105 protein-coding genes (2 of these 105 running past the window's edge) are annotated in these 111575 nt (G+C 71.9%); 60 read left to right on the plus strand and 45 right to left on the minus strand.

All coding sequences use genetic code 11. The features are described 5' to 3' along the window. The 3 genes from ACT01A_RS25085 to ACT01A_RS25095 all read right to left on the minus strand — a co-directional run. Positions 1-351 carry the 5' portion of an STAS domain-containing protein gene (locus ACT01A_RS25085; RefSeq protein ID WP_445149844.1) on the minus strand. 3 nt of this gene lie to the left of the window's left edge, so the window shows 351 of its 354 coding nt (coding positions 1-351); its start codon is at positions 349-351; its stop codon lies beyond the left edge, outside the window. Between the two features lie 164 nt (positions 352-515). Next, positions 516-1298 carry a sigma-70 family RNA polymerase sigma factor gene (locus tag ACT01A_RS25090; protein ID WP_445149845.1) on the minus strand — a complete coding sequence of 261 codons (783 nt, stop codon included), beginning with the start codon at positions 1296-1298 and terminating at the stop codon, positions 516-518. Positions 1299-1552: 254 nt separating this feature from the next. Then, positions 1553-1987, minus strand: coding sequence for a DUF2294 domain-containing protein (locus ACT01A_RS25095; protein WP_445149846.1), 435 nt, complete (start codon positions 1985-1987; stop codon positions 1553-1555). A 122-nt stretch (positions 1988-2109) separates the two neighbouring features. Between ACT01A_RS25095 and ACT01A_RS25100 the strand changes: the two genes are divergently transcribed. Further along, positions 2110-3021, plus strand: coding sequence for an NAD(P)H-binding protein (locus ACT01A_RS25100; RefSeq protein WP_445149847.1), 912 nt, complete (start codon positions 2110-2112; stop codon positions 3019-3021). Between the two features lie 21 nt (positions 3022-3042). Here ACT01A_RS25100 and ACT01A_RS25105 read toward each other — a convergent pair whose 3' ends face one another. Beyond that, complete coding sequence (locus tag ACT01A_RS25105) at positions 3043-3996, minus strand: YihY/virulence factor BrkB family protein (RefSeq protein WP_445149848.1); 954 nt, start codon at positions 3994-3996, stop codon at positions 3043-3045. A 256-nt stretch (positions 3997-4252) separates the two neighbouring features. Further along, entirely contained in the window at positions 4253-5722 is a 1470-nt protein-coding gene (locus ACT01A_RS25110; RefSeq protein WP_445149849.1) for a PP2C family protein-serine/threonine phosphatase, read from the minus strand. 137 nt (positions 5723-5859) lie between these two features. On the opposite strand from ACT01A_RS25110, the gene ACT01A_RS25115 reads away from it, so the two are divergent. From ACT01A_RS25115 to ACT01A_RS25140, 6 genes are all read left to right on the plus strand, one after another. Next, entirely contained in the window at positions 5860-6546 is a 687-nt protein-coding gene (locus ACT01A_RS25115; RefSeq protein ID WP_445149850.1) for an HAD family hydrolase, read from the plus strand. Continuing rightward, positions 6543-7637 carry a transaldolase gene (gene tal, locus ACT01A_RS25120; RefSeq protein WP_445149851.1) on the plus strand — a complete coding sequence of 365 codons (1095 nt, stop codon included), beginning with the start codon at positions 6543-6545 and terminating at the stop codon, positions 7635-7637. The genes ACT01A_RS25115 and tal overlap by 4 nt, the downstream gene beginning before the upstream one ends. A 115-nt stretch (positions 7638-7752) precedes the next feature. Beyond that, positions 7753-9318: a PP2C family protein-serine/threonine phosphatase gene (locus ACT01A_RS25125; RefSeq protein ID WP_445149852.1), complete on the plus strand. Its 1566-nt coding sequence runs from the start codon at positions 7753-7755 to the stop codon at positions 9316-9318. Continuing rightward, a complete protein-coding gene (locus ACT01A_RS25130) occupies positions 9315-9602 on the plus strand; it encodes a hypothetical protein (protein WP_445149853.1) in 288 nt (95 codons plus the stop codon). The genes ACT01A_RS25125 and ACT01A_RS25130 overlap by 4 nt, the downstream gene beginning before the upstream one ends. A 135-nt stretch (positions 9603-9737) precedes the next feature. Then, positions 9738-9923: a hypothetical protein gene (locus ACT01A_RS25135; RefSeq protein ID WP_445149854.1), complete on the plus strand. Its 186-nt coding sequence runs from the start codon at positions 9738-9740 to the stop codon at positions 9921-9923. Positions 9924-10163: 240 nt separating this feature from the next. Then, positions 10164-10427, plus strand: a complete 264-nt coding sequence (locus ACT01A_RS25140; RefSeq protein ID WP_445149855.1) for a hypothetical protein — start codon at positions 10164-10166, stop codon at positions 10425-10427. 41 nt (positions 10428-10468) lie between these two features. Here ACT01A_RS25140 and ACT01A_RS25145 read toward each other — a convergent pair whose 3' ends face one another. After that, entirely contained in the window at positions 10469-11953 is a 1485-nt protein-coding gene (locus ACT01A_RS25145) for an amidase (protein ID WP_445149856.1), read from the minus strand. Between the two features lie 134 nt (positions 11954-12087). On the opposite strand from ACT01A_RS25145, the gene ACT01A_RS25150 reads away from it, so the two are divergent. Continuing rightward, entirely contained in the window at positions 12088-13503 is a 1416-nt protein-coding gene (locus ACT01A_RS25150; protein WP_445149857.1) for an MFS transporter, read from the plus strand. An 11-nt stretch (positions 13504-13514) separates the two neighbouring features. Continuing rightward, complete coding sequence (locus ACT01A_RS25155; protein WP_445149858.1) at positions 13515-13796, plus strand: TfoX/Sxy family DNA transformation protein; 282 nt, start codon at positions 13515-13517, stop codon at positions 13794-13796. Positions 13797-14115: 319 nt separating this feature from the next. On the opposite strand, the gene ACT01A_RS25160 is transcribed toward ACT01A_RS25155, so the two are convergent. Continuing rightward, positions 14116-14805: an SDR family oxidoreductase gene (locus ACT01A_RS25160; RefSeq protein WP_445149859.1), complete on the minus strand. Its 690-nt coding sequence runs from the start codon at positions 14803-14805 to the stop codon at positions 14116-14118. Between the two features lie 26 nt (positions 14806-14831). On the opposite strand from ACT01A_RS25160, the gene obgE reads away from it, so the two are divergent. From obgE to rsfS, 7 genes are all read left to right on the plus strand, one after another. After that, positions 14832-16172 carry a GTPase ObgE gene (obgE, locus tag ACT01A_RS25165; protein ID WP_445149860.1) on the plus strand — a complete coding sequence of 447 codons (1341 nt, stop codon included), beginning with the start codon at positions 14832-14834 and terminating at the stop codon, positions 16170-16172. Positions 16173-16211: 39 nt separating this feature from the next. After that, entirely contained in the window at positions 16212-17294 is a 1083-nt protein-coding gene (proB, locus tag ACT01A_RS25170) for a glutamate 5-kinase (protein WP_445149861.1), read from the plus strand. Between the two features lie 70 nt (positions 17295-17364). Next, positions 17365-17826: a hypothetical protein gene (locus ACT01A_RS25175; protein ID WP_445149862.1), complete on the plus strand. Its 462-nt coding sequence runs from the start codon at positions 17365-17367 to the stop codon at positions 17824-17826. 2 nt (positions 17827-17828) lie between these two features. Then, complete coding sequence (locus ACT01A_RS25180) at positions 17829-18299, plus strand: hypothetical protein (RefSeq protein ID WP_445149863.1); 471 nt, start codon at positions 17829-17831, stop codon at positions 18297-18299. A 36-nt stretch (positions 18300-18335) separates the two neighbouring features. Next, the gene (locus ACT01A_RS25185; RefSeq protein WP_445149864.1) at positions 18336-19583 is read left to right on the plus strand and encodes a glutamate-5-semialdehyde dehydrogenase; all 1248 of its coding nucleotides are present in this window, start codon (positions 18336-18338) and stop codon (positions 19581-19583) included. Beyond that, positions 19561-20217, plus strand: a complete 657-nt coding sequence (nadD, locus tag ACT01A_RS25190; RefSeq protein ID WP_445149865.1) for a nicotinate-nucleotide adenylyltransferase — start codon at positions 19561-19563, stop codon at positions 20215-20217. The genes ACT01A_RS25185 and nadD overlap by 23 nt, the downstream gene beginning before the upstream one ends. Positions 20218-20236: 19 nt before the next feature. Further along, positions 20237-20656, plus strand: a complete 420-nt coding sequence (gene rsfS / locus ACT01A_RS25195; protein WP_445149866.1) for a ribosome silencing factor — start codon at positions 20237-20239, stop codon at positions 20654-20656. Between the two features lie 12 nt (positions 20657-20668). Here rsfS and ACT01A_RS25200 read toward each other — a convergent pair whose 3' ends face one another. Together ACT01A_RS25200 and ACT01A_RS25205 are read right to left on the minus strand one after the other, a co-directional pair. Beyond that, on the minus strand, positions 20669-21769 hold the full coding sequence (locus ACT01A_RS25200) for a Dyp-type peroxidase (RefSeq protein ID WP_445149867.1): 1101 nt from the start codon (positions 21767-21769) through the stop codon (positions 20669-20671). After that, the gene (locus ACT01A_RS25205; RefSeq protein ID WP_445149868.1) at positions 21763-22206 is read right to left on the minus strand and encodes a hypothetical protein; all 444 of its coding nucleotides are present in this window, start codon (positions 22204-22206) and stop codon (positions 21763-21765) included. The genes ACT01A_RS25200 and ACT01A_RS25205 overlap by 7 nt, the downstream gene beginning before the upstream one ends. 256 nt (positions 22207-22462) lie before the next feature. Here ACT01A_RS25205 and ACT01A_RS25210 point away from each other — a divergent pair, with 256 nt between their 5' ends. Next, on the plus strand, positions 22463-23251 hold the full coding sequence (locus ACT01A_RS25210; RefSeq protein WP_445149869.1) for an SGNH/GDSL hydrolase family protein: 789 nt from the start codon (positions 22463-22465) through the stop codon (positions 23249-23251). Here ACT01A_RS25210 and ACT01A_RS25215 read toward each other — a convergent pair. Further along, entirely contained in the window at positions 23241-24428 is a 1188-nt protein-coding gene (locus ACT01A_RS25215; protein ID WP_445149870.1) for a PucR family transcriptional regulator, read from the minus strand. The genes ACT01A_RS25210 and ACT01A_RS25215 overlap by 11 nt on opposite strands. 198 nt (positions 24429-24626) lie before the next feature. After that, a complete protein-coding gene (locus ACT01A_RS25220) occupies positions 24627-24878 on the minus strand; it encodes a winged helix-turn-helix domain-containing protein (RefSeq protein ID WP_445149871.1) in 252 nt (83 codons plus the stop codon). 62 nt (positions 24879-24940) lie between these two features. Here ACT01A_RS25220 and ACT01A_RS25225 point away from each other — a divergent pair, with 62 nt between their 5' ends. Beyond that, positions 24941-25156 carry a helix-turn-helix domain-containing protein gene (locus ACT01A_RS25225; RefSeq protein WP_445149872.1) on the plus strand — a complete coding sequence of 72 codons (216 nt, stop codon included), beginning with the start codon at positions 24941-24943 and terminating at the stop codon, positions 25154-25156. A 457-nt stretch (positions 25157-25613) separates the two neighbouring features. Here the strand turns inward: ACT01A_RS25225 and ACT01A_RS25230 are convergent, their stop codons facing one another. The 3 genes from ACT01A_RS25230 to ACT01A_RS25240 form a co-directional block, all read right to left on the minus strand. Next, positions 25614-26951 carry an HDOD domain-containing protein gene (locus tag ACT01A_RS25230; RefSeq protein ID WP_445149873.1) on the minus strand — a complete coding sequence of 446 codons (1338 nt, stop codon included), beginning with the start codon at positions 26949-26951 and terminating at the stop codon, positions 25614-25616. A gap of 77 nt (positions 26952-27028) precedes the next feature. Then, complete coding sequence (locus tag ACT01A_RS25235; RefSeq protein ID WP_445149874.1) at positions 27029-27358, minus strand: hypothetical protein; 330 nt, start codon at positions 27356-27358, stop codon at positions 27029-27031. Between the two features lie 34 nt (positions 27359-27392). Continuing rightward, positions 27393-28625, minus strand: coding sequence for an FAD-dependent oxidoreductase (locus ACT01A_RS25240; protein WP_445149875.1), 1233 nt, complete (start codon positions 28623-28625; stop codon positions 27393-27395). Positions 28626-28683: 58 nt separating this feature from the next. On the opposite strand from ACT01A_RS25240, the gene ACT01A_RS25245 reads away from it, so the two are divergent. Both ACT01A_RS25245 and ACT01A_RS25250 read left to right on the plus strand, forming a co-directional pair. After that, positions 28684-29646, plus strand: a complete 963-nt coding sequence (locus ACT01A_RS25245) for a quinone oxidoreductase family protein (RefSeq protein WP_445149876.1) — start codon at positions 28684-28686, stop codon at positions 29644-29646. A 19-nt stretch (positions 29647-29665) separates the two neighbouring features. Further along, complete coding sequence (locus tag ACT01A_RS25250; RefSeq protein WP_445149877.1) at positions 29666-30538, plus strand: exodeoxyribonuclease III; 873 nt, start codon at positions 29666-29668, stop codon at positions 30536-30538. Here ACT01A_RS25250 and ACT01A_RS25255 read toward each other — a convergent pair. Continuing rightward, entirely contained in the window at positions 30535-31629 is a 1095-nt protein-coding gene (locus tag ACT01A_RS25255; protein WP_445149878.1) for a DNA polymerase domain-containing protein, read from the minus strand. The genes ACT01A_RS25250 and ACT01A_RS25255 overlap by 4 nt on opposite strands. Positions 31630-31795: 166 nt before the next feature. On the opposite strand from ACT01A_RS25255, the gene ACT01A_RS25260 reads away from it, so the two are divergent. Both ACT01A_RS25260 and ACT01A_RS25265 read left to right on the plus strand, forming a co-directional pair. After that, positions 31796-33997, plus strand: a complete 2202-nt coding sequence (locus ACT01A_RS25260; RefSeq protein ID WP_445149879.1) for a choice-of-anchor J domain-containing protein — start codon at positions 31796-31798, stop codon at positions 33995-33997. 28 nt (positions 33998-34025) lie between these two features. Next, the gene (locus tag ACT01A_RS25265) at positions 34026-34922 is read left to right on the plus strand and encodes a PrsW family glutamic-type intramembrane protease (protein ID WP_445149880.1); all 897 of its coding nucleotides are present in this window, start codon (positions 34026-34028) and stop codon (positions 34920-34922) included. Here the strand turns inward: ACT01A_RS25265 and ACT01A_RS25270 are convergent. Next, a complete protein-coding gene (locus ACT01A_RS25270; protein WP_445149881.1) occupies positions 34919-35401 on the minus strand; it encodes an SRPBCC family protein in 483 nt (160 codons plus the stop codon). The two genes, ACT01A_RS25265 and ACT01A_RS25270, sit on opposite strands and share 4 nt — an antisense overlap. A 55-nt stretch (positions 35402-35456) precedes the next feature. Between ACT01A_RS25270 and ACT01A_RS25275 the strand changes: the two genes are divergently transcribed. After that, the gene (locus tag ACT01A_RS25275) at positions 35457-36245 is read left to right on the plus strand and encodes a metalloregulator ArsR/SmtB family transcription factor (protein WP_445149882.1); all 789 of its coding nucleotides are present in this window, start codon (positions 35457-35459) and stop codon (positions 36243-36245) included. On the opposite strand, the gene ACT01A_RS25280 is transcribed toward ACT01A_RS25275, so the two are convergent. Next, on the minus strand, positions 36242-37198 hold the full coding sequence (locus tag ACT01A_RS25280) for an AraC family transcriptional regulator (protein ID WP_445149883.1): 957 nt from the start codon (positions 37196-37198) through the stop codon (positions 36242-36244). The two genes, ACT01A_RS25275 and ACT01A_RS25280, sit on opposite strands and share 4 nt — an antisense overlap. Positions 37199-37276: 78 nt before the next feature. On the opposite strand from ACT01A_RS25280, the gene ACT01A_RS25285 reads away from it, so the two are divergent. From ACT01A_RS25285 to ACT01A_RS25295, 3 genes are read left to right on the plus strand one after another with little or no spacing between them, the layout of a single operon-like run. Further along, a complete protein-coding gene (locus ACT01A_RS25285) occupies positions 37277-37948 on the plus strand; it encodes an SDR family oxidoreductase (protein WP_445149884.1) in 672 nt (223 codons plus the stop codon). A gap of 22 nt (positions 37949-37970) precedes the next feature. Then, on the plus strand, positions 37971-40376 hold the full coding sequence (locus ACT01A_RS25290; protein WP_445149885.1) for a hypothetical protein: 2406 nt from the start codon (positions 37971-37973) through the stop codon (positions 40374-40376). Continuing rightward, entirely contained in the window at positions 40364-40804 is a 441-nt protein-coding gene (locus tag ACT01A_RS25295) for a hypothetical protein (protein WP_445149886.1), read from the plus strand. Before ACT01A_RS25290 ends, ACT01A_RS25295 begins: the two co-directional genes overlap by 13 nt. On the opposite strand, the gene ACT01A_RS25300 is transcribed toward ACT01A_RS25295, so the two are convergent. Both ACT01A_RS25300 and ACT01A_RS25305 read right to left on the minus strand, forming a co-directional pair. Continuing rightward, the gene (locus tag ACT01A_RS25300) at positions 40801-41376 is read right to left on the minus strand and encodes a helix-turn-helix domain-containing protein (protein WP_445149887.1); all 576 of its coding nucleotides are present in this window, start codon (positions 41374-41376) and stop codon (positions 40801-40803) included. The genes ACT01A_RS25295 and ACT01A_RS25300 overlap by 4 nt on opposite strands. An 18-nt stretch (positions 41377-41394) precedes the next feature. After that, on the minus strand, positions 41395-42558 hold the full coding sequence (locus ACT01A_RS25305) for an NAD(P)/FAD-dependent oxidoreductase (protein ID WP_445149888.1): 1164 nt from the start codon (positions 42556-42558) through the stop codon (positions 41395-41397). Positions 42559-42651: 93 nt separating this feature from the next. Here ACT01A_RS25305 and ACT01A_RS25310 point away from each other — a divergent pair, with 93 nt between their 5' ends. The 5 genes from ACT01A_RS25310 (at position 42652) to ACT01A_RS25330 (ending at position 48232) form a co-directional block, all read left to right on the plus strand. Next, positions 42652-44286, plus strand: a complete 1635-nt coding sequence (locus ACT01A_RS25310; protein ID WP_445149889.1) for an ABC transporter substrate-binding protein — start codon at positions 42652-42654, stop codon at positions 44284-44286. Between the two features lie 64 nt (positions 44287-44350). Then, positions 44351-45355 (plus strand): ABC transporter permease, encoded by a 1005-nt coding sequence (locus ACT01A_RS25315; protein WP_445149890.1) that lies wholly within the window; start codon positions 44351-44353, stop codon positions 45353-45355. Next, a complete protein-coding gene (locus ACT01A_RS25320; protein WP_445149891.1) occupies positions 45352-46251 on the plus strand; it encodes an ABC transporter permease in 900 nt (299 codons plus the stop codon). Before ACT01A_RS25315 ends, ACT01A_RS25320 begins: the two co-directional genes overlap by 4 nt. Next, on the plus strand, positions 46251-47222 hold the full coding sequence (locus ACT01A_RS25325) for an ABC transporter ATP-binding protein (protein ID WP_445149892.1): 972 nt from the start codon (positions 46251-46253) through the stop codon (positions 47220-47222). The genes ACT01A_RS25320 and ACT01A_RS25325 overlap by 1 nt, the downstream gene beginning before the upstream one ends. After that, entirely contained in the window at positions 47219-48232 is a 1014-nt protein-coding gene (locus ACT01A_RS25330; protein ID WP_445149893.1) for an oligopeptide/dipeptide ABC transporter ATP-binding protein, read from the plus strand. Before ACT01A_RS25325 ends, ACT01A_RS25330 begins: the two co-directional genes overlap by 4 nt. On the opposite strand, the gene ACT01A_RS25335 is transcribed toward ACT01A_RS25330, so the two are convergent. Then, positions 48212-49393 (minus strand): cysteine desulfurase-like protein, encoded by a 1182-nt coding sequence (locus ACT01A_RS25335; protein WP_445149894.1) that lies wholly within the window; start codon positions 49391-49393, stop codon positions 48212-48214. The genes ACT01A_RS25330 and ACT01A_RS25335 overlap by 21 nt on opposite strands. Then, positions 49390-49788 carry a Rid family hydrolase gene (locus ACT01A_RS25340; RefSeq protein ID WP_445149895.1) on the minus strand — a complete coding sequence of 133 codons (399 nt, stop codon included), beginning with the start codon at positions 49786-49788 and terminating at the stop codon, positions 49390-49392. The genes ACT01A_RS25335 and ACT01A_RS25340 overlap by 4 nt, the downstream gene beginning before the upstream one ends. A 59-nt stretch (positions 49789-49847) precedes the next feature. On the opposite strand from ACT01A_RS25340, the gene ACT01A_RS25345 reads away from it, so the two are divergent. The 4 genes from ACT01A_RS25345 (at position 49848) to ACT01A_RS25360 (ending at position 52904) form a co-directional block, all read left to right on the plus strand. Beyond that, positions 49848-51017, plus strand: a complete 1170-nt coding sequence (locus ACT01A_RS25345; protein ID WP_445149896.1) for a M24 family metallopeptidase — start codon at positions 49848-49850, stop codon at positions 51015-51017. Continuing rightward, a complete protein-coding gene (locus ACT01A_RS25350; protein ID WP_445149897.1) occupies positions 51014-52360 on the plus strand; it encodes a M20/M25/M40 family metallo-hydrolase in 1347 nt (448 codons plus the stop codon). The genes ACT01A_RS25345 and ACT01A_RS25350 overlap by 4 nt, the downstream gene beginning before the upstream one ends. 69 nt (positions 52361-52429) lie before the next feature. Then, a complete protein-coding gene (locus ACT01A_RS25355; RefSeq protein WP_445149898.1) occupies positions 52430-52609 on the plus strand; it encodes a hypothetical protein in 180 nt (59 codons plus the stop codon). Beyond that, positions 52596-52904 carry a hypothetical protein gene (locus ACT01A_RS25360; protein ID WP_445149899.1) on the plus strand — a complete coding sequence of 103 codons (309 nt, stop codon included), beginning with the start codon at positions 52596-52598 and terminating at the stop codon, positions 52902-52904. Before ACT01A_RS25355 ends, ACT01A_RS25360 begins: the two co-directional genes overlap by 14 nt. Before the next feature lie 17 nt (positions 52905-52921). Here the strand turns inward: ACT01A_RS25360 and ACT01A_RS25365 are convergent, their stop codons facing one another. Beyond that, a complete protein-coding gene (locus ACT01A_RS25365; RefSeq protein WP_445149900.1) occupies positions 52922-53155 on the minus strand; it encodes a hypothetical protein in 234 nt (77 codons plus the stop codon). A gap of 84 nt (positions 53156-53239) precedes the next feature. On the opposite strand from ACT01A_RS25365, the gene ACT01A_RS25370 reads away from it, so the two are divergent. From ACT01A_RS25370 to ACT01A_RS25385, 4 genes are all read left to right on the plus strand, one after another. Then, complete coding sequence (locus ACT01A_RS25370; protein ID WP_445149901.1) at positions 53240-54292, plus strand: iron-siderophore ABC transporter substrate-binding protein; 1053 nt, start codon at positions 53240-53242, stop codon at positions 54290-54292. Between the two features lie 107 nt (positions 54293-54399). Then, on the plus strand, positions 54400-56691 hold the full coding sequence (locus tag ACT01A_RS25375) for a LuxR C-terminal-related transcriptional regulator (RefSeq protein ID WP_445149902.1): 2292 nt from the start codon (positions 54400-54402) through the stop codon (positions 56689-56691). Beyond that, a complete protein-coding gene (locus ACT01A_RS25380; RefSeq protein WP_445149903.1) occupies positions 56688-57080 on the plus strand; it encodes a response regulator in 393 nt (130 codons plus the stop codon). Before ACT01A_RS25375 ends, ACT01A_RS25380 begins: the two co-directional genes overlap by 4 nt. Further along, entirely contained in the window at positions 57077-59974 is a 2898-nt protein-coding gene (locus ACT01A_RS25385; RefSeq protein ID WP_445149904.1) for an ATP-binding protein, read from the plus strand. The genes ACT01A_RS25380 and ACT01A_RS25385 overlap by 4 nt, the downstream gene beginning before the upstream one ends. An 8-nt stretch (positions 59975-59982) precedes the next feature. On the opposite strand, the gene ACT01A_RS25390 is transcribed toward ACT01A_RS25385, so the two are convergent. From ACT01A_RS25390 to urtA, 5 genes are all read right to left on the minus strand, one after another. Then, the gene (locus tag ACT01A_RS25390) at positions 59983-60684 is read right to left on the minus strand and encodes an ATP-binding cassette domain-containing protein (RefSeq protein WP_445149905.1); all 702 of its coding nucleotides are present in this window, start codon (positions 60682-60684) and stop codon (positions 59983-59985) included. Continuing rightward, entirely contained in the window at positions 60681-61454 is a 774-nt protein-coding gene (gene urtD / locus ACT01A_RS25395; protein WP_445149906.1) for an urea ABC transporter ATP-binding protein UrtD, read from the minus strand. Before urtD ends, ACT01A_RS25390 begins: the two co-directional genes overlap by 4 nt. Next, positions 61451-62521, minus strand: a complete 1071-nt coding sequence (urtC, locus tag ACT01A_RS25400; protein WP_445149907.1) for an urea ABC transporter permease subunit UrtC — start codon at positions 62519-62521, stop codon at positions 61451-61453. The genes urtD and urtC overlap by 4 nt, the downstream gene beginning before the upstream one ends. Next, positions 62518-63408 carry an urea ABC transporter permease subunit UrtB gene (gene urtB, locus ACT01A_RS25405; protein WP_445149908.1) on the minus strand — a complete coding sequence of 297 codons (891 nt, stop codon included), beginning with the start codon at positions 63406-63408 and terminating at the stop codon, positions 62518-62520. The genes urtC and urtB overlap by 4 nt, the downstream gene beginning before the upstream one ends. Before the next feature lie 71 nt (positions 63409-63479). Then, entirely contained in the window at positions 63480-64733 is a 1254-nt protein-coding gene (gene urtA / locus ACT01A_RS25410) for an urea ABC transporter substrate-binding protein (protein WP_445149909.1), read from the minus strand. A 208-nt stretch (positions 64734-64941) separates the two neighbouring features. Here urtA and ACT01A_RS25415 point away from each other — a divergent pair, with 208 nt between their 5' ends. The 8 genes from ACT01A_RS25415 to ACT01A_RS25450 all read left to right on the plus strand — a co-directional run bounded on the left by ACT01A_RS25415 (position 64942) and on the right by ACT01A_RS25450 (position 70783). Next, positions 64942-65247 carry an urease subunit gamma gene (locus tag ACT01A_RS25415; RefSeq protein WP_445149910.1) on the plus strand — a complete coding sequence of 102 codons (306 nt, stop codon included), beginning with the start codon at positions 64942-64944 and terminating at the stop codon, positions 65245-65247. Further along, the gene (locus tag ACT01A_RS25420) at positions 65247-65540 is read left to right on the plus strand and encodes an urease subunit beta (RefSeq protein ID WP_445149911.1); all 294 of its coding nucleotides are present in this window, start codon (positions 65247-65249) and stop codon (positions 65538-65540) included. The genes ACT01A_RS25415 and ACT01A_RS25420 overlap by 1 nt, the downstream gene beginning before the upstream one ends. Then, complete coding sequence (locus ACT01A_RS25425; RefSeq protein ID WP_445149912.1) at positions 65537-67243, plus strand: urease subunit alpha; 1707 nt, start codon at positions 65537-65539, stop codon at positions 67241-67243. Before ACT01A_RS25420 ends, ACT01A_RS25425 begins: the two co-directional genes overlap by 4 nt. Next, a complete protein-coding gene (locus ACT01A_RS25430) occupies positions 67244-67867 on the plus strand; it encodes an urease accessory protein UreF (RefSeq protein ID WP_445149913.1) in 624 nt (207 codons plus the stop codon). Beyond that, the gene (gene ureG / locus ACT01A_RS25435) at positions 67857-68546 is read left to right on the plus strand and encodes an urease accessory protein UreG (protein WP_445149914.1); all 690 of its coding nucleotides are present in this window, start codon (positions 67857-67859) and stop codon (positions 68544-68546) included. The genes ACT01A_RS25430 and ureG overlap by 11 nt, the downstream gene beginning before the upstream one ends. After that, positions 68512-69288 carry an urease accessory protein UreD gene (locus tag ACT01A_RS25440; RefSeq protein ID WP_445149915.1) on the plus strand — a complete coding sequence of 259 codons (777 nt, stop codon included), beginning with the start codon at positions 68512-68514 and terminating at the stop codon, positions 69286-69288. The genes ureG and ACT01A_RS25440 overlap by 35 nt, the downstream gene beginning before the upstream one ends. Beyond that, positions 69263-69922 carry a hypothetical protein gene (locus ACT01A_RS25445; protein WP_445149916.1) on the plus strand — a complete coding sequence of 220 codons (660 nt, stop codon included), beginning with the start codon at positions 69263-69265 and terminating at the stop codon, positions 69920-69922. The genes ACT01A_RS25440 and ACT01A_RS25445 overlap by 26 nt, the downstream gene beginning before the upstream one ends. Positions 69923-70057: 135 nt before the next feature. Further along, the gene (locus ACT01A_RS25450) at positions 70058-70783 is read left to right on the plus strand and encodes a hypothetical protein (protein WP_445149917.1); all 726 of its coding nucleotides are present in this window, start codon (positions 70058-70060) and stop codon (positions 70781-70783) included. Between the two features lie 90 nt (positions 70784-70873). Here the strand turns inward: ACT01A_RS25450 and ACT01A_RS25455 are convergent, their stop codons facing one another. Further along, positions 70874-72562 carry a CHASE2 domain-containing protein gene (locus tag ACT01A_RS25455; protein ID WP_445149918.1) on the minus strand — a complete coding sequence of 563 codons (1689 nt, stop codon included), beginning with the start codon at positions 72560-72562 and terminating at the stop codon, positions 70874-70876. Positions 72563-72644: 82 nt separating this feature from the next. On the opposite strand from ACT01A_RS25455, the gene ACT01A_RS25460 reads away from it, so the two are divergent. After that, a complete protein-coding gene (locus tag ACT01A_RS25460) occupies positions 72645-74417 on the plus strand; it encodes a hypothetical protein (protein ID WP_445149919.1) in 1773 nt (590 codons plus the stop codon). A gap of 6 nt (positions 74418-74423) precedes the next feature. Here ACT01A_RS25460 and ACT01A_RS25465 read toward each other — a convergent pair whose 3' ends face one another. Genes ACT01A_RS25465 through ACT01A_RS25475 form a run of 3 tightly spaced genes read right to left on the minus strand, consistent with a single transcriptional unit; the run spans position 74424 to position 76894 of the window. Beyond that, positions 74424-75110, minus strand: a complete 687-nt coding sequence (locus tag ACT01A_RS25465; RefSeq protein WP_445149920.1) for a Crp/Fnr family transcriptional regulator — start codon at positions 75108-75110, stop codon at positions 74424-74426. Then, complete coding sequence (locus ACT01A_RS25470; protein WP_445149921.1) at positions 75107-75781, minus strand: MBL fold metallo-hydrolase; 675 nt, start codon at positions 75779-75781, stop codon at positions 75107-75109. Before ACT01A_RS25470 ends, ACT01A_RS25465 begins: the two co-directional genes overlap by 4 nt. Before the next feature lie 33 nt (positions 75782-75814). Further along, positions 75815-76894 (minus strand): hypothetical protein, encoded by a 1080-nt coding sequence (locus ACT01A_RS25475; protein WP_445149922.1) that lies wholly within the window; start codon positions 76892-76894, stop codon positions 75815-75817. 78 nt (positions 76895-76972) lie between these two features. Here ACT01A_RS25475 and ACT01A_RS25480 point away from each other — a divergent pair, with 78 nt between their 5' ends. Continuing rightward, complete coding sequence (locus tag ACT01A_RS25480; RefSeq protein ID WP_445149923.1) at positions 76973-77452, plus strand: pyridoxamine 5'-phosphate oxidase family protein; 480 nt, start codon at positions 76973-76975, stop codon at positions 77450-77452. Between the two features lie 22 nt (positions 77453-77474). Here the strand turns inward: ACT01A_RS25480 and ACT01A_RS25485 are convergent, their stop codons facing one another. Next, entirely contained in the window at positions 77475-77996 is a 522-nt protein-coding gene (locus tag ACT01A_RS25485; protein WP_445149924.1) for a TetR/AcrR family transcriptional regulator, read from the minus strand. Positions 77997-78081: 85 nt separating this feature from the next. Here ACT01A_RS25485 and ACT01A_RS25490 point away from each other — a divergent pair, with 85 nt between their 5' ends. Together ACT01A_RS25490 and ACT01A_RS25495 are read left to right on the plus strand one after the other, a co-directional pair. Beyond that, on the plus strand, positions 78082-79125 hold the full coding sequence (locus ACT01A_RS25490; protein ID WP_445149925.1) for an aldo/keto reductase: 1044 nt from the start codon (positions 78082-78084) through the stop codon (positions 79123-79125). Positions 79126-79130: 5 nt separating this feature from the next. Then, complete coding sequence (locus ACT01A_RS25495; RefSeq protein WP_445152866.1) at positions 79131-79991, plus strand: LLM class flavin-dependent oxidoreductase; 861 nt, start codon at positions 79131-79133, stop codon at positions 79989-79991. Positions 79992-79997: 6 nt separating this feature from the next. On the opposite strand, the gene ACT01A_RS25500 is transcribed toward ACT01A_RS25495, so the two are convergent. Next, entirely contained in the window at positions 79998-82373 is a 2376-nt protein-coding gene (locus tag ACT01A_RS25500; RefSeq protein ID WP_445149926.1) for a CARDB domain-containing protein, read from the minus strand. Between the two features lie 142 nt (positions 82374-82515). Here ACT01A_RS25500 and ACT01A_RS25505 point away from each other — a divergent pair, with 142 nt between their 5' ends. Continuing rightward, positions 82516-83922 carry an ammonium transporter gene (locus ACT01A_RS25505; protein WP_445149927.1) on the plus strand — a complete coding sequence of 469 codons (1407 nt, stop codon included), beginning with the start codon at positions 82516-82518 and terminating at the stop codon, positions 83920-83922. A gap of 29 nt (positions 83923-83951) precedes the next feature. Continuing rightward, positions 83952-85055 carry a hypothetical protein gene (locus ACT01A_RS25510; RefSeq protein WP_445149928.1) on the plus strand — a complete coding sequence of 368 codons (1104 nt, stop codon included), beginning with the start codon at positions 83952-83954 and terminating at the stop codon, positions 85053-85055. A 33-nt stretch (positions 85056-85088) separates the two neighbouring features. On the opposite strand, the gene ACT01A_RS25515 is transcribed toward ACT01A_RS25510, so the two are convergent. After that, positions 85089-86246 (minus strand): hypothetical protein, encoded by a 1158-nt coding sequence (locus tag ACT01A_RS25515; RefSeq protein ID WP_445149929.1) that lies wholly within the window; start codon positions 86244-86246, stop codon positions 85089-85091. 102 nt (positions 86247-86348) lie between these two features. On the opposite strand from ACT01A_RS25515, the gene ACT01A_RS25520 reads away from it, so the two are divergent. After that, the gene (locus ACT01A_RS25520) at positions 86349-88934 is read left to right on the plus strand and encodes a DEAD/DEAH box helicase (RefSeq protein ID WP_445149930.1); all 2586 of its coding nucleotides are present in this window, start codon (positions 86349-86351) and stop codon (positions 88932-88934) included. On the opposite strand, the gene ACT01A_RS25525 is transcribed toward ACT01A_RS25520, so the two are convergent. The 6 genes from ACT01A_RS25525 to ACT01A_RS25550 all read right to left on the minus strand — a co-directional run bounded on the left by ACT01A_RS25525 (position 88931) and on the right by ACT01A_RS25550 (position 97039). Continuing rightward, entirely contained in the window at positions 88931-89296 is a 366-nt protein-coding gene (locus tag ACT01A_RS25525) for a cupredoxin domain-containing protein (RefSeq protein ID WP_445149931.1), read from the minus strand. The genes ACT01A_RS25520 and ACT01A_RS25525 overlap by 4 nt on opposite strands. Then, complete coding sequence (locus ACT01A_RS25530; protein WP_445149932.1) at positions 89293-91167, minus strand: TolB family protein; 1875 nt, start codon at positions 91165-91167, stop codon at positions 89293-89295. The genes ACT01A_RS25525 and ACT01A_RS25530 overlap by 4 nt, the downstream gene beginning before the upstream one ends. A 22-nt stretch (positions 91168-91189) precedes the next feature. Further along, the gene (locus tag ACT01A_RS25535; RefSeq protein ID WP_445149933.1) at positions 91190-91600 is read right to left on the minus strand and encodes a PPOX class F420-dependent oxidoreductase; all 411 of its coding nucleotides are present in this window, start codon (positions 91598-91600) and stop codon (positions 91190-91192) included. Between the two features lie 45 nt (positions 91601-91645). Beyond that, a complete protein-coding gene (locus ACT01A_RS25540) occupies positions 91646-93382 on the minus strand; it encodes an HD-GYP domain-containing protein (protein ID WP_445149934.1) in 1737 nt (578 codons plus the stop codon). 113 nt (positions 93383-93495) lie between these two features. Then, entirely contained in the window at positions 93496-95214 is a 1719-nt protein-coding gene (locus ACT01A_RS25545) for a hypothetical protein (protein ID WP_445149935.1), read from the minus strand. A gap of 127 nt (positions 95215-95341) precedes the next feature. Next, entirely contained in the window at positions 95342-97039 is a 1698-nt protein-coding gene (locus ACT01A_RS25550; protein WP_445149936.1) for a phospholipase D-like domain-containing protein, read from the minus strand. A gap of 238 nt (positions 97040-97277) precedes the next feature. Between ACT01A_RS25550 and ACT01A_RS25555 the strand changes: the two genes are divergently transcribed. The 4 genes from ACT01A_RS25555 to ACT01A_RS25570 all read left to right on the plus strand — a co-directional run bounded on the left by ACT01A_RS25555 (position 97278) and on the right by ACT01A_RS25570 (position 103715). Further along, a complete protein-coding gene (locus tag ACT01A_RS25555) occupies positions 97278-98822 on the plus strand; it encodes a M28 family peptidase (protein ID WP_445149937.1) in 1545 nt (514 codons plus the stop codon). A gap of 255 nt (positions 98823-99077) precedes the next feature. Beyond that, positions 99078-100040: a YihY/virulence factor BrkB family protein gene (locus tag ACT01A_RS25560; RefSeq protein ID WP_445149938.1), complete on the plus strand. Its 963-nt coding sequence runs from the start codon at positions 99078-99080 to the stop codon at positions 100038-100040. A gap of 209 nt (positions 100041-100249) precedes the next feature. Continuing rightward, positions 100250-101743: an Ig-like domain-containing protein gene (locus ACT01A_RS25565; protein ID WP_445149939.1), complete on the plus strand. Its 1494-nt coding sequence runs from the start codon at positions 100250-100252 to the stop codon at positions 101741-101743. 19 nt (positions 101744-101762) lie between these two features. Beyond that, complete coding sequence (locus ACT01A_RS25570; protein ID WP_445149940.1) at positions 101763-103715, plus strand: hypothetical protein; 1953 nt, start codon at positions 101763-101765, stop codon at positions 103713-103715. 103 nt (positions 103716-103818) lie between these two features. Here ACT01A_RS25570 and ACT01A_RS25575 read toward each other — a convergent pair whose 3' ends face one another. Next, a complete protein-coding gene (locus tag ACT01A_RS25575) occupies positions 103819-106038 on the minus strand; it encodes a TolB family protein (RefSeq protein ID WP_445149941.1) in 2220 nt (739 codons plus the stop codon). Positions 106039-106276: 238 nt separating this feature from the next. Here ACT01A_RS25575 and ACT01A_RS25580 point away from each other — a divergent pair, with 238 nt between their 5' ends. Further along, positions 106277-107692 carry an MFS transporter gene (locus ACT01A_RS25580; protein WP_445152867.1) on the plus strand — a complete coding sequence of 472 codons (1416 nt, stop codon included), beginning with the start codon at positions 106277-106279 and terminating at the stop codon, positions 107690-107692. 28 nt (positions 107693-107720) lie between these two features. Continuing rightward, positions 107721-108407, plus strand: a complete 687-nt coding sequence (locus ACT01A_RS25585) for a TetR/AcrR family transcriptional regulator (protein ID WP_445149942.1) — start codon at positions 107721-107723, stop codon at positions 108405-108407. Between the two features lie 37 nt (positions 108408-108444). Here ACT01A_RS25585 and ACT01A_RS25590 read toward each other — a convergent pair whose 3' ends face one another. The 4 genes from ACT01A_RS25590 to ACT01A_RS25605 all read right to left on the minus strand — a co-directional run. Next, the gene (locus tag ACT01A_RS25590) at positions 108445-109758 is read right to left on the minus strand and encodes a fatty acid desaturase family protein (RefSeq protein ID WP_445149943.1); all 1314 of its coding nucleotides are present in this window, start codon (positions 109756-109758) and stop codon (positions 108445-108447) included. 9 nt (positions 109759-109767) lie between these two features. After that, positions 109768-110868 (minus strand): ferredoxin reductase, encoded by a 1101-nt coding sequence (locus tag ACT01A_RS25595; protein WP_445149944.1) that lies wholly within the window; start codon positions 110866-110868, stop codon positions 109768-109770. 69 nt (positions 110869-110937) lie between these two features. Continuing rightward, positions 110938-111369: a hypothetical protein gene (locus tag ACT01A_RS25600; RefSeq protein WP_445149945.1), complete on the minus strand. Its 432-nt coding sequence runs from the start codon at positions 111367-111369 to the stop codon at positions 110938-110940. Continuing rightward, positions 111366-111575, minus strand: the 3' portion of a protein-coding gene (locus ACT01A_RS25605) for a plastocyanin/azurin family copper-binding protein (protein WP_445149946.1). 177 nt of this gene lie beyond the right edge of the window; 210 of the gene's 387 nt are visible here — the last part of the coding sequence; its start codon lies beyond the right edge, outside the window; its stop codon occupies positions 111366-111368. The genes ACT01A_RS25600 and ACT01A_RS25605 overlap by 4 nt, the downstream gene beginning before the upstream one ends.

Here is a 111575-nt window from a genome sequence, read left to right on the forward strand (position 1 = left end):
GTGCTGCTCTTGCGCCCCTGGGACCTCGCCGCCGCCCCCGACGATCCGCAGCCGATCCGCTGCGCCCGTCTCCACGAACGCCCGGTGGACGGCGTCGTTGGCGGGGCGGATGACCAGCAGGACGTTGGCGTTGCGGGCGAGGGCGTCGATTTCGATGACGGCCTGGACGCCGGCGGGGTCGCAGGTGGTGAGGCCGGAGAGGTCGAGGATCAGCACGTGTGTGTTCGGCAGGACGGCCTCGGTGGTGGTCACGAGCTCGCGTGCGCCTTCGGCGCCAAGCGGGCCGACCAGGATCAGTAGGCCGATGTGCTGGGCCGTGGTGTCGGTGCGGATCTCGAAGGGGCGGGACATGGCCGGCCTCTCGTTCGGTGACGATGACTTCGAAGGCAGGTGGTCATCGCGGTACGGCGGCTGGAGGTCGACGACGTGCGGTCGGGGCGACTCATAACTGACGATCGGTCGCAACCGGACCCTGCTGCGGTCGCATGCAAGCGGTCGGGGCATCGCGTCCGCCATCACTGCGCCACCGCGTTGCTCGATGCCACGGCACGCAGCTTCACCATCGCGCCGCGGAGCACGCGCGAGACGTGCATCTGCGAGAGGCCGACGGCCGTTCCGATCTCGGATTGGGTGAGGTCTTCCTCGAAGCGCAGGCGCACGATCTCGCGCTCGCGGCGGGTCAGCGCCCCTGCGCTCAGCGCCGCGACCGTCGCCCGCGCCTCTGCGCGAGCGAAGCCGCCATCGATGACGCCGTGGCGCCGGTCGCTCTCGACGTCCCCGTCGTCGATCGCGACGATGGCGGTCAGCGAGGTGGCCTGCCGCGCGGCGAGCGCCTCGCGGGCCTCGAGGACCGCGGCGACCGACAGCTTCGCGGCGATCGCGACCTCCTCCACAGTCGGCACCCGCCGCCGGCGCGCTTCCAGGTCGTCGGTCGTCCTCGCGACGAGCAGCGCATGCTCCTGGAGGGTCCGCGGCGGGCGCACGGCCCAGCTGCGGTCGCGGAAGTGGCGGCGCAGCTCGCCGTGCATGGTGGGCAGCGCGAAAGAGCTAAAACCAGAACCATTATCGGGATCAAAGCGATCGATGGCGTTCAGCAGACCGATCGAGGCGACCTGCTGGAGGTCGTCGAACGGCTCGGAGCCCGAGGCGTAACGCGAGGCGGCGAAGCGTGCGAGCGGGAGGTAGCGCTCGGCGAGCTCCTGACGCAGCGCGGGCTCTCGCGTGCGAGCGAAACGCTCTAAGAGCTCGGTGCCACCTTCATGGCCGGCGGCGGCGTGTCCGCGCGGGGGATACAACATTGCAGGACTCCTCAAGACGAGACGTTCGCTTGTCTGCCGGGCGCGCCTAACGCTGTTGACGTCTGGCACGTTCCTGGAGTTCTGCACGTAGGTCCGACGTCGTCGCGAGGCGCTGCCGATTCCCGCCAACGAGCGTACCGCGAGCGGGCAGGTGTGAAACAGGAATCGGCGCTCAGGGACGCGGGAAGTCGCCCAGCACGCAGGTCAGCAGCGCGTCACTTCGAGCGGCGGTTCGCGGGCCGGCCAGGTGCAGCTCAACCTGCAGGCGGACTCGTCGGCAGGCCGACGAGGTCCGTGGGGGCGAGGATGAAGACCTCGCACATGAGGTCGGGCTCTTGCTGGTTGCCGCTCATGAACCCGATGACCTTGCGGCCGATGACGCCCTCGACGATCTCGCAGAAGCGCTCGCGCATCAGCTCCTGGAACTCCATGCGCTGCTGGATCACCGCGGAGCCACGGCCGCCGTCGAGCAGCGTCTGCTCGACGCGTGAGAACCCGCCGCGCATGACGCAGACGACGAGGTCGTCCTGAAAATAGGACTTCGCCCGCGTCGGGCCGCGGCCGTAGTACTCCTTCAACAACCGCACCATGCCGTTGGAGATCTCCGTGAGCATCGCCCCGGGGCCGCTCAGGTCGTCCTCCTGCGCGGCGGCGTGAAGGTCGGACGTCGGAACAGGATCGGGGTCCATCTTCCCATCTTCCTCCCCTTGCGGTCAGAGCGCGAACGCCGGTCGCGGGTCGGCCGGCCGGGGGCGCGCCACGTTGAGCCCCACTTTGGTCGCCGGCGAGCATCGGGCGCGTAGGCCGGGCGATGACCTCTCCCCGCCTCACCCTGATCACCGGCGCCGCGGGCTTCGTCGGCCGCCACCTGATCGATGCGCTGCGCGACGACGACGACCGTCCGCTGCGCGGCCTCGTCCGGAGCCATGAGGACCTCGACGCCGGACCTGGCGTCGAGGTCATCACCGGCGACCTCGCCGACCGCGACAGCCTCGCGGAGCTCCTGGACGGCGTCGACTGCGCCTACTACCTCGTGCACTCGATGGAGGCCGCCGGCGATGACGACTTCGCCGCGCGCGACCGCGAGCTGGCCAACAACATGGCCGACGCGGCGCGCACCGCCGGGGTGCGACGGATGGTCTACCTCGGTGGCATCGACCCGGCGGGCGGCGACTCCGAGCACCTCGACTCCCGGCACGAGGTCGAGGAGATCCTGGGCGGCTTCGGCGGCGAGCTGGTCGCGTTGCGCGCCGCGATGATCGTCGGCCGCGGCAGCGCCTCGTTCGACACGCTCGCGGAGATCGTCGACCGCCTGCCGGTGCTCGCGCTGCCGGCCTGGCGCGATCGGCTCTGCCAGCCCGTCGCGATCGAGGACGTCGTCGCCGCGCTGGCTGCGTCCGCCGGCCCGGACGTCGCGCCCGGCCGCTACGACGTCGGCGGTCCGGACCGGCTGACGTTCAAGGCCATGATCGAGCAGATCGCCGAGCTACAGGGCGGGAACGCGCATACGTTCAGCTTGCCGTTCTCCAGCAGCCGCCTGGAAGGCGCCGCGGCCGCGCTGGTGACCGGCCGGGACCGCGAGCTGCTCACGCCGCTGATGGCCGGCCTGGACGCCGACCTCGTCGTCGAGGACAACGCGCTGCCTGGCGTCTTCGGCATCACGCCGACGCCGTTCGCCGAAGCGGCGCTGACCGCGCTGGGCGGCGCCCCCGTAGCGCAGTAGCCGTAGGGGCCGCGCCCGATCTCAGGCGGGCTCGTCGAAGCGCACCGAGACGTGCTGGGCGTCGCTGCGCTCTTCGATCCGCGCCAGGTCCCGCAGCGCACGGCGGTCGGCGGGCTCCATCGGGTCAAACAGGCCGCGCGGCCAGAGGCGCTCGGCGAGGACGCTGTTGAGCTCGGCCGAATAGACGACGATCCGCGCGCCGAGGAAGATCCACGTCAACAGCCCAATGACGGTCGCGAACGTCCCGTAGGTGGCTCCCGCGCCCTTGACGACGTGGCCGATGTAGGCGCCGCCCACGGCCTGGACGACGGTCCACAGGATCGTCGCGGAGATGATGCCGGGCCACAGCCGGTGGGTGTCGACCTCGTTGTCGGTCAGCAGCCGGAAGGCGGCGAAGAACAACATCAGGTTGGTCGCCAGCGACACCGCGATGCCGCCGATCACCAGCAACGGCCCGCCAAAGCCGCCCGTGACCAGGCCGGAGGCCACGGTCGAGACGATCTGCAGCGTGCCCAAGATCGCGAGCAGGCCGAGCCCGCGCAGCCGGGAGAAGAGGAAGTCCGGCCGGTCGCGGTGGGGGATGCCGTGGACGCGCTGAAAGGCGGTCTGGGCGGCGAGCGTGACGCCGAGCCCCGAGAGGATCGCGCCGACCAGGCCGATGACCAGCGCCGTGGGGCTGCCGGTCAGCGACCCGGCCTGGATCTGGTCGCCGACGATCGGGATGTCCTTCAGCGCCGAGTCGACCACCGCGCGCTGGGCGTCCGGGTTGCCGTCGAGGACGAACCCGAGGCCGGTGACGAAGACCAACAACAACGGGAAGAGCGAGAAGAACCCGTAGTAGGCGATCAGCGCCGAGAGGTTGCCGCCCTGGTCGTCGGCGAACTTCTTGATCACCGCCATCGGTACCGCCAGCGTCCGATGCCGCCGCTGGAAGCGATCGAAGGCCTTGAGGGGCGCGAGGGGGTTGAAGGACATGTTTCACTTCTTTCCCGCGACACGAGCCGGTGTACCACGGAATGTCTCGTTTGCGTGGGTCCTCCGAACAGGGAACCACGACCTACACATAGGACCGACTTTGGGGAGGACCCATAGAGAAGGCGCAGCAGGCCGCGGGCAAGGCGCCGAGGACCTCAAGGCACCGCTCAGGACAACGCGCAGACCGCTCGCGAGGGCGTGGCCCGCGCATAGATCCCGAGGCGCGGCGCGGACAGGGTGCGGTCCGCGCCGCGTGTCACCTGGCTGGTCGGGCCGGGTCCGGCGTCGCTTCGGCGACGGTCGGGTTCGGGACCAGCACGACGACTGTGGCGTCATCGGACAGCGGGTCCTTGGCCGCCGCGCGCACCGCGTCCTCGATCGCCCGCAGCGTGCCCGCGGCCGACGCGAGCGGCGCCTTGGCCACCGCATCGCGGATCCCGTCCAGCCCGAGCGTCTCGCCGTTGAGCGTCGGGCGCGCCATGACGGCGTCCGACAGCAGCAGCAGGCGGTCGCCGTCGGCGATCCGCCGCTCCTGGACCACCGGTGCTTCCGGGAAGCGGCGCGCGCCGAGCTTCGGCAGCCCGCCGTCGCCCAAGACCTCGAGCTCGCCGTCGGCCGTGATCAGGATCGGCGCGTGCTCGCCGCAGGTGATCCAGCGCACGGTCGACGTGGCGCCGTTGAACGTCGCGATCGTGACGTGCGCGGTCACCTTGCCGCGCGCGACCTCGCGCAGCACCTCGTGCATCGCGGTGACGACCGGCGCCGGATCCGCGCCCGCGTGACGCGCGGCTCGGAACGCGCCGAGCAGCACGGCGCCCAGGCCGGCCGCCGACGGTCCCGCGCCATCGGTGTCGGCGGTGCCGATCCACGCGCAGTCGTGGTTCTCGGCGTAGTCGAACCAGTCGCCGCCGATGTCGTAGCCGGGCAGGACGTTGCCGGCGATCAGCGCGCCGGCGATCCGCAGGATCCGCGGCGGCAGGAGGTTCTGCTGGATCTCGGCCGCGGCCGTCGTCGGGCGGGTGCGACGAGCGGCGGCGATCGCGTCGGTGTACTCGTCGGCGAGCGCGAGCGCCGCCGCGGCCTCTGCCGCGAGGTCACGCAGCGCGTCGTCTCCCGCGCCGAGCGCGAGCAGGACGCCCATCGCGCGACCGCGGAGGTACATCGGCGCGACGGCGACGCCGGGCAGCAGCTCGCGGATCGACGCCCGCAGCGGCTCGATGCCCTCGCGCGGGATCTCGGGGCCGACGGCGAGCGGGACCGGGATGCGGTCAGGGAACCCGCCGCTGCCGGCCAGCCGCTGGAGCGTCGTCCCGTCGAGGTCGCAGAGGTAGACCGCGGCGACCGTCACGCCGGCCAGGCGCTGGGCCTCGGCGACGATCTGGTCGCCGAGCTGAAACGGCGGGACCTTGTTGAGGACGTCGGTGACCGACAGCGGCGTCGTCGCGGTGTGCGCCAGCTCGCCGGCCGGCCGGACGAACTCCCGCTCGTTGGCCTCGTCGTCGTCGCGCTCCTGCCGGCGGACGGCCTGGACGAGGTCGTCGCGGGACGGGAAGTGCCGGTAGGCGGTGCCGCGGCTGACCCCGGCGGCTGCCGCGATCTCGATCATCGTGGCGCCGGGGCGCTCGACCAGCAGGCGGCGGGCGGCCTCGACGAGCTTGGTCCGGTTCAGCGCCGCGTCGCTGCGACGGCGCCGTCGATCGCCCACCGGATTCCGGTCGCTGGCCATGGCGGCGATCATAGGCGAAAGCAAGACACGATGTCTCATCTGGTCTCACCGCGTGATCTGTCTTGTTTGTACGTGTGCGGGCCTAGGAGGTGGGGTAGCTCGATCAGGCTCTGCCCCCACCGGATCAAGGACGCTCCATGCCCAACGGCGTGATCTTCGACATCGACGGAACGCTCGTCGACACCAACTACCAGCACGCGCTGGCGTGGTACATGGCCTTCCGCCAGCACGACCTCCAGCTTCCGATCTGGCAGATCCACCGCCACATCGGGATGGGCGGTGACCAGCTCGTCACCGCGGTCGCGGGCGAGGCCGTGGAGGCCGAGCACGGCGATGCGCTGCGCACCGCTCACGACGTGCTGTACCTGGCGTCGATCCAGACCACGAGCGTCTTCGAGGGCGCCCGCGAGCTGCTCGTCGACCTCAAGGAGCGTGGGTGGAGCATCGTGCTGGCCAGCTCGGCCAAGGAGCAGGAGGTCGACCACTACCTCGACCTGCTCGATGCCCGCGAGCTGGCCGACGACTGGACGACCTCAGCCGACGTCGAGGCGACCAAACCCGAGCCCGACCTCGTCCTCGCCGCTCTGAAGAAGCTCGGGGCCGACGACGGCGTCATGGTCGGCGACACGCCGTGGGACGTCGAGGCGGCCGCCAAGGCGGGTGTGCCGACGATCGCCGTCATGACCGGCGGCTTCTCGCGCGCAGAGCTGGAAGAGGCCGGCGCGGTGGCGGTCTTCACCTCGATCGCCGAGCTCCGCGCCCACGTGGCCGAGACGCCGCTGGGCGACCAGGGCGAGCGCGCGCCGGCGGGGGCGACGGCATGAGCGCCCGGGCGAGCAAGTGGCGGCTGCTGGCGGAGTTCGGGCAGAGCGTCTGGTACGACAACGTCGCGCGGCCGGCGCTGGACTCCGGGCTGCTGGCCCGGCTGATCGAGGAGGACCACGTGACCGGCGGGACGTCGAACCCGTCGATCTTCGCCAAGGCCGTGGCCGACTCCGACCTCTACGACGAGGACATCGCCGCCGGCGAGGACGCGACGCCGCAGGCGCTGTTCGAGCGCTTCGCCGTGCGCGACATCCAGGACGCCTGCGACCTGTTCCGGCCGGTGTGGGAGCGCACCGGCGGCCAGGACGGCTACGTCTCGCTGGAAGAGGAGGCGAGCATCGCCTTCGACGCCGAGGCCGCCGTGCGCCGTGGGCACGACCTCCGGGCGCTGGTCGACCGACCCAATGTGATGATCAAGGTGCCGGGCACCGAGGCTGGGGTGGAGGCGTTCCGGCAGCTGACCCGCGAAGGCGTCAGCGTCAACGTCACGCTGCTGTTCTCGCGTGAGCGCTACCGCGCCGTCGCCGAGGCCTACATGTCGGCGATCGAGGAGCGCGTGGCCGCGGACGAGGACGTCTCGGCGATCGCGTCGGTGGCCAGCTTCTTCGTCTCGCGCATCGACGCCAAGGCCGACGCGCAGCTGCCCGAGGACTCGCCGCTGCGCGGTCGTGCGGCGATCGCCAATGCCCGCCTCGCCTATGCCGACGTGTTCATCCCCGTGTTCACCTCGGAGCGCTGGCGTCCGCTCGCGTCGGCCGGCGCGAACGTCCAGCGCCCGCTGTGGGCGTCGACCGGCGTCAAGGACCCCAACTACCCCGCGACGCTCTACATCGACGAGCTGATCGGCGCTGGGACCGTCACGACGGTGCCGGACGCCACGCTGGACGCGTTCCGCGACAACGGCGTCGCGCTCCCGACCTTGCACGCCGCTGCAGACGAAGCTCGCCAGGTGCTCGACGACCTCTCCGCGGCGGGCGTCGACCTGGACGCCATCACCGCCGACCTCGAGCGCGACGGCGTCAAGCAGTTCGGCGACGCCTACGACGAGATGCTCGAGGCGATCGCCGGTCGCCGCCGCGCGGCCGCCTGAGCGGCCTGCAGCTCCCTTCTCTCCCCACCTCCAACCGAGAACGGAAACCACCCATGGACGCATCGACCCAGAAGGTCGTCCAGTACCTCGGCGAGGCAACCCGCTCGCCGCGGCAGTGACGCTCGCCGAGAGCCTGATCGGCCAGGCGCTCGCGCTCGGCAAGACCCCGCTGGACCTGCTGCGCGGCTCAGGCCGCGAGGAGAAGGTCCTCAAGAACGCCAAGGACGCCTCTGCGACCGAGGCCCTGGAGGTCGCGACCTACACCGCGATCGAGCGCCTGGCCCGCGCGGTCGTCGACGACGAGACCGCCGAGCTGGCCGCCTCGATCCGCGCCGACGAGGAGCGCATGCTCGCGCGGATCCTGCGCGAGATCCCCAAGCTGACCGCCGCCGTAGTCGGCGCCGACGTCGGGGGCGACGGCAGCTACGACATCGCCAGCACCGGCGCCAGGCTTAGTCGCGCGCCTCGATGGGGGACCCTGCCGGACGTGCCCTCTATCGAACCTGACCCGGCCGCGCTGCTCGACGTCGAGCCTGCGCACGCGGCGCCCCGCCGCATCATCAAGGCGGGAGCCGCGCTTGCGGGCGTGCCGCTGGCGCTGTACGTCGTCGACCTGGACGGCTCGGCCGCGGTGCGGATCGCCGGCGAGGCGTCGGTGTTCCCTGAACGCATCGACGCGCCGCTAGGCATCGGCCCGGAGCTCGCGCTCGACGTGCTCGACGAGTTGGGGCGGTTGGTCACCGACGTCCTGGCCGGGTGCGAGGTGGTGCCGTTGATCGTCCGCGATCGCGCGCTCGGGTTCCTCGTGGCGCGCCACGCGCCGGGCGTGGACCTCGGGCCGTTCGCACTCCAGGCGGCGCTGGCGCTTGAGCTCGTCTCGGGCTACACCGACGTGGTCCACTCCGCTCGCCGGCGCAAGGAGGTCGCCGCCGCCGCCGAGATCCAGGAGAACCTGTTGCCGCCGCGGATCGCCCGCCTCGAGGGCGCCGCGCTGGCCGGCGGCGTCCTGCCCGGCTATGAGGTCGGCGGCGATTTCTTCGACCACGCGAGCAACGCCGAGGGCGTCTGGCTGATGGTCGCCGATGCCACCGGCAAGGGCAACGTGGCGGCCGCGCTCTCGTCGCTGGGACTTGGCGCCGCCCGTGCCGCGCGGCGCAGCGGCAAGGGGCTCGCCCACACGGCCGCGGAGATCGACGCGACGGTGCGCAGCCTGGGCGACCCGGAGCGGTTCTTAACGCTGTTGCTCGCGCTGTGGGATCCCGCCGACGGCGAGCTGCGCTGGCTGTCGTGCGGTCACCCGCCGCCGCTGGTGGCGCGGGCCGACGGGACGGTCGAGGAGCTGGGCAGCTCCCAGACCTACCCGCTCGGCGCGCTGGACGCCGGGCGCGAGTTCATGCCTGCCCGAGCGCGCCTGGAACCCGGCGACCGCCTGGTGCTCTACTCCGACGGCGTGAGCGAGCGGCGTCTGGACGGCGGATCGTTCTTCGGCGTCGACGGCATCCGCGCGGTCCTCGGACGTCCCGGCATCGAGGGCGCGGCGGCGACCGTCCGCGCCCTCCAGGACGCCGTCATCGACGCGTCGGCGGGCCCGATGCGCGACGACGCGACGCTGCTCGTGCTGGCCCGCGACCGCCCGCGCGTCAAGGGCGAGCGCGCCGGAGCGCGTAGCATGCGGCCGTGAGCAACGATCAACCACAGGTCACCGACGACGACACGATCCGCGGTCTTGTGACGCGGCTCGCGCGCCCCGGGCCCGGCGGCCGCCGGGTGATCGAGCGGGCGGCGATCATGGCCGAAGGCTCCACCGCCCCGGCGATCCTGGACTGGCTCGCCGCGGCGTCGTGGGAGCCCGAGGACATGCCGGCGGACAAGACCAGCTCCGGGTTGCACGGCCGGCGCGGCGAGTCCGAACGAGGCCGGACCCGCCCGCAGACGCCGCGGCGCTACGTCTCGCCGCCGGCCTGACCGGATCTGTCAAATCAAGGTGTAGGTGCTGGTCGGGCGTATTGCGAAGCGCGGTACACTGGTTGCTCGGGCCTCAACTGAAAGGGTCATCGATGACCCGTTTTCACTGTCCCTACCGACCGTGCTGCGGCCTACATGGCCGATAGCCACATCTCGCTCCTGGAGGCGATCGCGCGCCACCGGCAGCGCCGGGTCGACCAACTCGACGCCGAGACCGGCCACTCCGCCGGACGCCGCACCGACCTCGCCCTGGCCGCCGCGCGCGCTCGCGCTCAGGCCACAGCTGCCGCGGCGCGGCGGCGTCTGCCGACGGGTCGCTGATCGCAGATCGTCCCTCCGGCGCAGCGGGTCGTCTTGACGACCGGCGGCGCGAGGAGGAAAGTAAAAGAACAACCGAGACGGGTGACCGACGGTGCTGCAAGCGCCGGGTCTCCCGGGAAAGGGGCGCTCATGGCCCCGAATCAGAAGGCGGCTGAGCTAGCTGCCGAAGCGCGGTACGCAGCCGACCGGGTCTCGCTTTACCAGCAGCGGGTCTTCGCAGGTCGGGCAGACGGCCGACGCTTGGCAGAGCTCCAGCGGGTTGCCGCGGGTGCGGCCACGCGCGCCGCACGTCACGGCGACGTCGCACCGGCCAAGGCCGACATGACGCTCGCGGAGGCGCTGACCGACGTCTCGGTCAAGCTCGATGATCCCGGCCTCGACGCCCGCTCGCGCAAGCTGCTGTTGCAGCGCCAGGCCGAGCTCGGGGACCTCCGCGACGAGCTCGCGGTGCGCGCTCGCCGCCAGGCCATCGCGCAGCACGCCGCCGCGCCGGCGCGCTCCTAGCGCGTCGCCCGGCCCGCCCCGCCCGCACGTCGCGGGCGGGATCAGGCGGCGAGTGCCGGGCGCCGGTCCGCCCACGGTGCGGCCAGTTCGAGCTGCCGCGCCAACCGCAACAACAACTCCTCCGACCGCAGTCGCCCGATGAGCTGCACGCCCATCGGCAGGCCGTCGGGCGTCCAGTGCAGCGGCAGCGAGATCGCCGGACGGCCGGTCATGTTCGCGAGCTGGGTGTAGGGAACCCAGGCGAGATTGCGCTCGAGGATCTGGTCGACGACGCCGCCGAGGCGCATCACCCGCGTGGTGCGGGTCCGCAGCAGCAGCTCCGAGACGCGCTGCAGCGGCGCGGGCGTGTCGAGCGAGCCGATGCGGATCGGCGGCTCGCCGAGCGTGGGGGTGAGGACGAGGTCGTAGGTCGAGTGGACCCGCGCCAGCGCGGCGATGTACTCGCGGCGGCGCTCGTCGGCGGCCTGGAGCTCCAGCCCGCCGACCGCGCGGCCGAGCGCGGCCAGCAACCTGGTGTCCAACTCAAAGCCCTCGTCGCCGCAGCCGGTCTCGCGCTTGATTCGCTCGATCTCGATCGCCTGGTGCACGCACCAGATCGTCAGGAAGTCGCGGCCGAGCTGCGCGTCGTCGTGCGGCGGCTCGATCTCCTCGACCTCGTGGCCGAGCTCGGTCAGCAGCGCCGCGGCGTGCTCGATCGCGCGGACGGCCTCGGGGTGGGGCGTGGGGCGCAGCGCGGCGCGGGCGGTGAACCCGATCCGCAGCTTCTCCGGTGCCTGCTCCAAGCGCTCCAACAACGGCCGGTCGGGCAGCGCGGGGGCGTAGGCGCTCCACGTGTCCGGCCCGACGAGGACGTCGAGCATCGCGGCGCTGTCGCGGACCGTGCGCGAGACGACGCCGCTGGTCGCCAAGCCGTTGAGCGGCTCGCTGTCGCCCGGGCCGAACGGCACCAGCCCGCGTCCGGCCTTCAGCCCGACCAGGCCCGTGCACGCGGCGGGGATCCGGATCGACCCGCCGCCGTCGCTGGCCGCCGCGACCGGCACGATCCGCGCCGCGACCGCCGCCGCCGACCCGCCGCTCGACCCGCCCGGCGTGCGATCTAGGTCCCACGGGTTGCGTGTCGGCCCGAACAGCGCGGCCTCGGTGATGCCCTTGGACCCGAACTCCGGCGTCGTCGTCTTGCCGAAGATCACCAGCCCGGCCGCCTCCCACCGCTCGACGATCGTGCTCGTCTGCTGCGCCGGCCGCCCCGCTAGCGCCCGACAGCCCGCGGTCGTCGGCACACCGGCGATGTCCTGATGCAAGTCCTTCAACAAGAACGGCACGCCGGCAAACGGCCCTTCCAGCGCACCCGCCGCCCGCTCCGCAGCCCGCTCATCCAACCGCGTCGCAAACGCGTTGATCTTCGGGTTCAACCGATCCGCCCGCGCCTGCGCGACCTCCAGCACTTCAGCAGCCGACACCTCACCGCCACGCACCCGCTCGGCCAGTCCCAGGCCATCCAGCTCGACGTACTCCCGCTCGTCCATAGGGCGAGCAACCTACCGGGCGCGAAACGCCCCATCGGCCCAAGGCGGCGTGGGGCCGGTAATTGCCTTTGCAACAATGGGACGCGGTGTCCTCGACCTCCGCTGCCCCTTCCGCCGACGCTCGCGCTCGCACGATGACGCTCGTGCTGTGCTGCCTGGCGCAGTTCATGGTGATCTTGGACGTGTCGATCGTGAACGTCGCGCTGCCGTCGATCCGCGCGGACCTGGACTTCAGCGCGACCGGGTTGCAGTGGGTGGTCAACGCCTACACGTTGACGTTCGGCGGGTTCCTGCTGCTGGGTGGGCGCGCGGCGGATCTGATCGGGCGCCGGGAGGTCTTCGCGGGTGGGCTGCTGCTCTTCGGCTTCGCGTCGCTGCTCGGCGGGATCGCGCAGAGCGACGTGCAGCTGATCGGCGCGCGCGCCGCGCAGGGGCTCGGCGGCGCGGTCGTCGCGCCCGCCACGCTCTCGATCCTCACCACGACGTTCACGGAGGGCAAGGAGCGCAACCGCGCCCTCGGGCTGTGGGGCGCGATGGGCGGCGTCGGCGGCGCGACCGGCGCGCTGCTCGGCGGCATCCTCACGCAGACGCTGAGCTGGCGCTGGATCCTGCTCATCAACGTCCCGATCGGGATCGCGATCGCCGTCTCGGCGCTCGCGGTGGTGGTGCGCACCGGACCGCGCGATCCAGAAGCGCGCAAGTCCTTCGACTTGGCCGGCGCGCTCACCGTCACCGCCGGCCTGGTCGTCCTCACCTACGGGATCGTGGAGACCGACGTCCACGGCTGGGGCTCGGGGCGGACGATCATCACGATCGCGCTCGGCCTCGCGCTGCTGGCGACGTTCGCGTTCATGGAGGGGGCGCTCGCCACGCACCCGCTGGTGCCGCTGCGGATCTTCAAGAACCGGACGGTGACCGCGGCCAACCTGGTGGTCTTCTGCATGGGCTCCGCCGCGTTTGCCATGTGGTACTTCCTGTCGCTCTACCTCCAGCAGGTGCTCGGCGACGACCCGATCGACGCGGGCCTGTCGTTCGTGCCGATGACGCTGACGATCGTCGCCACCTCGCAGATCGCCTCGCGGCTGACCGGCAAGCTCGGCGCCGGGGCGGTGCTGAGCGGCGGCATGACGCTGATCGCGCTCGGGATGCTCGGGCTCAGCCGCGTCGACGCCGACGGCTCCTACCTCGCTGACGTCCTCGGGCCGAGCGTGATCACCGCCGCCGGGATCGGCTTCAGCTTCGTCCCGGTCACGATCGCGGCGACCGCGGGCGTGCGCGGCGCCGAGGCCGGCCTCGCGTCGGGCCTGGTCAACACGTTCCGCCAGGTCGGCGGCTCGATCGGCCTCGCGCTGCTGGCGACGATCGCCACCCAGCGGACGACCAGCGCGCTCAGCGGCCACGGCCCGGAGGCCGCGCTGACCGAGGGCTTCCGCTCCGCCTTCCTGGTCGGCGCCGGCTTCGCGGCGGTCGGCGCGGTGCTCGCCATGACCCTGCTGTGGCGCATCACCACGCCGCCTCGCCGGGTGGCGGCCGAGACCTCGACCCCGTAACCTTTCGCACAATGGCCGAGCGGTTGGAGGACGTGGTCAACATCGGGCCGGCACTCGCGCACGACCTGCGCGCGATCGGCATCACCGATCTCGACGCGCTGCGCGAGCTGGGCGCCGCCGAGGCGTGGATCCGCATGCACGCGTCCGGCTGCCACGACTGCCTGTCCTCGCTGCTGGCGCTCGAAGGCGCGGTGCGCGGCGTGCGCTGGATGCAGATCTCCGCCGCCGACCGCGACGCGGTCGTCATCGCGGCGCGCGAGAAGCTCGCGGCCGCGACTCCCGCGCACGCCTAGCGGTCGACTGGCGTCCAGCGCGGGCGCTTCGCGGCGTCGCTCGAGGGCGAACGAGTCGGGCTGGTCCGCGCGGTTCGGGGCCGAAGTGGTGTCGCGCGGCACGTTCGTGTTCCCATACGACACGAACATGCCGTTCGACCTCGAGTTGTGGCCCTATGAGGGCGCAAGGTCGCCCTCCTGTGCCCGCGAGCCGATCGCGGACGACACCCGACGGTGGCCACGCCAACTCGCGGGCACGCCGCGCGGCACCACAGGCGCCCGCGTTGGACGCCGCCAACGCTCGCGCTGCTACGCCGCCGCGACCGTCGCCACAGCGCGGTCAGCCCGCCTGCGCCGTGGGGCGGATCAGGATCTCGTTGACGTCGACGTGCGGCGGCTGTGAGACCGCGTACATCACCGCGCGCGCGATGTCGTCGGGCTCCAGGCGGCCCTCGGGGTTCGGGTTGTCGAAGAACGGCGTCTCGACGCCGCCCGGCTCGATGACCGTCGTACGGATGCCGGTGTCGTTGAGGTCCTGGCGGATCGACTCGCCCATGCCGGTGACGGCCCACTTGGTCGCGGAGTAGAGCGAGCCCGGCATCGCCTTGCGGCCGGCAACGGAGCCGGTCAGCAGGACGTGGCCCTTGGACTCCTTCAACGCCGGGATCGCCGCGCGGACCGTATAGGCGGCGCCGAGGACGTTGGTGAGGACCATGGAGCGCCAGTGCTCCGGGGTCTCGTTCAGCCAGCCGCGGGAGGCGCCGAAGCCGGCGTTGGCGAAGACGACGTCGAGGCGGCCGAAGGTCTCGGTGGCGGCGGCGACGAGCGCGACGTTGTCGTCCCACTCGGTCACGTCGGTCGCCACCGCGAGGGCGCGGTCGGCGCCGCCGAGCTCGTCCGCCAAGGCCTCCAGCTTGTCGGTGGAGCGTGCGCCGAGGACGAGTCGGTAGCCGGCTTGCGCCGCCGCGCGGGCGGTCGCGGCGCCGATGCCGCTGGAGGCGCCGGTGATCAGAAAGACGGGATCGCTCATGGTCCGACTACCGTATTGCCTCGGAAATGCTGTACGACAAGGCGCGCATATACGTCCAGGCGGGCGGTGGCGGCAACGGCTGCATGTCGTTCCGTCGCGAGGCACACGTCCCGAAGGGTGGCCCCGACGGGGGCGACGGTGGGCACGGCGGTGACGTCGTGCTGCTCTGCGACGACTCTCTCCGCGACCTTCAGACCTTCAAGCGCAAGGCCCATTACAAGGCCGATCGCGGGCGCCACGGCGAAGGCGCGCTGCGGCATGGGGCCGACGGCGGCGACCTCGTCGTACGCGTGCCGCCGGGCACGCAGGTGACCTCCGAGGAGACCGGGGAAGTCCATGACCTCGTCGTGCCGGGGACGCGCGTGGTGGTCGCGCGTGGCGGTTCCGGCGGCAAGGGCAACAAGAAGTTCGCGGGGGCGACGCGGCAGGCGCCGCGCTTTGCCGAGCGTGGGCTGGACGGCTCGGAGGACTGGCTCGCGCTCCAGTTGAAGCTGTTGGCCGACGTCGGGCTGGTCGGGCTGCCGAATGCGGGCAAGTCCTCCATGTTGGGTCGGATGACGCGCGCGGCGCCGAAGGTCGCCAACTACCCGTTCACGACGCTCGAGCCAGTGCTCGGGACGCTCGACGGCGACGACCGCCAGTTGGTGCTGGCCGACATCCCGGGGTTGATCGAGGGCGCCGCGGGCGGCGCGGGCCTCGGCCACGACTTCCTCGCGCACGTGGAGCGGACGCGTCTGCTTGTCCATGTCCTTGACTTGGCGCCGCTGGACGGCTCGGCGCCGGAGGACAACTACGCGACGATCGAGCACGAGCTGGCGGAGTACGACGAGCGGCTCGCGTCGCTGCCGCGGATCCTGGCGTTGAGCAAGGCCGATCTGGTGTCCGACGAGGAGGCCGAGATGGTGGCCTCGATCTGGCGCGAGCGCTTCGCGGCCGAGCTGCCGGCGCGCGAGGAGTGGGAGGAGTCGCTGGAGCCCACGCCGGTGCTGATCACGTCGTCGGCGACCGGCCTGGGTCTGGACGAGCTGCGTACCGAGCTGTTCCGGCGGGTGCCGGTGGTGGAGGAGGCGGTGTTGCCCGCCGACACCGAGGACCTCGAGGAGCACCGCACCTTCCGCCCGCAGCCGCGCCGCCGCAAGGCGGAGTTCGAGATCGAGCGCGACGAGGACGAGAACGTCTGGCGCGTGGTCGGCGAGGGTGTCGACCGCCTGATCGCCCGGCACGACCTGGAGAACATCGACGCGCTCGCGCACGTCGAGCGACGCCTGCATCGCATGGGCGTCATCCGCGTCCTGGAGGAGCGTGGGTTCGAGCCAGGCGATGACGTGGAGATCGGCGGCATCGTCTTCGAGCTGGATCCCTCGTAGGCTTCCGGGCCGCTGCCTATGGCCCGCTACGTCATTAAGTTGGGAAGTGGAATCACCGCCGCCGACGACGGCACGCTCCGCGTGGAGGTGCTGGAGGCGATCTGCGAGGAGGTCGCTGCGCGGCGCCGTGCCGGCGACGACGTCGTGGTGGTGTCCAGCGGCGCGATCATCCGCGGGCTCGACACGATGGGGATCGCGGGGCGGCCTTCGGCCATCGAGGATCTTCAGGCTGCGTCGGCGATCGGGCAGGGGCGGTTGTTCCGGTTCTACGACGAGCTCCTGGCCGCTCGCGACGTGACCGCGGCGCAGGTGTTGTTGACGTTCTTCGATTTGAGTCACCGCACCCATTACCTCAACGCCCGCCAGGCGCTGCGGCGGCTGCTGGACTGGGGCGTCGTCCCGATCATCAACGAGAACGACACGACCGCGACCGACGAGATCACCTTCGGCGACAACGACTTCCTCGCCGCGCAGGTCGCGATCCTGGTCGAAGCCGATCGGTTGGTGCTGCTGACCGGCGTCGACGGCGTGTACACGGCGGATCCACGGACGAACCCCGGCGCCGAGATCGTCCGCGAGATCACCGACTTCGAGGCGCTGTCGCAGCGCGCGGCGATCGGGGAGTCGACGAGCGCGCTGGGCTCCGGGGGCATGCAGTCCAAGGTCGTCGCCGCCGAGATGTCCACCGCCGCCGGCATCCCCGCCGCGATCGTCAATGGCCTGCGCCCCGACGCGTTGCCGCGCGTGTTGAGCGGCGCCACCGACGAAGGCACCCACTTCCCGGCCCGCGACCTCGGCATCTCGAGCTTCAAGTTGTGGCTGCGCTACGCCAAGCCCGCCCACGGCACCGTCACCGTCGACGCCGGCGCCGCCCGCGCCCTGCGCGACGCCGGCACCTCCTTGCTCCCCGTCGGGGTAACGAGCGTCAGCGGCAACTTCTCCGCCGGCGACGCCGTCACCATCCACACCGCCGCCGACAACCGCCTCCTCGGCAAAGGCATCGCCAACCTCTCCGCCGCCGAGCTCCGCCGCGTCCTCGGCCTCCAGTCAGCCCAGGTCCGCGACGTCCTGCCGCACGCGGCCGAGGAAGCGATCCACCGGGACTACTTCGTCTTGGCGTAGCGTCTGAGTCGGAACAGGGGGTTGGCGATTTTTGTGGTTTTTTGCCAACCCCTTCGGTATCTTGGCGCTGATGTCACCCGTCGAAGAGCTCGTTCACGACCTCGTGGATCTGCAGGTGGCTCAGCGGTCAAGCCGCGGTGAGCCGCGCGAACGCATGCGCAAGGTCGAGGTTCGCGTCCGCCGGCGCGTGGGGCCGTCGGTCCCCAAGACCGTCGCCGCGCGCGTGCTGCAGGTGAGCGTGCCGACCCTGGACAAGTGGATTGCCCGCGGGCGCATCCCGACGCTGCGCAAGGCCAATGGGCAGCGTGCCGTCCTGCTTCCCGAGCTCGTGACGCTCGCCGCCGCCGTAGAGGAGCTGCGGGCCGCCGGCCAGACCGAGGGCGTGGTCGCCGCCGCGCTCCTGCGTCTCGAACAGCACGACCCGGTCTTCCGCGCAGGCTTCGACGAGCTGTACGGCGACGCGCTCGACGCGATGTCGCGCGAGGATCTCGTCCCCGCTGTCATCCCAGACAACTTCGGCCCCGACGACTGAGGGTGCCGACGACGGACGACGAGCCGTTCGCGGTCGTCATCCCACCGCCGGTCCAGGTCGAGGTCGAGAAGCTCGCCGGGCGAAGCGCTGGCTATGGCGATACGCGGAGGCTTCTTGGTCAGGATCCCTGCCAGCCCGCCCTCAAGGCCTATCGGTTGAGTGGGCCGCTGGAGCCCGTCGTCTGCGGCGTTCGGTTGAAGCGTGGATACCGGCTCGCCTTCACGACCCAGCCACCGTTGGTGCCGAAGGAGGACGCGCGGAGGAGAGTCGTCGTGCTCTACGTCGGCAAGCGCGAGCCGGGACATCGGGGCGACGACGACGTGTGGGACCTCCTGCACGACCTCTTCGGCACCAAGAACCCTCCTGTGGGACACGACAAGCCGCCGTGCTGTGCGCAGCAGCTGCCAGAGATCAGAGACGAGGCGCTCGACGCGTTCGTCGCGAAGCTGCGCCGCGTCCAACGTGGCCGCTGAGTGGGCGAGACGGTCGTGTCCGACTACTCTTTCCCCATGGCCATCGCGACCCCGTCTGTGACCGACGTCTGCCGTGCCGCGAAGACCGCGAGCCGGAAGCTGGCGGCGCTGCCGACGGCGCAGAAGGACGCGGCGTTGCTTGCCATCGCCGATGCGCTGGAGGCGCGGGCTGACGAGATCATCGAGGCGAATGCCCGGGATCTGGAGGCGGGGCGGGAGAGTGGTCTCTCCGACGCGTTGCTGGATCGGTTGCTGCTCGATCCCGGCCGGATCGGCGCGATCGCGCAGCAGGTGCGGGACATCGCGGCTCTGCCCGACCCGGTCGGCGAGGTCATCGATGGGTTCCGGTTGCCGAATGGCCTCGACGTCGCGAAGACGCGGACGCCGCTGGGCGTGGTCGCCGTCGTCTACGAGGCGCGGCCGAACGTGACGATCGATGCGGCGGCGCTGTGCCTGAAGTCGGGCAATGCGATTGTGTTGCGCGGCAGCTCATCCGCGACGCACTCCAACGCGATCCTGGCGTCGATCGCGGCGGACAACGCGCCGGTCGAAGGCGCCGTCGGCCTCGTCGCCGGCGGTGGGCGCGAGGAGCTGAAGGAGCTCGCGACGCAGGACGACCTCGTCGACCTCATCATCCCGCGCGGCGGCGAGGGGCTGAAGAAGGCGCTGACGGAGGTCGCGACGGTCCCGATGATCTTCGCCGCGTCGGGCAACTGCCACGTCTACGTCGACGCCGACGCGGACCTCACGATGGCCCGCGACATCATCATCAACGCCAAGACGCAGCGCCCGGGCGTGTGCAACGCCGCGGAGACGCTCCTGGTCCACGAGGACGTCGCGGCGCAGTTCCTCCCGAGCGCCCTCGAAGCGCTCCGCGACGCCGGGGTCGAGCTGCGCGGCGATGACGCCGTCCGCGCCCTCGACCAAGCGGTGCTCCCCGCCACCGACGAGGACTGGGACACCGAGTTCCTCTCGCTCACCCTCGCGGTCAAGGTGGTCGCCGACGTCGACGAGGCGATCGACCACGTCAACGCCCACGGTTCGGGGCACTCCGAGGCGATCGTGACGTCCTCATACGCCTCGGCCAGAAGCTTTGAGCTCGCCGTTGACGCCGCCTGCGTCTACGTCAACGCCTCGACACGCTTCACCGACGGCGGCGAGTTCGGGTTCGGCGCCGAGATCGGCAACTCCACGCAGAAGCTCCACGCGCGCGGCCCGATCGGCCTGCGCGAGCTGTGCTCGTTCAAGTACGTCGTCCGGGGTGACGGGCACGTCCGCTCCTGACGCCGGGCCGGGCCGCCTAGGCGTCCTCGGCGGCACCTTCAACCCGCCGCACCTAGGTCACCTCCTCATCGCGCAGGAGGCGTTCGACCAACTGAAGCTCGACCGCGTCCTGCTGATGCCGGTTGCCGTGCCGCCCCACAAGGAGGCCCACGGCGACCCCGGCCCGGACGCCCGCTACGCCATGTGCCAACTGGCGATCGGTGCCGACGAGCGCTTCGCCGCCTCTGATCTGGAGATCCGCCGCGGAGGGCCGTCCTACACCGTCGATACGCTCCGCGCACTACATGCGACGTATCCGGGAGCGGAGCTGACGTTCATCGTGGGAGGCGACATGGCTGCGAGTCTCCCGACGTGGCGCGACCCTGCCGAGGTCGTGTCTCTGGCGCGCTTGGCGGTGGCCGAGCGCGAAGGCGCGGCCCGTGCCGATATCCTGGATCGGCTGGCGACGATCCCCGGCGCTGCCGAGCAGGTCGAATTCTTCAATCTGCCGCGCATCGACTTCTCGTCCTCGTTGGTCCGGCGGCGTGTTGCCGCGGGTCAACCGATCACGTACATGGTCCCCGAGCCGGTGGCCAAGTACATCGAGCAGCACGGGCTCTACCAGAGCCCAGTAGAGAGCCCCACATCCGCATGACACGAGAGGAAGCGTCGTCTTGCCCAGCAGCCAGAGCGTCACGATGACCGACCACCAGCACAACGAAGAAGACCTGACCCCCGAGCGCCTCGCGCAGCTCGCGGCCTCCTACGCGGCCGACAAGAAGGCGATCGACCTACAGGTGATCGACCTGCGGGGCGTCTCGTCCTACACAGACTTCTTCGTCGTCTGCTCCGGCAACACCGACCGCCAGACCAAGGCGATCCACGACGCGATCCACGAAGGCCTCAAGAAGGACCACGGGCAGCTCCCGCGGCGTGTCGAGGGCGTCAGCGAGTCGCGCTGGATCCTGATGGACTACTTCGACATCGTCGTCCACGTCTTCGTCCCCGAGGTGCGCGAGTTCTACCGGCTCGAGCAGCTGTGGGGCGACGTGCCGCGGCTGGACGTCGAGCTGCTCGACGTCCCGCAGCGCTAGCACGGCGCGCGCTCAGGCGGTCCCGGCGGCGAGCTGCTTCAGCGCCGGGATCGACGGGCTGAAGAAGTAGTCGCCGCCGGTGGTGAAGACCCACTGATGCATGTCGGTGGGGTTCGCCTGTCCCGGTAGGTGGAACTGCCGCGGCTCTTTCTCCTGGCTGATGATCGGGTCGTGCCCGTCACCGGACTGCGGGAAGTTGTCGTTGTTGACCCAGACCTTCTGGATGAACGCGAACCCGCGGCTGATCGAGGCCTGGTAGCAGAGGAAGAGCAGCCCGCGGTCCTGGGTGTCCGGCACGGGCCCGCCGCCATAGGGCTGCTCGACGCCGGGCTCGACCTCAGGCCCGTACGGGATGCCACGGCGCAGGATGCGGCGACGGTCGGAACCCGCCTGGCCCGGAGGCGCCTGGTCGCGGGGGTTGGTCTTGCGGACGTGCGCGGGCCGCGGGACCTTGTCGCCGCCCGGATCTCCGCCGTAGGTGAAGTCGTTGATCTGCGCGTCCTCGAGGACCTGGGGATGCGCGTCCTGGGACTCGTTGGCGACCGATGGGTCGGCGAGCGACGGGTCGACGCCGGCCGGCAGGGCCGGGACCGGCTCCATCGCGGCGCCGCTCTTCCACCGGCCGACGAGCTTGGCGCCGAGCTGGTCGGGGTTGAGGCCGAGGCCTTCGGACGCGCCCTTGGTGAACGCCTCGAACCCCAGGACGTCCTGACGCAGCCGGCGATAGACCAGGAACGAGCCGTCCTTCGCCCATGGTGGCATCGGCGCGGGCAGCGGCGGCGGAGGCGTGTAGCTCGACGGCGCCTCGGGCGGCGGCCCTTCCTGCTGTTCGGGCTCGCCGCTGACGTGGCCGGCCTCGTCGGCGTAGCCGATCAGGAACTCGCCGGGCTCGATCGACTTGGCCGGGTTTTTTGAGGAGGTCGTCAGCCCGCGGATGCCCGGCTGCGAGATGCCGTCCTTGTAGCCGAAGTGCTCGTGGCCCTTGAACTCCTTGGGGCGGACCTTGCCGTCCTGGACGCCGAGCTCGACGATGCCGTGCGCGTCGAGCTTCTCCTTCAGACGGTCGTAGGCGTCGGCGAGGTCGTGCTGGTCGTCGGCGCCGATGATCACCATCGCGTGAACCTGACGTTCGAGACCGGTGAACGGCGGCAGCCAGGCCTCGGATCCGACGCACCGACGTCGCCGAGCGCCGCGGCCTGCGCCGCCATGCCGAGCCGGAAGTCCTCCGGGAACGCTTCGAGGCCACTCGGGGCCAGGATCTCCAGGCCGGGCTGGGTGAACGCGATGTTGGTCCACGCGGCCTGGATGATGCCGCGCTCGCCGCCGCGACGGACGCGGATCTCCTTGTACAGGTCGTTGAACTGCAGGACCGCGTAGCCGTCGGCGATGCTGGGCTCCAGCGCGGTCAGGAACGTGCGAGCGGCGTGCTGATTGGGGAAGCCGAGGAAGACCAGGCGCTCGTGGTCCTTGTTGAACCCGATGATGTTGCCCTGGATGGCGTGGACGTCAGGCGTGGCGGATGCGGGCGGTGACTGCTGTGGGGTGCTCACCGCGCGAACGTACCAGCGGGTCCGAGCCCGGACGTGGCCGTGTGTCGGGGCTGGCGCGTTGGCGCTCGGTTGCGTAGGGACCGTGCCAGCTGGATCTGTGACACCGGATCGCGGGGCGTGCTTTGTGCCCGGGCCTACAAGTTCTCGACGGTGAATCGCGGCGCCCCGGTCAAGAACGTGAACCGGCGTGCGACGTAGGGTCGGTCGTGTCCGGGCCGCGGCTTGCAGTCCGGCGTCGAAACAGGAGGAGAGTTTCATGTTGCAGCACTCGCTGCGGCGGCTCGTTGGAGCCGTCATGCTGGTCTGCGCGCTGGGCGGCTTGGTCACCGCCAACGCGTTCGCAGACAACTACGTCGCCCTCGGCGACTCCTACTCGTCGGGCACCGGCACGCGCGACTACTCGCTGAACTCCGGCTGCCAACGCGGCCCGTACGCCTACCCGGCGCTGATCAAGGCCGACCGGCCGAACACGACGCTGACGTTCGTGGCGTGCAGCGGCGCGAAGACGACCGACGTCCTCAACAACCAGGTCCAGTCGCTGAGCACGTCCACCAACATCGTGACGATCACGATCGGCGGCAACGACGCCGGGTTCTCGTCGGTCATCACGCAGTGCGCTTACCCGCTGGTGTCGTGCAACTCCAACATCACGACCGCGAACAACTACATCAACAACACGCTGCCGGGTCAGCTCAACAGCGTGTACTCGCAGATCAAGACGCGGGCGCCGAACGCGCGTGTGGTCGTCCTCGGCTACCCGCGCCTGTTCATGGGCGTGGACTGCAACGCGGGCACGTTCTTCTCGACCGACGAGATGACCAAGCTCAACGCGACCGCGGACCTGCTCAAGAACGTGACGGCGGCGCGCGCCGCGGCCTACGGGTTCACGTTCAAGGACGCGATCCCGTCGTTCATCGGGCACGCCGTGTGCTCGTCGACGGAGTGGCTGAACGGGCTGTCGAACCCGGTCGGCGACTCGTACCACCCCAACCGCACGGGCCACAAGTCCGGCTACGAGGCGCTGGTGCGCCAGGTCATCGGCTAAGCACCGCGGCGGGCCGCGCGGCCCGCGCGCGCAGGACGACCTCGAGCTCGAAGCGCGCCTCGGGGTCGTCCAGCGCCGGGCCGATCAGGTCCCGCAGGCGCGCGAGGCGGTAGCGGACGGTCTGCGGATGGACGTGCAGGTCGGCGGCCATCCGCGGCCCGTTACCGCGGTGGCGCAGGTAGGCGAGCAGCGTCCGCTCCAGGCGGGTGCGGGCGGCGGGGGTGAGGGCTTGGAGCGGCGCGAGGCGCAGCGCGGCGAGGTCGTCGACGAGCGACGGGTCCTCGGCGAGCAGGAGCTCTAGGAGGTGATCCTCGGCGTGGTGCAATCCGCCCTCGCCTGCGACGAGACGGTGCAGCGCGCGGGCGCGTGCCCAGGAGCGGGCGGCGTGCTCGACGCCGACCGATGGGCCGACCGCGGCGGTGACGCCATCCAGCGCGGCGCGGAGCTGGTCGCGGCGGGCGGGGCCGTCGGGGTCGGGGACGATCAGACAGGCGGCGCCGTCGGCAGTGCCGGCCAGGACGTCCGCGGCTAGGCGCCGGGTGGTGCGCAGGGCTTCTGGGTCGCCGAGCGCAACGGCGGCGACCCGGCGCGGCAGCGGCCAGCCGGCCTCGCGCGCGGCGCGCTCCAGGGTGGCGCGGTCGGGCGACGGATCGGTCACCAACAGCGCGAGCAGACGGGCGCGCCGGCGCTCGGCCTCGCCGGCGGCCGCGGCCTGGGCGGCGACAAAGCCCTCGACGGAGGCGGCCGCGATCTCGTCCAGGTATGCGAACAGCGCGTCGGCCAGGACGCCGACGGTGGTGGCTTCCGCGCCGGATTGCGTCGCGATCGCCGCGATCCGACGCCAGACCACGCGCGCGCCGAGGTGGTAGCCGGACTGGAGGTCGTCGAGCGAGTGGTTAGAGCGAAACCAGCGCTCGCCGACGGCGACGTAGAGCGCGCGGTCGGGCGTCGGCGGTCGGTGCTCGATGACCGCGGCGAAGTCGTGCAGGGCGTCGGCGACGGCGCGGACCACATCGCGGCCGAACGGGCCGTCGAGTGTCCGGTAGACCGGGATCGCCGGGCCGAGGACCTCGACGAGCTCGTCGGCGATGGCCGGGATCGCGGCGCTCACCAGCGCGCCGAGGTCGTCCGGCAGCGCGTGCCAGGGGCGCGGGGTGGACCGGACGTCGGACGCCATGGCCCACTCTCGCGTAGCGGCGCTCTGGAAGGCAAGCGGGCGCGTTCGAAGCGCTCTTTGCGAACCTATGTTCGATATGGCATGGACACGAACACCTGTTCGTGTCACTCTCCATCGGGTGAGCGTCATCGACATCGAGCGGGCATGCGGTCGCCCGCCGGGACGGGCCGGCGGGGTCCGCGGTACAGGGCGCCGGCCTCAGTCGGTCGGACCGGTCGCGATGATGGCTTCGAGGACCTCGTTGAGCGGCCGCCAATCCGCGCGCGCGACGAACGTGTCGTCGCCATCGCGGGCTAGTAGGCCGGCCTCTTCGAGCACCGCGAGATGCCATCGCGCCTCAGCCTCTGAGAGGCCGAGGTCGTCGCACGTCTGCGGCGCGGCAGAGCACGCCAGCAGGATCGGCAGCCGCACGGGATGCATCGCCGCGCGGTACGCAACTTCGTCGATCACCGACCGAGCCTACGTCATATCTGACGTGGTGCGATCGGATAACCGTCAACAGGGTCGCGACGGTGCTTGATCCGCTCAGAACCTTGACCACTAATCTGCGTAGCAGACGCGCTGAGCTGGGCCTGTCGCAGGAAGCAGTGGCGGGCGAGGCGTCGATGGACCAGAGTCAGTACAGCCGCATCGAACGCGGCGAAGTCGACCCCTCGATCCGCACCCTCACGCGCGTCTCGCGTGCGCTCCAGACCACGCCGTCTGAGCTGCTGCGAGGGATCGTGTGACCGCTCGCGACCACCACGGGCCGCCTGCGCGTCGAGGCCCGCCGCGCACGGCTGCACACTGCTTCTGAGCGTTGCACCGGCTGGTGCTCTCCATCCGCGCGGTGGCCCGACCGCCGCGACGATCTCGCGCAACCGCGATCGCTCCGCGGAGTGCGACGGCGCGCCGTCCTCGACCAGCTTGGCGCGCGGCCGCTCGCGCCTGCGCGCGGCGGTGCTCAGAGGTGCTGCGGAGCGTCGTGAGGACGTCCGAGCCGTCTCGGTCAATCGACCGACGGCATGTTCGTGTCGCATGGCAACACAAACATGCCGTCGGTCGGCTGGTGGAGCGGCCCTCCCCTCGCCGCGCGGTCATGTCCACCATCATGGCGCGCCCGCCCGCATCCGGGATCAGCCGCGAAGCGGGTCAGGGATGCCCCGCGGCGCGCGGAGGCCGGCGGGTCGGCGGTCTTGGGCCGAACTACGCCGCGCGCTGAACGCCGCGGCCCGCGCCCTTGGCGGTGTACAACGCCTCGTCGGCGAGGCGCAGGAGCTCGCTGAGATCAGCGCCGGCCTCCAGGGCGGTGGCGGAGCCGATCGACACGCTCACCTGTAGCGCCGGGTCGGCGAAGGCGCCGTTGACGGCGGCCAGGATGCGCTCGGCGGCGGTGGCCGCCGGGTCCGGCTCGGTCGTGATCAGCGCGAACTCGTCGCCGCCCAACCGGCCCGCCAACCCGTTGGCCGACAGGATCCGGCCGATCTCCGACAACACGAAGTCGCCGGTGTGGTGGCCGTGGAAGTCGTTGATGCGCTTGAAGTGGTCGACGTCGCAGATGAGCACCGACGCGCCGCGCGCGGCGAGCTGCTCGCGGGCGGCCAAAGACCAGTACCTGCGGTTCAGGAGATCGGTCAGCTCGTCGGTACGGGCCTCGCGCTCCAAGCGCGACACCTGCTCGGCCAAGGACGACGGCGCCGCCGCCTCCGCGACCGCGCTGGGCAGCGCGGTGGTCGCGACCTGCTCGATGTCGGCCATCGTCAGCCCGAGGTCGTCGAGGCCCTGGCGCAGAAGCTCGTGGTCGGCCGGATGGCCGCCGATCAGCGCGACCATCGCGTTGGCGACCTGGACGCATCGCGTGACCGCTGAGTGGTCCTCTCCGGCGCCGTGGTGGCCGGCGATCGCGTCGACGATGTCGGGCGGGAGGCCGGCGGACGCCGCGAAGCGGGCGCCGGCCATCGCGTGGTCGACGCCGAAAGCATCGCGCTCGGCCAGCGGGCGCAGCGGGCCGGCGGGGGCGGACGCGGCGGTCGCGTCGACCTCCGCAGCTCCGAACGCTCCCGGAAGCACCAGCTTGCCGAGGTCGTGCAGCAGCCCGGCGAGATGCGCGGCGCCGGCGTCGGCCTTGGCGCGGCGCGCCAGCTCCGCGGCGCACGCGCCGACCTGGACGGCGTGGACGTGCAGCTGCCCGCGCGCGACACCGCCGCTGCCGGGCGCTTGCTCGAAGAACGTGCAGACCTGGGCCTCCAGCGCGATCCGGCCGACCGAGCGCCGGCCGATCAGCATCACGGCCTGGTGGATCGACGACGCGCGCACCGGGTGCGCGTTGGCCGCGGAGTTCGCGAACACCAGCAGGTTCGCGGCCAGCGACGCGTCGGACTGAAGCGCCTCGACGAGCTCGTGGGTGGATGCCTCCGGGTCGTCGGAGAGCTCGCGCACGCGCAGCAGACTGCGATCGAGGACCGGCAGGTCACCAAGGTCGGCGATGGCCTGATCGATCTTCGGCAGGGCGACTGCGCCGATGGTCGTCGACGGACTGCTCACGACCCGGTCCTCGGCAGGAGTGTCAGATGCTTGACACCCAGCGGCCGGATTGCACGGGTTTCCGGGCGCGCAGCCGCTCAGGGGTGCGTGCCGAGGGCGTCGCGCAGCGCGATCAGCCGCTCCTTGGGCATCGCCAGCGCGATCCCGGGCTCGTGCGCGGCGGTGAAGGCGTAGACGGTCGCCGTGCCGTCGTCGCCGAGGAACCCGCCGAGCGTGTGGACGCCGTGGGTCCGCGTCGCGCGGCCGTCGTCGAGCAGGATCGTCAGCGTCTCGTGGACCCAGCGCAGTCGCGCGCGCTCGAACTGCACCGCGGCGGTGCCGTCGTAGAAGACGACCGCGCGCTCGTCGACGTGGACGAACGGCTCAGCCACCGAGGCGGTGAACGTGGCCGACAAAGGTGCGTTCATGGCGCAACACTCCTGCGACGGCCGGACGGATCGCTCAGGCCGGCGCGCCCTCCGGCTTGCGCAGGCCGCCGCCGCCGAAGCGGCCGTGGTCGGCGGCGAGCTCCATGATCGGGTAGGTCGCGGTGCGCATGTCCTCCTCGTAGGCGGCCAAAGCCTCCAACAACGGGCGCTCGCCCGCGTCGGCGGCGACGAGCGCCGAGCGCAGGACGGCCGCGTTGCGCATCGCCATATTGGCGCCCTTGCCGAGCGTTGGGAGCATCGCGCAGATGGCGTCGCCGACGAGCGTCACGCGCGAGGTCGGCCACGCCGGCGTCGGGTCCAGCCTGCGGAACGGGTGGGCGAAGATCGAGTCCAGCTCGACGCGCTCGACCAGCCCGCGGATCGCCGGGTGCCAGTCGGCGACCACCGCCTTCATGCCCTCGTGCAGCGCGCGCGGCGTGTCGGCGGTCCACTCGCGCGGGTCCGGGACGGTCGTCCCGGGCTGGATGCCGCCCAAGAGCATCATGTAGGGCTCGATCGGGTCGACCCGGACGCCCGGCGCCGCCTCGCGAGCGGCCGCGTCCGGCGCCTGGCGCGGCACGTAGCCGCCCATCGCCAGCAGGCCGCCGCGGTCGTCGCGCGCGATCGTGAAGCCGGACGCCACCGTCTCCGGCAACGACGACAAGATCGCGTCGTCGACCGGTGAGCGCGCGAAGAGGTCAAGGCCGCCGACGGGCGCCGGGATGATCGCGACGTCCGGCAGCAGCGCGCGGCGCACCGCCGAGCCGACGCCGTCGGCGCCGACCAGGACGTCGCCTTCGAGCACCTCGCCCGAGCCCGCGAGCGTCACGCGCACGCCGTCGTCGTCAGCCTCGAACCGCTCGACGGCCGCGGCGTGGCGCAGCACGCCGTCGCCGAGCCCGGCCTCCAGGATCTGCCGGAACACGCGCCGGTCGATCGCGGTGTGCGGCCGCTCGCCGCCGTTGGGCGGCCCGAGGTGCGGCGCGGTCGTCAGCTCGCGGCCTTGGACATCGATCACGATCGCGATGTCGTGGCGCGCCGGGGTGCGGTGGGACGCCCGCAGGTACAGCTCGTACAGCTCGCCCGGCAGGCACGCCTCCAGCGCGTTGCCGCCGTCGGCGTCGAGCGTCAGCCGGTAGCCGGAACGCCGCCGCTGCGCGGGCTCGCGCTCGAGCACCACGCAGTCGAGGCCGGACCGCTTGAGACCCTGGGCGAGCAGCAAGCCGCTGATCCCGCCGCCGGCGATGAGGACGCGCATTGAGGACATGTGGTCAATTGCATACAGTTCGCGAAACTGTGTCAAGTCATAGCGGTAGGGTGGGCTGATGCGCGCCGCCGTCCTCCAGAAGCTGGGCCACCCGCCGACCGTCGCGGAGTTCGGCGACCCGGAGGACGCCGCGGAAGCGCGCGCGGGCGAGGCGGTCGTCCTCGAGGTCCTGGCCGCCGGCCTGAACCCGATTGACCTGCGTGTTGCGTCCGGCGCGCTGGCCGACCGCAGCCCGGCCGTGCCGAGCGTCGTCGGCTCCGAGGGCGTCGGTCGCACCCAGGATGGGCGCCGCGTCTACTTCCGCAGGACCGTCGCGCCCTTCGGCTCGATCGCCGAGCGCACGCTCGTGCCCCCAGACGCGCTGATCGACGTGCCCGACGGGATCGACGACGCGGTGGCGGTCGCGTGCGGGATCGCGGGCAGCGCCGGCTGGGGCGCGCTCACGCGCGTGGCCAAGCTGCAGCGCGGCGAGAAGGTGCTGGTCCTCGGCGCCTCGGGCGTCGTGGGCAGCATCGCGGTACAGGTCGCCAAGCTGCTCGGCGCCGGCAGCGTCACCGCCGCGGCGCGCTCGGCAGAGGGCCTGGAGCGCGCCAAGGAGCGCGGCGCCAACAAGACCGTGCAGATCGCCGACGAGCTCACCGTCGAAGGGCTGACCAAGGCGTTTCTCGACGCCGGCGGTCCCTACGACCTGGTCATCGACCCGCTCTGGGGCGCGCCCGCCTCCGCCGCGCTCGAAGCGCTCGCCACCCGCGGCCGCCTCGTCCAGCTCGGTCAGTCCGCGGACTCCGAGGCGACGTTCTCGCCGGTCAAGCTCCGCTTCAGCGAGCTGTCGATCCTCGGGTACACCAACTTCCTCAGCACGCCCGAGGAGGAGCGCGCCGCGCTTGACGCGCTCTGGGGCTACGCCGTCAAGAAGAAGCTGACGATTGACATCGAGAGCGTCGCGCTCGACGACGCCGCCGACGCCTGGAAGCGCCAGGCCGGCTCGCCGCGCCGCAAGCTCGTGATCGTGCCGAACTAGCGGGTAGCGTTGGGCGGCGATGCGCATCGCCACCTGGAACGTCAACTCGCTCAAGCAGCGGATGCCGCGGATGCTGCCGTGGCTGGACAAGCGCAAGCCCGACGTGGTCTGCCTACAGGAGACGAAGCTGACCGACGACGCGTTCGCCGCGCTCGTGGGGGAGGAGTTCTCCTCGCGCGGCTACGAGGTCGCCGCGCACGGCGAGACGTCGTGGAACGGCGTGGCGATCTTGTCGAAGGTCGGCCTGGAGGACGTCGTGCGCGGGATCCCGGACGGCCCGGGCTTCCCGGAGCCAGAGGCGCGCGCGGTGACGGCCACGTGCGGTGGCCTGCGGATCACGTCGGTCTACGTGCCCAACGGCCGCTCGGTCGACAGCGACCACTACAACTACAAGTTGAAGTGGCTGGAGGCGTTGAAGGCGATGGTCGCGCCGGACGCCGAGCGCGCGATCATCGCCGGGGACGTCAACATCGCGCCCACCGACGAGGACGTCTTCGACCCGGAGGCCTACGAAGGCCACACGCACGTCACGCCGCGTGAGCGCGAGGCGCTCGAGTCGATCAAGGCCTTGGGGTTGCACGACGTCGTCCGCGACCGCTGGCCGACCGAGCGCGTCTTCTCCTACTGGGACTACCGCGCGGGCATGTTCCACCAGGACCTAGGCATGCGCATTGACTTGATCCTCGCGGGCGGGCCAGTCGCCGAGCGCGCACAGGCCGCCTGGATCGACCGCCAGGCGCGCAAGGGCAAGGGCCCGAGCGACCACGCGCCCGTGATCGTCGACCTCGACGAGGCGCCCGACGGCGACATCGGCCCGGTCGTGCCGCCGCCGTCCGCGCCGGCCGCGCGCCGCGGCACCAAGAAGCTGCCGCAGGGCCCCGCGGCGAGCTAGTCGGCGTCAGGCTCGGAGTCCGAGGCCTCCGCGTCCTTCTTGCGGTCCGTGTCTCGCGACGGCTGGACCCGCTTGGGCTCGCCCGGCATCTTGGGGTAGTCGGGCGGATAGGGCATGTCCCCGGCCTCGTCCTTCTCATACATGTCCAACAACGGCGTCAGGTCGTGGGCGACGTCGTCGATCGCAGCATGCAGGTCCCCGACCTCCGCGAAGCGCGCGGGCATCGTGGACACCGTGAAGTCCTCGGGCGCGATCGCGCGCAGCTCGTCCCACTGCACTGGCGCGCTCACCGGCGCGCCCGGCTTGGGCCGGATCGAGTAGGCCGAGGCGATCGTGCGGTCGCGCGCGTTCTGGTTGTAGTCCACGAAGATCTTCTCGCCCCGCTCCTCCTTCCACCACTTGGTCGTGACCTCGCCCGGCAGCCGCCGCTCCAGCTCGCGGCCGAAGGCGATCGCGGCATGGCGGACGTCGGTGAACGACCAGCGCGGCTCGATCCGCACGTAGATGTGGACGCCGCGGCCGCCGGACGTCTTCGGGAAGCCCACGTAGCCGAGGTCCGAAAGCAGCTCCCGCGCCGTCGCCGCCACGCGCACCGCGTCGGCGAAGTCGGTCCCCGGCTGGGGGTCGAGGTCGATCCGCAGCTCGTCGGGATGGTCGACGTCGGCGCGCCGAACCGGCCACGGGTGGAACGTGATCGTGCCCATCTGGCCGCACCAGCCGACGACCGCGATCTCGGTGGGGCAGACCTCGTCGGCGAAGCGCCCCGACGGGAACGCGATCCGCGCGGTCTCGAGGTACTCGGGTGCGCCGCGCGGCACGCGCTTTTGAAAGAACGCGTCCCCGCCGCCGCCGCGCTCGCGCGTCGAGACCACGATCCCCTCGTGCACGCCCTTCGGCCAGCGCTCCAGCGTCGTCGGCCGCTCGCGCAGCGCCCGCATGATCCCGTCGCCGACCGCCAGGTAGTACTGCACGACGTCCAGCTTGGTGACCTCCGGCGTGCGCTCGGTGGCGGGGAAGATCACCCGCGAGGGGTTGGAGACGCGCAGCTCCCGGCCACCCGCGTCGATCGTCGTGGCCTCGGAGCTCGCCATGGGGAGAGGTTCTACCCCGAGGGTGGTTCTCCCGCTAACGGCCCAGCGCGCCATCCGACGGCGCGCGAACGCGCGGTAGCCCTCACTGGGTTCGTTTCGCCCGCCCTGGGTATGCGTGCGGCTTCGCGCAGGCGCGGGAGCCTGCCTGACCTATGGGGAGCATCAGATGAGCAGATGGAAGATCGTGGCCGGAGTCCTGGCCACGGCCTGCCTCGGCGCCGTGCCTGGCGCCGCGTCCGGAGCGGTCACGACGAAGGCAGCGGGCTCCGCCGCAGCCGGCGTCCGCGAGCTGCCGCCCGGCAAGACCTACTCGACGTCCAAGCTTGGGCTGGCAGCCGGCCAAGCCCAGCTGAAGGCCGCGCCGTCGGCCGCCGCAGCCGCCACGCCGGCGGTCGGCACCGTCCGCCAGTGGATCGCTCTGGACGACGCCAACGGCACCCTTTACCGCAAGGACTACACCTTGCGCGGCGTCGGCGACCACATCGAGGTGTGGGTCGCCAACGACCTCGCGTTCCCGGAGGGCGACTGCCGCGCCCAGATCCCGGACTCCACGACGATCACCGACGCGCAGGTCCAGCGCCTGATCACGGAGTTCGACGGCAACATGTACCCGAAGGAGACCGAGGCCTTCTCCACGCCTCCGGACCGCGACGGCACCAACGCGCAGATCGGGGCCGACGCGAACGGCCAGGGCGGCGACTACACCGGCGACGGCGACAACACCGTCGCGCTGATCGACAACGTCCGGGACGACAACTACTACACCTTCCCGGCCGCGCCGACCTACATCGCGGGCTTCTTCTCGTCGCAGTTCAACGAGCTCGTCGACCGCAACGTGATGACGATCGACGCGTTCGACTGGGCGCACCGCACGACGGACAACCCGCCCGACGAGCCGACCGACGACCTCTGCACGAGCCGCCCGGCGCGCCCGAACCTCTACGAGGGCACGTTTGCGCACGAGTGGCAGCACCTGTTGCAGTACTACACCGACGGCTTCGAGACGACCTGGCTCAACGAGGGCCTGTCGGACTTCGCCCAGACGCTGACCGGCTACGTCGACGCGTCGGCGACGATCGACCAGAAGGGCGCCGACAGCCACATCTACTGCTACCAGGGCTACGGCATCACGCAGTCGCCGTTCAACCCCAACCCGCGCGACTGCGGCGGGCCGGAGAACTCGCTCAACCTATGGGGCGAGGACCAAGGCAATGCCAATGCGGTGCTCGCCGACTACGGCAACGCCTACAGCTTCATGCTGTTCCTCTATGACCGCTACGGCACGGACGTGATCTCGCGCCTGCATCGCGACGGCGAGCTCCAGGGCCTGCCGAGCGTCGAGGCGGCGGTGAAGGCCGAGGGCGCGAAGGACCTGTACTCGGTCATCCACGACTACCAGTCGATGACGTTGTTGGACAAGCTGGTTGGCGACGCCAAGCACTCGGTCGTGATCGGGACGACGAAGAGCCGGATCACGTCTAAGTCGCTGCGCTCGTCGGTCAACCTCGCCAACCCGGACGCCTACGACGATCCGGGCGCGGCGCCCAACGGGGCGGACTTTGTCGCGCTCCGCGGTGCCAACGGCAAGGCCCTGCGCGGGCGTGACGTCAAGTCCTTGTCCTTCAAGGGCGCGACGACGCTGCCGCCGCTGCCGCTGGCGTGGACGGTCGTCACCGACGACCCGGACCGGCCCGGCAACCCGGTGCTGTGGTCGGGCAATGAGAACAACACCGACGCGTCGGCGGTCTTCAAGGCCAGCGTGCCCGCGGCCGACCCGACGCTGAAGTTCCTCGCCAAGTACGGCGCGGAGGCCGGCTTTGACTACGGCTACGTGCAGGTCTCGACCGACGGCGGCGCGACCTACACGACGATCCCCGGCAACCACACCGGCGAGGCGCCGCTCGGACCGGGCCTGAACGGCACGACGACCGGCTTCGAGGACGAGTCCTATGACTTGTCTGCCTACGCCGGCCAGGACGTGCTGATCGCGATCCGGTACGTGAGCGACGGCGGCGTCAACGAAGGCGGGCTGAAGGTGGACGACATCTCGGTCGGCGGGACGGCGATCAGCGACGGGTCGTCGCTGGATCCGTTCGACTCGCCCAGCGAGGTCCACCCGACGACGGTCCACAACTGGAACGTCAAGCTCGTCGGCATCCGGCCCGGCAAGGTCCCGGTCGTGGCCCAGGCGACGTTCGACGGCAAGGCCTCGTTCAAGGTCAGCCGCGGCCAGGCCGCGCTGATGACGCCGTTCGACCAGGTCGTGGCGATCGTCGCCTACGACGACCCCACCGAGCAGGTCCAGCAGTACGCGCCGTACACGCTGACGGTCAACGGGACCGTTCAGCCCGGCGGCGGCGGGAGTTAGACAGCCCGACGTGAGGTAGGACGCGCTCATGGCCATGAGCGCGTCCGCGGCACAGCACCGTTCGCTGCACACGTGGCGAACGGTGCTGCTCGCCGGGCTGGGGTTGTGGGCGGTCTCGACGGCGACGCTGGTCGCGACCGACGACCTGATCCTGCTGCCGGCGGTCGTGATGCTCGGCAGCTTCCTGGTGCCGGTGGCGTGCGTCTTCTGGCTGCTGGAGCACGGGCACCACACGACGCTGTCGCCTGCGCGGCTGATCAGCGGGTTCTGCGCCGCTGGCGTGCTGGGGTTGATGGCCGCGGCGGCGCTGGAGACGTGGCTGCTGCCCGAGCGGCTGGTGCCGAACCTGTGGGTCGGGCTGATCGAGGAGGCCGTGAAGCTGGCGGGGCTGGTCGCGGTGGCGTGGACGTTGCCGTCCTACCGCGTGCGCGACGGGCTGATCCTCGGCGCGACCGTCGGCCTCGGCTTCGCGTCGTTTGAGTCCGCCGGCTACACGCTGGACGCCGGGTTCCGCAGCGGCGACGGCTTCTCGGCCAGCGACCTGGTCTCCGAGGAGCTGCTGCGCGCCGCGATCGCGCCGCTCGGCCACGGCGTCTGGACCGGGCTGCTCGGCGCGGCGCTGTTCGGCTACAGCCGCGGCCGGCCGCGCCCGCGGATCAACCTGGTGGTGATCGCGACCTACTTGGTGGCCTCGGTCCTGCACGCACTCTGGGACGCGTCGTCCAATGCGGCGGTTGTCGTCTGCGTCCTAGTCACGGGCGACGAGGTCCTGAAGGAGTCGCTGCGCGCGGGGACGCTCCCAGAGCCTTCGGCGGTCAGCCAGCAGGCGCTCCTCGGCGCGATCCAGTGGGTGTTCATGGGAGCGATCGCGATCGTGGGGCTGTGGCTGTTCCGCCGCGCGTGGCGGCTGGCGCCGCCGGACTAGGATCCGCCCGCCTCCCCGAGCAGCGCCCCGAGGTGGTCGAGCTCCATCGCGCGCCCGGCGAGGAGGCGCTCGGTCCAGACGTCGTCGTGCAGTGGCTCGACGGTCATGGTGACCGTGGTGGTGCCGTCCTCCTCCTCGACGAGATCGACGGTGGTGAGGTGCTCGTAAGGCTCGTGGTCGGGGACGAAGTCGACCAGCGAGGTGTAGGCCAACCGCGTGGGCTCGTCCAGCTCGGTGAACGTCTTGCGGGACTCGGTGCTCAGCGGCATCCCGTTGTTGGTCATGAACTCGACCTGCTCGGGTCCGGTGGCGGTCATGGCGTAGATGAGGTCGCCGCCAGGACGCAGGTCGAGCGTCCGGACCTCGGTGGTGAAGCCGTCGGGCGCCCACCAGGCTTCGATGCCGGCGCGGGTCGTCCACAGCTCCCAGATCCGGGCGGCGGTGGCGGGGTAGGTGCGGGTGAGGGTGGTCGTCGTCATGCAAGCCACAATATTCTTTGCAAGGAATATTTGTCAAGAGGCATATTCTTGAGACATGGCCGATGCCGCCGCCACCGATCCGACGCCGACGCTCGTCGCGCTCGCGGAGTCCAATCGCGTGCGGATCGTCGCGCTGCTGAACGAGGCGCCACGCGCGGTCGGTGAGATCGCGGAGCGTTTGGAGCTGCGCCAGCCGCAGGCGACCAAGCACCTGCAGGCGTTGCAGCGCGCGGGGCTCGTGACGTCGCACCCGCTCGGGACGCGGCGGATCTACGCGCTGGAGCGCGGGCCGCTGCGCGAGCTGCGCGGGTGGCTGGAGCCGTTTGAGTCCGTGACTGACGACGAGGACGTGCTGGCGCGCTACGCGCAAGCGATCGCCGGTGAGACCGGCGCGGCGCGCACGCTGAGCTTCGAACGCGCGCTGCCCGTGCGGCCCGAGGCGGTCTGGGCGGCGTGGACGACCGAGGCCGGCGTGCGCGAGTGGTGGGCGCCGCGGCACTTCGCGGTCGCCGACGGCACGGTCGTGCAGGCCCGCGCGGGCGGCGCGCTGCGGATCGTCATGGCCGAGGGCGACGGGACGCGCCACGTCGCCGAGGGACGCTTCACGTCCGTGCGTCGGCCGCGCGCGCTGGCCTTCGAGCTGGCACCGCTGGACGGCAACGGTCGCCCGCTGTTCAGCGCGGTCCACGACGTCCGGATCGTACCGCGCGGCAGCGACGGCGCCACGCTGAAGATGGAGGTCCGCGTCGGCAACGTCCGGCCTGAAGCCGCGCCCGTGCTCGCAGGGATGGAGCCGGGCTGGTCGCAGACGCTGGACCGCCTGGTGGAGACGTTGACCGCCTAAGCCGCAGCGGTGGCGGCCGCCCGCGCCTGCGTCCGGTAGCGCCCCGGCGGCACCGCGCGGGCGCGGCGAAACGCGCGGCTGAAGGCGTAGACCGAGGTGTAGCCGACGGCCTGAGCGATCTGCTCGAGCGAGTCGTCGGTGTCGCGCAGGCGGCGGGCCGCGAGGTCCATGCGGCGGCGCGTGAGGTAGCCGGCGGGCGTCTCGCCCACGACCGCCGGGAAGCGGCGGGCGAGCGTCGCGCGGGAGACGGCGGTCGCGCGGGCCAGCTCGGAGGTGGTCCAGGGATGGCCGGGCGCGGCGTGGATCTCCGCCATCGCCGCGGTGACGACCGGGTCGCGCAGCGCGCGCAGAGGGGAAGGCGCGCCGGACAGCGCCTCGTCGGACGCCAGCCACGCGCGCAGCAGCTGGACGAGCAGGACGTCGACCAGGCGACCGAGGACGAGCGCGCTGGCGGGCAGCGGCGCGGCGAGCTCATCAGCCAGCAGCGCGACGGTCCCGGTCAGCGCGGCGCTGCCGCAGGTCTCGGCGCGCAGGTGGATCACCTCTGGAAGGAGCGCGAGGACCGGCGCGGACGCCGACGGGTCGTGCGCGTAGTGCGCGCAGAGGATCCGCGTGCGCGGCGCCGCGTGCGCGTCGCGGCCGATCCGGACGGTGCCGTCGTCATCCAAGCTGTAGGTGTCGAAGCGCTGCGGCGACGTGCGCGCCACCGCCGCCGGATCGCTGCCGAGCGCGTGTTCGGCGCCGCCGGGCAGCAGCAGGACGTCGCCGGGCGCCAGCTCGATCGGCGCCTCGCCCGGTCGCGCCAGCCACGCCGTCCCCTCGGTCACCGCGTGGAACGCGGCGCCGGGCGTCGCGGCCGACCACCAGCCCCAGTCCGAGCCGGCGGCGATCCGCGCGCCGAGGACGCCGCGGACCGCGGCGAGGTCAAGCAGGCCGGTGAGCGCATCATCCATCGTCGATGAGACGATAGGGCATCGATCAGCGTCAAATACGCATTGAGACGCGCATTCAGCGCCCGTAGCGTCAACGCCATGAACATCGAAGGAAGCATCGCGCTGGTCACCGGCGCCAACCGCGGCCTCGGCCGCCACTTCGCCGTCCAGCTGCTGGAGCGCGGCGCCGCCAAGGTGTACGCCACGGCCCGCGACCCGCAAACGATCGACGTACCCGGCGTCACGTCGCTGGCGCTCGACATCACCGACCCGGACGCCGTCGCCGCCGCGGTCGCCGCCGCACCCGACGTCACGTTGCTCATCAACAACGCCGGCGTCACCACCGGCGCCGACCTCGTCACCGGCGACCTTGACGCGATCCGCCGCGAGATCGACACCAACTTCTACGGCCCGCTGGCGACGATCCGCGCCTTCGCGCCGGTCCTCGCGGCCAACGGCGGCGGCGCGATCCTCAACGTCAACTCGCGCATGTCCTGGGTCTCCTACCCGGGCGCCAACGCCTACGGCGCCGCGAAGGCCGCCGCCTGGAGCCTGACCAACGGCGCTCGCATGGAGCTGGCCGATCAGGGCACCCAGGTCACCGGCCTCTACCTCAGCGCAACCGACACGGACATGATGGCCGGCTGGGACATCCCCAAGAACGATCCGGCCGACGTCGTGCGTCAGGCGCTTGACGGAATCGAGGCCGGCGCGGACGAGGTTCTCGCCGACCAGGACACGATCGAGGCCAAGGCCGCGTTGGCGGGCTGACCGGGCGTCCTACATTGAGTGGGTGAGCTTCGGCCCGATCCACGGACGCGACCGAGAGCTCCTCGCGCTAGACGCCGTGGTCGCCGAGCTGAGCGATCGGCCCGGTCTCGTCCTGGCCGGGGAGCCCGGCATCGGGATCTCCGCGCTATTGGACGCCGCTGGCCGCCGGGCGGCCGACCGCGGTGTCCGCGTAGTGACCGCCCGCGGAGGGTCCGTGACGCTGGACGAGGTGCACGGCCTCCTCGCCGCCGGCAACGACCGGCGTCAGCCGCCGACGCTGCTGCTGCTCGACGACGGCGACCACGTCGACGACCGTGGCTGGGACGCCCTCGTCCACGCGGCTCCCCGCTTCGTCGGGATGCCGTTCGCGGTGGTCGTCGCGCTTGGCGACGGCTCGCCGCGCGCGCGTGGGGAGGACCTGCCGGTCCTGAGGGTCGGCCCGCTGACCGAGCCTGCGGCGCGCGCCGTGCTGGCCGAGGTCGACACCGGCCTGCCGACGTTCATCACCGAGCGGATCGTCGAGGCCGCCGCAGGCAACCCGATGGCCTTGGTCGAGTTGGCTCGCGCAACCCCGGCCGCGTGGCGCCGCCAATGCGTTCGGCCGCCGATCGCGCTGCCGTTGTCACCGCGGTTGATCCGCGGGCTGGCCGCCGAGGTCGAACGGCTGCCGCTCGCCACGCGCGAGGTCCTGCTCGCCGCCGCGGCCAACGACTCCACCTCGTTGAACGAGGCGGTCCGCGCCGCCGCCGCGCGGCTGAAGGCCGGGATCGAGGAGACGCTCGCCGCCGGCCACGCCGCGTTCACGCACCGGATCGTCGAAGGCGACGGCGGCACGATCCGCTTCCGCAGCGAGGCCGCCCGGTCGGCGATCTACCAGGCCGCGTCGCTGCCGCGGCGCCACGGGATGCACGTCGCGCTCTCCCGGCTGCTGGCCAAGGAGCCCTACCGCGCCGCGTGGCATCGCGCGGCCGCGTCGCTGATGCCCGACGAGGCGCTGGCCGAACAGCTCTCCGACGCCGCCAACGCCGTCCGCGAGCGCGGCCGGATCCGCGACGCGCTGGCGACGATGGACCGCGCGGCGCAGGTCAGCCAGGACCCGTTCGCGCGCGTGCCACGGCTCCTGGAAGCGGCCGAGTTGGCCTATGAGATCGGCCGTGCTGACATCGTCGCCACGTTCCTGGGCCAGGCCGAGAACGCGGCGCAGACCTCCGAGCACCGCCACTGGATCGCCATGTTGCAGGGGTTGTACGACCTCTGGCGCCCGGACGACGGCGGGCAGGCCCACGAGCTGGTCGCCGCTGCGCAGGAGGCCTACGCCGACGGTGACGCGATGTGGACGCGGACGCTCCTGACGCAGCTCGTCGAGAAGGCGAAGGCGACCCGCGCCGACCGCGCGCCCAAGGCCGAGCTGCTGGCGCTGGCCGATCGGATCGGCGAGATCGAGGACGCGCCCGCGCTGACCGGACCGCTGTCGGTCGTCTGCCCCGCCGAGCGCGGCGCCGAGGTGCTCGAGTACCTGCGCGCCGCTCCGGAGGACGCCGACGGCGATCCGCTGCTGGCGCGCGTCCACGGCGATGCGGCGATGACGCTGGGCGACGCCGACCTCGCGCTCCCTTTTCTGTCGGCGTCGATCGACCAGCTCCGCGAGGAGGGCCGGCTCGGGCTGCTGCCGTTCGCGCTGCTGGACCGCGCCCGCTGCCACCTGGCCACCGCGGGGTGCGACGCGGTCGTCGCCGATCTCGACGAGGGGCTCAAGCTCGCCGACGAGACCGCGCAGCCGTTCCTGGTTGGGTGCTTCCGGGCCTTGGAGGCGCGGATCGCTGGCGCCGAGGGCGACATCGCGCGCGCCGAGGTGCTCGCCGACGCGGCCGAGCGCGCCGCCGACGGCCGCGGGGCGTTGTTGGTGGACGTGCACCTCGCGCGCGGGCGCTCCCGGCTGGCGGCCGAGGACGCCGACGGCGCGTTTACCGCGCTGACCGCGTTGTGGGACGCAGACCTGCCGCTGATGGCGGTCAGCCGCCGCTGGGCGGCGATCGGCGACCTGGCCGAGGCCGCCGCGGCGATCGGGCGCGCCGAGGAGGTCCGGCCGCTGGTCGAGGCGCTGACATTGACGGCTGCCGCGGTGCCGTCGCCCCTGCTGCGCGTGACGCTGCCCTACGCACGGGCGTTGCTGGACCTCGGCGACAACGTCGAAGGCGACCTGCGGACGGCCCGCGCCGCCGCAACGGCCCGCGGACCGTTCTCTGCCGGGCGCGTGCACCTGGCCTACGGCGTCTGGCTGCGGCGCCACCAGCGCGGGGAAGAGGCGCGGCTGGAGCTGGAGGCGGCCGTCGCGAGCTTCGACGCCGCGGGCGCGACCGGCTGGAGCACACGCGCCCACGACGCGCTGCGGACCGTGGTCGACGGGAGCCAGCGATGGGCGGGATGACCGGCGTCTGGGCGATCGAGGAGCTGCGCGCCGCCGTCCCCGAGATCGAGGCCCGCTACCCGATCGCCGCGGTGATGGAGGGCGTGGACGCGCCGGCGTTCTTGATGGAGTTGAAGCGCGCCGACGTCGCGCCGCAGCCGGCCGACGTCCACCGCCGCCTGCTCGCCGCCGTCCCGGAGCTGGGCAAGACGTACGGGCTGGACCACGTGTACGCCGAGTTGGGGTCCTTGGTCGCCGAGCGCCGTGACGACGGCGACCGCGCGTTGGTCGCGCGGGCGCTGGCGCACGTCGAGCGCCTCCACGTCGACGCGCCGCCGGAGCTGGCGGCGCAGGCCCGCGCGGCGGTGCTCGGCGACGGCAGCGGCTGGACCGCGGAGTGGCTCGAGCTGGCCGGGCCGCGGACGCTCGCCGCCCACCAGGCCGCCTAGAGCGGCGGCGGCGAGTCGACGCAGATCAGCCGCAGCGGCGCGTCGGCGCTCGCGTTGCGGAAGAGGTGCGGGCGGTCGGCGCGGTAGTAGGCCGAGTCGCCGGCGTTGAGCGTCTGGGGCTCGGAGGTGTCAACCTCGAGCAGGAGCGTTCCGTCGAGGACGTGGACGAACTCCTCGCCGTCGTGGTGGCCGCGCTCGGCCATCGACGATCCGGGCTCCAGCTCCAGCAGCATCGGCAACATGGTGCGGTTGGTCCCCGACGCGAGCAAGTACATCGTGGTGCCCTCCTCGGGGGAGCGCAGCTGGCGCGTCTCGCCCGCGCGGACGATGTCGGGATCGGCGTTCTCGGCGGACGGCAGGAGGTCGACGACGGAGATCCCGTAGTAGTCCACCAACCTGGTCAAGCGCCCGATCGTGATGTCGCTGCGGCCGTTCTCGACCAACGACAGGAACGAGGCGGAGATCCCGGTCTCCTTGGCCACCTCGCCCAGGGACAGGCGGCGAGAGCCCCTGAGCGCGCGGAGCTGCGCTCCGAGGAACTCCTGTTGGCTGGGCGGCTCAGCGGTCGACATCGTGCGGGGCAACCTTACTCAGACGACCTGCAGCTCGGGCGTGAGCGTCCCGCCGCCGAAACGCGAGGGCGACAGCGCGGCCATCGACTCCTCCATGGCGCCGGTCGCGACGCTCTCGGCGATCACGCGGCCGATCGTCGGGGCCATCATCAACCCGCGGCCGTTGAGCCCCGCGGCGACGAACAGCCCGTCGTGGCCTTCGATCGGGCCGAGCACCGGCTGGCGGTCGGGCGTCACGTCGTAGAAGCCCTCGACCAGCACGGGGAAGGACACGTACTCGAGGATCGGCAGCGTCTTGCTGATCGCGCGGCGCACGTTGCGGTGCCAGTCCTCCTTGCCCTCGCCCTCGCGGCTGCCGCCGCCCAGGTCGCTGGCCAGCACGCTGCCGTCGGCCAGCTGCTTGGCGGCGAAGTGCAGCTCGGGCACGATCACCAGCGGCTCCAGCAGCCGCTCGCGGATCGGGTCGGAGTAGAACAAGTACTTGGGCTCGCGCTCGATCGGCAGGTCGACGCCGAGAGGGGAGAGCAGCTCGGGCGTGTCCCAGGCGGCGGCCACGACGACCGCGCCCGCATGGGCGACCTCGCCGCCGCGCAGCTCCAGGCGCCAACCCTCGCCGTCGCGCACGACCTTTTCCACGCGCCGGTCCACGAACGTGGCGCCGCCGCGCGTCGCGGCGTCGGCGAACGCGCCGACCACGGCGAGCGGCCGGTCGAAGTAGCCGTCCTGGTCGCACCAGACGCCGCCGACCATCGCGCTCGTGTCGAGTCCTTCGACCAGCGCGCCCGCCTCGGCCGGGGTGACCTCGCGCGACGGCACGCCGAGCCGGTGCTGCAGCTCCAGGCGCTGGCGCTGCGCGGCCAGCTCGTCGTCGCCCAGCGCCACGAACAGGTAGCCGCACGCCCTAAGCTGAGGGTCGACCGCCGGGGCGAGCCGCTCGCCGATCTCGTTGTAGAAGGCGTAGGCCTCACGGGCCATGCGGCAAGCGACCTCGGTGCCCCACTGCTGACGCACGCCTCCCGGCTGGACCGCGGTGGCGCCGGACCCGATCCCGGTGCCGTCGAAGGCCGCGACCGAGAGCCCGCGCTGGGTGAGGTGCCAGGCCGCTGACAGCCCGGTGATCCCTGCTCCGACGATCGCGACGTCGACGCTCCCGACCCCAACCTCATTCAAAGAACTGGACATTGTGGCCAGCATATTGAATATGATGCGCACCGGCCGCCAGGGCCACCTGAACATTTGACGGCGCGGTGGGCGCCCGGAGGAGCAAGAGGGCACATGCAGATCAGCAGGCTGGGAAGGACCATCACACTCGTTGCGGCGGTCGGCGCGCTCGGTGTCGCCGGGTGCGGCGGGAGCTCCTCGACGAGCCCCTCGTCCGACACCGGCAACGGTGGCGGCAGCACGCAGGCTGACGGCGGCGGCACGCCGACCGGCACGCTCGTCATCGACAACTCGTTCGTCGACAAGGGCATCGATCCGGGGCACGAGTTCACGCCGACCAACAACATGCTGGTCAAGGCGATGTACGACACGCTCGTCACCTTCGAGCCCGGCAAGACCGAGCCGGTCCCGTCGCTCGCGAAGTCTTGGAAGGGCAGCGCCGACACCAAGACCTTCACCTTCACGCTCGACACGGCCGCGAAGTTCTCCGACGGCACGCCGGTCACCTCGGCCGACGTCGTCTTCTCGCTCAACCGCATGGTCAACATGCAGGGCAGCGGCGCGTTCCTGCTTGATGGCGTCACCGTCACCGCGCCCGACGACAAGACGGTCGTCGTGGAGTCCAAGAAGGCCAACCCGGCGCTCCTTCGCATCCTGGCCACCCCGCCGACCTCGATCCTGAACTCGAAGGTCCTCAAGGCGCACGGCGGCACGGATGCGAAGGACGCCAACAAGACCGACAAGGCGGAGGCCTACCTCCAGACGGCCAGCGCCGGCTCGGGTCCCTACGTCCTGGGCACCGCGCAGCAGAACCAGCAGTACACGCTGAACGCCAACGGCAAGTACTGGGGCGAGGCCAAGGGCTTCCCGAAGGTCGTGGTCCGCAACATGGCCGCCCCGACGCAGCTGCTCAACGTCCAGCGCGGCCAGAACGAGATCGCCCTCGACCTGTCGGCCCAGCAGGCCGGCACGCTGAAGTCCAACGGGGCGCTGCAGGTCACCACCGACGCCTCCGTCAACATCTTCGACGTGGAGGCCAACATGGACAGCAAGGTGTCGCCGACCGGCGACGCCAACGTCCGCAAGGCGATCCGCCTCGCGCTCGACTACGAGGGCTACACGCGCCTGTCGGGCGAGGGCGCCTCCCAGGCGGCTGGCCTGATCCCGTCGCAGTTCCTCGGCGCGCTGGAGTCCTCTGACGCGGTCAAGCAGGACCTCGACGCCGCCAAGGCGGCGCTGGCCGGCAAGACCGGGATCAAGCTGAAGCTCAGCTACCCCAGCGACGCGACGCCCAACGGCGTGTCGTTCTCGTCGGTCGCTCAGAAGGTCAAGTCCGACCTGGACAAGATCGGCATCGACGTCTCGCTCGACGGCCGACCGGCGGTCACGTTCCTGAAGAACTACGCGGCGGGCAAGAACCAGCTGTCGGTCTCCTACTGGGGCCCGGACTACCCGGATCCCAACGACTACCTGGTCTACGCGCCGGGCGCGTCGGGCCGCGCGGCCAACGCCAAGTGGACGAAGGACATGGCTCCGGAGATCGCCGCCTTGGGCGAGAAGGCCGGCTCCACCCTGGAGGACTCCGAGCGCGGCTCGCTCTTCCAGGACTTCCAGCGCAAGCTGAACGAGGACAGCCCGTACTTCCCGCTGTTCCAGCCCGCGCAGGCGATCACCGGTTCCAAGAACCTGTCCAACGTCGTGCTCGACCCGACGTACACCCTCAACATCCCGGCCGTTGGCAGCAACTGAGACAACGGCTGGCGTTCCAGCACCGGTACGGGCGCGTCGCAAGACGCGCTCGCACCGGCCGCTGGTGCGGTTCCTGGCCCGCCGCCTCGGCGCGCTGGTGCTGCTGCTGATCGGGATCACGATCGTCTCGTTCGTGCTCACGCAGGCGGTGCCCGGCGACCCGGCGTTGGCCAACCTGGGGCAGAACCCGACGCCCGAGGCGATCCAGGCGTTCCACGAGAAGTACGGCCTGGACGACCCGCTGCCCCAGCAGTACCTGACCTACATGGGGCACCTGCTCCAGGGTGACCTGGGCACGTCGCAGCAGACGCACCAGTCGGTCACCCACGACCTCAGCGTCTCGATCCCCGCGACCGCCGAGCTCGCGCTGTTCTCCATCATCTTGAGCGCGATCGTCGGCATCGCGCTCGGCGTGCTCGCCGCGCTGCGTCGTGACACCGCCGTCGACGCGGGCGTCCGGGTCGTCACGCTGGCCGGCATCTCGCTGCCGATGTTCTGGTTCGGCTTGTTGGCGCTCTACCTGTTCTTCTTCAAGTGGGGGATCTTGCCCGGCGGCGGCCGCATGAGCCCGACCGTCGCGCCGCCACCGGACGTCACCGGCTTGGACACCGTCGACGCGCTGCTGGCCGGCGACCTGAAGGGCTTCTGGGACGCCTTCGAGCATCTGATCATGCCCGGCCTCGTGCTCACGGCCTACAACGTGTCGTTGATCGCGCGCTACACGCGCTCGGCGGTTCTTGAAGTCCTGCACGCCGACTACGTCCGCGCCGCGCGCGCCAAGGGCCTGCCCGAGCACACCGTGATCACCCGCTACATCCTGCGCGGCGCGCTGCCGTCGATCGTCACCGTCCTCGGCCTCGTCTTCGCCTCCGTGCTGGCGGGCGCGGTGCTCGTCGAGAACATCTTCAGCTGGCCAGGCATCGGCCAGTACGCCTACAAGTCGGCCGTGTCGCTGGATCTCCCGGCGATCATGGGCGTCTCGATCTTCATCGCCTTGGTCTACGTCATCATCAACCTGATCGTCGACCTGCTGTACGCGGCGATCGACCCGCGGGTGCGGCTCTCATGAGCGCCCAGCCCGCTGTCTTGCCGCCCTCGCGCCTGGCGCGTCTGCGCCGTCGCTCGGGGACGACGTCGGGCTCGGCCTGGCGCCGCCCGACGATGATCGCCGGCTTGGTCATCGCCGGGTTGTGGGTGTTGATCGCGATCGGCGCGCCGCTGATCGAGCCGCACGACCCGCTCGCGCAGGACTTCGCGATCACCGAGGCGCCGTCCTCGGCGCATCTCTTCGGCACCGACGAGCTGGGCCGCGACATCTTGAGCCGCGTGCTCGAGGGCGCGCGGCACTCGCTGCCGCTGGCGCTGCTGCTGGTGGCGCTTTCAGGGACCATCGGCACGATCCTCGGGGTCGTTGCGGGCTACGTCGGCGGCTGGGTCGACGGCGTGATCATGCGCCTGGCCGACCTGGTCTCCGCGTTCCCCGCGATCGTGCTGGCGATGGTCGTCACCGCGTCGCTGGGCCCGTCGACGCGCAACGCGGTGCTCGCGCTGGTGATCGTCTCGTGGCCGATCTACGCGCGCGTCGTGCGGTCGCTGGTGCTGTCGATCGGACAGGCCGAGTACGTGCAGGCCTTCCGGTTGCACGGCGCCTCGGCGGGTCGCGCGATGCGCAAGGAGATCCTGCCCAACGTCGTCGGGCCGATCGTCGTGCTCGTGGCGATCTACCTCGCCGACGGCCTGTTGTTGTTGGCCTCGCTCTCCTTCCTGGGTCTGGGCGCGCAGCCGCCGACGCCGGAGTGGGGCTCGATGGTCTCGGTCGGCACGCAGTACTTCCAGAACTGGTGGATGGCGACGTTCCCGGGCCTGGCGATCTTCACCGCCGTGTTGGCCTTCAACTTCATCGGCGACGGCCTGCGCGACGTGTTCGACCCGCAGTCCTCGGCCGGTCGCGGGGAGGATTCGTGATGGCCGCGCCGCTGCTGGAGCTCGAGAACCTCTCGATCACGCTGCCGACCGGATCCGGGCCGCGCACGGTCGTCCACCGCGTCGACCTGTCGGTGCAGCCCGGGCAGATCTACGGCATCGCGGGAGAGAGTGGCTCCGGCAAGACGCTGACGATGTTGTCGCTCTTGGGGCTGTTGCCGCGCGGCGGCGTCGCGTCGGGCTCGGCGCGCTTCGACGGCCGCGAGATCGCGGGCTCCCGCAGCACGCTGCGCGGGCGCGACATCTCGATGGTCTTCCAGGATCCGATGACCTCGCTGCACCCGATGCTCACGGTGGGCCGGCAGATGACCGAGCACGCGCGTCGGCACCTGAAGCTGTCCAAGCGCGAGGCCCAAGAGCGCGCTGTCGCGATGCTGGCCGACGTGCGGATCCCGGACGGCGAGGCCGCGCTGCGCGCCTACCCGCACGAGTTCTCCGGCGGCATGCGGCAACGCATCGCCATTGCCATCGCGCTGATGTGCGAGCCGCGCGTGCTGATCGCCGACGAGCCCACGACCGCGCTGGACGTCACCGTCCAGGCCGGGATCCTGCGCCTGCTGGACCGGTTGCGCCGCGAGAAGGGCATGTCGGTGGTGTTGATCACGCACGACCTCGGCGTCATGTCCTCGATCGCCGAGCGCATGTCGGTGATGTACGCGGGGCGCGTGATCGAATCTGGCGACGCGGGCGACGTCCTCAAGGCGCCCGCCCATCCCTATACCCGGGCGTTGTTGTCCGCGTTGCCACACCCTGGCGCCGGGGCGCAGACCGAGCTGTTGTCGATCCCTGGCGTTCCGGCCAGCCCGCTGGACCCGCCGCCGGGCTGCGCGTTCCACCCGCGCTGCCCGCTGGCGATCGAGGAGTGCCGGACGGTCGTGCCGCCGCTCTTCACCGACGGCGACCACGCCGCGGCCTGCTTGGTGACGATGGGCGAGAAGGAGGCTGTGGCGTGAGCGACGCACCCGCGTTGGAGGTCGTCGACCTCGAGGTCGTCTACGAGCGCCGCGGGCGCGACCCGGTGCGCGCCGTGGCCGGCGTCTCGCTGTCGGTCAAGCGCGGCCAGATCCTCGGGCTGGTGGGCGAGAGCGGCTGCGGCAAGTCGACGCTGGCGCGGGCTGTTGTAGGCCTTGAACAGCGCGCCGCGGGCCACGTCCGCTTCGAGGGCGAGGAGGTGGCGCCGCTGACGCGCCGCGCGCGCCCGGCGCAGCAGACGCGGCTGCAGATGGTCTTCCAGAACCCGTACTCGTCGCTGAACCCGCGGCGGCGCATCGGCGCGCAGCTGCGCGAGGCGCTGGCGATGGCGGTTGGCGCCGACGGCGGGCGGGTGAGCGACGAGCGGGTGACCGAGCTGCTGGAGCGGGTCGGCATGCCGGCGAACGCCGCCGAGCGCTACCCGCACCAGTTCAGCGGCGGCCAGCGCCAGCGGATCGCGATCGCCCGCGCGCTGGCGGCCGACCCGTCGGTGATCGTGCTCGACGAGCCGCTGTCGTCGCTGGACGCCTCGGCCCAGGCGCAGATCGCCAACCTGTTGGTGAACCTGTCGCGCGAGCTGGACCTGGCGCTCGTGCTGATCTCGCACGATCTGGCGATCGTCCAGCACATCGTCGACGAGGTCGCGGTGATGTACCTGGGCAAGTTGGTGGAGACGGTCCCCAGCGGTGAGCTGTGGGCGCTTCCGGCCCATCCGTACACCGAGGCCTTGATCGGGTCGATCCCGCGCGCCGACGGCGAGCGGCGGCTGCCGATCGCGTTGGAGGGCGAGGTGCCGGATCCGAGCGCGCCGCCGTCAGGCTGCCGCTTCCACCCGCGCTGCCCGTACGCGATGGACCGCTGCCGCGTCGAGGAGCCGCCGGGGTTTGACGTCGGCCGCGGCCGGATGGCCGCGTGCTGGCTTCAGGACGGCGCGACCGAGCCGCGCCGTCCCGCTGAAGTCGCGGCCGAGCTAGCGGAGCGCGTCGGCTAGAGCGGTCAACACGGCGTCGACCTCGGCGGCCGTGTTGTAGTGGAACAGCCCGAGGCGCAGGGCGCCGCGGTCGGCGAAGAGGTCCTTGAGGCCGAGGCAGTAGAACGAGTTGCTGGCCGAGGCGGCGATGCCGCGGGCGACGAGCTTCGCCGCCACGTCGGTGGCGTCGTGCTCGGGGAAGGACACCAAGAAGGTCGGTACGCGGCCGTCCATCGTGGGACGGCCGATCAGGCGCGCGCCGTCGATGTCGTCCAGGCCGTCGAGCAGCTGCTGTCCGAGCTCCATCGCGTGCGCGTGGCCGGCGTCGGTGGCGTCGACGTCGTGCCAGTACTCGACCGCCGCGGTGAACCCGGCGAGCTGCTCGTAGGGCTGCGTGCCGGTCTCAAAGCGCGCGCCGGCCGGCGCGTCGGGGGCGGGGCGGACCTTGTAGGGCCGCCAGTCGCTCACGACCTCCGGCCGCACGTAGGCCAGGCCGAGGTGCGGGCCGCAGAACTTGTAGGGGCTGCAGATCAGCACGTCGGCGCCGATCGCGTTGACATCCACGTTGACATGGGCGGCGGCGTGGGTGGCGTCGATCCAGGCCAGCGCGCCGTGCGCGTGCGCCAGCGTGCAGATCTTCGCTGCGTCGACCAGCGTGCCGACCGAGTTGGCCGCCCACGTGAACGCGACCACGCGCGTGCGGTCGCTCAGCTGCGCGGCGAGGTCGTCGAGGTCGAGCGTGCACGTCGCCTCGTCGATGGCGACGGTCTTGACGACGGCGCCAGCGTCGCGCGCGGCCTCCAGCCACGGCGAGACCGAGGCGTCGTGGTCCAGGCGCGTGACGAGGATCTCATCGCCGGCCTTCAGGCCTTCGCGGGCGAACGCGCGCGAGAGCGTGAAGTTCAGGCTCGTCATGTTCTGGCCGAAGGCGACGGCGTCCGGGTCGCAGCCCAGGAAGCGGCCGGCGGCGGCGCGCGCGGCCGTCACGATCTCCGCGACGCGCGTGCTCGTGGCGAACGTGCCGCCGAGGTTGGCGGCGGCGTCGCGCATCGCGTCGCTCACCGCGGTCCGGACCGCGTCGGGGACCTGGCTGCCGCCGGGCGTGTCGAAGAACGCCAGGTCACCGTCTAGGGCGGCAAAGCGCGCGCGGACGGCGGCGACGTCGTAGGCGACCGCGGTCACGACGCGACGACCGGGCCGGAGGCGACCGCGTCAATCTCGATCTCCACGAGGCAGTCCTTCGGGATCAGCTCGGCGACGGCCAGCGTGGTGTTGGCGGGGTTGACGCCGGCGAAGATCTCGCCGTGGACCTCGACGGCCGCGCGCCAGTCGGCGCCGGGCGCCAGGTACACGCGCGTGCGGAAGACGTCCTCGCGCTGGGCGCCGAGCTGGGCGGCGGCGTCGAGCGCGCGGCGGAAGCACTCGCGCGTCTGCTCGGCGACGTCGTCGGCCGGCACGCAGGCGCCGGATGCGTCGGTCGCGGCGGTGCCGGCGATGGCGACGAGGTCGCCGATGCGGGTCGCGCGGGAGTAGGACGCGAGCTCCTCGAAGGGGCTGCCGCTTCTGAGGGTGTGCATGGAGCTCAGCCTATCGAGCGCTTCAATATCTTGGACGCGTCGTGCACTATTCTGCGGACATGGCCACCCCGACCGTCCTGATGTACGCCGATACGACCCGTTCGGCCGAGCTGCGCAACGAGGTCCCGCACACCGTGCACGACCCGTTCCTCTACATCGAGCACGCCGGCCAGAAGCACACCGTGTTGCGGTCGCTGGAGGTCGCGCGGATGTCGGAGGTGCCGGGCATGACCGCGCACCCGCTGGAGGAGTTCGGCCTCGACGAGCTGGTCGCGAGCGGGTTGAGCGGCGAGGACGCGACGCTGGAGATCGCGCTGCGGGCATGCCGCGAGCTGGGTGCTGAGCGCGCGCTCGTGCCGCCGGCGTTCCCGATCCGCCTGGCCGACCACCTGCGCGCGGGCGGGATCGAGCTGGACGTCGACGCCGAGCTGTTCGCCACGCGGCGACGCGTGAAGAGCGCCGCGCAGCTGGCGGGGATCAAGCGCGCGCAGACCGCGTGCGAGGCGGCGGTGGCCTCGGTCGCCGCGGCGCTGCACGCAGCTGACGCAGACGCGGACGGCGGCCTCGTCCTGGACGGCGAGCCGCTCACGTGCGAGCGGCTGAAGGAGGGCGTCGCGCTGGCGTTCCTGCGCAACGGCTGCGGCGGCGACGACGTGATCGTCGCTCACGGCGAGCAGACCTGCATCGGCCACCACTCGGGCTCCGGGCAAGTGCGCACTGGCGAGCCGGTCACCGTCGACCTCTGCCCGCGCGACCCGGAGACCGGCTGCTACACGGACATCACGCGCACGTTCGTCCACGGCGAGGTCGACGACGAGTTGCGGTTGTACTACAAGCTGGTCCGCGACTCGATCGAGCGCGTGCACACCGCGATCCGCCCGGGCCTGCCGGTCCGCGAGCTGCACCGGATCTCGTGCGAGCCGTTCGAGGACGCCGGTCAGCCGACGCGCCTGACCAAGAAGCCGGGCACCGTCCTGAACGAGGGCTTCTTCCACTCGCTCGGCCACGGCGTCGGGCTGGAGATCCACGAGGCGCCGCACCTGGACCAGAACGACGACGTGCTGGTCGTCGGCGACGTGATCGCAGTCGAGCCGGGTTGTTATAGGCAGGGCTTCGGCGGCGTGCGCTTGGAGGACCTCGTGCTGGTCACCGAGGACGGCGGCGAGCTGCTGACCGACTACCCCTATGAGTTGACGCCGACGTTGGTGTCGCGCGGGGCGCAGGCGTGACCGACTTCGTCGCGCGCGAGGCCGATCGCCTCGTCGAGGAGTGGCGCGCCTGCTGCACGATCCCGTCGGTGTCCGGCGCACGTGAGGCGATCGCCGAGTGCGCCGATTGGATCGAGGCGCGGATGAACGGGCTCTTCGACCGCGTGCAGCGGATCGAGATCCCGGATCAAGGACCACTTCTTGTTGGTGTCCTCGACGGCGCCGGCCCGGGTCGCCTGCTGTTGTACACGCACTACGACGTCCAGCCTGCGGGCGACGAGGGGCTATGGACCTCGCCGCCGTTCGCCGCCGAGGTCCGCGACGGCAAGATGTACGCCCGCGGCGCGTGCGACGACAAGGCCGACGTGACCGCGCGCCTGGCGGCGCTGGAGGCCTGGCGCGAGGCGCGCGACGGCGCGCCGCCGCCGTTCACGGTGATCTTTATCTCCGACCCGGCCGAGGAGATCGGCTCGCCCGGGTTGGAGGAGGCCTTGATCGCCAACGCCGAGCTGCTGCGCGCCGACGCGTGCCTGTGGGAGAGCTTCCTGCGCGACGCCGACGGTCGGCCGGGGATCGGCTTCGGCTGCCGCGGCAACCTCGAGGTGACGTTGTCATCGCGGTTGCTGGCCGCCGACCAGCACACCGCCTTCGCGTCGATCCTGCGCTCCGCGCCGCGCGACCTGATGCGCGCGGTGACGTCGATGACCGACGCCGACGGCACGGTCGTGATCGAAGGCTTCCGCGACGGCGCGCTGGCGCCGACCGAGGAGCAGCTCGCTTACGCGGCGCGGATCCCGCTGCCGACCGCCGCGGTCACCGCCGACAGCGGCGTCCGGCCGTTCGTGGGGGAGTCGGGCGATGATGTAGGTCTTGCGCTGCGGCTCGTCTTTGAGCCCTCCATGTCGGTCTCGCGCTTCGTCGTCGGCGCCGACGGCGTCGGCTCGGTCCCGGCCCAAGCCAGCGTCACCTTGCGCTTCTCGCTCGTCCCCGACCAGGACCCCGAGCGCGCGCTGGACGCCGTTCGCGCGCACGTCGCCGCGCGGTTCCCGGACGTCGAGGTCATCGGCGGCCGCAAGATCCGCCCGGCCGCCTCGCCGCTGGACACGCCCTTCGCCGCCGCGACGATCGCCGCGGCCGCCGACGTCTTCGGCGACCCCGTCGTCTACCCGGTCCTGATCGGCGCCGGCCCCGGCCGCATGGTCCTCGACCACCTCGGCGCACCCGTCATCTCACCCGCCGGCACCCTGCGGCCCGACGGCAACATGCACGGCCCGGACGAGCACGGCGCGATCGCCGACTATCTCGACCACATCCGCTTCACGCTCGCGCTGCTCGAACGCCTGGCGGCGACGGGCGGACCGTAGCGGCGGCCACATCCACACGGGCCTCCGCCATCCGTTGAGGCCTGCTCAGCATACGGCTACTGTTCTGGCATGGCCACCGGGACGCGGATCCCCAGGCGTGCGCTGCTCGCGATCATCGGGCTGATCGCCGCTGCCGCGATCGTTGGAGCGATCGTGCTTCTCGGCTCGGACGACGCACCCTCCGACGCGGGGCGCGCCGCCGCTTGGCTGGGAGACGGCGGACGACTGCGCCAGCGTGGCGCGGTATGAGTATCCGCTCCCGGCCGAGGCCGCCACGGTTACCCCCGACATCCCGGCGCTGACCGCCCGTGCGCGCACGTTCACGGTGCTGTCCTGCCGCACGATCAACGACGCGCGCGGACAGGCGTCGGTCTGGACGTTCGACACGCCGTCCACGCGCGACAACGCGCTGTCGCACGTCGGCGACCGCGCGCTGCGGCGCCGCCTCTGCCGCTTCGATCGCTCGGTGATCGACACCGAGGCCTGGCCGGACAGCGACTCGGGACCCGCGTTCTGCGCATCCGTCGGCGGTCGCCTGGGCTGACGCGGGCGAAAGCCGCCTCAGTTGCACGCCCCGTTGAACCCGAGCTGCTCGGTCCAGAAGACCCCAGCCGCGTTGGTCGCGCGGATGTAATAGCGGATGCCGCCGCAGATGCCCCAGCCTCCGAAGCCGGCGATGTCGTCGGTGGGGGTCGTCCCCGGCACGACGAAGCTGCCGCCGGTCCAGCAGTTGGTCGGGTGGCCATCCGGGCCGCCCGGACCGCAGTAGGCGACCCACTCCACCGTGGTGTCCAACCCGCCCGTGTGGACCCGGAGGTGATGTCGAACGGCCCGTGGTCGAGGGAGCTGAAGCAGAGCCTGTGTTAGGGTCACCTAACAATGGCCCTCCCGCTCGACCCGTTCTCTCCCCACGCCCGCACCACGCGCCGCGGCTTGCTGCTCGGCGCCGCCGGCACCGCGGCTGCGCTCGGCCTGGCCGCGTGCGGCTCCGATGACGACAGCGCGTCGAGTGGTGGCAGCTCGACCGGTGGCGGTGCGGCCGCCGGCGCGTTTCCGGTGACGGTGAAGCACGCGCTTGGCGAGACGACGATCGAGTCGGCGCCCAAGCGCGTCGTGACCTACGGGTACACCGACCAGGACCCGGCGCTTGCGCTGGGCACGGTCCCGGTCGGGACGCTGCGCTGGATCCCGCAGTGGAAGAGCGGCGTCGGCGTGTGGGCGGAGCCCAAGCTCGGCAGCGACAAGCCGAAGCAGTTCTCGGGCGACTCCATTGACTTCGAGGGCATCGCGGCCGTCCGGCCGGACCTGATCCTGATCGTCACCTACGCCTTGCCGAAGGGCGACTACGACAAGTTGTCGAAGATCGCGCCGACGGTTGCGACGGTCGGCGGCTACCCGGACTGGGGCCTGCCGTGGCAGCAGGCGACCCAGCAGATCGGCCTCGCGCTCGGTCAGCCGGAGAAGGCCAAGCAGCTCGTCACCGACACGGAGGCGCTGTTCACCAAGGCCAAGGCCGACCACCCGGGCTTCGCGGGCAAGCAGGTGCTGCTTACCGCGCCTGGCACCAACGGCCAGCTCAGCGTGTTCGCGCCGACCGACACGCGCGGGCGCTTCGTGTCCTCGCTGGGCTTCTCGACGCCCGAGGCCATCAAGAAGGTCACCGGCAAGGAGTTCTACGCCTACATCAGCGCTGAGCGCATGGACCTGGTCGACGTCGACGCGCTGGTGGTGATGGCCGACGACCCGGCGACGCGCAAGGACCTGGAGAAGCAGGCGGCCTTCAAGAACCTGAACGTCGTCAAGGACGGCCGCACGATCATGGTCGACGACCTCGACCTCTCCATGGCGCTCTCGGCCTCCTCGGTCCTCAGCATCCCGTACGCCTTGGATCGCATCGTGCCGCAGCTCGACACGGCGCTGGCGAAGCTCTAACTCCGGGGTTAACCCACCCCGGCACCGCGGCGGTCCGTGGTGCCCGATGTTTGGACCGGTTGGACCTAACCGGACTGGACTGTGTCCGGAAGGATTCTCGGGACACGGTGTTCCCGCAGACCAAGTTCCACCTCCCGCCGGTCCGCAGCGAGCACCTCGAGCGCGCGCCGCTTCTGGACGCCATCGACCGCAGCGCCGCGCGGGTCGTGGTCGCCAGCGCGCCCGCGGGCTTCGGGAAGTCGACGCTGCTGGCGCAGTGGGCGGCGCGGGCCGGGGAGCCCGAGCGCGTCGCGTGGGTCTCGGTCGACGCCGACGACCAGGGCTCGCGGCTGTGGCTGGCGGTCTTGACCGCGCTGCGGCCGGTCGTCGGCGAGGCGATCGACGCCGCCCGCGACGCCGCCGAGGCGCCGGATGCCGATCTCAGAGACGGCGTCCTGATCGCGCTGCTGGACGCGCTCACGCAGGCGCCAGAGCCGATCACGCTCATCCTCGACGACGTTCACCTCGCCGTCGCCGACCCGGTCACGCGCGACAGCGTCGACTGGTTCCTCGCGCGGCTGCCGCACGCCCACCGGATCATGCTCGCCACCCGGCGCGATCCCGAGCTGGACGCGCTCACGCGGATGCGGTCCCAAGGCGAGGTCCTGGACCTCCGCGCCGACGACCTGCGCTTCGGCGCCGACGAGTCGCGCCGCTTCTTGCGCGACGCGCTGGGTCTGACGCTGGACGACGAGGCGGCGCAGGCGCTTGAGCGCCGCACCGAAGGCTGGCCCGCCGCGCTCTACCTCGCCGCGCTGCGCCTGCGCCTGGGCGACGCGCCCGCCGACGTCGTCGCCCAGCTGCACGCCTCCGACGAGGACCTGATCGGCGATCTGGTCGACGAAGTCCTGGCCTCCTCGCCGCAGAACGAGCGCCGCTTCATCCTGGAGACCTCGGTCCTGGAGCGCTTCAACGTCGAGTTGTGCGTGCGGTTGCTCGGCGACGACGTCGGCACGCGCGCGGCGTTCACGTCGCTGACGCGTTCGTCGCTGCTGCTCTCGCCCCTGGACCGCTCGCGCCAGTGGTTTCGCTGCCACCACCTCCTGCGCGACGTGCTGCGCAACCGCCTGCTGGCGCTCGACGCCGGCCGGGCGCGCGCGCTGCACGTGCGCGCGGGGGAGTGGCTGGAGTCCGAGGGCGGCGAGGGCGAGCTGCAGGAGGCGATGGGCCACTACCTCGCCGCGCGCGACTGGGACCTCGCCGCCGAGCTGCTGGCCTGCCACTCGATCCGCTTCGTCCAGTCCGGCTCGCTCGGCGGCCGCGCACGCGAGTGGCTGGCGCTGTTCCCGGCCGAGGTCGTCGGCGCGGACGCGCGCCTGTGTTACGTCTCCGCGCTCCTGGCGGCGCTGAGCGGTGACCGCGACCGCCGCGACGGCTGGCTGGCCACCGGCGAGCGCGCGGGGTGGGAGGGACCGATGCCCGACGGCACCGCCTCCTACGCGCTGGCCGCGCTGTGCCTGGAGGCGATGCTCTGCTTCGGCGACCTCGCCGGCGCCGTCCGCGCCGCCGAGCGCGCGCTCGCTGTCCTGCCCCGCGGCGCGCCGGTGCGCGCCGCGGTCGAGGCGCTGACCGCCTGGCATCTGCACCTCCAGGGCCGCGACGCCCAGGCCGAGCGCCTCGCCCATCAAGCCCTACAAGAACAGGTTCATCTGCCCGCGTCGGGCCTGCCGCTGGTCGCCTACCTGCCGCGCGCGGTCCTCGCGTTGGTCGCGCTGCGTCGTGGCGACGTCGCCGAGGCCCAGCTGCTGACCGACGCCGCGGTCGCCGCCCGCGACAACGGCCCGCTGCGCGCGTCGCCGCACGCGCTGCCCGTGGTCTGCGCGCGCGCCCAGCTGCTGACGCTCATCGGCGAGCCGGAGGAGGCGGCGCGCCGCTGTCGCGCCGGCCTGGACCTCGCGCGCGGCTGGACGGACTCCTCGCTGGTCGTCGGCGCCGTGCAGCTGGAGCTGGCGCGCGCGCTCGCCGTTCTCAATGACCATGACGAGGCCGCCGCCGTGGTCGCCGCCGCCCGCGCGCAGCTCGGCGACGCCACCGACGCCGGGCTGCTGCCCGCCGCGCTGGAGGCCGTCCTGGCCGATCCGGAGCGCCCGTACCGCGGCACCGGTCACCTCGACGCCGCGCCCGTGCTGAGCGCGCGCGAGGTCGAGGTCCTGACCGCGCTGTCGGGCCCTGGCAGCCTGCGCCAGGTCGCCGACGACCTGTACATCTCGCGCAACACCATCAAGACCCACACCCGGACGCTGTACGCCAAGCTCGGCGTCGCCTCCCGGGCCGAGGCCGTGGACCGCGGCCGCGCGCTCGGGCTGCTGACGCCGGCGGAGGGCGAGGGCATCCTGAGCATCTCGGAGGACCGTCGATGACCCTGGCCCACTGCACCGTCTTGGTCGTGGAGGACCACGAGTTCCAGCGGCGCACGATGCTCCAGATCCTCGCCAACCTCGGCGCGGGCGCGCTGCTGGAGGCGGCCGACGGCGAGGGCGCGCTGACGCTCCTGGACGCGGGCCGGCGGCCGGACGTCATCGTCTGCGACCTCGACATGCCCGGCATGGACGGCTTTGAGTTCTTCCGCCACCTCGCCGACCGCGACCTCGACACCGGGCTGGTGATCGCCAGCGGGCTGGAGGAGCCGCTGGTGCGGGAGGCCGAGGCGACCGCCTTGGCGCTCGGGCTCACGGTCCTCGGCGTGATGCGCAAGCCGCTGACCGCGCGGCGCCTGCTGGAGGTCGTCTCCCTACAGCGCACGCCATGACCGGGCGCGCGACGCCGTCGATCCGAGGCTTGTTGAAGGCCTTGCTCGGCGTGGTCGTGGTCCTCGCCGCGCTGCTGTCGGTCGTGACGGTGCTCCAGGTCCGGACCGCGACCGCGCGCTCCCAGGCCGAGCGTCAGCGCGTGACCTCGTTCCGGCTCTCGGACGGGATGCGCCAGAGCTCCAACGACCTCACGCGCATGGTCCGGTTGTACGTGACGACCGGCGACCCGCGCTTTCGCCGCTACTACAACCAGATCCTCGACATCCGCTCTGGCGACGCGCCGCGGCCGTTGGACTATGACTCGTCCTACTGGGATCGCGTCCTGGCCGACGGCGAGAGCCAGGAGCGCAGCGGGCCGCCGGCGGCGCTGACCGAGCTGATGCGCCGCGCGCACTTCTCGCCCGAGGAGTTCGCGGCGCTGGCCGCGTCGCTGGAGGCGTCCAACGACCTCGCGCTGCTCGAGCTCAAGATGATGAACGAGGTCGCGCCGCGGATCGCCGCGGGCGTCGACCGCGACTACCTGCGCGAGGTCGCGCCCAACTACGAGCGGTTGGTCGACGACAACTACCACGCGCAGAAGCGCAAGATCATGGAGGCGATCGACCGCTTCACCGCGCTGGTCGACGCCCGCACCGCGCGCCGCGCGGAGAAGCTCCAGGGCCGCACCGACCAGCTGCTGGCCGCCCAGACCGCGATCCTCGTCCTGCTCGCTGCCGTGCTGGCGGCCGGGTTGTTGGTGTCCGCGCGTGCGATCGTCCGGCCGCTGTCGCGGCTGGCCGACGTCACGCGCCGGATCACGCTCGGCGACTGGTCGCACCGCGCCGAGCCCCACGGCGTCGCCGAGCTGACCCAGCTCGCCGGCGACTTCAACGAGATGGCCGACGCGATCCAGAACGACCTCGCCGGCCGGCGCCGCGCCGAGGGCGAGGCGCGTGAGGCCGAGAAGCGCCTGCAGACGATCGCCGACCGCGTGCCCGGCGCGGTGTTCCAGTTCCACGTCGGCCACGACGGCGGCTTCAACGTGCGCTTCGCCAGCCGCCACGGCTCGATCCACCGCACGGTGCGCAACCAGGACATCGACTTCCCGGGGATGGCGCGCGCGGTGCTGCCCGAGGACCGTGGCCCGTGGTTGGACACCATGTTGGGCGCGGCGCGCAGCGGGCAGGCGTGGGCGCACGAGTACCGCATCATGACCGCCGACGGCGAGGTCGCCTGGATGCAGGGCCAGGCGCTGACGGTCCAGAACGGCGACGGCTCGGCCGAGTTGTACGGGTTCGTCGCCGACGTCACCGAGCGCAAGGCGCTGGAGGCCGACCTGCGTCGCGCCCGTGAGGACGCCGAGGCCGCCGACCGCGCGAAGTCCGCGTTCCTGGCGATGATGAGCCATGAGCTGCGCACGCCGCTGGTCGCGGTGACCGGCACGCTGGAGATCCTCGCGCTCGACGCGCTGGACGACCGCCAGCGCGAGCTGGTCGACGTCGCGATGGGCTCGTCGCGCGCGCTGCTGGCGGTGATCGGCGACGTGTTGGACTTCTCGAAGATCGAGGCGGGGTTCTTGGACCTGTCGCCCGCGACGGTCGCGGTCGGACCGCTGGTGACCGACGTCGCCGGCCAGCACCGCCACGCGGCGCGGCTGCGCGGGCTGGAGCTGACGGTGGAGGTGGACGACGCGGTGGCGGCGGCGCATGTCGTGGACGAAGGGCGCCTGCGCCAGGTGCTCGGCAACCTGCTGAGCAACGCGATGAAGTTCACGCGCGACGGCGGCGTGACGGTCGCGCTGCGCGCGCTGGACGACGGCCGCGGCGCGAGCGGCGCGCAGCGGCTGGCGTTGTCGGTCGCAGACACCGGCATCGGGATCGCCGAGGAGGACCAGCGCCGGCTGTTCGTTCCGTTCACGCAGGCCTCGACCGATCACGCGCGCAGCAGCGAGGGAACGGGCCTGGGGCTGGCGATCTGCCGCCAGCTCGTGGAGGCGATGGGCGGCGCGGTGGCGCTGCGCAGCGCGCCCGGCGCGGGCACGACGGTGACGATCGAGCTCGTGCTGCCGGTGGGTGTGGGGGAGGACGTGAGCGCGCCAGCGGGTGGCGGCACGGGCGTTGCGAGCGGACGGCGCGCGCTGCCGTCTCGAGAGGACGCCGAGGCCGAGGGCAGCTTGGTGGTCTTGGTCGAGGACCACCCGGTCAACCGCCAGGTGCTGGCCGCGCAGCTGGAGGCGATCGGGTTCCGCGTCGACGCCGCGGGCGACGCGGACGCGGCGCTGGCGCTCTTTGCGAGCAACACCTACGGGTTGGTGTTCACGGACATCCAGCTCCCGCATGTCGATGGCTATGAGTTGGCCCGGCGCCTGCGCGAGGCCGAGCGCGCGGCGGATCGCGCCCGCACACCGCTGCTCGCGCTGACCGCCAGCGCGCTGAAGGGTGAGCTGGACCGTTGCCGAGAGGCGGGCATGGACGACGTCGTAACCAAGCCGACGACGATGGCGATCCTGTCGGCGACGCTGCGCCGCTACCTGCCGCACGTCGCGTGGCCGGAGCCGGAAGCCGGGGTGGGCGGGGCCGTTCTCCCACCGCCGGCGATCGACGGGTCGGCGCTCGACGAGCTAGTCGCCGGGGACGCCGAGCTGGGCGCGCAGATCCTCGCCTCTTATGCGGCGTCGATCCAGGGCGAGGTCCAGCTGCTCGCCGACGCGCTGGAGGACGGCGACCGCGAGGCGCTGCGCCGCCTCGCCCACCAGGTCGCGGGAGCGAGCCGCACGGTCGGCGCAGTCCCGGCCGCCGATGCCGCCCAGCGCCTGGAGCGCGAGGCCGCGGCCGGAGCGCCAGCGGAGCAGCTCGCCGCCGCACTGCGCGAGCTGCGCGACGCGCTCGTCGCGGTCACGCCGGTCAGCGGCTAGGCCACCAACTAGATCGCCAGCAGCTTGCCCGCGTCCTCGGCGCTCAGCTCCGCGGTCGCGCCGGCCGACACGACCTGGCCGGCCTCCAGCACGATGTAGCGCTCGGCCATCCGCAAGGCCATCTCGACGTACTGCTCGGCGAGCAGGATCCCGAGGCCGTCGCGGTCGTGGAAGGCGACGATCGCCTCCTCGATCTCGGCGACGATCGACGGCTGGATGCCCTCGGTTGGCTCGTCCAACAACAGGATCTTGGGCTTGGTCAGCAGCGCCCGCGCGATCGCGAGCTGCTGGCGCTGGCCGCCGGAGAGGAAGCCGGCGGCACGCTTGAGCAAGGGCTTCAACCTGGGGAACAGGTCGAGCACGTCGTCCACGTCGGACCGCTTGGCGCCCGGCCGCGTCTCCAGCACGACGCGCAGGTTCTCGGCGACCGTGAGGTGCGCGAAGCCCGTGCGCTCCTGCGGGATGTAGCCGAGCCCGAGCCGCACGCGCTCCCACGGCGGCATCCGCGTGATGTCGCGGCCGTCCAGCGTCACGGTTCCCTCGCGGGTGGGCAGGACGCCCATGATCGCGTTCATCAACGAGGTCTTGCCGACGCCGTTGCGCCCGAGGACGCAGCACGAGCCGCCCTCGGTGATCGATAGGTCGACGCCGAACAGCGCCGGCGTCCGGCCGTGGCTGGCGTGCAGCCCGGTCACCGTCAACTCCATCATGATGCCTCGGCCTCCACGCGCCCGCGGCCGTCCTTGGCACGGCCGATGTACACCTCTTGGACCTGCTCGTCGGCCTGGACCTCGGCGACGGTCGCGCCGTGGCGCAACACCTTGCCCTCGTGCAGGACCGTCACGCGGTCGGCGAACCGTCGCAGGAAGTCCATGTCGTGCTCGACGACCAACACGGTGCACCCCTGCGCTGTGAGCCGGATCAGGTCGCCGGTCCGCGTTCGCTCGTCGGGGCTCATGCCCGCGACGGGCTCGTCGAAGAGCAGCATCCGCGGCTCCTGGACCAACAACATGCCGATCTCCAGCCACTGCTTCTGGCCGTGGGAGAGCGCGCCGGCGGGGCGGTCGGCGACGTTGGCCAGGCCGGTCGTCTCCAACGCGTCCGCCACCCGCGGGTCGGTGCCGCGGCGCTTGCGCAGCATCTTGCGCAGCCCGAGCCGGAAGCTCGCGGCGAGGTCGAGGTTGTCGGCGACGCTCAGCGCCTCGAAGACGCTGGCGGTCTGGAACGTCCGCCCGATCCCCATGTGGACGATCTCGTGCTCCTTGCGTCCGACCAGCTCCTCGCCGGCGAAGTGGACTGAGCCCTTGGTCGGCTTGGTGAGGCCGGTGACGATGTCCACCAACGTGGTCTTGCCCGCGCCGTTGGGCCCGATCAGGAAGTGGACCTCGCCCTCGGTGGCGTCCAGCGAGACGTCGGTCAGCGCGTGGAAGCCGTCGAAGCTGACGCTGAGGTCGCGGATCTGGAGAAGGGACTCGGTCATGACGCGAAGCGCTCCTTGGCGCCCTTGATGACGCCGGCCAGCCCGAGCGGCGCGAACGCCACCACGATCACGAACAGCGCGCCCAGCGCGTAGGTCCACTGCGACGGGAACTGCTCGCTGAACTCCGTCTTGCCCCAGTTGACTAGCAGCGCGCCGGCGATCGCGCCCGGCAGCGACGCGCGCCCGCCGACCGCGACCCAGATCACCATCTCGATCGACGGCACGACGCCGAGCAGGGCGGGGGAGATGATCCCGACGACCGGCACGAACAGCGCGCCCGCCAACCCGGCCATGCCCGCGGCGGTGGCGAAGGCCAAGACCTTCACCTTGGTCGGGCTGTAGCCCAGGAACCGCGCGCGGTCCTCGGCGTCGCGGACCGCCAGCAGCAGCCGGCCATAACGGCTGGAGAGCAGCTGACGAGCCACCAGGTAGACGGCGCCCAGCACGACCGCGACGACCAGGTACAGCGTGCGCCGGTCGTTCTCGTCGGCGAGCTGGAGGCCGAAGAAGGACTGGATGTTGGTCAGCCCGTTGGTGCCGCCGGTCCAGCCCTGCTGGCCGACGAGCAGGATCACGAACGCCGCGGCCAGCGCCTGGGTCAGAATCGCGAAGTACGGACCCTTGACGCGGCTGCGGAATACGAGCAGGCCGAGCAGCGTCGCGATCGCCACCGGGATCAACACCGCCCCGGCTATGGCGAACCACGCGTGCTCGAACGGCTTCCAGATCACCGGCAGCTTCTCGACGCCCGACCACACCATGAAGTCCGGCAGCCCTTCGGAGCCGGCCTCGTGCAGCTTGAGGTACATGGCCATCGAGTAGCCGCCGAGGCCGAAGAACATCCCCTGGCCGAGCACGAGCATCCCGCCGTTGCCCCACGCGACCGCGATGCCGACGGCGGCGATCGCGAAGCACAGGTACTTGGCCAGCAGCCCGAGCCGGAAGTCCGACAGGAACGCCGGGGCGACGAGCAGCAGCAGCACCGCGCAGACGAGGAAGCCGATCCGGAACGTCGTCTGCTCGCGGGTCCCGCCGAGGCGGCGAGCGGTGGAGGCCAGGGCGGTCATGCCAGCCCCCGGCTCTGTTGGGCGACGATGCCCTGCGGGCGGAACTGCAGGAACGCAACGATGCAGACGAAGACGATGACCTTGGCCAGCGACGCCTGCGTCCAGTACTCCGACAGCGAGTTGATGATGCCGAGCGCGAGCGCCGCCAGCACCGCGCCGCGCAGCGAGCCCAGGCCGCCGACCACGACCACCAGGAACGCGTCGACGATGTAGTTGGTGCCCAGCGTCGGGCCGACGGAGCCCAGCTGCGTGATCGCCACCCCGGCGATCCCGGCCAGGCCCGACCCGAGGAAGAACGTGCGCCGGTCAACACCCGCGGTGCCGATCCCGGAGGCCGCGGCGAGCTGGCGGTTCTGCATGACCGCGCGCATCCGGCGGCCCTGCTTCATCCGGCTGACGACTACCCACGCGCCCGCGGTGACGGCCAGCGCGAGCCCAATGATGAACAAGCGGTTGTAGGGCATGTCGATGCCCCAGGGCGAGATCCCGCCGCTGAGCCAGCTCGGGCTGGCGACGGCGACGTTCTGGGCGCCGAACAGGTCGCGTGCGAGTTGCTGGAGCATCAGCGAGACGCCCCAGGTGACCAGCAGCGTGTCGAGCGGACGGCCGTAGAGGCGGCGGATCAGCCCAGCCTCCAGGGCGAGGCCCATCAGGCCGGCGACGACCATCGCGACCGGCAGCGAGAGCAGGAAGGCGGTGGTGACCGAGCCCGGCCCGAGCGCCTTCTGGACCTCGTAGGTCGTGTAGGCGCCGGCCATGATCAGCTCGCCGTGCGCCATGTTGATGACGCCCATCTGGCCGAAGGTGAAGGTCAGGCCGAGCGCGACGAGCAGCAGGATCGAGCCGATGGAGAGGCCGACGAAGAGCTGTGAGAGGAGTGCAGCCATGGCGGAGTGGGGACGGCGGCGCGGGGCGTCCTCGCGATGAGGACACCCCGCGCGTGCGGTCGTCTAGGCCCCTAGAGCCCCTTGGCCCAGGGGTAGGTCTTCAGGTACGGGTCGGGGTCGATCGGCCCGTCGGATTCCCACACCGTCTTGATCAGGCCGTCGGCCTGGATCACGCCGATGCGGGCGGTCTTGGTGATGTGGTGGTTCTCGCCGTTGACGGTGATCTTGCCCTCAGGCGCGTCGATCGTCAGGCCCCCGGAGGCGGCCTTGACCTTCTCGACGTCGGTCGAGCCGGCCTTCTTGACCGCGGCGGCCCAGATCTTGACCTGGAGGTAGGCGGCCTCGATCGGGTCGTCGGTCACGCGGTTGTTGCCGTAGGCCGCCTTGTAGGCCGCGACGAACTTCTCGTTCGCCGCCCCCGGGGTCGTCTGGTAGTAGTTCCACGCCACGATCTGGCCCTTGACCTTCGCGGCGCCGATGCCGCGGACCTCGTCCTCGGCGATCGAGACCGAGACGATCGGGAGCTTGTCGGCCGGCAGGCCCGCGCCCTCCAACTGCTTGAAGAACGCGACGTTGCTGTCGCCGTTGAGCGTGTTGAACACCGCGTCGGAGCCGGAGGCCTTGACCTTGTTGACGATCGTCGAGAACTCCGTGGAGCCCAGCGGCGCGTACTCCTCGCCCGTGACCGTCATCCCGTTGGCCTTGGCCCAGGCCTTGATCTCCTTGTTGGCCGTGCGCGGGAAGACGTAGTCGCTGCCGACCAGGAAGAGCTTCTTGGTGCCCTTCTCCTTCTGGAGGTACTCGAGCGCCGGGATGATCTGCTGGTTGGTCGTCGCGCCCGAGTAGTAGATGTAGGGCGAGGACTCCAGGCCCTCGTACTGGACCGGGTAGTACAACAACGCCTTATTGCGCTCGAAGACCGGGAGCATCGCCTTGCGCGACGCCGAGGTCCACCCGCCGAAGGTCGCGGCGACCTTGTCCTGGGAGATCAGCTTCTGGGCCTTCTCCGCGAACGTCGGCCAGTCCGACGCGCCGTCCTCGACGACCGGCTCGATCTTCTTGCCCAGGACGCCGCCTTCGGCGTTGATCTCCTTGATGGCCAGCAGCTCGGCGTCCTTCACCGAGACCTCGCTGATCGCCATCGTGCCGCTCAGCGAGTGTAGGACGCCGACCTTGATCGTGCCGCCCGAGGACGAGCCGCCGGTCGAGCCGGAGGCCTTGTCGTCGGAGGACGATCCACAGCCGGCGGCGAGCCCGGCCGCGGCCAGACAGGCGGTGAGCGCGGGCAGCCACGTTCGGCGGCCCCGCAGGTGGGTCAGGTGCATCAAGGGTCCCTCCCAGGGAATGTGTGCGGTGCGAACGCGGCCAGCCTGTCGCGCCGCTGGGCCGGGCTGATCGGACCGCCTGTCGGAGTCGCGGGGTGAACGCCCGACCGGCCGGTCGTGGTCCCGGGGTGAGGGGCGGGGTGAGCGGGGCGAGACCGGGGTGAAAGCGCTTGAGCGGCCGGGGTCTGAGGTGGCATGTTCGCCGCCGATGCGCCTCACCCCGTCCGATCAGGAGAAGCTGCTGCTCAGCGTCGCGGGCATGGTCGCCCGAGAGCGCCGCGGGCGTGGCGTCCGGCTCAACCACCCTGAGTCCGTCGCGCTGCTGGCGTGCTGGGTCCTGGAGCGGGCCCGCGACGGCGACGCGACGGTCGAGGAGCTGATGAGCGCCGGACGGGCGGTGCTCGGGCGTGAAGAGGTCATGGACGGCGTGCCCGAGCTGTTGGACGAGGTCCAGGTCGAGGCGACGTTCCCGGACGGGCGCAAGCTCGTGACGCTCCACCACCCGATCCCGTGATGATCCCCGGAGAGATCGTCACGGGAGAGGGGGCGGTGGAGCTCGCGCCCGGCCGGGAGCGCCGTGTCGTCGAGGTGCTCAACACCGGCGACCGACCCATTCAAGTTGGGTCGCACTTCCACTTCGCCGATGTGAACGCCGCGCTGGCGTTCGACCGCGCGGCGGCGGAGGGCTTCCGGCTGGACGTGCTGGCCGGGACGTCGGTGCGCTTTGAGCCGGGTGCGGCGCGGGCGGTCGAGTTGGTGGCCTTGGCGGGCGCGCGGCGCGTGCCGGGGTTGCAGGTGCGGGCGTGAGCTCTGTCGATCGACGGCGCTACGCCGAGCTGCTCGGGCCGACGGTCGGCGACCGCGTGCGCCTGGCCGACACGGACCTCTGGATCGAGGTCGAGCAAGATCATTGCGTTGGCGGCGACGAGGCGGTCTTCGGCGGCGGCAAGACGATCCGCGAGTCGATGTTGCAGGGGCTGGCGACGCGCGCGGCGGGCGCGCCGGACCTCGTGATCACCAACGTGGTGGTGTTGGACCACTGGGGCGTCGTCAAGTGCGATGTCGGCGTGCGCGACGGGCGGATCGTCGCGCTGGGCAAGGCGGGCAACCCGGACGTCATGGACGGCGTGCACCCGGCGCTGGTGATCGGGCCGGGGACCGACGTGGTCGCCGGCGAGGGCCGGATCCTGACCGCGGGCGCGATCGACTGCCACGTCCACTTCATCACCCCCACCTTGGTCGACGAGGCGCTGGCGTCGGGTGTGACGACGATGGTCGGCGGCGGGACCGGGCCGACCGAGGGCACGCGCGCGACGACCTGCACGACGCCCGCCGGGCTGACGCTGATGCACCGCGCGCTGGACGGCGCGCCGATCAACATCCTGCTGTTGGGCCGCGGCAACACCGTATCGGAGGCGTCGCTGGACGAACAGGTCCTGGCGGGTGCGGCGGGCTTCAAGCTGCACGAGGACTGGGGCTCGACGCCCGCGGCGATCGACGCCTGCCTGCGCGGCGCCGAGCGCTGGGGCGTCCAGGCGGCGATCCACACCGACACGCTGAACGAGGCCGGCTACCTGGAGTCGACGCTGGGCGCGATCGCCGGGCGGTCGATTCACGCCTACCACACCGAAGGTGCGGGCGGTGGCCATGCGCCCGACATCATCGCCATCGCGAGCGAGTCCTACGTGTTGCCCTCGTCGACCAACCCGACGCGGCCGCACACGATCAACACGCTGGCCGAGCACCAAGACATGTTGATCGTCTGCCATCACCTCAACCCGAAGGTGCCGGAGGACCTGGCGTTCGCCGAGTCGCGGATCCGCGCGTCGACGATGGCGGCCGAGGATGTCCTCCATGATCTCGGTGCGATCTCGATGATCGGCTCCGATTCGCAGGCGATGGGGCGGATCGGCGAGACGATCATCCGGGCGTGGCAGACCGCGCACGTGATGAAGGCCAAGCGGGGCGCGCTGGCGGGCGATGGTCCTGCCGACAACGCCCGCGCGAAGCGCTACGTGAGCAAGTACACCATCTGCCCGGCGGTGGCCCACGGGATCGCGGCCGACGTCGGCTCCGTGGAGGTCGGCAAGCTCGCTGACCTCGTGCTCTGGGACCCCGCGTTCTTCGGGATCCGGCCGCGGATGGTGATCAAGGGCGGCGCGCTGGCGTGGGCGCCGATCGGCGACGCCAACGCCTCGATCCCGACGCCGCAGCCGGTTTTTGGGCGGCCGATGTTCGCGGCGGCTCCGAGCGCCGCGCCGTCCTACTCGATCTCCTGGGTCGCCCCGGCGGCGCTGGAGGACGGCGTCGAAGAGCGGCTGGAGCTGCGGCGGCGGCTGGTCGGCGTCGCCGACACGCGCGGGGTCGGCAAGGCCGACATGATCAACAACGACGCGACGCCCGACATCGCGGTCGACCCGGAGACCTTCGTGGTCACGGTTGACGGCGAGGCGATCGCGCCCGACCCGGTGTCCGAGCTGCCGCTCGCGCAGCGGTACTCGTTCTTCTAGATGATGATGTTGGCCCTGCTGCTCGCCGACGGCCGCACACCCACCGGGGGCTTCGCGCACTCGGGTGGCCTGGAGGCCGCCGCTTTGCCGCCACGCGACGTGCCGGCGTTCATGGACGCCCGGTTGCGCACGGTCGGGCTGCTCGACGCGGCGGTTGCCGCGCGGGTGTGCGGTGGCGCGGATCCTTTGGCGCTCGACGCCGCATGGGCGGCGCGCACGCCCGCGCCCGCGTGGCGCGACGCCGCACGACGCCAAGGCCGCGCGCTGCTGCGTCTGGGCGCGCGGCTGTGGCCCGACGCGGTGCAGACCTACGCGGCGGCCTCGGCGCTCACGCCGCGCTGCGTCGTGCTCGGGTTGACGGCGCGGGCGGCGGGAATGACGCCGCGCGCCGTGGCCGAGTTGTCGCTCTACGACGATGCCGCGGCGGTCGCCGCCGCGGCCCCCAAGCTCGGCGCGGTCGACGCGCTCGAGGCGGCGGCCTGGCTGGCGGGGATGGCACCGCTGGTCGAGACCCTGGCTGAGCGGGCGGCGCGCGACGGCGCGCTGCCCGCGCTCGCCACCCCGCTGCTCGACCTCCGCGCGGAGGAACACCACGGCAACTCGAGGAGGCTCTTTGTCAGTTGAGCGAGCACTACGGGTCGGCATCGCCGGCCCGGTCGGCACCGGCAAGTCGTCGTTGGCCGCCGCGCTCTGCGGCGCGCTGGCGGGCGACATCGAGATCGGCGTCGTCACCAACGACATCTACACCGACGAGGACGCGCGCTTCCTGCGCTCGACCGGCGTCCTGCCCGCGGAGCGGATCGTGGCCGTGCAGACCGGCTGCTGCCCGCACACCGCGATCCGCGACGACGTCTCGGAGAACCTGCTGGCGGTCGAGACGCTGGAGGCGGAGGTCGGCCCGTTAGACGTGGTCTTGATCGAGTCCGGCGGTGACAACCTCACCGCGACGTTCTCACCCGCCTTGGCCGACACGCAGGTGTTCGTCCTGGACTGCGCGGGTGGCGACGACGTGCCGCGCAAGGGCGGGCCGGGCGTCGAGCGGGCCGATCTACTGGTCATCAACAAGGTCGACCTCGCGCCGCTAGTCGGCGCGGACGTCGAGTTGATGGTGTCGGATGCGCGCGAGCGCCGCGGCGACCGGCCGCTGCTGGCGGTCTCGGTCCGCGATCCGGCCAGCGTCGAGGCGATCGCCGGCTGGGTGCGCGAGGAGCTCGCGCGTCACCGGGCCGGGACGCTCGTGCCCGCCGATCCGGGACCGATGGCGCCCCATGGGCATGGGCACGGGCACGACCACGCGCATTGAGATCGGCTGCGACGCCGGTCCGGACGGGCGGACGCGGGTCGTGCGGCTCTCGGCGTCCGGCCTGCTCCGCGCGCGCGTCCTGCCTGCGGGCGCGGGCGGCGTCGCCCGTGTGGCGCTCGTCCAGACCGCGGCGTCGCTGCTGTCCGGCGACCGCGTCGCGCTCGCGGTGACGGCAGGCGCGGGCTGCCGGCTGGAGCTCGTCGAGGTCGCGGGCATGATCGCCCACGACGTGCGCGGCGGCGATGGCGCGGCGCTCGACGTCTCCGTCACGCTCGCGGAGGGCGCGCGCGTGGCGTGGCTCGGCCAGCCGCTGACGCTCTGCGCGGGGTGCGACCTCCAGCGCACCACGCGCGCCGCGCTGGCCGACGACGCCGCGCTGCTGTGGCGCGACACGCTCGTCCTCGGGCGCGTGGGGGAGACCGCGGGCCGGCTCGCGTCGTCGACCGACATCCAGCACAACGGTGTCGAGCTGCACGTCGAGCAGCTCGACACCGGGGACCTTGCGTTGTTGTCGTCCTGCGTCGTGGCGGGCGCGGGGGTGCGGGCGCTCGACACGCTGGCGCTCTACGGCCAGCGGGCTGACGACGACCAAGCGCTACAACTCGCGCGCGCGGGCACGCTGCTCGCGCTGCCCGCCGCCTCCCTGACCACCACCGCCGCACGCCTCGACCCGCTCCAGCGCCGCTGGAGTGAGATCCTGTTCCCCACCCACGCCCATGATGAGCTTCCACTGGCTGTATGACCCCGTCGAGACGCTCGACGCCTGGCTGGCCTCCGGCCTCTCTGGCGCCGGCCTGCTCGTCGTCCTCGCGCTCGCCGCGCTGCTCGGCCTGCGCCACGCGACCGACCCCGACCACCTCGTCGCGGTCACCGCGCTGGTCGGCGGCGAGCGCGACGCCGGTCCGCGCGACGCCGCCCGTCTCGGCGCGTCCTGGGGGATCGGCCACGCCGCGGTCCTGCTCGCCGTGGGGATCCCGCTGCTGCTCGCCGACGCCGCGCTGCCCGCGTGGCTGGAGTCCGCGGCCGAGCGCGTCATCGGCATCGCCATCATCTTGCTCGCGTTGCGCATGCTCTGGCGTTGGCAGCACCGCCCCGCGACCGGCGCACACACGACCCGCTCGGCCCACCAGTCTGCGCTGATCGGCGCCCTTCACGGCCTCGGCGGCACCGGCGCGATCGTCCTCTTGCTCGCCACCAAGCTGCCCTCGACCACCGACGCCATCCTCGCCCTGGCGATCTTCGCGCCGACCTCGATCCTCTCGATGACGGTCTGCACCGCGGTCTACGGCCGCGTCCTCACGCACCGCCACACCCAGCGCGCGATCCCGGCGCTGGCGGTCTTCTCGCTCGCCTTCGGCGCGTGGTACGCGACCTAGCCGCGCTGTGTCGCGCAGTTGACACAACGGGCGTCGAGGATCGAACAGACCCGGCGCCCCGGCGGCGAGAGAGTTGCTCCAACGAAACGGAGGAGGGCAAGGGGCCCTCCGCCACAGAGCCAAGGAGCAGATCTCATGAGCACCATCGCCACCCGCATCGCCGCCGCTTCGGTCGCGTCCTCCATCGCCGTCATGGGCTTCGGCGCCGCCGCCGGCCAGGCCGCTTCTTTCGACGGCAAGAGCCTGAAGGCCGGCAGCGTCACCGCCGGCAAGGTCCGCAAGGACACGCTCACCGGCGTCCAGATCCGCGAGTCGACGCTGGGCCTGGTCCCGATCGCCAACCTCGCGAACCTCGCCAAGCTGGCCGACAACGCCAAGACGGCGCAGGAGGCGGTCCACGCGGCCAACGCCGACCACGCCAAGACGGCGGACTCGGCGAAGTCGGCCGACACGGCCAAGAGCGCCGACACGGCCAAGAGCGCGGACAAGGCGAAGGAGGCCGACCACGCGACGACGGCCGACACGGCCAAGGACTCCGACAAGCTCGACGGCCGCGACTCGACCGAGTTCCAGTCCAACAGCGCGCGCGTGGTCATGACCTCCGCCGCGAACGTTCCCGACGGCTCGGGCTCCTCGCACTCGGTGTCGTGCGCCCCGACCGAGAGGGCGACGGGCGGTGGCGGCGGCTGGTTCATCCCCGGCACCGAGTCGGCGACGTCCCTGGACGCGCAGCTGGCCAGCTCCTACCCGCTGGTCTCCTCCGAGGGCGTCGTGACCGGCTGGCGGGTCACGGGCCGCAACGCCACCGGCAGTCCGCGCGACCTGCGCACCTTCGTCATCTGCGTGCCCAAGAGCGTCTAGCGCTCCCACGGCACCCCAAGCCCCGTCCGGTGCGACGGTCCGCCACGGCTCCCTGCACGGACGCAGGGGACGGCGAACCGTTGGTGGGGATCACACCGGACGGTAGACGGCCACCGCCTCGCGGCGGCCCTTGAGTTCGACCTCGCCGCCGGGACGGAACCCGGCGGCGTCGGTCGTTGCGAGCAGGTTGTAGGTCGTGCTCGCCACCAGCAGGCCCTGGCCTTGGGCCTGAAGCCGGGCCGCGACGTTGGTGGCGTCGCCGACCGCGGCGTACTCGATCCGGTGCTCGGAGCCGACCGCCCCGGACATCACGGGCCCCGAGTTGACGCCGATGCCAGCGTCCAGCGCCTGCGCCCCTGGCACTGCCGTTGTCAACCACGTGTTGAACTCCGGGAGCGCGTTGTTAAGGATCTCGCGTGCGGCGGCTACGGCGCGAGACGCGTGGTCAGGTTGCTCGAGCGGCGCGCCGAAGACGGCCATCACACCGTCGCCCTGGAAGGAGACGACGGTGCCACCGTGGTCGAAGATCGCGCCCGAGACGCCGTCGAGGTAGCGGTTGAGGACCGCGATGACCTGCTCGGCGTCGAGCGTCTCGGCCAGCGTCGTGAAGCCGCGCAGGTCGCAGAAGAGCACGGTCGCCTCGACGCGGCGGCCCTCCAGGCGCAGCTCACCACCTTCGCGGCGCAGGATCTCGTCGACGACGGCGGGGGCGACGAAGCGCTCGAAGGCCAGGCGCGTGCGGGCGCGGCCGCGGGACTCCGACACGTAGGTGATGCCGACGGCGCCGGCGGTGCCGAGGGCGAGCGCGAGCAGCGCGGGGGTGAGGGGCAGGATCTCGCCCGCCGCGACAAAGGCCAGCAGCGCGAGCGCGGCGAGGAGGACGGCACCGGCCGCGCCCGCCGCCAGCGCGCGCCACACCGCGCGGTCGCGCCGACCGGGCAGCGTCGCCAGCGGCGCCGCGAGCGCGGCGAGCAAGGCAAGGACCATGCCTACGATCAGCGGCGCCTTGCGCAGCGGGTAGTCGTCCATGATGGTCTGGATCGCGGCCGCGTGGCCCCAGACGCCCGGGATCGTCCCGACCGGCGTGGCGTGGTCGTCGCGCAGGGAGGTCGCGGTCGCGCCGACGGCGACGACCTTGCCGCGCACGGCGTCTGGATCGAGGTCGTCTTCGACGACGCTCGCGAACGGGACCTCGGTCATCTGGCGGGTGAAGTCGATCGGGCGGGTCGGGGCGTTGGCGTTGCCGCCCGCACCGAGGACCGCGAGCGTCGGGTCGGCGCCGTCGCGTGCGGCGAGGTCGCGCCAGACGCCGTCGCCGTCGACCGGGAACGTGGCGAAGCCGACCTGCACGTCGTCGCTCGCGCCGGGGAGGATCGCGGGCGCGCCGTCGGCATCACGCTCGGTGGTGCCGAGGACGACGCGTGGGTCGGCGGCGGCGTCGAGAAGCTTCGCGTCGCCCGCGGCGTCGTCGGACTTCTCGGTGAACTGCACGTCGTAGACGACGCGCCGCGCGCCCGCGGCGAGCAGCGTCTCGATCGCCTGGGCGTGCAGCGCGCGCGGCAGCGGCCACTGCTGGTCGAGCCGCTCGAAGCTGTCGTCGTCGATCCCAACGACCACCACATCGGGTGGCGGCCCGGGCGCGTCGAGCGACTCGCGCAGCGCGAAGCGCTCGTCGACGGTGGCGTCCTCGGCGCGGTCGAGGATCCCGGTCGCGGCGACGCCACCGGTCACCGCGCAGGCGGCCACGGCGACGATCAGCGCGCGGCGGACGCGGTCCATGGCGCGGAAGTGTCGCCGATTCGACAGACGGCGTGTCGAGGGCGCGCGCGACGTGTGCCGCCCGCTGCGCGATGATCGCGCCATGCGCACCCGGGTCCTGGTCATCGGCTTGCTGGTCGCGGCGGTCTTCGCGGCCGCCGCGAGCGCGGCGCAGCGCCTCGACACGGTCGCGGGATCCGGCGCCGGCGGCTACGCCGGCGACGGTGGCGCGGCGACCGCCGCGCTGCTCACGGCGCCGTCGGACGTCTCGGTTGTGCCAGGTGGCGGCGGGGCGTACCTGATCGCCGACACGTCCAACCACCGGATCCGGCGGGTGGCGGCGGACGGGACGATCACGACGGTCGCGGGGGCGGGGCCGATCACGGGGCAGGGCGGCGGGTTCGCGGGCAACGGGGTGCCTGCGACCGACCCGACCGTGCGCCTGAACTTCCCGCGCAGCGTCTCGGCGACGGCCGACGGCGGCTTCCTGTTCGCCGACACCTCCAACAACGTCATCCGGCGCGTGTCGGCGGCGGGGATCATCACGACGGCCGCCGGGATCGGCTTGCAGGCAGGCACGTCGGGCGACGGCGGCCCGGCGACCAACGCCTTGTTGAACGCTCCGCAGGGCGTGGCGGCGACGGCGGACGGCGGCTTCCTGATCGCCGACACGGGGAACAACCGCGTGCGTCGCGTGGACGCCGCGGGCGGGATCAGCGCCAGCGCGTCGCTGCCGTCCAACCCCGCGGGCTTCAGCGGCGACGGCAGCTCGGCGCTGGGCGCGCGGCTCACCGCGCCCTCGAAGGTCGCGGCGCTGCCGGGCGGCGGCTACCTGATCGCCGACACGGGGAACAACCGGATCCGGCGGGTGAGCGCGGGCGGCGTGATCGACACGGTCGCCGGCAGCGCGACGGTGGGCTTCGCAGGCGACGGTGGGCCGGCCACCGCGGCTGGGCTCGCCGCTCCGGAGGGCGTGGCGCCGACCGCGGCGGGCGGGATCCTGATCGCGGACACGGGCGACGAGCGCGTGCGCGCGGTGGCGCCGGACGGGACGATCTCGACGCTGGCCGGAACGGGCGTGTTGGGGTTGAGCGGCGACGGCGGCGAGCCGGCGGCGGGGCAGGTCTCGCACCCGCGGGCTGCGGTCGAGAACGGCAGCGGCGGGGTGCTGATCGCTGACGCGTTCAACCATCGGATCCGGGCGGTGACGGAGGTCGCGGTGCCGGCCGATCCGCCGCGGACCACGCCGCCCGCCGAGACCCCGCCGGTGGTGGGCTCGACGCCGCCGCCCGGCGTCTCGCCGCCGGTGCTCGGGCGCACCGCGGTCGCGCGGGTGACGTCGGGGACGATCCGAATCCGGCGCCCAGGGACGTCGAAGTTCGTGCTGTTGGGAGACGCCGAGTCGATCGCGATGGGGACGGAGGTCGACGCGCGTGAGGGGACCGTTGCGCTCTTCTTCGTCACGCGCGAGGACGGCAAGACCGCGTCGGCGTCGATCGGCGAAGGGCGCGTGCTGGTGACGCAGCCGCGGGAGCTCGACGGCACGCAGCGGCCGGGGCGGCTGACGCTGTCTGGCCCGCTGGTGGGCTGTCGCGCGGTGCGCCGTGCGGTGAGCGATGGGCCGCCGCCCGGGCGCCGCGTGCGGGTGCGGGCGAAGGGGCGGATCAAGACGCAGGGGCGCTACGGGTCGGCGATCGTGCGCGGGACGCGGTGGATCATGGTCGACCGCTGCGCGAGCGATGCGCATCCGGGGACGCTGACGGCGGTGCAGGAGGGTGTGGTGGCGGTGCGGGACTTCGGGCTGCGCAAGACGGTGCGGGTGCGGGCGGGGCAGCGGTACCTGGCCAAGCCGCCGGCGTCGGCGCGCCGCCGGTAGCGAGGCCTACGTGAACAGCCCGTGCGCGCGGCGGCGCAGCGCGTCGGGGTCGATGATGGTGGTCTTGCCGCGCCCGAGCTGGACGGCGCCAAGGCCTTGTTCATCTCGGAGGACCTTGTTGACGGTCGCGCGCGACGTCCCAGCCATGGAGGCCAGCTCGTCTTGGGTCAGCGGGATCGTCGCGTTGCGCTCGACGTTCCCGAACGCGGCGGCGGCGTCGAGCAGGCGGCGCCGGACGCGTGTCTCGGCCGGGACGTAGAGCGCGTCGACGAGCTGCTCGGAGAGGCGCCGCACGCGGGTCGCGAGCAGCTCGATGAGCAGGTCGTTGGTCTGCGGGCGCTCCTTGCGCAGGCGCGCGAAGTCGTGCTGGTGGACGCTGAGCGTCTCACCGCGTTCGAGGGCCGCGACCGTCGCGCTGCGCGGCGCGCCCGGCGTGAGCAGCGCCAGCTCGCCGAACGCGTCGCCGGGGCCGACGACGTTGAGCGTCGCGACGTCCCCGAACTCCGTCGTGATCCGCACGGCGAACCGCCCGGAGCGTACGAGGTGGATGGTGTCGGCCGGATCGCCCGCGTGGAAGACGACCTCGCCCGCGGTGAACGTGCGCCGCCGTCCGCTCTGGAGGAGGCGCGCGACCTCCTCCGGGTCGGCGTCGGCGAGGAGCGCGAAGCCGCCGCTGCCCGGCGCGCCGCTCACAACCCCGCCGCGACCGCGCGCAGGCGCGTCGCCGCGTCCTCGCGCAGCACCGGCCCGTGCCCGAAGCCGACGGTCCGGGGCTCCAACGCCGCGATCTTCTTGATCGACTCGCGGTTGATCGCCGGGTTCATCGTGAACGGCTTCGGCGGCTCGCGCAGCCCGGCCGCCGTCGTGATCAAGTGCATGTTGAACAGCACATCCCCGGCGATGAGCAGGCGATCGCTCTCCCGCCAGAACGCGACATGGCCGTTCGAGTGCCCCGGCACGTCCAGCACCACGAACCCGGGACCGACGGTGTCGCCTTCGTGCAGCTCCTTGAGCACCGGTGCCTTCTCGAAGCTCCCGTACCAGCGCCCGACGCCCTTCAGCGGCCCCGGCGTCTGCGGCGGCGGGGCGGGCTTGCCGCTGCGCACGTCGTCGGCGTCGACCGCGCCGACCGCGACCCCTTCGAGCCCGAGCTCCCGGCACACCTTCGCCGACCCACCAGCGTGGTCCAGGTGCGCGTGCGTCAGCGCGTGCTCCTTGACGCCCAGCTTCCGCGCCGCCTTGACCGCACCGCCCGACTGGAACTTGTACCCCGAGTCGATCAGCACCTCTCCCAACACATAGGCGTTGACCGCATCCCGCGGCCCCAGCGGGACATGCCAGACATCATCGGCGAGCTGTTGCATTGCGCGCCATTCCACTCGGTCGGTGAGCGGGCGTCAACCGGTGACGGGCGGTGCTGGGCGGGGGAGGAGCGTGGCCGAGCCGTCCACCTCCCCGGAGACCGCCCAGCGAACCCACGAGCCGTCCCGCGCGATCCCGACCTGGTCATAGATCGTCGCGACGCCGGACGCGTGGGTGCCGGCGGCGTCGTCGACCCACACGGCGACGGTCTTGGTGAGGTACTCGGGTGGGTGGCCGCCGCTGGTGTAGGTGGGAACGGTCCAGGCGACCGACCCGTGCTCGTCGACGACGATCGCGTCGACGGCCCCGTCCCAGGCGACTGTGCGCCACTCGTTCGTGAGCAGGTTGACGACCCAGATCTGCCTCGCGCTCGCGACGGCGACCCAAGGACCTGTCACGGCGGGCGTCCCTGCAGGCAGCGTCACCGAGCTGCCGGTCGCGCGCCAGCAGAAGCGCACCGTCTGGTGGGTGGAGAGAATGGCGTCGACGGTCGTCGTGCTGCCCGGGCCGGCCCATCCGCGGCAGGCGGTCCGTGTCGGCGCCGATGCGCGGTCGGCGGAGCCGTGCCTCCAGCCCAGCGTGCGGCCGCTGAAGCGCATCCGGGTCAGGTTGAAGCCCTCGTCGACGAGCCGCGGGCCATCTCCCGGTCGCCACAGCCACAGCCGCTGTCCGGCCCGCGTGATGTCCCGCCAGGCGAGCGAGCCGTCGTCGCCCATCCGCAGCGCGACGTCGAGCGCGTCCGGTGCTGCGTCTCGCGCGATCCGGCGGCCGCGACGGACCGCGTCGTCGCTGACGACGGTGTAGGAGGTCTCCTCGGTGCCGGCGTCGACGTAGCCGACGTGCGTGCCGCGCAGGAGCACCGACCGGAGCTCACGGTCCTCGTCGCCCGTCGTCAGAAGGCGGCGGGCACCGGTGCGCCGGGAGCAGCCCCAGAGCTGGTAACCCGAGTACCAGAACGGCCGGGCCTTGAGCACCACCGCCTGCGCCGAGCGCGCGACGACCTTCTGTCGCTTGCCGGGCGAGCACTTCACCGCGGCCGTCGCCGGGGCCGCCGAGAGGGCGAGGGCGAGCACCGCGACCACGGCGGGGCCGAGCGCTGCGTTGCGAATGGACATGCCGATGAGGACGGCTGAGCGGTAGGAAGGTTGCGTGGTTCGTCGATGACTTCCGCCTGCCCCCGGCGTCCTGGGTGGGTGAGCACGGATCTCGACGCAGACGCGCTGGCCCGCCGGGTCATCGATGGCAATCACTACATGACGCTTGCGACGCGGGAGCCAGATGGTGGTCCGCGGGTCTCGCCGGTGTTCTACTCGGAGGCGCGGTACCGCGACTTCTACTGGGTGTCGTCGCCCGAGGCGCGGCATTCGCGCAACGTGGAGACGGCGCCGGTGGTGGCGATCGTGATCTTCGACTCGACGGTGCGGGCGGGAGAGGGCGAGGCGGTGTACTTGGACGCGATCGCCGAGCGGGTGCCCGAGGAGCAGCTGGAGCGTGTGGTGGAGGAGGCCTTCGATCCGCGTGCGGGCGCCGGGGCGATGACGCCCGATGACCTGCGCGGCGACGCTCCGCTGCGGCTCTACGTCGCGCGCGTGACGGGATGTGAGGTCCATGTGCCCGGACGCCATCCCTCCAACCCGAGCGGCATCGACATGCGACGGGTCGCGCGTCCCTGACGACCGTCCGCGGACGCGATCGTCAGCTCGGGGCGAGCCCGGCCAGCGCCGCGTCGAGGATCGGTCCCACGTAGTCGGCGTCGCCGTGGATGCGGGCGATCGCGATGACCATGTCGAGGATCTGCTCGAGGGTGAGGTCGGCGCGGATCGTGCCGGCCTCTTGCGCGGCGGTGAGGAGCGGTGCGCCGGCAGCCATGACGCGGGCGCGGCCGCCGTCGAAGACCGGGTCGGTGCCGTCGACGTGGGTGAGGAGCTCGGCGGCGATCTGGCGCTTGCCGGTCGAGAAGGCAATGAAGCGGCGTAGCCAGGGGACGAAGCCATCGACCTCGCCGGCGGCGGCGCAGATCGCGTCGACCTCCTCGGTGTAGAGCGCCTCGAGCAGCTCGCGGCGGCCCGGGAAGTTGCGGTAGAGCGTGGCCATCCCGACGTCGGCGCGGCGGGCGACCTCGGCCATCGAGACGGTTGCGTTCGGGTCGGCGAACGCCTCGCGGGCGGCGGCGAGGATCTTGGTGCGGTTGCGTTCGGCGTCGGCGCGTCGGGGCATGGCGGTCTAAGCGGAGAGGCTATCCGCTACAGTGATACGGACAAGCTCTCCGCTTCATCTCTGGACTCTACCCAAGGAGACCTCCATGGACTACCGACCCCTGGGACGCACCGGCGTCCAGGTCAGCTCGCTGTGCCTCGGCGCGATGATGTTCGGACCGTTCGGCAACCCCGACCACGATGACTCGGTCGCGATCATCCACCGCGCGCTCGACGCCGGGATCAACTTCATCGACACGGCCGACTTCTACTCCGCCGGCGAATCCGAGCAGATCGTCGGCAAGGCGCTGGCCGGCGGGCGCCGCGACCGCGTCGTGCTCGCCACCAAGGCCGGCCTGCCGTTCGGCGAGGACCCCAACCAGCGCGGGGCGTCGCGGCGCTGGATCACCGAGGCGGTCGAAGGCTCGCTGCGGCGGCTTCAGACCGACCACATCGACGTGTTCCAAGTCCACCGACTCGATCCGGACACCGACGTCGACGAGACCCTCGGCGTGCTGTCGGACCTCGTTCACGCCGGGAAGATCCGGATGTTCGGAGCGTCGACCGTCTCCGGCTCGGAGATCGTTGAGGCGCAGTGGACGGCCGAGCGCCGCGGCCGCGAGCGGATGCGCACCGAGCAGCCGATCTACAACATGCTCACGCGCGCGGTCGAGTACGACGTCCTGCCGACCACCGCGCGGCACGGCCTGGGCGTGATGGCCTACAGCCCGCTGGCGGGCGGGTGGCTGTCAGGGAAGTACCGGCACGGGCAGGCGATCGACGGACCCGGATCGGCGGCGCGGACCCAGCGCTTCGCCGCCGCCTACGACGTGACCGCGCCGGAGAACGCCGCCAAGCTCGACGCCGCCGACGCCCTCGGCGCGCTGGCCGACGAGGCGGGGATCACGCTGGTGCAGATGGCCATCGCCTTCGTCGTCCGGCACCCCGCGGTGACCTCGGCGATCGTCGGGCCGCGCACGCGCGAGCACCTCGATGGCTATCTGGCCGCCGACGGCGTCGTGCTCACCGACGACGTGCTGGATCGGATCGACGCGATCGTCCCGCCCGGGCACACCGTCAACGTCGCCGACAACATGTGGAACACGAGCACGACCGCGCTGACCGCCGCGGCGCGCCGGCGGCAGGGGTGAGCGCGATGGTCCGCTTCGGGATCATGACCGCACCGTCGCAGGTCGGCTACGAGGACATCTTGCGCGTCTGGCGCGAGGCCGACGAGGTCGAGGCGATCGAGCACGCGTGGCTCTTCGACCACCTGATGCCGATCTTCGGCGACCCGCTCGGGCCGGCGTTCGAAGGCTGGACGCTGCTGGCGGCGCTGGCCGCGCAGACGCGCCGGCTGCGCGTCGGCGTGCTGGTGACCAGCAACCGCTTCCGGCCTCCGGCGGTGCTCGCCAAGATCGCCGCGACGGTCGACGTGGTGTCGCGCGGCCGCCTCGACTTCGGCATCGGCGCCGGCTCGCGCCAGGGCGCGCCGATCGCGCGTCGCGAGTACGAGGCCCACGGCCTCCCGTTCCACGACTTCACCCACTCGATCGAGGCGCTCGACGAGGCCTGCACGCTGATCAAGCGGCTGTGGACGGAGACCGAACCGTTCGACTTCGATGGCAACCACACCACCTTGAAGGGCGCCTTCGGCAACCCCAAGCCCGTCCAGCGTCCGCACCCGCCGATCATGATCGGCGGCCGCACGGGCCCGCTGCTGCGCGTCGTCGCCAAGCACGCCGACCTCTGGAACATCCCCGGCGGCGGCGCCGACATCGCCGACCTCCGCGAGCGCTCCGAGCTCCTGGACCGCTGCTGCGCCGACATCGGCCGCGACCCAACCACCATCACACGGTCGATCCACCTGCCGGTCGACTACGACGACCCGGCCACCACCCGCAGCGCGATCGCCGCCGCGACCGGCGCCGGCTTTGACCACGTCGTCCTCGGCCTCTCTGCGCCCTACCCGCCCGGCGTGGCGCGCTGGGTGGCGACGGAGCTGATCGGCGGCTGAGCGGCCCTAGAGGATGCAGACGTCGTCGAACGAGCGCGAGTTGTTGGTCTCGTCGCTCTCGTCGACTTCGCCGAGCGCATCGGCGGTCGCCGTCTCGGTGGCGTTTTTACACATGGTGCGGATGGTTCGGGTCGCCGAGGCGCCGGCGGCCAGGCCGCTCGGGAAGGTCCACGTGCCCTCGCCCGGGACGCCGACGCTGAAGGGGCCTGCGGCGGCCGCGCCCTGGTTGGTCACGGTGAAGGCGTACCGATCGGTCGAGTTGAAGAAGCCGATCGCGCTGATCACGAGGTCGGGCTTGGGGCCGGGCGGCGGCGGCGTCGTGGGCGTGGTGACCACCGGCGGCGGGGTCACCACCACCGGTGGGAGCGGCTGGACCGGCGGGACGACGATCGGGGGCAGGGCGGGCGTCGGGGTCAGCGTGTCGATCGTGTAGGTCACCGACGCCTTGTCGCCGTCGCCGATGCGCCCGCTGAGCTCGCTGCCGCCCGTGGCCGTCCCGCGCACGGCCGAGCCCGGGACGTAGGCGCGGACGAGGCGCTTGCGGTTGTCATAGAGGTTGAGATCGCCGTGGTCGTCGCCGCCGTAGACGTTGGAGTCCTCGTCCCACAGGTCGAGCGTCACCGGCAGCGCGGCGCCGCTCGGCGCGCTGGCGGTGAAGTCCGGCGCGCGCCAGGTGCGGTGATCGTCTTCGAGCCAGCGCTCGATCCCGTCGCGGCTGTACAGGGTCCGGCCGTTGACCACCAACTTGACGCCGCGCAGCCGCCAGCCGCCGGCGGCGCCGTCCGGCGACTTCTCGATCTGCACCCGTGAGATGTCGCCGACCTTCAGGCCGTTGAGCACCGCGGTGTCGATCGGGACGCTGTAGGTGTCGCGGTCGCCGCGCTCGAAGTCGTCGTAGAGCGACTTGTCCAATGGGAAGCGCAGCGTCGGGCTGATCCTCAGGTAGACGTCGTCGTCGGTGCCCGCAAACGTCTTGGAGCTTGTGCGGATCTCAACGGTCATCGTTCGCACCGGCTCGGCATAGCGGCTACCGACCGGGATCGACTTGATGAACTCGAACGGGGCGTAGGGGAGCCCGAAGCCAAAGCTGTCGCGGCCGTTGATCTCGCCCGACTGGAAGCCCTGGCCGGCGATCGTCGCCTTGGAGTACATGTCGGCGCGGTCGGCCAGCGTCGGGTCGCCAAGCGAGCGCAGGCCGACGCCCTTCATCGACGTGACCTTCATCTGGACGAAGCGGGTGGAGGTCTGCAGGTCCCGCGTTGAGGTCACCGGCAGCAGGTCGCCGTTGGGCGTCGGCTGGCCGAAGAGTGGGAGCAGCGACTGGAACGTCCCGCGGAAGCGCGTGCGGCCGCGGTCCTCGAAGTAGTCGTTGACCGCGCTGCGCGCCCCGATCAGGTCGCCGCCCAGGCCGTTGCGCGACCCGCACACGTTCAGCGAGAACGACGGGTCGCACGGCTCGCCCTGACCCTGCCAGTGGCCGGTCGCCATCCCGATGCGCAGCGCGCCGTTGAGGTCGTGGTCCAGCTCGCCGCCGCGGCGATCGGAGTAGCGCAGCACGCGCTGCCACAGCGCCTCGTCGCCGAGCGCCGTGTGGATCGCTCGGACCCACTGACGCGTAGCGAAATAGGCCGAGATGTAGGCGTTGGCGTAGCCGGGGCGACCGGGCCAGTCCTTGTTGACGCCCTTCGTCAGCGCCTTGTTGCCGTCCGTGTTCCAGGCGCCGTGCGGCCGCTCCTTGTGGCCGGTCGACTCGCCGATGTACACGTTGAGCTTGTCGCGGGCCTCCTTGGGGACGTCGAACCACGTCGGCGTCAGCCCGTAGCGCAGCTTGGACCAGTCGGTCCCGTCGACCCCGGGCACGCCTTGGGGCTCGATCCAGTTCGAGTGCGAGTAGAAGTCCTGTAGCGAGTGCAGGCCCGTCCCGATCACGGAGAGCACCTGGACCTCCTTGGTCGGCCCGTTGACCGACTTGATGCTGTTGAGCACCTGGGTCGTCGCGCGCTGGAGCCGGTCCCACTCGAGCTGCGCCTTGCCGACGTTGGACACGTCCCAGACCGACGCGTCGAAGTGCATGCGGTTGGCGCCGTCGAGGACCGCCTGCGGCCAGCTCTCGTCGTTCTCGAAGAACGCGCCGAGGACCGAGACCGCGGTGTCGGCGTGCCCCGACTGCGGGATCTTGGACGAGTTGGAGTACAGGTCGACGAACCAGTTGTTGACCACCACCACGTCCTGAGCGGTCGTCCCGAAGCCCTCGGAGATCAGCGCGTCGCGCGTGATGTCGGAGTGCGGTCCGGTGTCGAAGGCCGGGGCGGCGGCGGGCGCGGCCAGCAGCGCGGCGGCCGTGAGGGCGAGAAGGGCGATGCGCTGGCGGCGGACGCTCATCGCGCGACGGTATCCCGGCGCGTGTGTGGCGCCAGGGGCACATTCGACCCCCGTTTCTCACGCGTGGAGCATCAGGGACGCTCAACGTTGTCCATCCGTACAAAGACCCCGGACCCCGCGATGGGCAGTCTGGCTCGCCGCGATGATCCTGGCCGACACCTCCACGGACACCCTCGGATTCGCGGGGAAGCTCGGCGCCGACATCGGCCTGAACTCCGCGTGGGTGATGGTCGCCGCCGTGCTGGTGATGTTCATGCAGGCCGGCTTCGCGATGCTCGAGATCGGGTTCGTGCGCGGCAAAAACGCCGGCTCGGTCGTGGCCAAGGTCCTGGTCAACTTCGCGCTCGCCGCGCTGGGCTTCTGGGCGGTCGGCTTCGCGCTGGCGTTCGGCGGGACCGGGGACCTGATCGGCACGCACGGCTGGCTGGTCCTGGACGCGGCGAGCTTCCCGCTCGCGTTCCCCACCAACCAGCACGGGGTGACGGCGGAGACGCTGTGGTTCTTCGAGTTCGTGTTCTGCGCCGTCGCGCTGGCGATCGTCTGGGGCACGACGCTGGAGCGCATCAAGTTCGGCGTGTACATCATCTACGCGCTGGTCTTCTCGGCCTTCATCTACCCGGTCGTCGCGCACTGGATCTTCGGCGGCGGCTGGCTGGCCAGCACGGTGCACGTGCAGGACTTCGCGGGCTCGATCGTCGTGGACGTCTGCGGCGCCGCCGCCGGCCTAGCGATCCTGCTCCAGCTCGGGCCGCGGCGCGGCAAGTACGCAGGTGACGGCTCGCCCCGCGCGATCCCAGGGCACTCGATGCCGCTGTTCGGGCTCGGCGTCCTGATCCTGTGGTTCGGGTGGTTCGGCTTCAACCCGGGCTCGGAGCTCGGCGCGCTCGACGGCCGCTTCCCGACGATCGCGATGATCACGCAGCTGGCCGGCAGCTCCGGCGTCGCGATGGCGATGGTCGTCATGTACGCCAAGACCAAGACCTTCGACATCGGGATGGCGGGCAACGGCGCGATCGCGGGCCTCGTCGCGGTCACCGGGCCGGCCGGCTACATCGAGCCGTGGGCGGCGCCGATCATCGGCGGGGTCGCGGGCATCATCGTGGTCTACGGCGTGCTGGCGATCGACCGCCATCTCGACGACCCGGTCGGCGCGCTGGCCGCGCACGGCCTGGCGGGCGCCTGGGGCGCGCTGGCGTGCGGGTTGTTCGCCGCGCCGCGCCTGGCCGAGCACAACCTGCCGGGCAGCCACGGCGGGTTGTTCCTCACCGGCTCGTTCACGCAGCTGGGCTCCCAGATCGTGGGCGTGGCGGTCGTCGTCGCGTTCACGTTCACGGTGTCCTACGCGTTGTTCTACGTGATCGCCAAGACCTACGGGTTGCGTGTCAGTCCGCAGGAGGAGAACGCCGGCCTGGACATCTCCGAGCACGGGATGTACGGCTACCCGGAGCAGTTCATCCCGGCGCCCGAGCTGGTCGGCTACGGTGCGTCGACCCCCGGGCAGCGCTTCGGGACCGGGCCGATGTCCGACCCTGAAGTCACGGTCAACTGAGCGCGGCCCGCGGCCCGTAGGATGCCGCCGTGCTCACCCGGACGGTCGTCTGCTGCTTCACGACGTTGATCGCGTTCGCCGCCTTCGCGGTGCCGTCGGGCGCGCTGCCCGGCGATCCGCCGGTCGCGCCGCTGGCGCCCGAGGACGGGCAGTCGCTGCCAGTCGACCCGGACGGCATCCTGGTGCGCTTCGCGTGCCCGGCCTACAGCTCGGCGCCCGCGACGCCGCCGTTCACCACGCCGAGCGCGGGGTTGATCAGCGACTACGGGGCGGCGATGTCGAGCGCGCCGGACCTCGGTCCCGACGGCCGCCTGGCGCGCACGGACGGGGTCGGCGGCGTCGCCGAGGTCACGCCCGGGACGTGTGAGGCGCGGCTGGGCAGCGGCGGCTTCCCCAAGCCCCAGCTCACGCCCGGCACCTGGTACTGGCAGGCGTGGCGCGCGTGCTCGGGCTGCGACAGCGGCTGGGAGACGTCGCCCGTGCGCCGGTTCGTGCTCGCGGCCGACGCGTCGTTGCGGATCGTCGCCCCCGCGCGCGCGTACGTGGGTTATCCGTTCGTGGTCGCGGTGACGGCGTCCGGCGCGTCGCAGCTGGGCGGCGTGATCCTGGAGCGGCGCGTGGGCTCCGGCTGGGTGCGCGTCGCGGCGGTCGACGATGGCGCGGACGCCGCGATCGTCGCGCTCCCGCGCGGGGCCCAGCAGCTGCGTGCGCGGGCTGCTTCCGGCAGCCAGGACGTGACGAGCCCGGCCGTCCGGATCGCCGTCGGCACGGCCCGCCGCTGGACGACGACCGCGCGCGACGACGGCGCCTATCGCGACGCGCGCCGTCCGTCGGTGCGCTTCCGCGTGGCCGGCAAGGGGCGCCGCATCACCGGCTTCCACGCCGACGTCCCGACCCAGTGCTCCAGCACCACCAACTCCACCGGGATCGAGCCCGGCGTCAGCACGGTCGTCCTGCCGCCGGTGCGGATCGCGCCCGACGGGCGCTTCGCGGTCGCGGCCACCTACCGCGGCACGCGCGTGCGGTTCACGGGGCGCCTCCACGGTCGCGCGCTGAGCGGCGCTCGCGCCGCGGTCGGCACCGCGACGTGCTCGGGGAGCATCGCGGTCCAGGCGCGCCGCGCGTCGAGCTGAAGCCGCTCGGGTCGAGGGCGCGCCCGGGCAGGATCAGCGCTTCTTGGCGCTCCAGCCGCCGCCGATCTCGCACTCGCCGCGGACCAGCGCGGCCGTGCCCTCGCTCAGGCGCCCGTTGCGCAGACGACCGGTGACCTCCGCGACGCCCTTGCTGTCCGGCTGGCGCTTGGCGAAGCGGCCGTCCGGGGCCACAAGGACCCGCGTGAGCCGGATCACCCCGGGGCTGCGCAGCAGGATGGTCCCGCCGGTAGGGCCGGGGTTGGGGCAACCCAGCAGGACCGGCAGCTTCAGGTCGCGGATCTCGCGCCCGCCCTTGACGACGCGGAAGCTGCTGGCCTCCGGCGCGCCCTCGGCGCGGCCGGTCCAGGCGCCGTCGTCGCCGCGGGTGGTCTGGCGGCGCGCCGTGCGGCCGTCGCGGACCGTCACGCTGCGCGGCGCGCCGTAGGAGCGCTGGCCGCCGAGCTCGAACGCGACGCGCACGCTCTGCTTCCCGCGCGGCAGCGGGGCGATCACGGCCGCGCGCTCGCCGCGCGCCGTCCCACGGCCGATCGCCGTCCAGCCGCTGCCGCGACGGCGCTCGAGCACGACGTCCGTCCCGTCCGGCACGCCCTTGGCGCCGACTGCGAAGCGATGGTCGTAGCCGCTGTAGACGCCCGAGGGCTGGTCGACCGTCAACGTCACGTCGTTGCGCAGCGTGAACGACCGCACGGGGCCGGCCTCGTACCGCGGCGTGCAGCCGAGGCAGCTGCTCAGCGTGCGGACGACCTGCCAGTAGTAGACGCCGGGCGTGATCTCGACGCCGGGAACGGCCTGGTCGGACTTCATGATGCCGCCGCACGTGCCCACGGGCAGCGCGTTGCTCGGCTGGGGCGTAACCAGGTCGACGCGGGCGGTGTCGAGCAGGCGCCCGTCGGTCCCCAGCTGCGAGGATGTCGCGAACTCGGCGAAGTAGTCGGCGGAGCCGCCCAGGAAGGTGAAGGTGATGCCCTCGACGGTCTGCGGCTCGGCCTGGTTGTAGACCGGGCAGGCGAAGGTCACCGGGATGCCGGCCTGATCGGTCGCCAGCGTGGCGCCGTCGGCCGGGGTGAGTGGCGCGACGGGTGGATCGGTCGGGATCGCCTCGGCCGAGGTCGCCAGGAGCAGCGCGGCGAGGACCGCCGCGAGTGGGCCAACACGGCGGGCGAAACGCATGCGCGGATCCTATGTCAGCAATGAGCGGGCACGAGCCAGGCTGGCGCGCGCGCACCCGCGGCTGGCGATCACGGCGACGACCGCTAGCGTCCTGGGCGATCCATGACCCTCGTCGACGCGCTTCCACGACCGTCCAGCCCCGACGCGCTCTATGACGCGTTCAGCGCCTGGGCGTCCGAGCAGGGCCTGAGCCTCTACCCGCACCAGGAGGAGGCGGCGATCGAGCTGTTCAGCGACAACAACGTCGTGCTCGCCACGCCGACGGGCTCGGGCAAGTCGATGGTTGCGATCGCCGCGCACTTCGCGGCGCTGGCTCAGGACCGCCGGACGTTCTACACGGCGCCGATCAAGGCCTTGGTGTCGGAGAAGTTCTTCGCGCTGTGCGCGGTCTTCGGCGCCGAGAACGTGGGGATGCTCACGGGCGACGCGTCGGTCAACGCCGACGCGCCGATCGTCTGCTGCACGGCCGAGGTGCTGGCCAACATCGCGCTGCGCGAGGGCGCCGGCGCGGACGTCGGCCAGGTCGTCATGGACGAGTTCCACTACTACGCCGACGGCCAGCGCGGCTGGGCGTGGCAGGTGCCGCTGCTGACCTTGCCCCAAGCGCAGTTCCTGTTGATGTCGGCGACGCTTGGCGACGTGCGCGACATCGCCACCGACCTGACCCGGCGCACCGGTCGTGAGACCGTGACCATCGACGACGCCGAGCGACCGGTCCCGCTGACCTACTCCTGGTCGGTCGAGCCGCTTCATGAAGTGCTTGAAGAACTGGTCTCCGTCGACCAGGCGCCGATCTACGTGGTGCACTTCACGCAGGCCTCGGCGCTGGAGCGCGCGCAGTCGTTGTTGTCGGCCAAGCTCTGCACGCGCGAGGAGCGTGACGCGATCGCCGAGGCGATCGGCGCCTTCCGCTTCACCGCGGGCTTCGGGCGCACGCTCTCCAAGCTGGTGCGCGGCGGCATCGGCGTCCACCACGCCGGGATGCTGCCGCGCTACCGGCGGCTCGTCGAGCAGCTCGCGCAGACCGGGTTGTTGAAGGTGATCTGCGGGACCGACACGCTCGGCGTCGGCATCAACGTCCCGATCCGCACCGTGCTCTTCACGGGCCTGGCCAAGTTCGACGGCGCGCGCCACCGGCTGCTCAAGGCGCGCGAGTTCCACCAGATCGCCGGTCGCGCGGGCCGGGCTGGGTTCGACACCTCCGGTTACGTCGTCGTGCAGGCGCCCGAGCACGTGATCGAGCGCACGCGCGCGCTGGCCAAGGCCGGCGACGACCCCAAGAAGCGCCGCAAGGTCCAGACCCGCAAGGCGCCCGAGGGCGAGGTCAGCTGGACGGAGGAGACGTTCGAGCGTCTGCGCGACGCGGTCCCCGAGCCGCTCGTGTCGCGGATGCGCGTCGACCACGCGATGATCCTCAACGTCGTCAACCAGCCGGCGGACCCGGTCGCGACGATGCGCGCGTTGATGGAGGACAACCACGAGGACGAGCGCGGCCGCCGACGTCTCTCCGAGCAGGCCCAGGCGCTGGGGACCGAGCTGCTCGACGCCGGCGTCGTCGAGTGGCTGGCCGAGCCCGACGAGCACGGCCGCACGCTGCGCCTGGCCGTCGACCTCCAAGAGAACTTCGCGCTCAACCAACCGCTGGCGTCCTTCGCGCTCGTCGCGTTCGAGCTGATCGATCCGGAGTCCGAGACGTTCTCGCTCGACGTGTTGTCGGTCGTCGAGGCGATCCTCGACGACCCGTTTCCGGTGCTGTCGCAGCAGGCCTTCAAGGCGCGCGGCGAGGCGGTCGCCGAGATGAAGGCCGAAGGGATCGACTACGACGAGCGGATGGAGCTCCTGGAGGAGGTCACCTACCCCAAGCCGCTGGACGAGCCGCTGCGCCAGGCACTCGACATCTTCCGCGAGACGCATCCGTGGGTGCGCGACTCCGACCTCTCGCCCAAGTCGGTCGTGCGCGACATGTACGAGTGGGGGCGGTCGTTCACCGAGTTCGTCGCCCACTACGGCCTAGCGCGCTCCGAAGGCCTCGTCCTGCGCTACCTCAGCAACGCCTACCGGGCGCTGCGCCAGACGGTCCCCGAGCCGCTGCGGACCGCCGAGCTCGACGACATCATCGACTGGCTCGGCGAGACGGTCCGCCAGACCGACTCGAGCCTGCTGGACGAGTGGGAGGCGCTGACCGATCCGGAGTCGGTCGCCCGCGCGGCGGAGGCCGTCGCGGCCGGCGAAGGCGCGCCGCCGCCCAGGCCGATCACCGCCAACGAGCGCGCGTTCACCGTCATGGTCCGCAACGCGATGTTCCAGAAGGTGGCGCTGGCCGCGCGCGACCGCTTCGACGCGCTGGCCGAGCTGGAGGCCGCGGCGGCGGCGCTCACCGACCCACCCATACGCGTGGCCATGAACGGCGCCGCCTGGGAAGACGCCCTTGGCGCCTACTGGGACGAGCACGAGTCGATGGGCTCCGGCCCCAACGCCCGCTCGCCGCGCCTGCTGATCCTCGACCGCACGAACGCCGCCGGCGACGACGAGGGCCGGCGGACGTGGACCGCGCGCCAGATCATTGACGACCCCGAGTCCCACCACGACTTCGCGATCGTCGCGACGGTCGACCTCGACGCCTCAGACGCGGCGGGCGAGCCGGTCATCCACACCGTGTCGTTCTCGTCGGCGGCCTTCCCGGGCTAGCCCAGGACGCGGACGGTCATCCGCATGCCGGGAGCGTGCAGCGAGCAGACGATCCGGTAGGTCCCGGCGCGAGCGAAGCGGTGTGCGAACGTGCCGTGGTTGCGGATCGGGCTGGAGAAGCGCTCCGGGCCCGAGCGGACCAGGACGCTGTGGGACTGGCGTGAGGTCCAGCGCCACGTGACGGTCGTCCCCGTGTGGATGCGCACGACCGGGCGCTGGCGCTCGCGGACGAACGCGTTGTCGATGATCTTGACGGTCGGTCCGCCGTGGCTGGCGGCGCCGAGGGCGGCGGTCGGGATCAGCGCGGCGGCGGCCGTCAAGGCGACGACGGCGGCGGTGCGGGTGCGGGCGCGGGTGGTCACTTCGCCGCCTTCCCGTAGGCCACGGCCACGTCGCTGACCACGCGCGTCGTCTGCGTGGCGAGATCGCGTACGACGATCGCGCGCGTGTCGTCGCGCTTGGCGGGATCGAGGTTGGTGGCCGTCGAGGCGAACGCGACGCGGCGGCCGTCGCCGGAGATCGAGGGCGTGTCGGACCAGCCGTCGCCGAGCGCGCCGCGCGCGCCGGTGGCGCGGCTGACGGTCGTCACGGCGTCCGTCGTCGCGTGCCAGATCCGGACCTGGGCCCGGCCGCCGGCGACGACCGTGAACGCCACCGCGGTCCCGCCGTCGGCGACCACGGGATCGAGCGGGCGTCCGGCGTTCACCGGGATCTTGGTGGTCTTGCCCGCGCCGTCGAGCGCGCGCAGTGCCAGCGTGGTGCGCCCGCCCGTGGTCAAGGTGTAGGCCACGAAGCGCCCGTCCGGCGAGATCGCCGGGTTGGCGGCGAACGCGTCCGCCCGCGCGCCGGCGACGACGGTCGTCGCTCCGGCGCGGTCGCGGACGACCACTTCCGACCGCGCGGCGCGCAGGTCGCCGAGACGGCCGCGGGCCAACGTGTAGACCGTGCGCGTGCCGTCGGCCGAGATCCCCGGCTCGTAGGGGTCGCCGTAGCGTCCGCCGCCGACGCGCGTCCCCGCGACCTCGACGCGCTCGCGCCCGCTGGCCACGTCCCGGCCCATGATCACCGTGCGGCCGTCGCGGACCGCCTCGTAGATCATGCGCGTGCCGCCCGCGGCCATGACCGGGTTGTAGGCCGACAACGACTCCGGGACGCCGGCGGAGGGATCGTCGACCGCGGTGGTCGCGTGGGCGCTGAGGTCGCACAGCAGCGCGCCGATCCGGCCGTAGCGCTTGGCGAAGTTCTGGTTGCCGGCCGAGGACTCGTAGGTCACCAGGCGGCCGTCGGCGGAGATCGCCGGGTTGTAGGCCGAGACCGGATCCGGGCCGGTCTTGCCGCCCGGTGCGACGGGGCTGATGAGGTCGGTGAGGCCCGCGTCGAGGTTGGTGCGCAGGACCGCGATCTCGCCGAGCTTGACCGCCAGCGGCAGCTTCTGGCGGTAGCCCTCGTAGGCGACGAAGCGCCCGTCGCGCGAGATCGCCGGGTTGGACGCGTAGTCGCGCGGCTTCTGCACGAGGGCGCCCTTGTGCGTGAGCGGCGGCCCGTTGTAGCGCGCCTGATCCAGCCAGCGCGGCAGCTGGGTGAGCTGGCGGCGCAAGAGGATCTGGGCCTGGCGCGCGGTGATGTCGCCCTCGCTGATGCCGAACGCGATCCGCTCGCGCAGCACGGCGATCGCGTCGCCTTCGATCCGCCCGGGCGAGCGCCCGTGCATCCGGCCGATGGCCAGCGGGCTCAGCTCCTGGCGGCGCAGCGTGCGGAACGCGGCGTCGGTGACGCCGAAGATGTCCGGCGCGGCGCTCGGGATCGCGAACTGATGCAGGGAGTGGAAGAACAGATGCTGGGCGAGGTGGCCCTGCGTGATCGTCATCCGGGCGCGGCGCTCGAGCTCGGCGCGCGAGGTGCCCGTGACCTTGCGGCCCGCCACGAGCTTGGCGGCCAGCACGCGCGCGCTCGGGTAGCCGTGGCGCGCGGCGAGCTGCGCGAGCGTTCGGTGGTCGTCGCGCAGCTGCTCCCACAGTCCGTCGCGCGTGATGTGCAGGACGCGGTAGAGCCGGCCCTCGTCGTACGGGAGCCAGTGGTTGTAGACCCACGGCTCGGGCGGCAGCCAGTGCGCGGGCGCGTCCGGTGGGGCGAGGTCGTCGGGCGAGTGCGGCGCCGCGGCGCGCGCCGACGCCGCGGTGGCGAGCACCGCCAGGGTGCAGAGGGGTCCGCCGAGCCATCGTCTCCAGGACACGGCCCGACCTTACCGGGCGCTGCTAGCCCGGCGAGTGCTCGAACGGCAGATCCTGGAGCAGGACCCGCTCGGGCTCGATCAGCATCACGATCGCCGAGCGGACCGGGAAGTCCTGGCCCACGTAGCGGTTGCTCATCCGGTCCATGATCGCGATCGCCTCGTCGCCGTCGAGCTCCTCGACGACGCGGCCGCGGATGACGACCGACCGGTACGGGTTGGCCTCGTCGGCGACGGAGATCGCGACCCGCGGGTCGCGGCGCAGGTTGCGGATCTTCAGGTGCGCCTGGGTCGAGAAGATCGCGAGCCGATCCCCTTCAACAGCGATCCACACCGGTGAGGTGTGTGGCGCGCCGTCCTTCATCAGCGTCGCGACGTGCGCCATGTTGCGCGCCGTCAGGATCTCGATCACCTCGGGCGTGAGCGTCTCGGCCATGGACGAGATCCTACGAGGCGGCGTGAGGACGGCTCCGAGTGACGTCTAGTGGTGTGGGTTGAGGGTGATGGAGATGGACGGGAGCTGGACGCTGACCTGGGGCACGGTCACCGATGGGACCGTCACGACGGGGGTCGACACCGCGGGGGTGGTGATGGCGGGGACCGTGACGGCGGGCGCGGAGGCGGCGGGCGTGGTGGTCGCGGGCGGCGGCGTGGGTGCCGGCGTGGGTGCCGGCGTCGTCGTGGCGGGCGGCGGCGAGGTGGTCGGCGTCGTCGTGGCGGGTGACGACGGGGTGCTGGTGGTCGTGGTTGGCGCGCTCGTCGTCGTGCTGCTCGAACCCTGCGTGCTGGTCGACGTCGGCTTGGAGGTCGAGGTCGAGGTGGATGTAGATGTAGATGTCGTCGGGCGCGAGGCCGGCGGGGCGGGATCGCCGGCGTCGGTGTTGGTCTTGGTCTGCGCCGCCGCCGGGGTCGCGTCGGGCTGCGTGGCGGTGCCCGTTGCGGTCGACGGGTCCTGGGTGCCCTCGGCCTGCGTGGTGCCGCTGCCGTCGTCGGTCCCGGTCTGGGTCCCGGACCCCGTGCGCCGGCGCTTGGCGGTGCTGGGGGCTTGCCGCGCGGGCGTCGTCGTGGACGTGGCCGCGGGCCGGGAGGTCAGCAGCGGCGGCGTTCGGTAGGACGTCGACCGCGCGGCCTGCGTCTTGGGCGCCGCCGGCGCGGCGGCCAGGAGCGCCTTCGTCGACGCGGGCTCGGAGACCTCCGCCGCGCCGCCGTGCCCGAGCGCGATCGTCGCACCCGCCGCGGCGGCGGCCGCGGCGCCCGGTGCGAGCCCGGCGCCGGCGCTGGCCAGCAGGCTCACCGCACGCTCGCCGGCGGCGCTGAGGATCGCCGCGAAGACGGCGGGCCGGCCGGCGGAGTAGTGGCGGGTGAAGCTCGCGACCGCATCGGCGTCGAGTTGGGTGCCGCTCTCGGCGGCGAGGATCGCCAGCGCCTTCTTGTGGGTCTGCGGCTTGCGGTAGGCGCGGGCGGAGGTCAGCGCGTCGAAGGTGTCGGCGACCGCGACGATCCGCGCGCCGAGCGGGATGTCGTCGCCGCGCAGGCCGGCGGGGTAGCCCTTGCCGTCGAGGCGCTCGTGGTGGTGGCGGATGATCGCGACGATCGCGGGCTGGTCGAGGTGCATGAGCAGGGCGGCGCCGTCGACCGGATGGGCGCGGATCACAGCGAACTCCTCAGCGGTCAAGCGCCCTGGCTTGTCGATGATCTCGCGGGGCGTGTAGATCTTGCCGATGTCGTGCAGCAGCGCCGCCTGGCGGATCAGCTCGACCTGCTCCTCGGGCAGCTTCATCCCGCGCGCGATCGTCTGCGCGTGGCTCGCCACGCGGCGGCTGTGACCGTAGGTGTAGGTGTCGCGCGCCTCCAGCAGCCGGCCCATCCGGACCAGCGCGCTCAAGGGCGTGGCGTCGCGACCTGGATGGCTGTCGAGGATCTCCTGGCGCACGCGCGCCAGCCGACGCTCGGCGACGCGGCGCCGGACCCAGGTCCAGGCCATCAGGTCGGCGAAGAGCGTGTCGTGCGTGCCGGGCGTGCGCGACCACGCCGCGGCGCCAAGCCGCGCGACGGCGGTCGAGAGCGCGACGGCGAGCACGGCCGAGGTGACGAGCGCCGGCACGCCACGCGGCGGCAGGGCCCAAGCCGCAGCGAGGGCGGGCGCGACCGAGACGAGCGCGGTCGCGATCACGACGACGGGCAGTTCACGAAGGCGAAGGGGCGCGGCGGACTTCATGGGGCGAAGGATCGGTGCGCCGCGCGTCACAGCCAAGGACCATGGACAGAATGACTGCGCAAACGGCTGAGCCGAACGGCTAAGCCGCAGCGAGGCGCCGCGCCCGGCCGCCCTCAGCGCTTGAGGCGGATCTTGCGGGTCAGGACCTTCGCGGTCCCGCCGGCGGCGGGGCGGACGGTGATGCGGATGGTCACCGAGACCTTGTGGTGGCGGGCCAGCGCCTTGCGGGCGGCGCTGCGTGCCGCGGCCGGCAGCTTGACCTTCAACGTGGCCTTCGCGCCCTTGGCGAGCCGGCGGCCGCGGATCGACGTGAGCTTGTAGACCTTCGCCGCGCCCGGGGCCGACATCGTCCCCGACGCATCGACGGTGCACGCCGCGTCGGGACAGGACACGGTCACCGCGACCGAGTTACCCGCCTTCTGGGTCGTCGCGCCACCGGCCTTGGCGCCGGGTGCCGACGGCGCGGCGGGGGCGCTCGGACCCGGCGTGCCGGGATTGGCGGGCGGGGCCGTCGGCGGGGTGGGGGACGGGACCCCGGGATCCGGGTCCGGATCGGTGCCGGCGCCCAGCGTCGCGGAGATCTGGCGCGGCGCGTCGGTCTCGTCGCTCTGGTCGGTCCACAGCAGCGTTCCGTGGCCGGCGCGGTCGACGCCGAGCGCGAGGATCGTCGGCGCGAAGAGGCCGGTGATCGTCGGCACCGGCGTCGCCGCGTTCCACGTGCCGCCGGGGAAGAGATCGCTCGAGACGATCTGCGATCCGTTGACACCGGCGATGATCGCGCGCGCTTCCTGGTTGGCGCCGAGCTTGCCGTACAGCGGGATCGGCGCCTCCGTGGTCCAGGTGCCGAAGATGTCGCCCGCGGTCGACGTCAGCGCGTTGGTGGCGAGGTAGCCGCCCTTGTCGCCGCCCAGAGGGGCCGGCCCGACGCCGACGACCTGGAGGTTCGACGGCACCGATGGGCTGCGGGTCGTGGGCGAGTTGGCGACCCATGCCGTGGTCCCGACGGCGCGGGTCCAGAGCGTCAGGGTGCACGGCGCCGCGCCGTAGCAGGCGCCGATCGCCGTCGAGTCGCTCAGCGGTGATTTCGCCAGCGTGATCGCGCTGGCGTTGCCATTGCCCAGTTGCAGCGGGGTGCCCCAGCCACCTCCGGCCGTCCGCTCGTTAACCCAGAGCTCGGTGTTGCCCGACTTGCTCCAGCCGACCGCGACGTCGCCGGCGAGGTCGACGTCGAGCTTTACAAGGCCGGCGCGCATCGCGGTCGACACCCGCTGCGGGGCCTCCCACTGGCCGTCCAGCGACCGGCGCCGGGCGAAGAGCCCGTCGCCGGGGCTGTCGCCGATGCCGTACAGCTGCACGACGGTCGCCCGGCCGGCGGAGTCCATGATCACGTAGGCGCGGTTGCCCTCGCTCGACACGGTCTCGCGCGGGCCCCAGACCCCGAGGTGGCGGACGCGCGCGTAGGTCGTGGACGTCTGGGAGCCGGGGGCACTCTCGACCCAGACCACGATCGCCGTGCCCTGGGGGTCGATCGCCACCGCCGGGGACAGCCCGCCGTTGGCCGGGCTCGAGACGACCAGCGGCGTCGACCAGCTGCGGAAGTCACGGACCGACACCGCGACGACGCCGTTGCCCGACTCCTCGTCCCACGCCGCGATGGCGCGACCTTGCTCGTTGACGGCGAGAACGCCGTCGCCGGCGTCCACGGTCGGCGTCGAGAGCATCGTGGGCGCGGCCCAGTCGACGGCGGCCTCGGCAGACGCCGGACCCAGGACGCCGAGCGCCACCACGAGGAGGATCGCCGCACGGGCGCGAGCAGAGGACCGGTGCGTCATGAGAGCCGGAAGCCTAAACGGCTCGCGCGCGTACCGGTAGGGGATTTTCAGCAGACGGGTGGGGAGGAGTTCCTCGGCGGAGCGGAGGGCACGTCGCGCGGCGCATTCATCGCGGCCACGCTGAGTTTCAGTGGGTCTTGCCCGTCGCGAAGTAGCGGCGGCGGGTGTCGCGGTCGTCGCCGGCCGTGAAGTACGGCGGCAGCCACTCCGCCGTCTTGGCCTTCAGGTGCTTGGGGCGGAACGTCTCGTGCTGGTCGATCGCGATGGCCACGGCCTCGCGGAAGCCGTAGTGCGCGAACAGGCGGATGTACTCGGTGAAGTAGATGTCGGCGACGCGCCGGTCGCCGCGGATGACGAGCATGTTCTCGTCGTTGGTGTCGGTGCTGGCGTCGCTGAAGTTGGCGGACCCGGTGACGACGGTCGGCGACGCGGAGAGCGGGTCGACGAGCATGAACTTGGTGTGAACCCACTGCACGTTGTTGGTCAGGCCGTTGGCCTCGGCGAGCCAGCCGTCGAAGCCGTTGAGGGGGATCGAGCCGCCGAGCGCGACGACGACGTTGGACCGGGTCTGCAGCGCCTTGATCTTCTTGGTCTGTTCAGCCTTGGTGCGGCCGACGCCGTAGTCCTCCATCAACGCCAGGCGCAAGATGTTGTCATTGGTCCCGTAGACGCCCTGGAACGCCTTGTTCATGCCGAACGCGAACGTCATGCACAAGCCCTGCTTCGCCTGGCCGGCGAGCTCGGCGTAGCGTTGGAGGACGTCGTCGCCGGTGTGGGGCGAGAAGACGGCCGACACCGGGTCCTTCCATGCCTTGGCCGGGGGCGCGGGCGGCTCCGGGTTGTGCTTGTTGACCCAGTCCTTGATCGTCGCGGTGGGGGAGTCCTTGGCCAGTTCGGTCCAGTAGTCGAGGTAGGCCTGGGCGATCACAGGGTCCTCGACGACGTGGCCGACGTTGAGGTGCCCGAAGATCCCGTTCTCGCTGATGTTGGTCGAACCGGTCCACACCGCCACAGGCTGCTTGTCCTTCATCAGCACGAAGAACTTGTTGTGCATGATCTTGCCCTGCGTGCGCGGGGTGCAGATGTCGCCGATCCCGGCCTGCTTGATCGCCGTGGCTGACTTGGCGCGCGGCCCCGACTTGCTGGAGATCGCGTCGTAGACGACCGACACCTTGGCCTTGCGGTCGCGCGCGGCGCCGAGCGCCTCGAGCACCGACGGCCAGTTGAACTCGTAGACCGCGCCGTGCAGGGACCACCTGGAGTTGGCGGCGCGCGCGACGAATGCCAGCAGCGCCTCCTCCAGGCCATGGGAGAGGTACCGGTAGGCGGCCTTCTGAAGGTCGCCGGCGAGGTTCTTGGGGAGGACGTCCTGGAAGTCGCGCGCGTACTCCTGCGAGGCGACCGCGCCGCGGTTGAAGAAGATCGCGTGCGGACTTTCGGCGGTGGCCGCCTCCGGCTCGGTCGTGACCGTCACCGACGCCGAGCCGCGGCTGGTCAGCGCCGCCGGGGTCCCGTAGCGCGGAACCACCTCGTAGGTGTACTCGCGGCCGGGGGCGACCTCGTAGTCGGCCCACCAGAAGCCCTGAATCGGATGGTCGAACGTCGAGACGTTGGCCGCCGGCCCGACGCCGGGATCCGTCTCGGCGAACGTCTTCATCCCACGCAGCCACCGCGTCTCGCCGTTGACCGCGTCATGGCGGCTGATCGCGAACCCGAGACAGCCGGCATGCTTGCTCTTCGCCAGGTCCAGGCCGAGGAAGACGACCCTCGTCCCCGCGACCGCGTTGATGGTGATCCCGCTTTTGGCCCTCGGTTTCGCTCTCACGACGCGACGCTACTGGCGGAGCCCGCCGCTGCGCAACGCTGAGCGGTGCTGTCTAGGCATGGGATGCGGCGGCTGTGTCTGCCGAAATATCACGGTACGCCGAAATTCGGGGCTAGTGATCGAAGAGCGATTCTGCGTCATGGTGTTTCAAGCCGGGCCGCGATGGCTAAGGGGAGTGCGCGGCGCCAGTTGGGAGAGGACGGCGTCGTGGTCCATACACCTTTGGAGGAGGAACATCGTGAAGCGAGCGCTTCTCGCTGCCGTCGCCGTCTCGGCGATGGTGTCTGCTGCTGTCCCAGGCGTCTCATCGGCTGCCAAGCCGAAGAAGGACAAGTCTGAGAAGGTCGCCGTCAAGCTGGCCAACGCCGTGACGGTCAACAACATCCTGCGCCACGAGCGCGCGTTTGCCAACATCGCCGAGCGCAACGGCGGTACGCGCGTCTCCGGCTCGCCGGGGTTCGACAAGTCGCGTGACTACGTCGTCAACACGCTGCAGAACGCCGGCTACGCGGTGACCGTGCAGCCGTTCGAGTTCCCCTACTACGAGCCGCTGGCGCCGTCGACGCTGGAGCGCACCGCGCCCGACCAGCACACCTACGCCGACGACGAGTTCGGCACCTTCGACTACTCGGGCAGCGGTGACGTGACCGCCAACGTCCAGGCGGTCGACCTCACGCTGCCGCCGACCCCTGAGCCCAGCTCGACGAGCGGCTGCGAGGACAGCGACTTCGCCGGCTTCACCGCGGGCAACATCGCGCTGATCCAGCGCGGCACGTGCACGTTCGGCGAGAAGGTCATCAACGCCCAAGAGGCCGGCGCCAGCGCCGTGGTGATCTTCAACGAGGGCCAGGCGCCCGATCGCGTCGACGTGCTGGAAGGCACGCTCGGCGGGCCGGTCACGATCCCGGCGGTCGGCGTGAGCTTCGCCGAGGGCCAGTCGCTGGCCACGGCGGCCGAGAGCGGCACGGTCACGCTGCACGTCACGACCTCGACGCTGTCGGAGACGCGCACGACCTACAACACGATCGCCGACGCGCCCGACGGCGGGCGCACCGACCACACGGTGGTCGTCGGCTCGCACCTGGACTCGGTCGCGGCCGGCCCGGGCATCAACGACGACGGGTCGGGCTCGGCGCAGGACATCGAGATCGCGCTGCAGTACGGCAAGGCGGTCAAGAACCCCAAGAACCACCTGCGGTTCCTGTTCTTCGGGGCCGAGGAGGAAGGCCTGCTGGGCTCGGCGCACTACGTCGAATCGCTCGACCAGGCCGCGCGTGACGAGATCATCGCGATGGTCGACCTCGACATGATGGCCTCGCCCAACTACGCGCGGTTCGTCTACGACGGCGATGGCTCGGACTTCCCCGGTGACGAGGGCCCGACCGGCTCGGACATCATCGAGGCGTTGTTCACCAACTACTGGGCCAGCCGCGGGCTGGTCAGCGAGACGATCCCGTTCGACGGCCGCAGCGACTACGTGGCGTTCACCGACGTCGGGATCCCGTCGGGCGGCATCTTTGCCGGTGCCGAGGGCGTGAAGACCGCCGAGCAGGCCCAGAAGTACGGCGGCACGGCGGGCGCCCCGTTCGACCCGTGCTACCACCAGGCGTGCGACACGCTGGCCAACCTCAATCGCCAGGCGTTCGACGAGTTCTCTGACGCCTCGGCCTACGTCACCGCCAAGCTGGTCATGCGCGAGAACGACCTGACCGACAACACCGAGACGCTCAAGGCCAAGCGGATCAAGCAGCAGGACTACAAGGGTCCCAAGCTCATCCGCTAACCCGAGAGACCTCGTCCCCATCCCTGCCGGGACGAGACCAACAGCAGCGCGCGGGGCGGCCACCGGACTTCGGCCGCCCCGCCGCTCGTCGTGACCCGGTCCGGGCCGGCGGCCGGATCGATCTTCACCCTCGGAGCATGGGTCGCCATCACCCGCGCGCGACGTAGCTTCAGCCGATGTTCAGCGAAGCGCGGGCGTCCATGTCGGCGCGGTACGCAGGCACCGCCCGGACCAACCGCCGCGCCTAGTCGTGCGATGGACGTGCTCGCGCCGGTCAAGGCGTTCGATCGCCTCCAGCGCCGCCACGGGGTGCTGGCCGTCCCGGTCGCGGTGATCAAGAAGTTCGGCGACGACCAGGGCGGCAACCTCGCGGCGGTGATCGCCTACTACGCGTTCTTCAGCCTCTTCCCGTTGTTGATGGTCTTCGTCGCGGTGCTCGGCTTCGTGCTCGATGGTGATCCCGGCGCCCAGCAGGCCGTGCTGGACTCGGCGCTGAACCAGATCCCGATCGTCGGCGACGACATCCAGGCCGGGTCGCTGACCGGCAGCACGGCCGCCGTGGTCGTCGGCGCGGTCGGCGCGCTGTTGGCCGGCCTCGGCGTCACGCTCGCGACGCAGACCGCGTTCAACCGCGTCCACGGCGTGGCCCACCGCGAGCGCCCCGACTTCTTGATCTCCCGCGTGCGCGGACTGGGCATGCTTACAGCGCTGGGCACGATGCAGCTGATCTCGACCGCGGTAACGGGGCTGGTGACCGGCGGGCTGGGCGGCACGGCGCTGACCGTCGCCGGTCTGGTCATCTCGCTGGGCGTCAACGCGATCCTCTTCGCGATCGCCTTCCGCGTGCTCACCGACCCCAGCGTCCCCACCCGCGAGCTGCGCCCCGGGATCGCAACGGCCGCGCTGCTGTGGACGGCGCTGCAGGCGGTCGGCGGCGTCTACATCGGGCACGTCGTCAAGGGCGCGAGCACGACCTACGGCACGTTCGCCACGGTCATCGGCCTGCTCACCTGGCTCTTCCTCGGCTCGCGCGTCGTCGTCTACAGCGCCGAGATCAACAGCGTCCTGGCCCGCCGCCTGTGGCCGCGCGGCCTCTTCGACCCGCCCGAGCCCGCCGACCTCGAGGCGCTGCGCTCGCTGGCCGAGATCCAGGCCCGCCGCGACGACCAGCACATCGCGGTGACCTTCGACGACCCAGGATCGTCGCCGCGCGGCTAGGAGCTCCAGCGCGCGGTCAGCTGGTAGAGCACGATGATTCTCGCTCAGGAATCCTGAGCGCAATACGTGCTGTTGAGGTGTGTTGGGTGAGCGACGTCCTCAAAACTCGCTGTCACGCTGTGAAGTTGAGGATCGCTGAGTTTAATGGGAAACGAACTCATCCCTCGCGGGTGAGGCGGGTGGGCCATGTCGGGGCAGACACTGAAGCCATGTTCAGACGTGCGCTGCTGCTGTCCATCGCGGCTCTTGTCGTCCTTGGTGGCGGCGGCGTGGCGCCGGTGGGGGCGCAGCAGGTGATCCACTCCGATGGGCCGCTGACCGACATCTGGATCACCCAGGGCCTCGACTGCCAGGTGCGCCATCAGGCCGACGGCAACATCTACGAGGTTTACAACCCCTACAACACAGACGGCAATTGCTTCACGGGTGTTCGCGTGGACGGCACGTGGTACACGAACCGGCTCACCGCCGGCAACGTCCGGCTGGTCAGCCAGTCCGCGACGACCGGCAGCGGCACGCGCGCCGATCCGTACGCCATCGTCACCGTCCTCGCCGCCGGTGACTCGGGGATCACGCTGCGCGACCGCACGTCCTACGTGGTTGGCGACGACGCGTTTCGCGACGACGTGACGATCGTCAACGACGGCGATGCTCCTGCTGACGTCCAGCTCGGCCACGGGATGGACTGCTATCTCGGTGCCAGCGACGTCGGCTACGGCCTCGTCGAACCAAGCGCCGGTGGGCGCACGACGGTCGCGTGCACCAAGACGGTCAACAACGATCCGCCGACGCGCATCGAGGCCTACATCCCGATCGACGGCGGCAACACCTACTTCGAGGGCTACTACTACAACGCCTTCGACATCCTGCGTGGCGCGCTCGAGTGGCCCAACGGCTGCATCTGCAGCACGTTCATCGACAACGGCATGGCGATCGGCTGGGACGTCACCGTCCCCGCGCACGGGGAGGTCACGCGCTCGCATCTGACGGCGTTCTCGCCGCAGGGCCGGATCCCGGATCCGCCGCCGCAGTGCCGCGACACGGGGGCCGAGACGCAGGCGACGACGCCGGTCACCGTCGACCTGACCTGCGACGGGATCATCGAAGGCCGGGCCGTCGTGACCCAGCCCGCGCACGGGACGCTCACCGGCGACCCGAGCACCGGCACGCTGACCTACACCGCCGACGCCGGCTTCGTCGGGACCGACACGTTCACGTTCCGTGCCAGCAACGAGAGCGGCCCGTCCAACGACGCGATCGCGACGATCCTGGTCTACGCCGGTCCGCCGGCGCCGCCCGAGCCGCCCGATGAGCCGGTTCCCGACACGCCCGATCCCGGCGAGTTGCCGCCGCACCCGGAAGATCCGGCGACGTTGACGATCACGAAGGTCGATCCGGCGATCCCCGGCGCGCCGACGATCGCGGTCGGGCTGCGATGCGAGGTCGGCGGGGACGGGCTCTGCGTGGGGCAGGTCCGCGCCAACGGTCGCAAGGTCCCGGTCGTCACGACGCGCACCGGCCTCAAGCGGGTGCGTCTCGCGATCACCAAGCGGTTGCGTGAGCGCCTCGGCGGCCGCTGTCGTCACGCCAACGTGGCCATCAGCGCGGTGACCTTCCAGCCCGGGGGTCGCGCGGCGCGGACGCGCACGCGCACCGTTCGGATCGCCACGCCGGGCTGCCGCGTGCCGGCAGTCACGGGATGAGTTGAGGAGACGAGCAACGATGAGACGGCGAGCATGGATCCCGATCGTCGCGGCCGTGACGCTCGCGGCGGTGACCGCGACGACCGCGCCCGCGGTCCAGATCGACAGCGCCGGGCCGCTGAGCCGCGTGCTGGTCACGCCCGACCTCAACTGCGGGGTCGACCACGTCGGCGACACGGTGCCGGAGTTCTTCGGCGACACCGCCTGCGCGACGCTCGTCGCCACGTCCGACACGCTCTACGGCCCCGGCTACATCCCCGCGGGCAGCGGCGCCGCTCCGCTCACGGCCTGGACGCCGGTCTCGCAGACCGGCCCGACGGGCACAGGCACGGCCACCGACCCCTACACCATCACAACGGTCGTCACCGGCGGCACGCTCAGCGTGACCGAGGTCGACCGCTACGTCGTCGGCGACGAGTCCTACCGCACCGACGTGACCGTCACCAACCAGGGCACCGATCCGCAGGACGTCGTGATCTACCGCGCCGGCGACTGCTACCTGCAGAACAGCGACTACGGGTTCGGCCTGCTGGAGAACGGGACGGCGACCTGCCTGGCCGCCAATCCGGACGGCACGCGCGGCGAGCGGATCGAGGCGTTCGCGCCGATCACCAACCCCAGCAACGCCTACCACGCGGGCTACTGGGAGGTCTGGGCGGCGATCGGCACGCGCCGGCCGTTCCCGGACACCTGCCGCTGCGAGGACTACATCGACAACGGCGCGGGCAACAGCTGGAGCCGCACGATCCCGGCCGGCGCGTCGGTCAGCGTCGCCGGCCTGGTCACGTTCTCGCCGACGGGCAACCAGCCCTTGGTCATCACCAAGACCGGCGACCACGACAGCGTCGACGCGGGTCGCGCGTCGGGCTACACCATCAACATCGCCAACCCCAACGTCCGCGACGTCCCGCTGACCTCGCTCTACGACGACCTGCCGCCCGGGTTTGCCTACATCACGGGTTCGACGACCGGCCTGACGACCGCCGAGCCGCAGATCGCCGGGCAGCGCCTGACGTGGGCCGGCCCGCTGGTCGTGCCCGGCCTGACCACCGTCAGCCTGCACTTCGCGGTGACCGTCAGCACGGTGCCCGGCACCTATCGCAACACCGCGGCGGGAACCGCCGACGGCTACACGGTCGTCCCCGACGAGCAGACGGCCCCGGCCGACGTGCGCCCGCTTCAGAGCACGACGACGCCCCACCTCGAGATCACCAAGATCGCCGACGACGTCTCGGGCCTCGCGGGTCTGCGCACGGGCTACACCATCACCTTCACCAACCCCACCGACAAGACGCTGCAGCTGACGACCGTTGACGAGCGGATGGCCGACGGCGCGGCTTATGTCGCCGGCTCGACGACCGGGATCACGACCGCTGATCCCACGGTCGACGGCCAGGCGCTGCACTGGGACGTCGACGTCCCGGTCGCCCCGCGCAGCGCGGTCACGCTGCACTTCGGAATCCGCCTTCCGCTCGATGCCGACGGCATCGTCCGCAACCCGACGGTGCAGGCGACCGTCCAGGCGGCGGGCGCCGAGCCGCAGGTCAGCACGGCGCAGAGCACCGCACCGGTGCATCTGGCGTCGCGGCCGATCCGCGGCGCGCTGCGCCTGCGCAAGATCCCCTCGCGGCGAACGGTGATCGCCGGCCGGACCGTGACGTTCACGCTGATCGCCCGCGACCTGGCACCCAAGACGGCCACGACCGTGCGGATCTGCGATCGCGTCCCGGCCGGCCTGACGGTCGTCGCGGCACCGCGGTCGATGGGCAGCGGGCGCAAGCTGTGCTGGGTGAGGGCGATCCCGAAAGACCGGCTCACCGCCACCGTGACCTACCGCGCGCGGGCGAAGACCACGGTCCGCGGCCCGGTGCGGTCCCAGGCGACGGTGAGCGGCCTTCAGCGCGATCCGGCCTCGGCATCGGCCGGCGTCGTCATCCGCGGCCCGCGTACCGTGCCGATCACGACGGGCTGAACGCTCGCGCGGCCCGCCCCGGCAGCGGAAGGGCGAGGCGGTGACGGGGCGGCGCTCCTGGCCGGCGCGCCGGCGGCCTCGGCGACCGAGGTCCGCCGTCCCGTCACGAGACCCTCCGGACCCCGACGCGGCCGCCGGCGCGGAGCGTCGCGACGTGCTGATCGACCTTCTTGTTGGTGTCCTCGGCGATGGTCAGGTCGGCCGAGAACGACGGGAACGCGACTTGGCGGCCGTTGGACGAGAGCGCCGGGGAGAAGCTCGTCCGCGATCCCGGACGCCCGTCGGGCCGGCGGCTGGCGAGCGTCGTGCGGCCGCTGGGAACGTCGCGGACGTAGATCTCGCCCTCGCCGTGGGAGGGCGCGCGGACGATGTCCTCGGCGTGGGAGTCGAACGCCACGCGGCGGCCGTCGGCCGAGATCGACGGATAGCGCGAGTAGCCGTTGGCGAAGCCGCCGCAGCGGTCGCGGGAGATCAGGATCGTCCGGCCGCTGCGCAGGTCGCGCCGGAACACGTCGCGGACGCCACCGGTGTCGCCGGCCACGACATCGGGCGCGGAAGACATGAACGCCACGTAGCGGGCGTCGGCCGATGGGACGCCCGCCAGGCTGCGGCCACGCGCGGCGGCGCCGCGCGGCGTGGCGGAGACCAGGACCGGCGGGCCTCCCGCGAGCTTCAAGGCGTACACGTCCCAGGTCTTGTTGTGGTCCTTGCCCGAGCGAGCGCGCACGGTCTCGAACACGAGCGTCGTGCCGTCGCCCGACAGCGCCGGCCGGTAGGCGTCGGCGACCGCCAACCGCACCGACCCGGTCGCGAGGTCCGCGACGTAGACGCCCTCGCGCGGCGCGCCCGCCACGAGATCGGTCGCCCGCGACTCGAAGGCCACCAGGCGCCCGTCGGCCGAGAGCGATGGCGCGCGGCTGCGCGCGTTCCCGCTCGAACCGGAGCGCGTCGCGCTGACCAGGCGCGGTGGGCCGTCGGCGTCGGAGACGAAGACGTCGCGCGCGCCGTTACGGTCGCCGGCGGCCAAGCCGGGGTCGTCGGACTCGAAGGCGACGCGCCGGCCGTCGGCGCTGATCGCCGGCGCGCGGCTCGTCGCGGTCCCGGCCGCCAGGCGCGAGTCGGCGACCAGGCGCGGACCGCGGCGCACGTAGACGTCCCGGTCGCTGCCCGCGTCGGGGGCCAGCAGCGCCAGCGGCGAGTCGAAAGCGACCACGCCGCCGCCGGCGCTGATCGCCGGGCGCGCGTCGTAGCGATGCGAGACGGGACCTTCGTGCCCGTGCGCGTAGACCAGGGTCGGGCGCGCCGTGCAGGAGGTCCCGGGGGAGGGCGGGCGGTGGAACGCAGCGGGCCGGGCGCGCGGAGGAGCGACGACCGCCCGCGCCGACGCCGCCCGCGCGCCGACGGTCACCGCGTACTCCAGGCGCTTGCCCTTCCCCGCGCCGGCCAGGACCGTGTAGACCACGTGCTGGCGACGGCCGCAGTGAAACGGCCCGACCGCGCCGCGCGCCAGCGACGGCGCCTCGCCGCGGCGGAAGACCGGGCCGAGCTCGGTGTGCCCGGCCACCACGAGGTCGGCGCGCACCGCGGACGTCGCCGACCCGGGCGCGAACGTCGTGCCGACCGCGATCAGCTTGCGACGGGCCAGCCGCGCCGAGCACGCCACCGTGGATGGCGGGACCTGGACCGTGAACCCGTCGTGTGCGACCAGGCGCGCGCCGCGGGCCACCCGCGGCAGCCCGCTGCACAGCGCGCTGCGCGGGATCCAGCCCGCGCGGTGCTCGTGTCCCGCGCCGACTCCGCCGTACCACGGGTTGCGCGCCCGGCGCCGCGCGGTGAAGACGTCCCCGGCGAAGAGGATCCCGACGGCGCGGTCGATCGGGTGGTCGCGCAGCCAGACGCTCGGCGCGCAGATCCGCGCCTGGAACGGTCGCGCCAGCGCGGTCGACCGGCCGCGGCCGCCGCGACCGCCGCTATTGCGCATGGCCGCGCGGTCGCGCCGCAGCGCTTCGCGCCCGCGGGCCGACGGCGGGCAGAACGCATGCTGGACGACGTAGCCCCGGGCCGCCTTGGCGTCCTCGACGACGCCGAGCGCCCATGCGCCCCGGAACCAGTAGCGCCGCATGTCCGTGCCGCGCCGCGCCCAGCCGACGCGTGGCCCGCCGGGCCAGCGCTCCACCGCCGTCGTGGCGCACAGCTTGCGGACCGTGCCGTGCGTGCCGTGCTCGCGGCGCTGTCCGGCCGCCGCCGCGGTCCGGACGTCGAGCGCACTGACCACGAGCACCGCCAGAAGGAGGGCCGCCCAGGCGGCGCGCAGATCACCCATCGAGAGCGCCATCTTCCCGGACAACGAGGTCCGATCGTCTGGGTGACGGCGCGGTGTCCGCGGATCCTGGCGTTCACACGACAGAAACGGAGCGGGCGATCCGGTCCTGCTACGGTGCTAATCGGATCGTCCACTCCGCTTTTTCTCGACCTCCGCAGGAGACCTCTTCGTGAGCACCGCCGCAGAAACCCGCCGCAACAACAAGATCGCGCTCTACGTGCTCTGCCTGGGGATGTTGATGATCGTCCTGGACGGGACGATCGTGAACACGGCGCTGCCGGTGCTGAAGGACAGCCTGGACTTCTCCGACGGCAACCTGACCTGGGTGCTGAACGCGTACCTGATCCCGTTCGGTGGCCTGCTGATGCTGTCGGGCCGCATCGGCGACCTGATCGGTCAGCGCCGGATGTTCCTCTGGGGCATGTCGCTGTTCACCTTCGCGTCGCTGCTCTGCGGGCTGGCCGAGAGCCAGGAGGTGCTGATCGCCGCGCGCTTCCTGCAAGGCGTCGGCGGCGCGCTGGGCTCGTCGGTGATCCTCGGGATGATCATCACCATGTACAAGGAGCCGCGTGAGCAGGGCGAGGCGATCGGGGTGTACTCGTTCGTCGCCTCGGCCGGCGGCTCGCTGGGCCTGCTGCTCGGCGGGGTTCTGACCGACATCCTCAGCTGGCACTGGATCTTCATCGTCAACGTCCCGATCGGCATCGCGACCGTGGGCCTGGCCAAGCGGCTGGTCCCCGACCGTCCCGGCCTCGGCCTCAAGGAGAACAAGGTCGACGTGCCGGGCGCGCTGATGCTGACCGGCGGCCTGATGATCGCCGTCTACGCGATCGTCGGCGTCGAGAAGGAGGGCTGGGGATCGGCGCAGACCCTCGGGCTCGCAGCCGTCGCGCTCGTCTTGCTGACCGGCTTCGTCGTCCGCCAGGCCCGGATCGCTCACCCGCTGCTGCCCCTGCGGATCTTCCGCTCGCGCAACGTGACCGGCGCGAACCTCGTCCTGCTCGGGGTGCTGTCCGGCATGTTCAGCGTCTTCTTCTTCGGCGCGCGCTACGCGGGTGAGATCCTCGGCTACAGCCCGATCGAGATCGGCCTCGCCTTCCTGCCGATGACGCTGCTGATCGGCGGCGCCTCGACGCGGGCAGCCCAGCCGGTCGCCCAGCGCTTCGGGCAGCGCTACACGCTGATCATCGGGCTCACCCTGATCATCGCCGGCGTGCTGCTGCTCACCCAGGCGCCGGTCGACGGCTCCTACGTCGTCAACATGCTCCCGTCGATGGTGCTGCTCGGGTTCGGCGCGGGTCTCAGCTTCCCGTCCATCATGGGCCTGGCGATGTCGGGATCGACGCCGCAGGACTCGGGCATCGCGTCGGGCCTGGTGAACACGTCGATGCAGGTCGGCGGCGCAATCGCGCTGTCGGTCCTGGCGACGTTCGCCGCCGAGCGCACGAGCTCCCAGCGAGAGGGCGGAGCGAGCCCGTTGGAGGCCCTGAACGCCGGCTTCCACGTCGCCTATCTCATCGCCGCCGGGATCGCCGCCCTGGCGATCGTGGCCGCGGCGCTGGTGCTCCGCGACGAGCCCGCGCCCGAGTGGGATTCCGAAGCGGCCGGCGAGCTGGCCGAGGACGAGGCAGCCGGCGCACGCGCCTACGCGTGATGCCGGGCCCGGGGGGTAGGCTCGAACGATGAGCACGGTGGCCGCAGGCGGCACGGTGGGCGCGGACGACGACGACGACGTCGCTCGCCCGCTGCGCGCGGACGCCCGGCGCAATCGCGAGCGCGTCCTCGCCGCCGCCACCGCGGTCTTCGCCGAGCAGGGCGCAGACGCGAGCGTCGCCGAGATCGCCCGCCGGGCCGGCGTCGGGGCCGGCACGTTGTTCCGGCACTTCCCGACCAAGCACGACCTGCTGCTGGCCAGCCTCGAGCTCGGCTTCGACGACGTCCAGGCCGCAGTCGCCCACGCCGAGACGCTCGACGACGCCTGGGAGGCCCTCGTCCACGTGATCACCGTGTGCGCCGAGATCCAGGCGCGCGACCGCGCGTTCCTCGAGTCGGTCGGCCCCGAGCTGTTCAGGGAGCCCAGCCTTCAGCGCCGCAACGACGAGCGCATGGCGCACATGGAGGCGCTGGTCCAACGCGCCCGCGCCGCCGGTCTCGTCCGCGACGACCTGCGCGCGGAGGACCTTCCGTTCCTCGTCGCCGCCGTGGGCGGCGCGACCGGCAAATGCGGCAAGGGCGGCGCGATCGCGTCCGACCTCTGGCGCCGCTACCTCGGCATCGTCCTGGACGGGCTGCGCCCCGCAGCCGCCTCGCCGCTGCCGGTCGCAGCGCCGACGCTCGCCGAGCTGACGGCGTCGTGCAAGGCGTCCTGACGAAGCGGACGCCAGGCCGGCAGCGTCCGCGCCGGATCTAGGCCTGCTCGCCGGGCATGGAGACCCGCACGCCGTCGGACGGTTGCTCAGGGCCCGAGCCGTTCTCGCCGGGGCTCGCGAAGCGTGGCTGGGCGCCGGGCGCCGGCATGGTGTCGTCGCCCCGGTAAGGGCCCGGCTTGGGTCGAGGGTGGCCGCCGGGAAACGCGAGGCGCAGGATCGTGCGCTGCACGCCGCCGAGCTGCTGGCCGAAGGGCCCTGAGTTGTAGGGCAGGCCGTAGCGCTGGCAGATGTCCTTGACCTGGGGCGCGATCTCGCCGTAGCGGGTGCTCGGCATGTCCGGGTAGAGGTGGTGCTCGACCTGGTAGCCGAGGTTGCCGCTGATGACGTGGAAGAGCGGCGAGCCCTCGATGTTGGCGGCGCCGAGCAGCTGGCGGACGTAGAAGCCGCCGCGGGACTCGTCGGCGACCTCGTCGGGGCTGAAGGTGTAGGTCTGGTCGGGGAAGTGCCCGCAGAAGATGATGGCGTAGGACCAGGCGTTGCGGGCGATGTTGGCGGCCGCGTTGGCCTTCAGCGTGGCCCGGAAGGTCCGGCGCGCGACGTCGGCCGCCGCCGCGGCGGCGCCCGCGCGCTTGCTGCGTCGGCGCTCCCGGGCGTAGCGCGCGCCGCCGGCGACCGCGGCGCTCAGGAGCGGGAACGCGACGTAGTCCTTGACGACCTGCGCGCGCGCCTTGCCCGCCATGCCCTTGAGCTCGCGCTTGATCTGGGCCTTCGACTTCTCGCCCTTGCGGATCGCCTCGAAGTCGAGGTCGTGCACCGCCACGCCCCACTCGAAGAACATCGCCAGCAGGATGTTGTAGAGCGGCTGGAAGAGGTAGACCGGGTGCCACTTCTGGTGGGGGTCGATGCGCATGATCTCGTAGCCGAGGTCGCGATCCTTCCCACGGATGTTGGTGTAGGTGTGGTGGACGTAGTTATGGGAGTGCTTCCAGGCCTCGGCCGTCGACGCGGTGTCCCAGTCCCAGGTCGATGAGTGGATGTGCGGGTCGTTCATCCAGTCCCACTGGCCGTGCATGACGTTGTGGCCGATCTCCATGTTCTCGAGGATCTTGGCCAGGCTGAGCATCGAGGTCCCCAACAACCGCGCGGGCGGAAAGCGCGAGCCGACGAGCACGACGCGGCTGCCGACGACCAGCCGGCGGTGCAAGGCGATGATCGAGGTGATGTAGGTCCGGTCGCGTTCGCCGAGCTGGGCGAAGACCTCGTCGTGGATGGCATCGAACTCCCGGCCCAGCGCGTCGATCTCCTCCTCGGAGAGGCGGGCCAGCGGACTTTCGATCAGCGCTTCGGTCACAGGGTTCTCCTAGAGATAGATCTCGACGTCGCCCTCGGGCGCGTTGACGCAGGTGCGGACGGTCTCGCCGGGGCCGCCGGAGACCTCGCCGGTGCGCAGGTCGCGCACCTGCCCGCTGCAGAGCTTCCCGACGCAGGTGTGGCAGATGCCCATGCGGCACCCGAAGGGCAGCGTCGCGCCGGCGTCCTCGCCGGCTTCGAGGATCGGCTTGGAGCCGTCGCTCTCGGCGGTCCGGTCGCTGTTGAGGAACTTGATCGCGCCGCCCTCACCGCGCTCGCCCTCGCCGACGCCCGCGACCGGTGCGAAGTGCTCGAGGCGCAGCCGCCGCGGATCGGCCTCGCGCTCCCAGCGTTCCCGGAGCGCCTCGACCATCTCGGTCGGACCGCACAGGAACGCATCGCGCTCGCGCCAGTCGGCGCATAGCTCGTCCAGCCGCTCCGGTCCCAGTCGGCCGTCGCGCCCGCTGATCTGCAAGTGCAGCCGGTAGCCGTCCTGGCCGGCGTTCAGCGCGCGCAGCTCCTCGCCGAAGATCGTGCCGGTCTCGGTCCGCGAGGAGTGCAGGTGCACGACGTCGGACAGCTGCCGGCGGCGCTTGAGGGCGCGGAGCATGCTCATGACCGGCGTGATCCCGCTGCCCGCCGTGACGAACAGCAGCTGCTGCGGAACCGGGTCCGGCAGCACGAACGTGCCCTCGACACCGCCGAGGCGCACGATCGTCCCGGCCTTGGCCTCGCGCAGCAGGTACGGCGAGACGGTACCCGCCTCCACGAGCTTGGGCGTGATGGCGATGCACCCGTCGGCGCGCTCGGGGTCGGAGGTCAGCGAGTACGCCCGCCAGTGATGGCGGCCGTCGATGACCAGGCCGATGCGCAGGTACTGCCCCGGCTCGTGCCCCGGCCAGCGCCAGCTCGGCTTGATCGTGATCGTGACCGCGTCGTCGGCTTCGCGCGAGACCTCCTCGATCCGGCCGCGCAGCTCGCGCGTGGTCCACATCGGGTTGATCTGCTCGAGGTAGTCGTCGGGCAGCAACGGCGTGAAGAACGCGCGCAGCGCGCCAAGCGCCCGCCGATGGGCCTTCGGGACCTGCGGTTGGGCTCCTCGTTCTGCCACCTGATCGCGACCGTACCCCCAGCACGACCAGGCCACGCGAAGACCGACGCCCTGAGCGGGCTGACGGCGTCATTTGGGTCGGCGGCCGGATCCCGAAGCACCGGTGGCGCCCTGTATGTCGTCGTCCATCAGGACGAGCGTGCTGAGCGCGGCGACCGTGATGACCTCCACGACCGCCGCCAGTGTGACGGCCGGACGCAACGTCGGCTCGGAGTAGTTGAACAACACGGTGACGCGCGTGATCGCCAGCGCGGCGAGCCCGCCGAGCGTCATGGCGATGCCGGCCAGCGCGGTCAGCCTCGCGAGATCTCCGCGTACGCCGGCCAGCACAAGCGCCAGCGCGGCGGCCCCGACGGCGTTGAGCACGAACAGCGGCCCGATCGTCGGCACGGGTCGCAGTGGCCCTTCGAACTGCTGGAGGTGGATGCCGCCCACGACCAGCAGGAGCGCGACCCCCGTGTAGCGCACGAGGTCGGTATGCGTCAGCGATGGGTGGGTCATCGGACCACCACCGTCCCGTGCATGAACGGATGGATCGTGCAGATGTAGTGGTACGTCCCGGCCTTGGCGAGCGTGATGGTCCGGGTCTGGCCCTTGCCGAAGAGCCCGGTGTCGAACTGGCCGGCGACGGTGGCCGAGTGCGGTGCATCGTCCTGGTTGGTCCAGGCGACCTTCTGGCCGGCCCGCACCGTGAGCGTCTTGGGTCC

The sequence above is a fragment of the Baekduia sp. Peel2402 genome, from assembly GCF_052567285.1.

Bases quoted from the DNA above. Each gene is read 5' to 3' on its own strand.
- ACT01A_RS25110 (WP_445149849.1), bottom strand. From the start codon at position 5,722: ATGGCCAGCGACCGGAATCCGGTGGGCGATCGACGGCGCCGTCGCAGC.
- ACT01A_RS25415 (WP_445149910.1), top strand. From the start codon at position 64,942: ATGCGCCTCACCCCGTCCGATCAGGAGAAGCTGCTGCTCAGCGTCGCG.
- ACT01A_RS25310 (WP_445149889.1), top strand. From the start codon at position 42,652: ATGCAGATCAGCAGGCTGGGAAGGACCATCACACTCGTTGCGGCGGTC.
- urtC (WP_445149907.1), bottom strand. From the start codon at position 62,521: ATGACCGCCCTGGCCTCCACCGCTCGCCGCCTCGGCGGGACCCGCGAG.
- ACT01A_RS25570 (WP_445149940.1), top strand. From the start codon at position 101,763: ATGAGACGGCGAGCATGGATCCCGATCGTCGCGGCCGTGACGCTCGCG.
- ACT01A_RS25245 (WP_445149876.1), top strand. From the start codon at position 28,684: ATGCGCGCCGCCGTCCTCCAGAAGCTGGGCCACCCGCCGACCGTCGCG.
- ACT01A_RS25440 (WP_445149915.1), top strand. From the start codon at position 68,512: ATGGGCATGGGCACGGGCACGACCACGCGCATTGAGATCGGCTGCGAC.
- ACT01A_RS25260 (WP_445149879.1), top strand. From the start codon at position 31,796: ATGAGCAGATGGAAGATCGTGGCCGGAGTCCTGGCCACGGCCTGCCTC.
- tal (WP_445149851.1), top strand. From the start codon at position 6,543: ATGAGCGCCCGGGCGAGCAAGTGGCGGCTGCTGGCGGAGTTCGGGCAG.
- ACT01A_RS25520 (WP_445149930.1), top strand. From the start codon at position 86,349: ATGACCCTCGTCGACGCGCTTCCACGACCGTCCAGCCCCGACGCGCTC.
- ACT01A_RS25270 (WP_445149881.1), bottom strand. From the start codon at position 35,401: ATGACGACGACCACCCTCACCCGCACCTACCCCGCCACCGCCGCCCGG.
- ACT01A_RS25380 (WP_445149903.1), top strand. From the start codon at position 56,688: ATGACCCTGGCCCACTGCACCGTCTTGGTCGTGGAGGACCACGAGTTC.
- ACT01A_RS25475 (WP_445149922.1), bottom strand. From the start codon at position 76,894: ATGTCCATTCGCAACGCAGCGCTCGGCCCCGCCGTGGTCGCGGTGCTC.
- ACT01A_RS25105 (WP_445149848.1), bottom strand. From the start codon at position 3,996: ATGTCCTTCAACCCCCTCGCGCCCCTCAAGGCCTTCGATCGCTTCCAG.
- ACT01A_RS25580 (WP_445152867.1), top strand. From the start codon at position 106,277: ATGATCGTCCTGGACGGGACGATCGTGAACACGGCGCTGCCGGTGCTG.
- ACT01A_RS25540 (WP_445149934.1), bottom strand. From the start codon at position 93,382: ATGAAGTCCGCCGCGCCCCTTCGCCTTCGTGAACTGCCCGTCGTCGTG.
- ACT01A_RS25495 (WP_445152866.1), top strand. From the start codon at position 79,131: ATGGTCCGCTTCGGGATCATGACCGCACCGTCGCAGGTCGGCTACGAG.
- ACT01A_RS25565 (WP_445149939.1), top strand. From the start codon at position 100,250: ATGTTCAGACGTGCGCTGCTGCTGTCCATCGCGGCTCTTGTCGTCCTT.
- ACT01A_RS25305 (WP_445149888.1), bottom strand. From the start codon at position 42,558: ATGTCCAGTTCTTTGAATGAGGTTGGGGTCGGGAGCGTCGACGTCGCG.
- ACT01A_RS25275 (WP_445149882.1), top strand. From the start codon at position 35,457: ATGGCCGATGCCGCCGCCACCGATCCGACGCCGACGCTCGTCGCGCTC.
- ACT01A_RS25370 (WP_445149901.1), top strand. From the start codon at position 53,240: ATGGCCCTCCCGCTCGACCCGTTCTCTCCCCACGCCCGCACCACGCGC.
- ACT01A_RS25325 (WP_445149892.1), top strand. From the start codon at position 46,251: ATGGCCGCGCCGCTGCTGGAGCTCGAGAACCTCTCGATCACGCTGCCG.
- ACT01A_RS25490 (WP_445149925.1), top strand. From the start codon at position 78,082: ATGGACTACCGACCCCTGGGACGCACCGGCGTCCAGGTCAGCTCGCTG.
- ACT01A_RS25295 (WP_445149886.1), top strand. From the start codon at position 40,364: ATGGGCGGGATGACCGGCGTCTGGGCGATCGAGGAGCTGCGCGCCGCC.
- ACT01A_RS25485 (WP_445149924.1), bottom strand. From the start codon at position 77,996: ATGCCCCGACGCGCCGACGCCGAACGCAACCGCACCAAGATCCTCGCC.
- ACT01A_RS25575 (WP_445149941.1), bottom strand. From the start codon at position 106,038: ATGGGTGATCTGCGCGCCGCCTGGGCGGCCCTCCTTCTGGCGGTGCTC.
- ACT01A_RS25340 (WP_445149895.1), bottom strand. From the start codon at position 49,788: ATGCACACCCTCAGAAGCGGCAGCCCCTTCGAGGAGCTCGCGTCCTAC.
- ACT01A_RS25535 (WP_445149933.1), bottom strand. From the start codon at position 91,600: ATGGCCGAGACGCTCACGCCCGAGGTGATCGAGATCCTGACGGCGCGC.
- ACT01A_RS25585 (WP_445149942.1), top strand. From the start codon at position 107,721: ATGAGCACGGTGGCCGCAGGCGGCACGGTGGGCGCGGACGACGACGAC.
- ACT01A_RS25515 (WP_445149929.1), bottom strand. From the start codon at position 86,246: ATGCGTTTCGCCCGCCGTGTTGGCCCACTCGCGGCGGTCCTCGCCGCG.
- ACT01A_RS25090 (WP_445149845.1), bottom strand. From the start codon at position 1,298: ATGTTGTATCCCCCGCGCGGACACGCCGCCGCCGGCCATGAAGGTGGC.
- ACT01A_RS25135 (WP_445149854.1), top strand. From the start codon at position 9,738: ATGGCCGATAGCCACATCTCGCTCCTGGAGGCGATCGCGCGCCACCGG.
- ACT01A_RS25235 (WP_445149874.1), bottom strand. From the start codon at position 27,358: ATGAACGCACCTTTGTCGGCCACGTTCACCGCCTCGGTGGCTGAGCCG.
- ACT01A_RS25600 (WP_445149945.1), bottom strand. From the start codon at position 111,369: ATGACCCACCCATCGCTGACGCATACCGACCTCGTGCGCTACACGGGG.
- ACT01A_RS25385 (WP_445149904.1), top strand. From the start codon at position 57,077: ATGACCGGGCGCGCGACGCCGTCGATCCGAGGCTTGTTGAAGGCCTTG.
- ACT01A_RS25300 (WP_445149887.1), bottom strand. From the start codon at position 41,376: ATGTCGACCGCTGAGCCGCCCAGCCAACAGGAGTTCCTCGGAGCGCAG.
- urtD (WP_445149906.1), bottom strand. From the start codon at position 61,454: ATGACCGAGTCCCTTCTCCAGATCCGCGACCTCAGCGTCAGCTTCGAC.
- ACT01A_RS25095 (WP_445149846.1), bottom strand. From the start codon at position 1,987: ATGGACCCCGATCCTGTTCCGACGTCCGACCTTCACGCCGCCGCGCAG.
- ACT01A_RS25280 (WP_445149883.1), bottom strand. From the start codon at position 37,198: ATGGATGATGCGCTCACCGGCCTGCTTGACCTCGCCGCGGTCCGCGGC.
- ACT01A_RS25455 (WP_445149918.1), bottom strand. From the start codon at position 72,562: ATGGACCGCGTCCGCCGCGCGCTGATCGTCGCCGTGGCCGCCTGCGCG.
- ACT01A_RS25210 (WP_445149869.1), top strand. From the start codon at position 22,463: ATGTTGCAGCACTCGCTGCGGCGGCTCGTTGGAGCCGTCATGCTGGTC.
- ACT01A_RS25160 (WP_445149859.1), bottom strand. From the start codon at position 14,805: ATGAGCGATCCCGTCTTTCTGATCACCGGCGCCTCCAGCGGCATCGGC.
- ACT01A_RS25215 (WP_445149870.1), bottom strand. From the start codon at position 24,428: ATGGCGTCCGACGTCCGGTCCACCCCGCGCCCCTGGCACGCGCTGCCG.
- urtB (WP_445149908.1), bottom strand. From the start codon at position 63,408: ATGGCTGCACTCCTCTCACAGCTCTTCGTCGGCCTCTCCATCGGCTCG.
- ACT01A_RS25265 (WP_445149880.1), top strand. From the start codon at position 34,026: ATGGCCATGAGCGCGTCCGCGGCACAGCACCGTTCGCTGCACACGTGG.
- ACT01A_RS25560 (WP_445149938.1), top strand. From the start codon at position 99,078: ATGGACGTGCTCGCGCCGGTCAAGGCGTTCGATCGCCTCCAGCGCCGC.
- ACT01A_RS25100 (WP_445149847.1), top strand. From the start codon at position 2,110: ATGACCTCTCCCCGCCTCACCCTGATCACCGGCGCCGCGGGCTTCGTC.
- ACT01A_RS25145 (WP_445149856.1), bottom strand. From the start codon at position 11,953: ATGGACGAGCGGGAGTACGTCGAGCTGGATGGCCTGGGACTGGCCGAG.
- ACT01A_RS25320 (WP_445149891.1), top strand. From the start codon at position 45,352: ATGAGCGCCCAGCCCGCTGTCTTGCCGCCCTCGCGCCTGGCGCGTCTG.
- ACT01A_RS25175 (WP_445149862.1), top strand. From the start codon at position 17,365: ATGTCACCCGTCGAAGAGCTCGTTCACGACCTCGTGGATCTGCAGGTG.
- ACT01A_RS25285 (WP_445149884.1), top strand. From the start codon at position 37,277: ATGAACATCGAAGGAAGCATCGCGCTGGTCACCGGCGCCAACCGCGGC.
- ACT01A_RS25420 (WP_445149911.1), top strand. From the start codon at position 65,247: ATGATCCCCGGAGAGATCGTCACGGGAGAGGGGGCGGTGGAGCTCGCG.
- ACT01A_RS25240 (WP_445149875.1), bottom strand. From the start codon at position 28,625: ATGTCCTCAATGCGCGTCCTCATCGCCGGCGGCGGGATCAGCGGCTTG.
- obgE (WP_445149860.1), top strand. From the start codon at position 14,832: ATGCTGTACGACAAGGCGCGCATATACGTCCAGGCGGGCGGTGGCGGC.
- ACT01A_RS25155 (WP_445149858.1), top strand. From the start codon at position 13,515: ATGGCCGAGCGGTTGGAGGACGTGGTCAACATCGGGCCGGCACTCGCG.
- ACT01A_RS25150 (WP_445149857.1), top strand. From the start codon at position 12,088: ATGACGCTCGTGCTGTGCTGCCTGGCGCAGTTCATGGTGATCTTGGAC.
- ACT01A_RS25445 (WP_445149916.1), top strand. From the start codon at position 69,263: ATGATGAGCTTCCACTGGCTGTATGACCCCGTCGAGACGCTCGACGCC.
- ACT01A_RS25545 (WP_445149935.1), bottom strand. From the start codon at position 95,214: ATGACGCACCGGTCCTCTGCTCGCGCCCGTGCGGCGATCCTCCTCGTG.
- ACT01A_RS25450 (WP_445149917.1), top strand. From the start codon at position 70,058: ATGAGCACCATCGCCACCCGCATCGCCGCCGCTTCGGTCGCGTCCTCC.
- ACT01A_RS25185 (WP_445149864.1), top strand. From the start codon at position 18,336: ATGGCCATCGCGACCCCGTCTGTGACCGACGTCTGCCGTGCCGCGAAG.
- ACT01A_RS25460 (WP_445149919.1), top strand. From the start codon at position 72,645: ATGCGCACCCGGGTCCTGGTCATCGGCTTGCTGGTCGCGGCGGTCTTC.
- ACT01A_RS25115 (WP_445149850.1), top strand. From the start codon at position 5,860: ATGCCCAACGGCGTGATCTTCGACATCGACGGAACGCTCGTCGACACC.
- ACT01A_RS25355 (WP_445149898.1), top strand. From the start codon at position 52,430: ATGGCCACCGGGACGCGGATCCCCAGGCGTGCGCTGCTCGCGATCATC.
- ACT01A_RS25200 (WP_445149867.1), bottom strand. From the start codon at position 21,769: ATGGTGATCATCGGCGCCGACGACCAGCACGACCTCGCCGACGCCTAC.
- ACT01A_RS25430 (WP_445149913.1), top strand. From the start codon at position 67,244: ATGATGATGTTGGCCCTGCTGCTCGCCGACGGCCGCACACCCACCGGG.
- ACT01A_RS25500 (WP_445149926.1), bottom strand. From the start codon at position 82,373: ATGAGCGTCCGCCGCCAGCGCATCGCCCTTCTCGCCCTCACGGCCGCC.
- ACT01A_RS25345 (WP_445149896.1), top strand. From the start codon at position 49,848: ATGGCCACCCCGACCGTCCTGATGTACGCCGATACGACCCGTTCGGCC.
- ACT01A_RS25255 (WP_445149878.1), bottom strand. From the start codon at position 31,629: ATGGCGAGCTCCGAGGCCACGACGATCGACGCGGGTGGCCGGGAGCTG.
- ACT01A_RS25390 (WP_445149905.1), bottom strand. From the start codon at position 60,684: ATGATGGAGTTGACGGTGACCGGGCTGCACGCCAGCCACGGCCGGACG.
- ACT01A_RS25470 (WP_445149921.1), bottom strand. From the start codon at position 75,781: ATGCAACAGCTCGCCGATGATGTCTGGCATGTCCCGCTGGGGCCGCGG.
- ACT01A_RS25250 (WP_445149877.1), top strand. From the start codon at position 29,666: ATGCGCATCGCCACCTGGAACGTCAACTCGCTCAAGCAGCGGATGCCG.
- urtA (WP_445149909.1), bottom strand. From the start codon at position 64,733: ATGCACCTGACCCACCTGCGGGGCCGCCGAACGTGGCTGCCCGCGCTC.
- ACT01A_RS25505 (WP_445149927.1), top strand. From the start codon at position 82,516: ATGATCCTGGCCGACACCTCCACGGACACCCTCGGATTCGCGGGGAAG.